The organism is Nonomuraea fuscirosea, from assembly GCF_035917475.1.
Taxonomy (GTDB): domain Bacteria; phylum Actinomycetota; class Actinomycetes; order Streptosporangiales; family Streptosporangiaceae; genus Nonomuraea; species Nonomuraea fuscirosea.
This window is the reverse complement of the sequence record NZ_CP109074.1, coordinates 2,963,658-3,075,986: the sequence shown is the minus strand read 5'-3', so window position 1 is coordinate 3,075,986 and position 112,329 is coordinate 2,963,658. Positions and strand designations below refer to the sequence as shown.

The following is a 112,329-nucleotide window of genomic DNA, read 5'->3' as shown; positions in this document are numbered from 1 at the left end:
CGGCTGGCCTCCAGCGTGGGCGAGGGCGCGATGGCGGTGTCCATGATCCACCGCTATCACTCGGAGAGCTGAGCCCCGGGCGTCCGCGCCGCCGGGGCGCCGTCCTCAGGGCCGCCGGTACCCGAGCCGCCCGGGAGGCGGCTCAGGGGGAGCCTGACCACGAAGCGGGTCTCCCCCGGGCGGGTGGTGACCTCCATCGTGCCGCCGTGCCGCTGCGCCACGATGTCCATGCTGACGTGCAAGCCGAGCCCCGTGCCCTTGCCCAGCTCCTTGGTGGTGGTGAAGGGCTGGAACACCGTGGGCAGCACGTCGCCGGGGATGCCGGGCCCGTCGTCGCGGAACTCCACCACGGCGTGCCCGCCCTCGCGCCGGGTGCTGATCGCCAGCTCGCCCTCGCCGTTCATGGCGTCCACGGCGTTGTCGATGAGGTTCGTCCAGACCTGGTTGAGCTCGCTGGGGAACGCCTTCATGTCGGGCAGGTCGGCGTAGTCGCGGCGCACCCGTACGCCGCGCAGCTTCGGCGCCATGAGGGCGAGCGTGGCCTCCAGCCCTTCGCGCAGGTCCACCTCGCGTTCCGGCGCGCGGTCGAGGTTGGCGTAGGCGGAGGTGCGCCCGACCAGCTCCACCACCCGCCGGCCCGCCTCGGCCGCGTCCCGCGTGAGCGAGGCCGCCCGCAGCACCCTGGTCAGGTACGTGAGCGCCGGCTCGAACACCTCCGCCCGCAGGCCGGCGGCCAGCTCGTCGAGCCGGGCGGGGCAGGCGCCGTGCTCGGCCAGGACGTCGCTCAGGTCGGCGGCGTCCACCAGCCCGCGCTCGTACAGCCAGTCGGCCACCTCGTCGGCCGCCTCGGCCTCGGCCAGCGGGTCCAGCGGCACCCTGGGTGTGAGCTCGCCCTGGACGCGGGCGACCAGCCGCCACTCGGCGTCGTCGCAGGCCCGGCCCCACGCGACCGCGGCCTCGGCCAGTCGCGGCGTCAGGTCGCGCAGGTCGCGGGTGGCCCGCATGGCGGCCGCCGCCGGGTTGTTCAGCTCGTGCGCCAGCCCGGCGGCGAGCATGCCCAGCCCTTCCAGCATGCGGCTGCGGCCCGCCTGCCGTTCCATGGCGTTGATCCGCCCGGCCAGCACCGGCAGCAGCACCCTGGACACGGGCGGGCAGCGCTCCAGCATCTCGAAGAAGCCGTCCCTGTCGTAGGCGACGACCCGGGCGGAGCCCACGGCCAGCGCGCTGGCCAGGTACTCGGCGCTGGTGAGCAGCGGCAGCTCGCCGATGAACTGGTGCTCGATGCTGTCGCCGGTGTGCCTGGCCAGCACCTGCTCCCGTCCGCCGACCATCTTGGTCACCACGATCTGGCCGCCGAGCAGCACGTAGAAGGCGTCGGCCGGCTCACCCTCGGAGAACAGCGCGTCCCCGTCGGAGAGCTCCATGAACAGGCCCGTGCGCGCGACCCATTCGAGCTGTTCCGCGTTGAGGCCGCGGAACAGCTCGACGCCGCACAGCCGCTCGGTCACCCATGCGGGGACAGGCACAGGTCCTCCGCCTTCCTTCCGTCGCGGCCGCGCAGCAGCCGGTAGGCGTGGGCGGCGGACACCAGCGTGACGTGGTGGTGCCAGCCCTGGAAGGAACGGCCCTCGAAGTGGTGCAGGCCCGACTCCCTGGAGACCGCGGACAGCTCGGACACCGCCCGGTTGCGCAGCTTGATCAGCCCCGCCAGGTCGGGGACCCGGTTCCGGCCCAGGTCGGTCAGCCACATCGAGCGGTTGCCGACGCTGCGCCAGCTGTGCACCGGCTCGTACGGGCGCGGCAGCGCGCGCCCCGACACCACCTGCAGCCGCGGCCGGGCGGGCTCCAGCACCGGGCGGACCACGGCGCCGGGGCCGATCGAGGGCATGGTGTGCTGCGAGACCCGGACCAGGTAGGGCAGCCCGCGCTCGGCCAGCCCACCGAGCAGCGACTCCACGCCCGGCATCGCCCTGGCGTCGGCCACGATGGGCGCGGGCGGCAGGCCCCAGTCGATCACCATCTCGTCGATCGCCTGGAGCAGGTGCCGCCAGGCCGGCCGGCTGCGCTCCTGGTCGGGCAGGCGCGCGCCGCTGCGCAGTTCCTCGTCCTCGTCCCACGAGCGCGGCAGCAGCAGGCGCCAGTTGACCGGGCACCCGCCCTCATCGCCCACGAGCACGACGGCCAGGCCGAGCTGGCAGTTGACCAGCCGCCCGGCGGAGTGCACGAACTGCCTGGCCACGCCCACCGACTTGGCGCCGTTCTTGGGGAAGACGACCTCTTCGAGCACCCACGCCTTGGGGCGGACGGCCTGGACGAGGATCTGCGCCAGCCGCTGCCGGACGAGCCGCCAGTCCCAGGGGCTCTGGTTGACGAACTGCTGCAGGCACTGGTCGACGGGCCGGCCCGTCACCTGCTCGGAGATGCGCCGGATCGATTTGCGGCCGGGGACCGAGAGCAGGCCCTGGACGTACACCTCGCCCCATCGGCGCTGGTCGGAACGGAGGAAGGAGGAGAAGAGATCCTCACAGAAAGGCGAGAGCCATATCTCCCGCGTGTCCAATTCCGCATAAATGGTCATACGACCAACCCCTAGATATTTGAACTTTCCCCCTTTTCATCATTAATTATCGGAATCTCCGGGGCGGGATGACAGGACGAGCTTATGCTGGCACTGCCACTTCTATATATGACGCTCAGATGTCGTCCCTGCGACAGGACGTCCCGCCGGCAAGGCGACGAGCCCCACGGGCCGGTCCGGCCGGCCCATGAGGCTCGACGAGCGACGCCGGGCGCCCGCGTTCAGTCGCCGCGCGTGATGAATTCGGCGGCGCGCTCGGCGATCATCACGACCGTGGTGTGCGGATGGGCGCTCACCAGCGTCGGCATGATCGAGGCGTCGGCCACGCGCAGGCCCTCGACGCCGCGCACCCGCAGCCGCGGGTCGACCACCGCACCCGCGTCCGAGCCCATCCGGCACGAGCCGGCGAAGTGGTAGTAGGAGCCGGTGTTGGCCTTCACCCACGTGCGCAGCTCGGCGCGGGTGGTGACGTCCGGTCCCGGCGCGACCTCGGTCAGGCCCCATTCGTCGGTGAACGCCTTGGTGCGGTAGAGATCCCTGGCGATCTCCACGACGGTGACCGTGCGCTCCAGGTCGTACGGGTCGCCGAAGTAGTCGGCGTCGATCAGGGGGTAGGCGGCGGGGTCAGGGCCGGCCAGTCGGACCCAGCCGCGCGAGACGGGCCGCACCAGCGCGGTGAGGCTGAGGATGACGTGCGGGTCCACCAGCTCCCGCACCGGCGCGATGGGCTTGCCCGTCTGCACGCGGCGCACCACGTTGGCGAAGAACTTCTCGCCGAACGGCGCACGGTGCACCAGCGCCACCTCCAGGTCGGGCACCGGCAGGCCCTCCTCGGACCCGCAGAACACGGCCACCTCGGTCACCTGCCCGCGCGGGTCGTCGCCGGGCTTGGCCATGTAGCCGATGGGCCCGATGACCAGCGGGTGGTCCTGGAAGTTCGCGCCGACCCCGGGCAGGTCGGCCAGCACCGGGATGTCGTGCCCGGCCAGGTGCGCGGCCGGTCCGAGGCCGGACAGCATGAGCAGCTTGGGCGACTGGATGGCGCCCGCGCAGAGCACGACCTCCGCCTCGGCCCGCGCGGTGTGCGTGGCGCCGTCGCGGGTGTACTCGACGCCGGTGCAGCGCCCGTTGTCGAACAGCAGCCGGGTGGCGGGGGCGGCGGTCATGACGGTGAGGTTGGGCCGGCCGAGCGCGGGGTCGAGGTAGGCCTCGCGGGCGCCGTGGCGCCGGCCGTCCTTGATGTTGACGTGGTGCCAGCCCGCGCCGAACAGGCCGGCGTTGAAGTCGTCCAGGCGGGGGTGGCCGAGCTCCACGCAGGCGTCGATGAACGTGCGCGACACCGGGTTGCCGGTCTCGGCCGCGTCCATCACGGTCATGGGGCCGTTCCTGCCCGCCGTGGGGTTGTGCCCGTCCTGCTGCGCCTCCAGGTGCTGGAGGGTCGGCAGCACGTCCTCGAACGACCATCCTGGGCAGCCCTGGTAGGCCCAGGAGTCGTAGTCCTGGGGCCGGCCTCTGGTGTGCATCATGTGGTAGACGTTCGAGCCGCCGCCCAGGCCGCGCCCGGCCGCGCTGTAGACCCGGGAGCCGTCCAGGCCCGGCTGGGGTTCGCTCATGTACGCCCAGTCGAGGTCGGTGAGCAGCACCTCGTTCCACCGGTGCGGAGTCCTGACCGCCTCGGTGACCTGCGCGTCGCCGGCCTCCAGCAGCAGCACCGAGGCGCCGGGGTCCTCGCTGAGCCGGGCGGCGAGCACGGAGCCGGCCGCGCCCGCGCCGATGACGATGTACCTGTAGCTGTCTGCCACGGTCGGCTCCTTAGGTGATCAGGTCGGCCGCGCGCTCGCCGATCATCATGGAGGCTGCGGCGGTGTTGCCTGCGGGGATGGTCGGCATGATGGAGGCGTCGGCGATCCGCAGCCGCTCGACGCCGTGCACGCGCAGCTCGGGGTCGACCACGGCCATCGGGTCGCGGCCCATGCGGCAGGTGCCGACCGGGTGCCACACCGTGCTCGCCGTGGCGCGGACGTAGCCACGCAGCTCCGCGCCGTGTCCCGGCGCGCTCTCGCGGTCGCGGAAGGCGGACATCGCCTCGGTGTGCGCCAGTTCCCTGGACAGCTCGATCCCGCGGACCAGCGCTCTGAGGTCCTCCTGGTCGCGCAGGTAGCCGGGGTCGACGAGGGGCGGATCGCCCGGGTCGGCCGAGCGCAGGGCGACCGTGCCCCTGCTGCGCGGCTGGGCGAGGACGGGCGCGAACGTGAAGACGGGCCCGTCGACGCGGTAGGGGTCCGCGACGAACTGCACGGGGCCGAACAGCAGCTGCAGGGCCGCGTCGTCGGGCGGGAACAGGCCGGCCTCGGCCAGCAGCTCGGGCGGCGGCAGCTCGGTGCGGGCGGTGTAGGCGACGCCGAGGATGAGGTGGTCGTGCAGGTTCGCGCCGACGCCCGGCAGGTCCACGGCGGGGGTGAGGCCGTGGCGGCCGAGGTCCGCGGCGGCGCCGATGCCGGACAGCATGAGCAGCTTGGGCGTGGCCAGCGCGCCGCAGGAGACGATCACCTCGGCGGACGCCTCGGCCCGGTGCGTCACTCCGTCGCGCACGTACTCCACGCCCGTGGCCCTCGTGCCGTCGAGCAGCACGCGGGTGGCCACGGCGCCGGTCTCGACGGTCAGCCGCGGATGACCCTTGAGCGGGTCGAGGTAACCGTAGGCGGTGCTCGACCGTTCGTCGTCCTTCGTCCGGGTGGACTGGTAGGCGAACGCGCCCTCCTGGGCCGCGCCGTTGTAGTCCCAGTCCTCGCCGCCGGGGTAACCCAGCTCGCGGGCGCCGCTGATGAAGGCGCGCGACACCTCCGACATCCGCGTCAGGCGGGCGACCTTCATCGGGCCGCCCGTGCCGTGGTAGGCGTCCTGGCCGTGCTCGTGGTCCTCGGCCCGTTTGAAGCAGGGCAGCACCTGCTCGTACGACCAGCCGTCGTTGCCGAGCTCGGCCCAGTGGTCGTAGTCGCGGCGGTTGCCCCGGACGTACAGCATGGCATTGACGCTGGTGCCGCCGCCGAGCGCCTTGCCCTGCGGCAGCGGCACCGAGCGCCCGTCCAGCCCCTGCTGCGGAACCGTGAGGTACGGCCAGGTGACGGCCGGGTCGCCCCACAGGGAGGTCATGCCCGGGATGCCGCTCTGGCGCATCGCGGGGACGTCGGCGCCGCCCCCCGCCTCCAGCAGGAGCACGCGAGCCTGCGTGCGCTCGACCAGCCGGGCCGCGACGATCGCGCCCGCCGCGCCGGCCCCCGCGACGACGTAGTCGTAGCCGTTGCCGTCGTCTGGGCCGTTGTCTGGGCCGTTGTCTGGGCCGTTGTCTGGGCTGTGATCCGGGCCGGACATCAGCGGCTCTCCGGCCCGATGATCCAGTGCTCGGTGGTGACGAGCCGGTGCACGTAACGCGATTCGGTGAACGATTCCATGTCGGCCTCGGCCTTGGCGTACTCGGCCGAGCCGAGCGCCGCGGCCAGGTCGTCGCGGCTGTCGAAGGAGAGCAGGTAGGCGGCGTCCAGCACGGCCTCGCCGATGCCGTAGGCGCCGTCCCTGACGTGGCACTGCAGGTAGCGGCGTAGTCCGGGCACCCGGCTGACCAGGTCGGCGTGCGTGCCCAGGCTGCGGCTCCTGAAGTCCGCCAGCCGTACCCCTTCCTTCCGCTTGACCAGCACGATCAGCTTCACGCCGGTCGCGCCGGCGAGCTCGGGTCCCGCGACCACCTCGTGGGCGTCGGTGTCGAGCACGACCGTGCGCCAGAAGGCGGCCCAGCGCGGCTCGTCCTTGCGCGCGCCCTCCAGGAACTCGGGCGTCTGCAAGGATTCGAGCTGTTCGCGCTCGTCACGCAGCCAGATCTCCGCGACGCCGCTCCACAGCGGCTCGCCCTCACCCGGCCAGAACGGGATCCTGGTGTCGATGAGGTATTTCCTGATCTGGGGGATCTTGCTGGCGTACTCGACGGCGTGCACGTTCAGCCAGTACTGCTGGAACTCGTGTTCCGTCATTCCCGGCTTGGGGGCAGCGAAGATGAGTTGGTGGATCACGGTGCATTCCTCCGTCACTGGGTCTAGGCCGCGGTGATCGACTGCGCGTGCCTGAAGACGCCGCTCGGGTCGTAGGCCGCCTTGACCCGCTGCAGCCTGGGGTAGTTGTCCTTGTAGTAGAGGGTCTGCCAGGGCACGCCCGAGCGGTTGAACGCCGGGTCGGTGATGTCCGGGTCGGGGTTGTTGATGTAGCAGCCGTCGGCCTGCTCGCCGGGCACCGGATAGCCGCCGGTGGCCGACCAGACCGCGCCGTACAGGTCGCGCAGCCAGCCGATGTTGGCGGCGTCGGCGGCCGGATCCTGCCACTGCGTCTCGAACAGCGTCCAGAACGCGGCGTCGCGGTGGGCGAGCGCGGTCCTGGTTGACGGCACGGCGTTGATCGCGCCGCCGCTGAACCCGGCCAGCGTCACCGCGCCCGCCGGGTTGGCGAAGTCGGTGCGGTTGAGCGCGTCGTACATCGCGCCCGCCTGGACGGGCGTGTACGACTTGCGCAGGTAGGCCGACTTCGACGCCCCGCGCAGCGTCGGGTTGATGAACGACGGGATGCTGGCGGCGATCAGCCTGACCGCGTGCAGCCAGGGCAGCTTCTGCGCCGGCTGCGCCGCCACCACCGCGTCCACGCCGAGCCCGCTGGTCAGCGCCGCGAGGTAGCCGCTGAGCAGCCCCTCCGCGCCGGGGGCCGCCGCGTCGACCTGGGTGAGCAGGAAGACGTTCTGGGCCGAGCGGTGCGCCAGGGAGGCGACCCCGGACAGCGCCCTGGCCGGGGAGCTGGGGGCGGCGGCGGATTCGTACCAGGCGCCCCAGTTCGTGACCAGGGCGGTGAACTTGGCCCGGTCCAGCATGCTCCACGGGATGCCGACCGCGCTGAGCAGCACGTCCTTCGGCGGGTTGACGAGCAGCCCGCCGGGGTCGGAGCCGGTGCGGCCGGGCGTGCGGAACCAGAACCTGGTGACGACGCCGAAGTTGCCGCCGCCACCGCCCGCGCACGCCCACCACAGGGCGTGGTGCGGATCGTCCGGGTCGCTGGTGGCCACGATCGCGCGGGCGGTGCGCGAGCGGTCCACGACCACCACCTCGACCGCGGCCAGATGGTCGATCACGGCGCCGAACTGCCGGGACAGGAAGCCGTAGCCGCCGCCGGTGGTGTGCCCGCCGATGCCGACCGTCGGGCACATGCCGCCCGGTATGGTCACGCCCCACTTCTTGTAGAGGGTCTCGTAGACGTTCGACAGCCGGGCGCCGCCCTCGACGGCGAACGCGCCGCGCCGGGTGTCGAAGTACACGTCGTTCAGCCCGGCCAGGTCGATGACCATCTTGACCTCGTCGTTGAAGACGAACGGGGCCAGGCAGTGGCCGCCGGAGACCACCGAGACGCGCCTGCCCGTGTCCACCGCCTCCTGGACGGCCGCCACCACCTGCTCGGTCGAGCTGACCACGCGGACGTAGTCGGGCCGGCCGACCCAGCGCTGGTTGTAGCCGACGGTCAGCTCCTGGTAGCGGGGGTCGCTCGGGTACACGGTCGCGGGGGCGGCCACCGGGCCTCTGTCTCGTGCTCTCGTCGCGGCGGCGTCGGCGTCGTCCATCAACGTCACCGCCACCGCGCCCGTGGCGGCCGCGGCGCCGCCCAGTAATCCACGCCTCGACAGGCCTTCCATGAATCGTTCCTCCTCGCCACTATTGGTCGTCCACGAGCCCTTGGCCCAGGTAGCCGTCACGGGCGCCGGGCAGGGCGTAGAAGAAGCCCCCGCCTTCCGGCCGGGTGAACGCCTCCATCGGCTCGCCCTTCAGCCGTTCCTGGGCCTGCAGGAAGTTGGCCAGCCTGCGCTGGTAGCTGACGAAGACCAGGCCCTGGTCGAGCAGGCCGTCGGCGTCGAGCCCGCGCGAGTAGTTGAAGCCTCTGCGCAGCATGGCCTTCTCCGGGCCCGCGGTGCGCGGGTTGGCCAGCCTGATGTGCGCGTCGAGCGGGATGCGCTCGCCCCGGGGGTCGTCGGCGTAGCGCGGCAGGTCCGTCTCCCTGGAACCGTCCAGGGGCGCGCCCGAGTCCTTGCGGCGGCCCATCACGCGTTCCTGCGCGGCCAGCGAGGTCCGGTCCCAGCGTTCGACGAACATCCTGATCAGGCGGACGGCCACGTACGTCCCGCCGAGGGCCCAGGCGGGCTCGCCGTCGCCGGCCCCGACCCAGACCGCCCGGTCCATCAGCGCCGCGTTGCCCGCGTCGGGGTTGCCGGTGCCGTCCTTGAAGCCGAGCAGGTTGCGGTTGTCCGTGGCGCCCGCCGTGGCGAGCGCGTCCGGGCGGGCGAAGCCGTCCTGGGACCAGGCGAGCCTGAGGCTGTCGCCGGCCGCCGCGGTCAGGCGGCGCAGCGCGTGCAGGCACACGTCGGGGTGGTCGCCCTGCACCAGCACCAGCAGGTCGCCGTGGGTGCGCGCCGGGTCGAGCCGGTCGTTGGCCAGCACGCCCATGGGATGCAGCTCGGCGGGGCGGCGGCCGGCCAGGCCGTACCTGGCGTCGAAGAGCGAGGCGCCGACGCTGAGCGTCACCAGCGCCGGCTGGTCGCCCTGGCCGAGCAGGAGCGAGCTGTCGGACGGGGGCAGCGTGGCGGCGTTGGGCGCGGGGGCGCGCCCGGCCATGAGGGCGTCCATCTCGTCGGACAGCGTCCGTAACGTTCCCGCCAGCGCCGTCCTGTCACGGTCGCGGCAGTGGAACGCGGCGACCAGGCACGCGAGCGCCGGTCCGGTGAGGACCCCGGGCTGGTGCTCGCCTCGGAACGATCCTCTCGGGACCCGCCCGTTCCCCGCTCCGCTGCCGGCTCGCCCGTCTTGGGCGCCGGCCTGACCGTTCGCCGGCGGGCCCGCCAGCAGGGTCGCGCCCGCCGCGCCGGCCGCGAGCCCCGCGCCACCGGTCGCGGCGGCGGTCAGGAACGACCGCCGCGACGGCCGGCTCCGCGCTCCGCTCTCCTCAGCCATGTCGCATCGACTCCACGTGGTGGTCAGAACCCCCTCATGGTGTCCTGGGCCACGGCGGAGAGCGCCGAAATGGGTTGGAGTCCGTTATCTCCGGCCCGGTCGGGCGGGCGACCTCACGAAGTACCGCGCCCGGCGTTGCCTTCAGGCGGCCGATGAGAGATCGCCTGGCCGCCCGTTCCGTGCCGGAAGACGGGCGGCACGGACGGCCACCGGCCGGTCGTACGGCCAGTCACGCGGCTCGTCACGCGGCTCGTCACGCGGCTGAGCCGCTCAGTGCGCGCGCCTCCTCGTCCTCGACCTGCCGGTTCCACTCACGCTTCGAGGACTGCCAGCCGTCCTCGTCGCGGCCCAGCCGCCAGTAGCCGGAGATCGACAGCCGCTCCAGCGGGATTCCGCGCTCGACCCGCAGGTACCGGCGCAGCTCCTTGACGAAGGTCGCCTCGCCGTGGACGAACGCGTGCACCGTGCCGTCGGGGAAGGCCGCCGCGCGTACCGCGTCCACCAGGGCCCGCCCCACCTGACCGCCGCCGCGGTGCAGCCAGACGATCTCGGCGTCGCCGGCGCACGGCAGTTCCTGTTCCTCGGCGGCGTTCTCCACCTCGATGAAGACCTTGGCGGCCGCGCCGGCCGGCAGCCGCTCCAGCGCGACGCCGATGGCCGGCAGCGCGCTCTCGTCGCCGGCGAGCAGGTGCCAGTCCGCCTCGGCGCTGGGCGCGTACGCCCCGCCGGGGCCGAGGAAGCGCAGCACGTCGCCGGGCGCCGCCCGCATCGCCCACGGCCCGGCCAGGCCCTTGTCCCCGTGGCAGACGAAGTCGATGGTCAGCTCGCGTGTCAGGGGGTCCCAGCCGCGCACGGTGTAGGTCCGCGTCACGGGCCAGTGCTCGCGGGGCAACTCCTCCCGGATCACGCCCATGTCGAACGGCTCCGGATAGGTCACTCCCGGCACCGGGAACAGCAGCTTCACGTAGTGGTCGGTGAACTCGCCCGCGGTGAACCCGGCGAGCCCGTCGCCCCCGAGCACCACTCTGATCATGTGCGGGCTCAGCCGCTCGGTCCGCCGCACCACGCCGGTGGTGCATCTGGGCGCGCGCCGTTCCGTCGCCATGGTACTCCCTCGTCTCGCGGTAATTAGGCAAGCCTAACTTAACCACTTGGCCAGCGCCCTAAGGTGAGGCCTACTCGCGACACGGCCCCGTACATCTCCGATACTTCCGAAATGTCAGGAGTTTTGACACAGCCTTGTCACGATCGCGGTGACGATTGGTTGCCACATCCTCATGCTCTGTTATGGTCCCTCCTTGTCCCCATTTGGGGCAACCTTTACTTCCCTAGGAGGAACATGCGGAACGCGAAGAAGGTAACCGTCCTCACCGCGGCCGTGGCGACCGCCACCGCGCCCCTGCTGGCTCTCGCCACCCCGGCGATGGCCGCGCAGCCCGCCGCGACCGCCACGACTGTCCAGGCGCAGCCGCTCGAATGGCTCTCCCTCGACGCGCTCACCGGCTCCAAGCTGGTGCAGCGGGTCAAGGAACTGCTGGGCAAGGGCTACGTCCCCACATCTCTGAACGTGACCAACGCGGCCAACCCGCAGTACACGTCCCTCTGGACCAAGGACGCCGGCCGCAAGGTCAACGTGCTGCAGGGCGTGAAGGCCGGCGACCTGGCCAAGCGCATCCAGGAGCAGCTGAAGGCCGGCTACCAGCCCAAGCTGATCAGCGGCACGGGCACGGGCGCCGGCGCGGTCTTCGCCGGGGTCTTCGAGAAGACCACGCAGCTGGCCAAGTCCCAGGTGAGCCTGACCAAGGAGACCTTCACCAAGGTCAACCAGGAGCTCGCCGCCGCCGGCTACAGCCTGGCGTCGCTGGACGTGTACGGCACGGTGGAGCGGCCCCTCTACGCGGCCGTCTGGATCGCCGGCGCCGCCACGGGCACCCTCCAGGTGACCCTCGGCCAGACCGTCCAGGAGCGCGGCAAGGAACTGCTGGAGAAGACGAGGCAGGGCCTGCGCCCCGTCCTCATGGCCGTCGAGCCCGGCAACCTCTACACCACCGTGTGGAGCAAGGGCAGCGTGAGCGGCATCAAGGAGTACCTGAACCTGTCGAAGACGACTTACGCCCTCAAGTCGGCCCAGATGAAGGTGCTCGGCTACCGTCCGCAGATCCTGAGTGCCGAGGACGGCGTCATCGCGTCGATCTGGACCAAGGGTTAGACGTTCTCCCGGTGACTTCCCGGTGACGTGAGCCCGGAGAGCACCCCTCCGCCGTTCCCGCGGTTTCGTCCCGCGGTGAGCCACGCGCGCGAGCCGTCACGGAGGGGCGCGCGCAGGTGACTCACGACACCGGGAGGCACCGCGGCGTCCTCCGGCACGCCGCCGGGAGGCACCGCGGCGTCCTTCGGGACGCCGCCGGGGTGCTCGGTGTCGCGGCGTCGGCGGCCGCGTTGTGGGGGGTTGGGGCGCAGCGGGTCATCCGAGGGCTTTCTCCAGCTGCTGCTTGCTCATCTTCGAGCGGCCCTTGATGTCGCGGCGCTTGGCCTCGGCGTAGAGCTGGTCCCTGGTCCGGCCGGCCGCCCCGGTGTGCGAGCGCAGCCCGCCCCTGCGGCTCGACGACATGTCCTTGGTGGAGGTCTTGCTGGCCGTACGCGACTCGCCCGCCCTGGCCCGTTCCTTGTTCACCGTACGGGCGGCGATCTCCTTGGCCCGTTTGCCGCTCTCGCCGCGTTTCTTGGCACTGTCCTTGACGTGCTCGTACTGGCGTTCCCGCTTGCTGCTTGAACCGCGAGGCATGATGTCCCCCTTTTCGTGGGTTGACGCGTTTGGACGGCATCTACCCACGGGCGCTGCACGAAACGGATGAGCCCGGAGTCGGACATCCGACATCTATGTGAACCAAGGGGCTGAAAACCCCATGCCGCTTCGGCGCGGCCGAGCCGGACGTGCCGAGTCGCGCATTCCTCCCGCATCCCGATTTTTACGAATAAGAGCGGCGAACCTGGGCATGTGGCGTCCCATTCTTTGCCGACAGCGGAAGGGATGACTCCCCATGGCAGGCCAGGCCAACTCCCGAGACGTCGTCCAGCGCCCCGACGGCAGCTGGGCGGTCACCAAGCCGGGCGCCCAGCGGGCCCTGTTCACGGCGGACACGCAGGCTCAGGCGGTCGAGCGGGCCGGCGAGCTGCTGCGCCGCGACGGCGGCGGCGAGCTGCGCGTCCACGGCACCGACGGCAAGGTCCGCGACCAGCGCACGATCGCCCCCGGCAACGACCCCGTCCCACCCAAGGGGTGACGCCCTCAGCAGGCCAGGAGGTCTGTCGCAGACCGACAGCCTCAGGAGCCGAGGCGGGTGATCCCAAGGACTGACGGCGTCAGGAGGCCAGGCGGGTGATCGCGGCGAGTGAGCGGTCGACGTCCGCCTCGGTGGTGGTCGCGTTCGACACCGAGATGCGCATGTACCGCCGCCCGCGCCAGGTCGTGCCGCCCGCCCAGCAGGTGCCCTCCGCCTGCACGGCGGCCACCGTCCTGTCGGTGCGCGCGTCGTCGCCGAAGCGGACCAGCACCTGGTTGAGCACCACCTCGTTCGCCACCTCGAACCCCGCGGCGGTCAGCCCGCCGGCGAACCTGCGGGCCAGCGCGCAGCAGCGATCGACCAGCGCGGCGACCCCGTCGCGGCCCAGCTCCCGCAGTCCCGCCCACACCGCGAACCCCCGGGCGCGGCGCGAGGACTCGGCGGTCAGATCCGCGCCGACCGGCACGCCGCCCGAGCCGACCAGGTACGCGGCGGCCAGGGACATCGCCGCCGCGTGCGCGTCCGGCCTGGCGCAGAACGCGAACGCCGAGTCGTAGGGCAGGTTCAGCCACTTGTGCCCGTCGCAGGCCCAGGAGTCGGCCAGTTCCAGCCCGTCCACCAGGTGCCGGGTCGCGGGGCTGGCCGCGGCCCACAGACCGAACGCCCCGTCCACGTGCGCCCAGCCGCCGTGCCGGTGCACGAGCTCGCACGCCTCGCGGAGCCGGTCGCAGGCGCCGGTGTTGACGTTGCCCGCCTGGAGGCAGACGACGGTGGGCCCCTGGGCTCCCGCGCGCAGCACCTCGCGCAGCGCCCCGACGTCGATGGCGCCGTCAGGCCCGGCCGGCACCGCCTCGACGGCGTCCGTGCCGAAGCCGAGCAGCCGCAGCGACCTATCGATGGTGGCGTGCCGCTCCGCCCCGGCGATCACCCGGACGGGCGGCGCCCCGGCCAGCCCGCGCCGCTCCACGTCCCAGCCCGTGTCGGCCAGCACCTGGTGGCGGGCGGCGGCGAGGCCGACCGTGTTGGCCGCCTGGCAGCCGGTGACGAAACCCGCCGACGCCTCCCGCGGGATGCCCAGCAGCTCCTTCAGCCAGCCGCCCGAAGCGCTCTCTGCCGCGATCGCCGCCGGGGAGGTGACGGCGTTCGTCGCGACCTGGTCCCAGCCGGCGGCGAGGATGTCGGCACCGGTCGCCGCCGGGAGCGCGCCGCCGACCACGAACCCGAAGTATCGCGGCCCCGCACTGGCCACCAGCCCGGGCTCGGCGGCGGCGATCAGGTCGGCCAGCACCCGCTCGGGCGGCGTAGGTCCGGCCGGCAGCGGACCGCCGAACGCCTTGGCCAGCGCCTCCTGATCGACCGGCAGCCCGACCGGCCGCTCCGCCAGCGACCGCCGGTATCCGGCCGCGTTCTCGGCGGCCGAGCGGAAAAGACCCTCCAGCTCCTCCATCGACGCACCTTATCTCCGTACCTGCGCCACAGCGAGGGCCGGCCCGTCAGCGCTGCCCGGCCGGCTCCCTCACGGCCGTCCGCTCGGCTCGCACCGTTCGCGACCGGCCCACGACCGGCGGCCCGGCTCAGCCTTCCGCCGCCGGCGTACGACCCGCAGCCCCGCTCGGGTCGACCACGCACGCCTCGTCCTGCAGATTCCGCGGCCAGGCGGCGTTCTCCACGATGCGCCGGTAATCGGGGCATCGGGTGAAGTCGTCGGCACCGCACTCCATGAGGTGCTCGATCAGTCTCTTGGACGCGGCGATCTCCTCCAGGCGCCGGGCCAGCTCCTCGTGCTGGCGCCGCAGCAGCGCCCGGCGTTCGGCGCGGCCGGCGGCGTCGAGCACGCCGCGGATCTGCTCCAGGCTGAGGCCGCCCGCCTTGGCCCGGATGATCGTCATGACTCGGATGACGTGGTCGCGGGTGTAGCGGCGGCGCCCGTTCACCCGGGAGGCCGGGGTCAGCAGGCCCATCGACTCCCAGTGCCGCAGCACGTGCGGCGCCAGGCCGAACCGCTCCGCGAGCTCTCCGATGCGCATCGAGTCGCTTGACTTCATGTTGACATTAACTTGCGTAGCCGCCTCCGCGTCAAGCCTCGCGAGCGTTCGTCCGGCCTGTCTCCGCAGACACGCAGCGGTGCGTGACGCCCTGTTCACAGATGACTGCGCAGGATCGTAAGGTGTCAGGGTGAAGGTCGAGATCATCCCCCCGGTCTGGCGCCCGCTGCGCAACTGACCGGCGCCCGACGCGCGGGACGTGGCCCCCTATCCCTTCGGCCTCCGGGCTGACGCAGACAAGGAACCCCCCATGGCTCAGACCAGTCCACCCACTCCCGCCGAGGCGGGAAACGACGGCCAGCCCGCGCTCAAGCGGGTGATGGGCCCCGGCCTGCTGCTGTTGTTCATCGTCGGAGACATTCTCGGCACCGGCATCTACGCGCTGACCGGCCAGGTGGCCGGCGAGGTGGGCGGCGCCGCCTGGCTGCCCTTCGCCATCGCCTTCGTCGTCGCCCTGATCACCGCCTGCTCCTACCTCGACCTGGTGACGAAATATCCGGAAGCGGCCGGAGCGGCGCTCTACGTGCATAAGGCGTTCGGCAAACACGTGCTGACGTTCCTGGTGTGCTTCGCGGTGATGTGCTCGGGCATCACCTCGGCCTCCGCCGCCTCGCGGGCCTTCGCCGCCAACCTCGTCACCGGCTTCGGCCTGGAGGCGGGCAACACGGTCATCCTGCTGATCGCCCTGGCCTTCATGCTGCTGGTGCTGGCGGTCAATCTGCGCGGCGTCGGCGAGAGCGTCAAGCTCAACGTGGTGCTGACCGCGATCGAGCTGTCGGGTCTGCTGCTGGTCATCGTGCTCAGCATGTTCTTCATCCTCGGCGGGCAGGCCGACTTCTCCCGCGTGGTCGCCTTCGAGACCCCGGCCGACAAGAGCGTGTTCCTGGCCGTCAGCGCGGCGACTTCGCTGGCGTTCTTCGCCATGGTCGGGTTCGAGGACTCCGTCAACATGGCCGAGGAGACCAAGGAGCCGTCCCGGATCTTCCCGCGGATGATGTTCACCGGGCTCGGCATCACCGGCGTCATCTACGTGCTGGTGTCCATCTGCGCCGTCGCCGTCGTCCCCGTCGGGGTGCTCGCCGAGAGCGAGACGCCGCTGGTGACCGTGGTGCAGACGGCCACGCCCGGCGTGCCGATCGCCGACCTGCTGCCGTTCATCTCGATGTTCGCCGTCGCCAACTCCGCGCTGATCAACATGCTGATGGCCAGCCGGCTCCTGTACGGCATGGGCAAGCGAGGCGTGCTGCCGCCGTTCCTGGCGAAGGTGAACGCCGTGCGGCGCACCCCGCACGCGGCGATCGTGTTCACCACGCTGCTCGCCATGGCCCTCATCACGTTCCTGTCGCTCGACCCGGAGAGCCCGGTCGTGTCGCTGCTCGGCGGCACGACGTCGCTGCTGCTGCTCGCGGTGTTCGCGTTCGTCAACGTGTCGGTGCTGGTGCTGCGCAGGGAGGACACCGGCGTCGACCACTTCAACGCCGGCCGCGTCCTGCCCGTCCTGGGCACCATCACCTGCCTCTATCTGGTGCTGCCCTGGTCGTCGGGGCGTCCGGTGGGCCAATACCAGATCGCGGGCGTGCTGCTGGCGATCGGCGTCGTGCTCTGGCTGGTCACCTGGCTGTCCCGCAGAAACAGAGCCTGACCACGCCGGGGCCCGCACGCCGGGCCCCGGCTCGTCAGCCCTGCCGGAACGAACGCCGCCCGTGAGCCGTCGCGGAGCGGGCCGGTACGGCTCGCCGGTCGCCGTCGCGGGCGGATGCCGCTCCTGTCACATCACGAAACGGAAGAGCGGGCTCGACGGGTCGATCTGCTCGATGCGCGGAGGGGCGGCCTCCATCCGCTTCAGCAGGGCCGGCAGGTCGGCCGGGCTCGACAGCTCGATGCCGACCAGCGCGGGGCCGGTCTCGCGGTTGTTGCGCTTGACGTACTCGAACAGGGTGATGTCGTCGTTGGGGCCGAGCACCTCGTCGAGGAAACGGCGCAGCGCGCCCGGCTCCTGCGGGAACTCGACCAGGAAGTAGTGTTTGCGCTCCTCGTGGACCAGGGCGCGTTCGACGACCTCGGCGTACCGGCTGACGTCGTTGTTGCCGCCGGACAGCACGCAGACGACGGTGGCGCCCTCATGGACTCCGGCCACGGACGGGGCGCTGAGCGAGGCGGGCGCGAGCGCGCCGGCCGGCTCGGCGATGATGCCGTCGACCTGGTAGAGGGCCAGCATCTCGCTGCACACGCGGCCCTCGGGCACGGCGACGAGCTCGGCCTTGGAGGCGGCGATGAGCGGAAGGGTGAGGGTGCCGGCGCGGCTGACGGCGGCGCCGTCGACGAAGGTGTCGATGGAGTCCAGCGTGACCGGTTCGCCGGCCGCGACGCCCGCGGCGACGCAGGCCGCCCCGGCGGGCTCGACCCCGACCACCCTCGTCTCCGGATGCCACTCCCCCAGCCAGGCCACCGAACCGGCCAGCAGCCCGCCCCCGCCGACCGGGAGCACGACCACTTCGGGCGCACGGCCGAGCTGGCTCACCGCCTCGCGGATGACCGTGCCCTGCCCCGCGATCGTCCTCGGGTCGTCGAACGCGGGCACCAGCGTCGCCCCGGTGGCCGCGGCGTCGGCTCCCGCCGCCGCGGAGGCCTCGTCGTACGTCTCGCCGCCCAGCACGATCTCGATCATGCTGCCGCCGAGCGCGCGGATCCGGTCCCGCTTCTGCCGCGGCGTCGTCCTGGGCAGGTAGACCCGGCCGCGCACCCCCAGCGTCGAGCAGGCGTAGGCCACGCCCTGCGCGTGGTTGCCGGCGCTGGCCGCCACCACGCCGGCCCGTTTCGCGGCGTCGTCCAGCTGCGCGATCAGGTTGAACGCGCCGCGCACCTTGTACGAGCGGACGGTCTGCAGGTCTTCGCGCTTGAGCCAGATCTCGGCGCCGGTCAGCTCGGAGAGCCGGGCACTGCGCTCCAGCGGCGTCGTCGCCACGATCCCCGCCAGCCGCCGCGCCGCGGCATCGACGGCCGCGGCGTCCACCTGTACGGCGTCGGTCTTCGCGGCGCCGGTCTGCGCGGCGCCGGCCGAAGCGGCGTCCACCCGTGCGGCGTCGCCGCTTCTGCCTCGATCAGCCATTTCGTATTCCTCTTCAAGCGTTTCGCTCGCTCATCGCGCGGCGCGGCCCCCGTGCCCGTCGCGTGCCCGTCGCGCCACCGTCGCGTCACCGCCGAGCCCCAACGCTCCCCCGTACAGGCGATATCATATCGACGATCCTCGAACCGTCTGAATCGTCGCCGAATCCGTCTGAAGGACATGACCACCGACACCGAACTGTCGCCGGACTCCGCTCAGCTCCTTGAGGTCTTCAAGGCGCTGGCCAATCCCGTGCGGCTCCAGGTGCTGCGGTGGTTGCGCGATCCGGAGAAGCACTTCCCGGTTGAGCAGGGTATCGCGGATCCGTACGAGGTCGGTGTCTGCGTCAGCCACATCCAGGGCAAGCTCGGGCTCGCGCAGTCGACCGTGTCCGCCTACCTGGCCGCGCTGGAGCGGGCCGGCCTGGTCCGCTCGACCCGGGTGGGGAAGTGGACGCACTACCGGCGCGACGAGGCGAACATCGCCCGGATCGTCGCCGTACTGGGCGACTCGCTGTAACACACCGCGACGCCCAGCAGGGTGATCGGCTTGACCGGGTCGACCCCCAGCTTCGCCGCCGCGTGCCCCCTCGGCGTCGCGGGCCACCTGGCCCGCCAGGAACACCAGCTTCGAGCCGGTGGCGGCGCCGCTACGCCGTCGCGCCTACGCCACTACCGTGCCGGCGCTTCCGGTCGGCAGGCCGGCGCGGTCGGGGAGCACGCGGGGCAGAGCGCGTAGCCACGTCTCCAGGTCGGCCGGCCACCATCGCCCGGCCATGAGCCGGCCGAGCTCCTGGGCCACCGCCGACGACGACGCGGGCACCGGCACCACCCGTACGGGCGCGGCCCCCGCCAGCACCCCGAGCCACCAGTGCCGCCACGTCTCCGGCATCCCGTCGGGATCGAGCACCAGGTAGTAGTCGGGCAGCGTCAGCCGGTCGGCGCGCAGTTCGCCCAGCGCGGCCTCGATGGCCACTTCCAGTCCGCCGACGGGTTCGGTGCCGTCGAAGAAGCCCGTCCACGCCGCGGCCACCCCGGCCAGCGGGTCGGCGTCGTGCACCACGTACGTGGCCGCCGACCGTCCCACGAGCTCCGTCACCTCGGCCGGGCCGCGCTCGCCGCGCGGGATCGCCCGTACGTTGTGCAGTCCGTCGAGGCCCGCGACCACGTCCCCGGCTCCGTCCCCCGCCACCACGACCACGGTGCTGGTCAATCGCCGCATACCGGACAGTCTATGGTCGGCGCTCGGCCACGGGGATCGGACGGACGCCGGCCGGTCCCCGCCCCGGCCGGCTCTGGTGATGCTTACTTCGACAGGTAGAGGGTCTTCCAGGTGCCGGCGTACAGGCAGTTCAGGGACGGCTTGGCGGTCTTGAACTCGGAGCAGACCTTGAGCTCGACCTGGTACACGTGGCTGTACTTGAAGGAGAAGTACTTCGGCGTGCGGTAGGAGCAGTCGCGGACGCTGTGGTGCCGGAACGGCAGGTTGTTCCCCTTGCGGTAGGTGATGCGGAAGACCGCCCAGCCGCAGGCGCTGCCGCGGGTGTTGTCGTACACCTTGCCGGTGATCTTGACGTGGTGGGCGGTCGGCAGGACGGCGTGGTCCTCGCCGACGGCGGACAGGGTGCCCCAGGCCTTCGCGGTGTGCCGGGGTGCGTGGTACGGGCCCCACGCGGAGCCCGTGTCGGCCTGGGCGGCGGGGGCGACGGCGGCGAACGTGGCGAGGGCGGCGGTCGCGGCGGCGGTCAGGCCGGCGAGGGTCCGGGAGATCGACATGGCGGGGATGTCCTTTCGGGAGGTGTGACCACACTGTGCGCCGGATCGATTTCATGGCGCTTACCAGGGGTCGGCGTCCACTTTCAGCCTCCTTGCACGGGACCGTCCACTACAGAAACCCGTCATCCGTTTCGAAAATCGGAGTGTACTCTCATAAGAAAGTGAACTTTCAGAAAGAGAGCCGGGCATGAGCGGTGACGTCAACGGCCTGCACCATGTGGGTCACATCGTGCGGAGCATGAACGAGGCCATCGAGCTGTACCGCCGGCTGGGATTCTCCGTGTCGGCGCCGGTCCATCCCGTGCTCCCCGGCGCCGCCGAGGCGTTCGGGGTGGCCAACGCGCACGTGCACTTTCCCGGCGGCTTCGTCGAGCTGGTGGCCGTCATCGGGGACGGCTCGCACCTGCCCGCGGGCGCCCGTCCGATCCCGCTGGAGGTGCCGGAGGAGAGACGGGCGGGGCTGGAGGCCGCGATCCGTGTCACCGTCGCGAACATCGCCGCCTTCGCCGAACGGTTCGAGGGCGTGCACATCATGATCGCCGACGCCCGCGACCTCGACGGCGTGGCGGCCCGGCTGACGGCCGGGGGCGTGCACCATGGCGGCGTGCACGCCGTCCAGCGGCCCGTGGAGACCGGCGCCGGGATCAGCATGGAGCCCGCCCGCTACCTGGAGATCTCCGATCCGGCCCTGGCAGCGGGCCGCGTACCGGAGGGCCGGATAGGCTTCGCCGAGAACCTGCCCGGGGGCGCGTCGCCGGCACCTGTGGATCATCCCAACGGGGCGACCGGGCTGGCCGAGTGCGTCCTGTGCGTGGACGACGCCACGTTGCCCGAGGTGAAACGGCGCTACGCCGCGTACTTCGAGGGTCCGGCGGGCGTGGGACAGACGGGAGTCACGGTCGTCGCGGCGTCGGCGCTGGGCGAGATGTTGCCCGGCGAGCGTCCGGCCGCGCTGCCGTCGTTCGTGGCGTACGCGGTCACCGTACGCGACGTGGCCGCGGCCGAGCGGCTGCTGCTCGGCAGCGGCGTCCCGGTCGCCAGGACCACCGACGGGGAGGCGTTCGTCCCGGCCGGCGCCGCGCTGGGCGCGGCGATCATCTTCCGCCAGGAGGGTACGGGTGACTCACGCCTGTGACCTTGAGCGTGCGGCAGGTCTGGGCACTTGCGGGTCTGCGACCGAACTGATCGGGACCAGCTGTGTTCGCCGCCGTCTCGACGGTCTCACGCCGCCCTGCGGCTCAGGCGAGCCGGCGCGGCAAGCACACCGGGGAACGCGAGCCCGCGCAGGCAGGCGCACCGGAGAAAGCCGTGGACGTGGTGCGGGCGCGGCCTCTACGCTCGGGTGCGCAAGCAATCAACGTGAGACTTCCGCTCGGTGACGGAGCCGGTGTGGGGCGCGCGTCCCCGACCCACACCGATACTGGACGGTTCCCGGCGTTGACCACGGGTCGGCACATCCGGACGCCGACGACCCCGGGTGGTCCGTCCCGCCGCGCGGCGAAAGGGACGCGCCGTGCTTCCGGCCACCTATCGCCATCTTCTGCGTACCCCTGGTGCCGCCGCCTTCTTCCTGACCTCCGCCGCCGGCCGGGTCGGCATCGCGATGACCAGCCTCGGCCTGGTCTGGCTGATCCACGCCAGGACCGGCTCCTACGCCGTGGCGGGCCTGGTGACCGGCGGCTTCGCCGTCGCGGAGGCGCTGGCCGGGCCGCAGCTCGGCCGGCTCGCCGACCGCTTCGGCCAGACCCGGGTCCTGCCGCCCGCCCTGCTCGCCCACGCCGCGGCCGTGGCCGTACTGCTCACCCTGGTCGCGGCCGGCAGCCCCGCCTGGCTGCTGACGGCGGCGGGGATCGCGGCCGGGGCTAGCATCCCGCAACTCGGCGCGCTGTCCGGGGCTCGGTGGGCGGCCCTGCTCCGCGGCGGCCGATCCGCTGAGCTGCCCGCCGCCTTCGCGCTGGAGTCGCTCAGCAACGGGTTCGCCTACCTGGCCGGTCCCGTGCTGGTCAGCGTGGCGGGGGCGAGCGGGCATCCGGCGTTCGGCTCGGCGCTGGCGGCGACCTTGGTGGTGGGCGGCGGGCTGGCGTTCGCCGCCCAGCGCCGCACCGCGCCGCCGCCGGCCTCCGAGGCCGCGGAGCGCCGCCGGGCCGGGCGTTCCCTGCTGCGGCCCGGTTTCGCCGTGCTGGCCGGGATCAACCTGGCCATCGGCGTGTTCTTCGGATCCATGCAGGTCTCGGTGACGGCCTTCGCGGTCGAGCACGGGGTCCCCGCCGCCGCCGCGCCGCTCTTCGCCGCTTCGAGCTGCGGCGAACTGCTGGCCGGCTGGCTGTACGGGGTGCGCCGGTGGCGGGCGGCGCCGCGGGCGCAGCTGGCGGCGGGGACGTCCGTCCTGGCCGTCTGCTGCCTGTCGTTGCCGGTGACGGACTCGTTGCCCTGGTTGGGCGTCGCGGTGGCGCTGACCGGGATGACGATCCCGCCGATCCTGGTGATCACGAGCGTACTCACCCAGTCGGCCGTGCACCGCTACGTGCTCACGCAGGCGTTCACCTGGCTGAACTCCGCGAGCGCGGCCGGCTCGGCCATTGCGGCGGCGGCCTCGGGACGGGCCGTGGACACGTTCGGCGCCCCAGGCGGCTTCACGATCGCCTCGGCGGCCGCCCTCACGATGACGGTGCTGGCACTGACCGGCCTGCGCGCGCTGCGACCCGCCGCCGGCGAACCCGCCATCGACCCATGACCCCACCGGCACACCGGTGTCACCCGCCCAGCGTGCGCTTGAGGTGGAGGAGGTGGGCGCGGCGGGTGTGGGCGCGCCAGGCCAAGGTCAGTGACGCTCCCACGAACAGCGCCCCGACCGCCAGCGGCGGCAGCGGCCCTGTGCCCCGGATGACGGCGATCGTCGTCACGAGCGCGGTCGCCGTGACCGAGGCGGCCACCGCGATCCAGGCCGCGATCACGCGTTCGGTCGCGAACAACGGCGCTCTGCGGGTGAGCACCCAGCCCCCGTAGCAGGCCCAGGCGAGGCAGGACCCGGTCAATACGGCGAAGGCCGTGTGCGTGCCTCCGGGCAGCGGCCCCGGCTCGGTCGCCCACAGGGAGGTGACGAAGACCGCGCCCACCAGGCCGGCCAGCAGCGCCGTCACCGCGCGGATCCGCCGTCTCTTCGACAGGGACGACTCCAGCCGTTCGATCATCTCCTGCGCCGAAAGGCGCGGCTCCTCCTGGATCATGGCCGGTATCCCTTCTCCGTCAGATGTGCACGCAACAGGCGACGCGCCCGGCTGAGCCGGGACTTGACCGTTCCGGCCGGGATGCCGCAGATCTGCGCGCACTCCTGCACGGTCAGGTCCTCCAGGTAGAACAGGACGAGGATCTCCCGCTCCAATACGGGCAGGCCGGCCAGCCCCGCCATGACCTCGGCCCGCTCCACCAGCGCCTCGGCCGGATCGTCCGCGATCGGTTCCTCCGGCGGCCGGGCCGCCTCGGCCCTGGCGTACTCCGCGCGCAGCCGGTCGTTGACCGAACGCCGGGCGATGATGAACAGCCAGGGCCGGAACCGGGCGGGGTCCCGCAACCTGGGCAGGCCGCGGACGACGGCCAGCCAGATCTCCTGCGACACGTCGTCGGCCCGCTCGGCGTCCAGCATGCGGCGCGCGTACGTCCAGACGGGCAGCCGCCACCGCCGCACCAGCTCGGCGACCGCCGCCCGGTCGCCCAGCTGGGCGTTCACCACCAGAAGCTCGTCGGTCATGTCGTCCCTTCCGTCAACGAGCACAGTCGGGCGAGAGGACCGTCAGGTTCACGGTTCGGCTGGAGTTTCGTTCGGCCGGTGTCAGACGGGCGGCCAGCCCAGGGGGTACGGCGTCGAGTCCGCCGCCGGCTCACCGCCCGCCTCGGTGAAGGCGTTCATCGCCGCGACGAGCTCCCGGCGCTGCTCGGGCGACATGCGGGTGACGATGGAGCCGATCTCCCGACGGCGGTGGGCCATCACCTGGTCCACGATGAGCCGCCCCTCCTCGGTCAGCCGCATCAGGCTCTCGCGCCGGTTGCGCGGATTGACCTCCCGTACGATCAGCCCGGCGGCCATGAGCCGGTCGGCCATCCGCATGGCCGTGGACGAGTTGACCCCCAGCAGGTCCGCCATGGTGACCAGCTTGGACTCGCCGTGGGTGGCCAGCACCACCATCATGCGGAACTGCGGCAGGGTGACGCGGTCCTCGACGGCGCTCATCGATCGTGCGGCGACGGCGACCAGCAGCCGGGAGCCGGTCAGGACCGCTGAAACGACGGCCGAGAGGTCCTCGCCGTGGACCCGGCGCTCATCGTCTTCCTCCATGGCCACTGTTGTACCGCTCCGTCCGAGTCCTCGGGCCCTCCTTCAGGCCGGAATTGCGGCACATCACCACCCAGCGATGACCTGAAGTCCCCTTTTACGCGAAATTTCGGGATTCGGCGGGCGAAGGCTGGATGAGACACCCAGCCCCCACGCCATGCCACGCCACGCCACGCCCAGGCCCCACGCCACGCCACGGCTCCGCGTGACACCCGGGCCTCTCGCCCCCGAACGCCACGGCCGGGGCGGACCAGGAGCCCTTCGTTCTCCGCACCGGCGGCTGGTCACCAGGGCGCCGCATGCTCACCCGCGAGGAACATGCGCGCAGTCTTGAGCTGCACCCGAATGATGATCTTCATCCGGTTCAGCCGGTCCGGGTTCTTCGCGATGATCTTCCGCTCGTCGCGCCGGCGCATCCTCCAGCGGGGAGCGGCCTGCCGCGGAAGCTTCGCTTGGTACCGTCCAGGACGGCGGCCTGGTCATCGGTCACGACATGGCCGGTGTATCAGGGACGGCTCGGGGAGTCGGAACCACGGGGGCCGGCGCCACCCGCCCGCTCGCGGTGCAACCCGTCACGATGACCATGCGGACCGCGGCCGGCAGGCAGCGTCCGATGTTCCGCTTCACCACAGGACGACACTTCCGCACGCGCGACCTGCTGACCGTGGCCCGGCACCTTCAGGTCGCGACGTCGCCTCTGTAGTGCGGCCGGCTGATCACCTGCGCCCGGCGTACCGCCGCCACCCCTGGAGGGACCTACAGGGGAAGGATCGCCGATATGGCTGTCAGAGCGGCCTGTAAGACGATGATGCCGACGACCGAGCGTAGGATGATCAGCTTCCAGTAGAGCGCCCGCATCACCCGCTGCGCCCGCACCCGTTCGGGGTCCTCACGCTCACTGAGGACGGGCCCCAGCAGAAACACCCCCGACCCCGGCCGCCGCCAGAGCGCCGCCACCAGCAGCAGGACAGCGCCCGCCGCACATGCCTGCGCCACGATGTTCATGACTGTCGACAGCAGCCCATGAGTCGCCATCCCACGAGCGATCACCAACAAGGCAGCGGTTGCGGCGAGGAGAACGCAGGCGGCGGTGTCCGCGTACAGGATTCTGCGACGACTGCGAGCGGTGTCCGAGGGAGAGGGGACCGGCTCTGTCATCTGGCGACCGTAGCGGAGAACCGACCCTGAGTGACAGAGATCCGCCCGCGTCAGCCCGTGACATCCGCCAGAGACCGGCGGACCGCGGCCGTGTCGTCGTCGAAGGTGACCCCCAACCGCATGATCATCTGCGGATACCTGCCCGAGCAGACCTCGACCCTCAGGAGTCCTCCCGGCCGTCACCGGGCGTGGTGAGCAGCGCCACCACCCCGAGCCCTGGCTCGGCGCCGCCTTCGCCGCCCCAGTCGTGGCGCCAGGCGTAGTCGCGTTGCGGGAAATCGGGGTCGGTGCGCACGGCGTGCCGGGGGTAGCCCGTGGCGGATTCCAGCGTGTGCTGCCTCGCCGAACGGATGCTCATGACCGTTCCCCCTCCATCGAACGAGGTGCCCAGCGCACCACGGCGACGAACCTCCTGGTCAGGGGCTTAGGTCAATACCTTCGCGGACGTCTCGCCGGGAAGAAAGGACTTTCGTCCCTGTACGCGGACGCCCTGCGGTCGGCAGGCTGCTGGAGTGACGTACCACCACGACCAGCCGCCGGCCGCCGATGACACGCGGCGGCTCCAGGAACTGCCCCCGGCCGAGGCGCTGCGGCTGCTGGCCGGCGTGCCGTTCGGGCGGATCGTCTTCACCCGTCAGGCGCTGCCCGCGATCAGGCCGGTGAACCACGTCGTCGCGGACGGGCACATCGTGATCCGCTCCGATCCCGGCACGATCCTCGGCGTCCAGGTGGCGCGGGCGGAGACCGTGGTCGCGTACGAGGCGGACGAGCTGGACGGGCACGAGCGCCTGGGCTGGAGCGTGATCGTCACCGGGGTCGCGCGGGCGGTGACCGATCCCGGGGAGGCGGCCCGGCTGAAGGCGCTGCTGCGGCCGTGGGTGGCGGGCGGGATGGAGCAGGTGATCCGGATCCGTCCGGAGATCACCATCGGATTCCGGCTGGTCCCCGCGGCAGGCGCACCTGAACGTACGGAGGCCGATCTGCGCGGATAGCCGGAACGCGGGTCAGAGCCTGATCCAGGCAGTCGACACGCTCAGCCCCGTGACGGTGCGGCACTGCAGGCGGAACGGTTCCGGCGGCTTCTCGTTCAGGACGAACACCCCCATCTCATCCACCGCCGCCACATGCGAGTACCCCGACTCGCTCAACACCTGGATCCGCCCCGCCTGGGGCGGAACGAGCTGGCCGATCAGCGTGCGTTCGGTGATCTCCAGTTCGATGCTCAGCTCGGCGGCCACGAACGTCAGCGCCCGCAGCGCGGCGGAGTCGGCGCGCAGCAGCGCCGCTTCCTCGTCCTGCCGCAGGCCCGAGTCGTAGGCCAGCTCGGCGAGTTCGGCGTCGATGTTGTGCCAGGCGAAAGCGGTCTTCCCGGCCTCGACGAAGTCGCGTGGGACGGCGTCTGCGGCCGTCAGGGCCACGATGAGGCGAGCGAGAAGTTCCTCGTCGTCCCACACCTCAGACATGATGCTCACCTTCTCTCGATTCCAGGTCCGCCCGCATGAGGGCGACCAGGGCGGCGTCCGCGCGCAGCCGCGCCAGGCAGCGGGCTCTCGTGGGGCCGACGCTGCCCATGGCCATCCCCAGGCGGCGGCAGATCTCGTGGTACGGCATCTCTTTCATGAGCAGGCCGAGCAGCCGCCGGCAGTCGGGTGACAGCCGGGCGAAGGCGGCGCGCAGCACGGCGTCGCGTTCGGCGTCCTCCACGACCTGCTCGATCGCGGTGGTGCGGTCGTCCATGGTCATGGCCACGTCGAGCAGCTGCTCGGAGTGGTCCTGCTTGCGTCTCGCGCGGCGTACGCGCAGGCACTCGTGTTTCGTGGTGGTCGCCAGCCAGGCGCCGATCTTGTCGGGGTCGCGCAGGCGGCCGAGGTGCTCCACCGCGCGCATCCACACGTACTGGGCCACGTCGTCGATGTCGCGGCGGTCGAGCCCCTGGTCCCGGCAGATCGACCACAACATCGGGGCGTACCGCTCGACCAGCACGTCCCACGCGCCCTGGTCACCCGCGCGTGCGCGGACGACCAGGGCCCCGACGACGGACCTCTGCGGCATGACCAAGCCTCCTCCGGCGGTCCTCGCCCCGATCAGCTCCTGCGCCGAAGCACCGGTCAACTCCTGTGCCGGCGCACCGGTCAGCCCCTCCTGGGCCGGACCACCTCGATGCCACTCTCGGCGAACCCGTCCAGCTTGACCACACCTTGCCCGCTCAGCAACCGATCCGCCGCCTCCCCCGCGCCGATCCCCTGCGTGCAGGCCTGATGGGCCAGGTAGCCGGCGGTGTACGCGGCCGCGAAAGAGCTGCCGCTCCAGGTGGCGTGGCCGGGGTGCGGGAAGGTCGCGTGCCGGTCGCTCACGACGACCTTGCCGGACGGTACGTGCAGATCGGCCATCCGGACCAGTCCCGGCAGGTACAGCCCGGGCAGATCGACGCCCGGCGCCAGGCAGTCGGTCCACGGGGCCTCCTCCGGCGTGGGCGAGAAGTAGGCCGGCAGGCCGTCCTTGTCCTTCGCCCCGACCGCGATCACCGTGGAGCTGGCGGCGGGCCACATCGGGATGTTCGACGGCAGGTCGGAGAAGACGGCGCCGGCGGGCGCCCGCTCCTTCGCCTGGCCGTGGTTGCCCAGCGCGGCCACCTTGACCACGCCGGACGTACGCTCGCAGGCACGCGCCAGGGTCAGCGGCTCACGCCCGTCCGCCGCCGCGCTGCCCAGCGCGATGATCATGAGGTCGAGGTCGTCGTCCAGGCTCTCCACCAGCCGGGTGGCCAGCGTCCACGAGGTCGTGACGAGCCGCTCGGCGTCCAGCACCGGGTAGACGACGAAGTCGGCGTCGGGCGCCTGCCGCGCCGCCACCGAGGCGACGAAGACGGCGTGCCCGCTGAAGGAGACCCACTCGGAACGCGGGCTCAGCAGCGCTCGCGGGGAGTCGATGACGTAGCGGCCCGCCAGCGCCTCGTGCGGGTGCAGCGGCGTGTCGAAGACGCCGATCCGCGGCCGCCGCCTGGAGCTGTCGGAACGCGCGGGAAGGTCGAACGCCGCGGCCGGTTTGGGGTCTCCCGCGCTCCCCCCGCTGTACGGCGAGCCCTCGATGTTCTCGTAGACCCGGTTCTTGGCCACGATCGGCTGGTAACCGGCGTGCTTGGCGGCCGAGCTCTCCCGCAGGTGGAACAGCAGCAGATCCAGCGGCGTGGGTGCCTCCCCCGGCTCGTAGCCGCCCGCGGCCCGCGCCCTGACCCGCTGTTCGAGGTCGCCGCCGAGCCGGGTGACCGCCTCGGCCACGCCGACCAGCCCGTACAGGTTCAGCCCGAGGCCCTTGCTGCTCTCGATCGGCTCCACCTTGATGCCGAGGCCGGACAGCTCGTGCCGGACGAGAGCCTCGTCCTTCAGATCGACGACGATCTGATCGGGGTAGAACGCCTCGATCCTGCGCCGGACCACACCGTACTGACCGGTCGTCATCGCTTCCTCCTTCGCTGGGGTGGTGAAAGCGCGCGCCGAAATACAGAGAGGAGTTGTTGCCGGGTTGATACATCACAAAGCACGGTTTTCACGGCACACTCACCAAGGTGAGTCAGAGCCCCCCTGATCTCGCCACCGAGTTGCTCAGGCTGGCCGAGGCCGATCCCGCGCGGTTGACGGAGCTGGCCACGGAGGTCGCCCGCCGGGCGCGTACCGGAGGCGACCTGGAGCTCGGCTCGTCCGCCCACCGCGCCCTGGGCATCGCCGCGCTGCACGTGACGGACCTGCGCACCGCCGAGCGGCACCTGCGGGACGCGATCCGGCTCGCCGTGCGCGCCGGCTCCCCCGAGCTGGCCGCCGAGGCGCGGCTGCGGCTGGCGTTCGTCCGGTGCGTCCAGGGGCGGATGGAGCAGGCGATCTCCGAGGTGGAGCTGGCGCTGCCCGACCTGCACGGCGCCGGCCGGGCCAGGGCGGAGGCGCAGCGGGCGGTGATCTTCAACCATCTGCGCCGTCCCGAGGACGCGCTGGCCTCCTACCGGCTGGCCGTTCCGGTCCTGAGCCGGGCGGGCGATCATCTCTGGCTGCAGCGGGTCCTGTCGAACCGGGGCATCGTGCACGGCTACCGGCACGAGTTCGCCGCCGCGGAGAGCGACTTCCAGGAGGCGGAACGGCTGTGCCGGCGGCTCGATCTCGGTCTGTCGCTGGCCGTCGTGTGGCAGAACCTCGGCTGGCTCAACGCCCTGCGCGGCGAGGTGCCGGCCGCGCTGCGCTACCTCGACCAGGCCGAGGAGCGCTTCCGTACCCTCGACACCCACCAGCTGTGCTGGACCCTGGCCGACCGCACGGAGCTGCTGCTCTCGGCCGGGCTGATCGCCGAGGCCAGGGAGGCGGCCGAGGAGACCGTGCAGGAGTTCGAGCGCCGCGGGCGCAAGGTGGGGCTGCCCGAGGCGCGGCTGCTGCTGGCCCGCACGGCCTATCTCGTACGCGATCATGAGGAGGCGGTACGCGAGGCCCGCCGCGCGGCGCTCGCCTTCGGCCGCCAGCACCGCCGCGAGTGGGTGGCGGTGGCGCGCTTCGTGGCGCTGAGGTCCCTGGCGGCGATGAGCGCGGACGATCGCCCCGTCTCCGCCGGCGGACGGGGCGGGCGGGTGAGCGGGCGTCAGATGGAGGAGTGCGCCGCTGAGCTGGCCGAGACCGGCTGGCCCGCCTCCGAGGTGGAGGCGCGGATGATCGCCGCGCGGCTGGCCGTGGACGCCGGCCGGCCCGCGCGGGCGGAGCGGCAGTGGGAGATCGCCGCGCGGCGCCGCCACCGGGGCCCGGCCGGCGAACGCATCCACGCCTGGCACGCGGCGGCGCTGCTCCGGCTGGCCAGGGGCAACGTCCGCGGCGCCCGTAGCGCGATCCGCACGGCGTTACGCCTGCACGACGAGCACCGCGCCACGCTGGGGGCGACCGACCTGCGGGCGCACGCGTCCGAGTCGCGGGTGGAGGTGGCCGAGCTGGGGTTGCGGCTGGCGCTGCGGGACGGCGTCCCCGCCGACGTCCTGACCTGGGCGGAACGGGGCCGCGCCCGCCACCTGCTGATGCGGCCGGCCAGACCCGCCCACGACCGGCACCTGGCGGAGGCGCTCGCGCAGCTCCGCCTCACGGTCGCCAGGATCGACGAGAGCCGGACGGCCGGGGAGGACACCGGGGCGCTGGTGGAGCGGCAGATCACCCTGGAGCGCGAGATCCGCGACCACTGCCGCCGCCAGAAGAAGACCCCCACCGAACCCGTCCCCGCCGAGCCCGCCCCTCCCACGCCCATCCCCGCCGAACCCGGCCCCACCGGGTCCGGCCCCACCGGGCCTGTTCCGTTGCGGCAGGTGGCGGAGGCGCTCGGTGAGCAGGCGCTGGTGGAGTTCGTGCAGGTGGACGACGTGCTGCATGCGATCACCGTGGCCGGCGGGCGGAGCAGGCTGCACGCGCTGGGGCCGCTGGCGGCCGTGCGCACGCTCGTCGACCGGGTGCCGTTCGCGCTGCGGCGGCTGGCCCGGCGTACCTCGGTGCCGGGCAGCCAGGCCGCCGCGCTCAACCTCCTGCGCGACACCGTCGCCAAGCTGGACGCGCTGCTCCTGCGGCCGCTCGCCGCCGACCTGCGCGACCGGCCCCTCGTGCTGGTCCCGAGCGGCCCCATCCAGGCCCTGCCCTGGTCGCTGCTCCCGTCCTGCGCGGGCCGCGCGATCTGCGTGTCCCCTTCGGCGACCCTCTGGTACGCCGGCAGCCAGGCGGGCCACGCCCGGACCGGGGACGCCCGGGTGGTGGTGGCCGCCGGTCCCGGGCTGCCGGGCGCCCGCTCGGAGGCGGAGGGGGTCGCCTCGATCCACGCGGTGCCGGCCCTGGTGGACGACGCCGCCGGCGCGGAGGCGGTGCTGGCCGACCTGGACGGCGCCGCCCTGGCTCACGTCGCCGCGCACGGCCGCATCCACCCGAGCAACCCGCTGTTCTCCTCCCTGCGCCTGGCCGACGGCCCGCTCACCGTCTACGACCTCGAACGCCTGCGCCGGGCGCCGGAGATCGTGGTCCTGGCGGCCTGCGACACCGGGCGCTTCGTCGTCCGGCCCGGCGACGAGCTGCTCGGCCTCAGCGCCACGTTCCTGGCCCTGGGCACCCGGACGATCGTGGCGCCGGTCCTGTCGATCCTCGACACCGAGAGCACCACCCTCATGATCGCGCTGCACAAACTGCTGGCCGCCGGCCACTCCACCGCCTCGGCGCTCGCCCAGGCGCAACAGCAGGTGGCCAGGGACAACCTGGAGGCGTACGCGGTCGCGGCCGGTTTCGTCTGCCTGGGCGCCGACTCCACGATGCCAGCTTGACTGGGCCGGCCTGACCATCCCATGACGGCTTCCCGGCGAGGCGAACACCAAGACGGCGATGAGGCTCGGGCGGGGAGGGCCGTGCGCGAAGTGTTCACCGATCCTTGGCACACTTCGTCTATGTCTGACGGGACAAGGCCGGAGATCATGACAATGATGGTCACATCCCCGCAAGGAGGTTGTCCCGTGCCCGTTCCGCCGCCCTCCCGCCCCGCAGTCCGGCCGGCCCGGCCCGTTCCGACCCGCTCCCGGTCCGCCTGGCCGGCCAGGTTCGCCCTCGTCCTCGCCGTCCTGTCGTCCCTCGTCGGCCTGGCCGGCGTCGCCCCCGCCGGCGCCGACGTCTACAGCTCCTGTACGATCTCCCGCTGCTCCGACGCCCGCTCGGCCAGGGCGACCTGGTCCGGCAAGGGCTTCCCCACCTCCGCCGGCTGGTACTCCTGGCCCGACAGCTACTTCCCCTAAGCACACTACTTCGCACTGGATCCGTCGTCTATCGCTGACAGCGCCATACGGTGACGGCCTACAGGCGGGGCAGGTGCGCGTTCGGCACCGTGGTCATGGCCTGCAAATAATCTTCACAACCTAGGCCCCCACGAGTCTCAATCTTCAAAGCATACAAGTCTCGACCATGGATCTGGTTTGGAGCTCAGAATTTCAAACGACGCTTGGCATGCCATTGATCGAAGATATATCATGACGCGATGAAGCCTCCGCCACACGCGCAACTCCTCGCCGGAGTAACTGAAGAAGACATAATCGAGGCAGTTGCCAAATCGGGCTACCCACTGCAAGCTGCGATCTCCGATAGAATTCATAGATCACTGAAGGATTACAATATCTCCATCCAAGAGGAATGGGGATTCGTAGACGCAGAAAGCGGCGAAACTAGAGCCCTGGACATTTACGCCCACGCACCACTCATCCCATCAAGATACCTGCCTGTAGAGTCACGCATCACCCCATGGCTAAATCTTCTTGTCGAATGCAAGCATAGTGAAGTGCCATATATCTTCTTCCTTCGCGAAAACTATCCTGCCGAGGTTATCTACTATCCTGAGATTAGCGGAGTTCCATCTCTAGATATAACTGCATTCATCGAGCAAGATGAAAAGCGTGACTCTCGAACCCTTTTCCAGGTGAGCATCCACGATGCCCTGATGCGCCATAATATTCCATTTTGCAATGCCCCAGCACCTTTGGCTATCTCTATCGCTAAAGCAAGTCGCAAGGGTGGAGGCAAGCTCGAACTCTCCGGAGAACCTTACCGGTCGATAACTTTTCCACTAATGAAAGCTATCGATCATCTTAAAATGATCCTGCAGCCGTCGAAAGATCGTACCGATTACACTCTTCACTTCATTATCGGCCTCGTCGTCATCGACGCTCCCATGGTGGGCGTCTATCTGCATGGAAGCAGCCATGAGCTTTTGAGTACACCATGGGTCCGTGCTTGCCGAGTCGATGCAGAAGCGCCTCTCGAAAATTACTCACGGACCCCGATAGACGATGGCAATGTACGCTACTACGACATCATTCATTCATCCTTTCTTCCCGACTACTTGGAACTGGTCTTGCGCGACCTCGGGACCGCATCTGCTCGCGCTATGCAAATAGCGGATGTGATAGCCGATGGTCGAGGTATCATGCGAGTGAATAAGTCATCTCTTTTCGACTTCTTTCCAGCGTCTGACAGCCATCCTCAATTTTCGAGCAGTGACAGCACATCCCGCGGTACGCGCATAGCGTTCACCGTGCCACCAATCTTTAAGCTTGCACCTCCGGAACAGTACCCCGGAAGCGACTGTATGCATTGGTTGTCACCTGAGGATTTCGGCGCATGACCTGCTTCTGAGATTCCCTTGGGCCCACCAGCCGAGAATGCTTCAGCCCTGGCCCGACCAGCGCGCCGATACCTCTACAGTAGAGGCTGAAGTGATCACCGCCTTGCGGCTCAAGGGGAACTGGGTTGTGAAGGGTTACATGCAGGTTCTGACCACTGTGCCTAGCGCCGATGAGGGCGTTGCACTGGCACAGAGCATCACATCGGAGCGCCTCGCTGCTGGCGTTCAGATCATCGGGCCGATCCGGTCCCTGTACTGGTGGCAAGGCTCTCTACGCGATGAGCAAGAATGGCAGTTGGTAATTAAGACCACACAACCCCTGCTCTCCGAGTTGGAGAGCCACATCAAGGCCAACCACAGCTATGAGACGCCAGAAATCGTCGCAACCGAGATCGCTGCGGGAAGTACCGAATATCTCGACTGGATCAGCGAGGAGACACGGAGAACTGACGCTTTGTAACAGCCAACTCCTCTAGAAAGACTCGGACAGCCGGTTGAGTCTGCCAACGCCGGAGCGCTTCTCCGAGAACGAGAAAGCGCGGCAGCCAGATTCCGGATTCTGTCTCGCGAATGACAGCGAGTCCTTCCCTAGCCGCTCTGGCGGCCTCTGTTACCGAGCCGTGCACGATATGAGCCGTCGCGATATCTCCGAGTATGATTCCTGCCCGCTTTCTCTCCACTTCGGGCAGTCGCGAAATGATCGCGTGCGCTACCGCTTCCGCTTCATCTAGTCGGCCGATTTGGGCGTAGGTAGAAATGTAGAAGGAATCAAAACGATCCTGGTCCAAGAATCTCGTCCATACGCGATCCTCTTCTGGATCGGCGACATTGAAGGCTTCGCGCGCCTCATTCCATGATCGCAGGGCGGCTTCCGTTTCGCCAAGTGCTGCGCTCTCTTCGGCATGTCTCGCAGCCAGCCATGATGTAGTTCCGGGCGACGTGTCGTGAGGCAAGTGCTGTAGTGCAGTCGCCAGGAGGGCACGCGCTCGCCCGTGGTTTCCTTTGCCGCTGGGAATATAGCTTCTGTACCCAAACGCGCACGCGATGATGGCTGGATCACCGGCCTCCTTTGAAGCCTTCTCTGCGGTGTCGTAGAAGTTTCGTGCCGCAGATATGTTGCCCAGATCTGTTGCGATCCAACCGGCGAGCACACTGCTTTCGCCCGCAACAACGATCAAGCGCCTGCGAAGCTCGTCTTTGGGGTCGGTGGCTGTGCCATTAAGGATTGTTCCGACCTCGTTCAGATGGGCCGCCAAGCCCTTGAAAATCGTATGTGCTGGCAGCATCTCTTCGAGACGGTGAAAACCGGCGGCTCTCGCCTCCATCTCGCGCACCACTGCTTCATCAATGGCGCTCGGCCTTGAAAGAGCAAAAGCGACTTTTTCCCACGCCTCACTTTGAGCTAGTGCGGACTGGGTGCCGAGTTGTGCAACCATGGCCAGCAATTCGCGACGCTTCAACGGCTCTCCCCTTTTCCCGATGGCTTCAGCGAAGAGTTGCAGGTCGAATGTGTCCGTGGGGATCTGGACCCCGTCGCTGACGACCTGCGCACCTCCCTTGCCGCCAGAGGACGATAAACCCAAATGACGTCGCAAGGTGCCAGGCATGCCCAAACCGTCAGCAAACTCCTCAAATGTATGCTTTGCGGTCGGGACACGCTTGCCGCTCTTGTACTCGCTGATGCGCCCTTGGGATCTACCGGTGAGGTTCGCGATCTGGCCTTGGGTGACGCCGTACTTGTTCAGGATGCGGATCACACCGCCGAGATCACGGCGCTTGCACGCATCCTCCATATCTTGACGTGCGAAAACGGCGTCAAGCACCGATCGGAGGTGCTCTTGATCCATCGTCATGGCGGCGTTCCGTTCCCCTGGTAGCGCGCCTCTGCGGGACTAGTGGAGCCCATCTAGTCCATCACACCGTGAGATATCGCGGTGAGATTCTTCGTAACAGGTTTGATTGGAAGCCTCACATCAGTTCGCGGCGCACAGTCAGAGCTGATCTGAGGCAAGTCACAGATCCGCGTTTGCCTGGCTTCCGCCCATTCGTCACTCGACGAGAATTCGATGCGGAGGAGGCCAGTTCATGAGTGGGGCGCGGGAGGCTTCTTGCCTCACTCCCATCATCACCGTGGCTGACCAGCTACAGCGCGAGTTGGCCCTGCACGGGATCGCGGCCGACGTGCATGGCGGCTACGGCTTGGCCGTGGTATCGGTATGGCGCGATCTGCTCGTATGGACTGACGGTGATCTGTTCTGGTGGCGTGCGGGCTGGAACAACCGACGTGATCGCCCCGTCTACGCCTGGCATACCGCGACGGACCCGAAGAGGGCCGCGCGTCGAATCGCTGCTCGATACATGGATCTGCGCACCGTGCTGGACAGGGCGTGATCAGCGTGGCGCAAGATAACTGGAGCCGCGCTCACCCAACAGCCCATAAAGCGTCCCTCCTCGGAGAGCGCAGCGCAGAACGCTCTGCCCTTTCCAGGGTGCAGTTCTTCGATCATTTCGGTCTGAATGTCGATGAGTGCCGTGAGGGGTACACCGCCAAAGCCCTGTATCGCATCTACCTGGACTCTCGTGCACGGGCGCGGATGCAGGTCGCTCAAGCCGCCGGTCACATGCCGAGAGGTGCCTGATGGAGCGTGAACGCGCGTGCCGTTGATGACGCCATTCTGACCCGCGACGGTGCGGTTGACCGGCTCGCTCACACCTAGCCACCGCGTCCCGTACCGTCGCGTCATCGCCCCCGGCAGAGTTCCTCTGCGCTCGCGAGAGTGCCAGTTCCCAAGGGACTCTGTCGGGGGTCCTCTTATGCCGCATGTGCCGTGAGCTGGGGTTTATCTCACCGCAGGATCCGTCTCATCTCATCGCCGGATGTTTTTGATCTCACCGCACGATCACACCGCGTGATGGGTTGAGCCCTTCCCCGAAACCTACCTTCGCAGCGTAGGTCACCGGAAACGGAAGGGATGTGATCTAGATGAGCCCAGCTCAGCACCACCATCGCCGCGAACTGATCGCCAATTTGCGCGCTCTGGCCGCGTTCCTCGACGCCCACCCGCTACTACCGGTCCCCCGGTACGGGCCGGTGCGAGTGTCAGTCCACCCGCTCTACGACACCGACGCCAGCACCGAGGCTGAAGCGATCGCCGAAGTCGAGCGGATCGCCACCCTGCTGGGCACCACGCCCACGGTCCAGCACGGGCACCACGTCGCCAGTGTGGCGTTGGGCAGCGTTCACTACCAGGCCGTGGCGATCACGCAGGCAGCGATGGACCGCCGCGCCGCGCTGGAGTCCTACCGCGACGTAATCGCCCTCGACGCGATCGAGGGGGCGTGAGCGGTGGACCTCGCCCTGTTCGTCGTGATCCTGGCCCTGGCCCTGTCGGTCGCCGCGGTGGCGCTGTTCGTCGTGCTGGTCGTCGTGATCCGTGCGGAGGACCGCCGCCACACCCCAACCGGAACCCTGAGCCGCCGGCTGCTCGGCACCTACGCCCGCCGGCCGACCGCCTACACCGGGGGGAGGTGAAGCTTTGATGCGATCACTCCCGCTCCAGTCTGGCCGGTGCCTGTGCGGCGCGGCCACGCCCGGAACACAGCGGTGCCGCAAGTGCCGCGCTCGCTGGCGCTGGCACCGCCGCAAGTCCCGCCATGACGGCATCTGACTCGCGCGTCGCCGGACTCCGAGATCTCGAAGAGGAGGTGAAGTCCCCGTGTCTGTGACTGTCCCGCTGGTGCTCGTGGTCGGTGTGCTGGTGTTCATCGCCTGGCGCTACCTGGGGTTGAAGCTCTGGCACGCGCTCATTGCGCTGCTGTTCGGCTTCCTGCTGGCCGCTACCGCGCTCGCCCCCGACATCCGCGCCGCGATCGGTGCCGCCCTGAGCTGGATCACCGGCAAGTGACCCGTCCGCCAACCGAAGAAGGTGATGCTTAATGACCCAACGCCACCCCTACCCGCACGCTGATCTCCAGGGAGCTGCCACCCGCAACACCACCGCCGCCGAACTGCTGACGGCATTCGCCAAGTCCGCCCCCGCCCTCGACGACCTATGGCGTCACGTCTTCGACGCCCTGGCCGACACCCCTGCTCTGATCATCGCCATCGATCGTCTGCGCGCTGAACTGTCCACCGCCCGCTACCAGCGGGCGAACCTGATCGCCGCCATCCGCGCCACCCTGGCCGCCCACGACGAGGGCGAGCACGACCCGCTGTTCTACGTGCGTGACGAGCTGCACGCCCAGCGCAGCACCGACGCCCGACGCGCGGCGGACGGCGGCCGATGAACCGCCATCGCGCCTCCCGCTACCAGATGCGGCGCAACGCCCGCCGCATGCGACGGTACGGCGTCGAACCCATGGCGCTCATCACCGAGGACCTTGATTTCGCGCCCCTGGTCATCGCCAGCATCGCTCGCGCCGTCTGGCGCTACCGCTCCGAACTCGCCCCCCTCACCATCGCCGCCGCTGTCCTGGTGACGGGCGTGATCCTGCGACGCTGGTTCCCCGAATGGTGGCCCACCGTCATCATCGCCGCCGTCCTGGTGGCGGGTGCGGTGGCCATCTGGGGCCGGTGGGTCAACCTGCCCCGCCCGATCGAACGCGGCTACGCCGCCGTCACCACGGCGTTCGTCGGTACGTGGCTCACCCTGGCCGCCTACCAGGGGCCGTTCACCGCGCCCCTACCTGCCGTGCTCGGCATCGGCACACTCGTACTGGCGGTGCCCTGGTGGGCGCACCGTCGCAGGCGTGCCCGCGTGCGCGTAGAACGCACGCTGGCCGCCTGGCCGGACATCGCCCAAGCGGTCGGCCTGGCCGGATCGCGCGTGCAGTCCGCCATCGTGGATCTGTGGGGCTATCGCTTCCGGCTCGGGCTGGGGCTCGGCCAGACCGTTGAGGATGCCCTCACGGCGGTCCCCCGCCTGGAATCGGCGCTGGGCACCACACGCGGCGGCGTGCGTGTCCAGCCGGTGGCCAGCAAGAAGGCCAACCGCGCCGACGTCCGGGTGATCGAGACCGACCCGCACGCCGACGCCATCGCCTGGCCAGGCCCGACTATCACGTCGATCACGCAACCGGTCAAGCTGGGGCTGTTCGAGGACGGCATGCCCGTCCGTGTGCCCTTCCTGCGGCGGCACGGGCTGTTCGCGGGCATCTCCGGAGCGGGCAAGTCCGGCGGCGTGAACGTCCTGCTGGGGGACCTGACTGCCTGCCAAGACGTGATCCTGTGGGCGATCGACCTCAAACGCGGCATGGAGCTGCTGCCCTGGTCATCGTGCATCAACCGCCTGGCCACCACACCACAGGAGGCAGAAACGCTGCTGGCTGATGCCGTGATCATCCTCGACGGACGGGCCGATGACCTCACAAGACGCGGCGAACGCGTCTGGGAGCCGTCACCCGAGCGCCCCGCCCTGATCATCATCATCGACGAGTACGCCGAACTGGCCAGCGAGGCACCCCACGCGATCAACTACGCCGACTCGATCGCCCGACGGGGCCGCGCCCCAGCGGTCAACCTGATCGCCGCCACGCAACGCCCCTCGAAAGAGGCGATGGGCAAGAGCGCAGTCCGTTCCCAGATGGACGTCCGACTGTGCTTCCGCGTCCGCGAACCCCGTGATGGGGACCTCATCCTCGGACAGGGCATGGTCAAGGCCGGATGGCATCCGCACAAGCTGGACGCCCCCGGCAAGTTCCTGATCAGCTCCCCGGAACACGACATCCCCCGCCGGGCCCGCAGCTACCTCCTCGACGACGCGGGGGTAGCGGAGACCGCCGAACGGCACGCCGAGCATCGCCCGTCCCTCGACGCGGTGTCCCTGGCCGCTCTTGACGCCGCCGCATCAGCGGCTGAGAGGTACGCAGACACCCCGACAGACGATGGGCGGACATCGCCACGGCACGCCCGCCAAAGCGCGCCCAAACGCGGCGATAGCGTGTTGTGGACGGTCCTACACGACGCCCCCGAAAACGGGATAACTGTAGACGAGCTGAAAACCGCAACGGGAATGAGCCGCCCCACCATTTACCGGCGACTGTCACAGCTCGAAAACGACGGGAGAGTACGTCAAGTCAGCCGGGGACGGTGGCGCGCCCGCCTCGACCCCGACCCCGCGTAGTCATCGACTCTCGGTAGTCGTCTCATCGTCTCAATATCTCATTCTCCCGCACGTCTGCGCATACATAGGCGACGCACGCGCACTGAGACGAGACGATGAGACGAACACGGAGAGTAGCCAGGAGGGGAAGCGCTTCGGAGCGCTCGGCTGGAAAGAGGTGATGCCCGACGAGCAAATCAAAAGTATCGAATCGAGAAGATGGAAAGAAGGTGAGGCTACTCCCGGCCAGTCACGCGGAGACGCCCGCGCGCAATCTACGCAATGGACATCTATACCCTTGGGTCCATGCGGAGACTGGCGCGGCAGGATGGCAGATCGCTAGCCCATCCCGCCGCCTTGCCCATGCCATAGCCACCGTTTCTGGCGGAACCATCTACTCCCCCACAAAAGACGAATGGCAGATCCGCATTACGCAAGCGGCTCTGACAGTCGTGATCGTGGAGGCTGACACCGAAACGCTATGGTGTCGTCTCGCTACCCAGCATTCCGATTCTTGTCTCCTCGCTTTGGCATATGCGCCGTGGCCTGTCGCCACCGTACTGAGATGCCCCATTACCGAATTGCCGAGGCAGGGGCGGCTATCAATGCGCGACGTGCGAGCGACCACCCGCATGGGGCGCACCGTGCGCTACCTGGTTCCCGTATTCACTCCCGCCTGAAGCCCTAGCCTCAAGAAAGGAAAGTCCCGCATTCGGCACGTCAGAGGAACGCGGGAAGACGAAACCGCCCGGACCTACCTACATAGGTGCCGGGCGGTTTCTAAGCATGTCTTCCCCCTCAGCCGGTTAGTTCGATCCCGTCCGTGCTGATCTCCATGCCGGTAATCGCTACGCGCGGGTTGTGGTCGATCGGGTGCAACACCACGCGGACCTCAAACTCTGCGAGCATTTCCCGCCGCTTGACAGAATCTCCCGCGCCCCATTCCTGGCCTATCGACTTGCCGGTAGGCACCATGCGCATTCCGGGCTTGCGTTCCGGTAGCGCCTTTAGCTCTGCGATCTCATCCCCGAGTCGCCGGTATTCAACGCGGTACCATTCCGCGTCCTCTGGACTGTCATACAGCCCCGCTTGGCGGTCCTCACGCAACCGCGCGCGTGTGGCCGTCAACTCCGCGATCTGGGCGGCATGTCCGGTGCCGGGATCGTAGACTTTTCGCATGACCTCACCGGCACCGTAGCGCGCGAGGAACCATTCGCTTACGAGGGTATCCAATGCCGCGAGTCCCATGATGGGGGCGGGCTTGCAATGCGCCGACGCAGGTATCCCACGTACTCGCGCGATACATCCGTATCGGCCAGTGACGTGGAGTCGAGCTCCACAGTTACCGCAGAAAACGACACCTGACAGCAATTGCTTGCTCTTCGGCGCGCGGCTTCCGTCGCGTTTCGGCGCAGTCTTGTCGACGAGAGCGTCATGCACCGCGCGATCCCACAGCGGCTCGGCAATGCGAACTGGCCGACCGTCAGAACCAATCACCGGCCTTCCGTTGTGCATTAGATACCCAAGTGCGGCTTCGCTGCACAAGATGTGCTTGACAGCTTTCGCAGTCCAAGGCCCGTCCTTCATCGGACGCCCATACAATTGGCGAAGCCGATCGGACGGGCAGGGAATTCCCTCGCGCGTCAAGCGTGCCGCCTCTGTAGCACATGTGATTTTTCCCGTCTCATCCGACAGAATCCGCTGCGCTACTTCCCGGATAATCTGTGCGGCTAGTGGATCGATCGCTACGTGATCGATCTTTGCCTTTGGGGCGAGACGGACATACATGTATCCATACGACGGGCGTTGTTTGGGCTCTCCTGCTGTGCGTGCGCGTACCGCCTCATCGCGGTTTCGTTTCTGGATCGCACGGAGTTCCATTTGCGATCCCCACGCCTTTATCAGCCATTCGTTTTCCTGGTTCGGGTCACTGAAATCCCACACCCCGATGTGATCGGCCGTCACGATGATGCGATCTTGACCGGTCAATAGAGCCTGCGTGTTCAACGTGTCCCGGACGTTGCGCCCGACGCGATCGACGGTGGCCGCCGCGATGCCGTCGTATGGCCCCATCTCCCCCCGCAGCCACGGCCCGAACCCCCGCCGTGTCAGAGGGTCCGTGGCACCAGAGACCTCCCAGTCATCCGCCCATGCCACGATGTGCCCTCCGACGTCCGTTGTGGCCCGTAGGATCTGGTCTCCCTGGCGCTGTGGGCTGTTGGTAGCGTCGGTCTTCCTGCTCAGCCGTCGTACTCCCACCAAGCAGCGCCCGCATCCGTCGTACGCTGTCGTGAGCATGTCATCCATGATGCCCCGCTCCCTGTGTGTGGATAGCGGAAGCAGCCGGACGGCCGTTACAACTACACCGGCGGCCGCTTCTACAACCGGGAGGGCCAGCTCCCCGCCGGCGCCACCTACTACGAGTACGACGTCTACAGCCGGTCGCGGGGCGGCGCGCGGGACGCGTACCGGATCGTGGTGAACCGGAGCACGGGCGCGACGTGGTTCACGCCCGACCACTACACCGACTTCTACCGCCTCTAGGACCGCCATGAGCTCCGCCGCACGCCCGCTGCCGCCCTGGCTGACGGTCTCCACCGGCCCGGCGCCCGTGGTGGTGGACGGGCGGGCCTGCGCGACCCGCGCCGCCTTCTTCGCGGAGGTGGCGCGGGCGCTGCGCCTGCCCGGCTACTTCGGCCGCAACTGGGACGCGCTCACCGACGCGCTGCGCGATCTCGGCGCGGTCGCGCTGGTGGTGGAGCACGCCGAGGACCTGCTGACCGGCGAGCCTCCCGAGCAGCTCGCCGCGCTGCTGGCCGTGTTCGGCGACGCCGCCGGGTCCGGGGTGACGCTTACGCTGTGCACGGACGAGGAGCACGAGCCCCTGCTCCGCCACCGCGTCACCGACCTCACCGGACGGCCCGCCTAGCGCGGTGACCGGAAACGATCACCGGGTTGGCGCCTGGCTGCCACCTTCACATCAATTCGTGTCGCGAGCGTCCAGCATTTCCCTGATCTGTCCGGCGTCCGGACCTGGATGGGCGCTGGGGAACGGGGATGCGCGTAGTCCCGCGAGATGGATGTCGAGAAAGCGCTCCCAGGCGTCGGGGGCGACGGAGCCGCTCACGGCGACGACACCGCGCACCCCCCAGATCAGGATCTGCAGGTCGCCCTTCGTGGTGCTGTCGTTGATCATGCGATGCTTCTTGGCCTGGGCCAGGAGTTGGTCGAACAGGCCGTCGAGTTGCTCGCCCACGCCCGGTCCCAGGCCACGGATGAACCGGTCGGAATAGCCGAGGTGGTCGATCAGAGATCGGCTGAGGAGGCGGAGGAATTCCTCCAAGCCTGTTCCGTCTCCTCGCGCGAGGGCCCCCTGCGCGGCCGCGACGAGGTTCTCGTACATCGTGCCCACCAGGTGGTCGAGCAGGAGTTCTTTGTTCGGGAAATGGCGGTACACGGTGCCGACGCCGACGCCCGCACGGCCGGCGACGACTTCCATGCCCACATCGGTTCCCAGCTCGGAGAACACCTCATGGGCGGTCCGCAGGATCAGCTCCTGGTTCCGGGCCGCGTCTCGGCGCACGAGAACTCCTCTCCCGGCGCGCCGGGGACGTCCGTTCCCCCGGCACGCGTTGCCAGTTCGCCCTGCTCAACCGGCGGCTCGATCGGAGCCGTCCGTTGCGTGGCGGGGGTTTCGGGTATCAGCAGCGCAGCCACGGCGGCCACCACCAGTACCACCGCCATCGCGGCGAAGCCGAGTGTATAGCCGGACCCCTCCGGCAGGCCGTTCGGCATCAGGTGGGAGGTCACGACGCTTGCCATCAGGGCCGCGCCGATCGAGCCGCCGATCGTTCGGATGTTGGCGTTCATGCCGCTGGCGACGCCGGTTTGCGACGGCGGAACGGCAGCGACGACGAGACCGGACATCGCCGCGTAGACAAGTCCGAGTCCGACTCCGATGAGGGCTGAAGACAGGTAGATCTCCCACGTGTGCTCGTGTGCGACGGCGAGCAGTGCCATGGAGGCGCCGGCGATGAGGCAGCCGAGGACCACGACCCGCTTGGCGCCGATGATCGAGGCAAGGCGGCCGACGAACGCGCCCGACGCGAACATGGTGATCGACGAGGGCAGGAGCAGCAGACCGGACTCGGCGATGCTGGCGCCGAAGCCGTAGCCGGCGGAAGGAGAGGTCTGGACGAACTGCGGTAGGAAGGCGAATACCGCGTACATCGCGGCACCGGTGAGCAGAGCGACCAGGTTGCCGGTCCACACGGCCTTCAGGCGCAACATCCGCAGGTCGATCAGCGGAGTCGCGGCACGCTGCTCGGCGGCGATCCATGCTCCGCCCAACACGAGCGCCCCGGTCAGCAGGCCGATGACAGCCGGTGAACCCCAGCCCCAAGCAGGCGCCTGATTCATCGCCAGCAGCAGGCACACCAGCCAGGCCGAGAGCAGGACCGCGGGCAGCCAGCTCACCGTTCCGCCCCTACGTGCCGGCGATGGCGGCACGAGCAGGTGAGCCGCGGCGGCGGCCGCGACCGTCGCGATCATGGGCAGCCAGAACAGCCAGCGATAGCCCAGGTAGTCGACGATGGGACCGGCCAGGACGATGCCGAGACCCCCGCCGACCGCGCTCAGCGAGGCGATCAGCCCGACGGCACCGGCGACTCTGCCCTTCGGGAACTCGTCGCGGATGATGCCGAAGGACAGCGGGAGAGCGCCGGCGCCGACACCTTGGACGACCCGAGCGATGATCATCACCGTGATGTCCGTGGCCAGCGCCGCCAGCAGGGACCCCAGGGACAACGCCAGGAGAGTGAAGACGAGGACACCTCTCCTGCCCAGGATGTCGCCGACACGGCCGATGATCGGCGTACAGATGGAGGCCGACAGCAGGTACGCGGTCAGGACCCACGTGACGGTGCCCTGGGTGGTGTGCAGGACCGTGACCATCGTCGCGAGGACGGGAGTCAGCAGGGACTGCATCAGGGTGTAAACGACGACCGACGCCGCCAGGACGGCGAAGGTCGCGTTGAGTGGCATACGGCGGGTTCGGGTGTCCAAGGGGACCTCAACCTTCCAGCGGTGCGGTTTACGCCGAGGACTATACCCGAAACGGAAAAGGACCTCCGCTTCCGTTTTCAACTGCCGTCGCCGCGACGAACTCTTCGTCGTCGGGACTCAGCAGGCGGGGACGGTCTCCCGGTGATCGTTTCCGGTCACAGCATCAGGAGAGGCGATCGGTGAGCTGGATGGCCAGGTGGTCGGCCAGGGCGGTGAGGGAGTCCAGGCCCGGGCCGTTCCTGGCGATGCGGTAGCCGTGGCGGCGACCCCAGAACGCCGTCTGCACGGCATGGAAGTGGGCCCATCGCAGCACGCGGTCGCGGTCGAGTTCGGCGGCCTCGGCGAAGACGTGCAGGGCGCGCAGGACGGCCGCGCGCAGGTCGCCGGCCCCCAGGAGGAGGAGCGCGAGCGACTTGAGCAGCGTGCCGCCGTCGTAGGCGGGATCCCCGGCGTAGCCCCTGGGGTCGACGGCCAGCCAGGGCTCGCGGTCTGCGCGCAGGATGTTCCTCGGATGCAGGTCGCCGTGGATGAGGACGTCCGGCTGGAAGCGGCCGAGCTCCCGTACGGTCGCCACGGCAGCGTCCACGACGTACGGCGGCATCGTGTGCGCCAGCTCACCGGCGTCCCTACGCAGTTCCTCCTCCCACTCCCCCGCCCGTTCCCGCAGCCGCGGCAGGCCGGGTGGCGCGGGGACGGCCAGGCGCCGGTTGACGCGCCCGGCGACCGTCACCATCTCCTCGACCTCCGCGACCTGCGCCAACGTGGACGTGCCGGCCCGTTCGAGCAGCATGGCGAAGTGTTCGTCGGCGCGCTCGTACAGGAGGACCGCGCCGCGTCCGCCCCACGCCGCGAACGCGTCCGGCTCGTGCACGTTGCCCGGATGCGGGAACGACACCTTGATCACGGCGCTCGCGCCGTCCCGCCGCCGCACCGGCACGATGACACCGACCGCGCCGTGCGTGATTTCGCCCTCCTGGACGCAGTCCCAGCGCTCGAAGAGGCGCCCGGCGACGCCGGGCAGCTCGGCGAGCCAGGCGGCTCCCGGCTGCCCCTCGCGCTCGACGGTGCCGCGGGCGAACGCCTCGGGTATCTCGATCATCCGAGCACCCTAGCCCGGCCCGATCGAGTCCGCTCCAGCCGTGGATGCCCCACTATGACCACGGACCCTCAGCGCGGCGGGGCCGGACGGGCGATGCCCGCGAGGCGGGCGCGGGTGCGGGCCGGGGCCGCGTCGGGCAGCTCGCCGAGGATGCCGGCGAGGGTGACGCCATCGAGGCTGCGCCGCCAGGCGGCGTGCGCGTCGGCCATCTTGGCGGCCAGGACGCAGATCCGCTCGCACTCCTCGGGTGGCAGCGCGCCCCGCCCTTGCCGGCGGATCTCGCGGCACTCGTACGGCGAGGCCGCGCCGTCGACCGCCTCGACGATGCTCAGCAGCGTGATCTCGGAAGCCGGCCGGGCGAGCCTGAAGCCGCCTCTCGGCCCGGTGGTCGCCGCCAGCACGCCGGCCCTGACCAGCGCCTGCAGCTGCTTGGCCAGGTAGGGGGCGGGCAGGTCGTAGTAGTCGGCCAGCTGCGCCGCCGACGCGGTGGCTCCCGGGTCGAGCTGCGCCAGCGTCGTGGCGCAGTGCAACAGCCATTCGGTGCTCACAGGCAGCTTCACGCCGTCCAGATTATCCCAGATATTGAGGATCTGTTTAGTCCGAGATATGGTCGGCAGGCAATCGACCAGCAAGGGGGAGATCATCATGCGGATCGCAGTCGCCGGTGCGACGGGGAACATCGGAGCGCTCACCGTGGCCGCGCTCGGGCGGGCCGGGCACGACACCGTGGCCATCAGCCGCTCGCTCGGCGTCGACCTGCTGAGCGGCGAGGGCCTCGACGACGTCCTGGCCGGGGCCGACGCCGTCGTGGACGTCGTCAACGGCCCGGCGGCCGGCCGGGAGGAGACGGTGGCCTACTTCGGGACCACCACCCGCAACCTGCTCGCCGCCGAGCAACGGGCCGGGGTACGCCACCACGTGCTGCTCTCGATCGCCGGGGCCCACAAGATCGAGGGCAACGCGCACTACGCCGGCAAGCGGGAGCAGGAACGCCTGGTCACCGCCGGCCCGGTGCCGTGGACGATCGTGCCGGCCACGCAGTTCCACGACTTCGCGGCCATGGTGGCGAGCTGGACCGAGCGGGACGGCGTGGCCGAGATCGCGCCGCTGCTCGTGCGGCCGATCGCGCCCGCCGACGTGGCCGACGTCCTCGCCGAGCTCGCCGTGGGCGCCCCGCAGGGCCGGTACGCCGACGTGGCCGGGCCCGAGCAGCAGGACCTCGTGGACATGGCCCGGCGCACCCACCAGGCGCAGGGCAGGAAGGTGAAGCTGGTGCCGACGTGGTCGGGGCTGTTCGACCCGTCGATGGCGGGCGAGGTGCTGCTGCCCGGCGAAGACGCCCGCATCACGCCGACGACGTTCGAGGACTGGCTGGCCGGCCTGCACCCCGGCGGCCGCTGATCGGCGCAGCGGACCGCCCGCCGGCCGGTACCCCCGCGGTGGCTAATCGGCAAGGCGGACGGGCACCTGCGCGGTGCCTGATCGACGCGGCGAACCGCCCGAGCGGCCGGCATCCCGGCGGCCGCCGAGCCGCACGGAGGCGCGAGGGGGCAGAATGCCCCTGATGCTGGATCTTCATCGGTTACGGCTACTGCGCGAGTTCCGGCGGCGGGGCACGATCGCCGCCGTCGCGCAGGCGCTGTCGTACAGCCCGTCCACGGTGTCGCATCAGCTCGGCGAGCTGCAGGTCGAGGCCGGGGTACGGCTGCTGGAGCGCGACGGGCGGCGGCTGCGCCTCACCGAGGCGGGGCACGTGCTGGCCCGGCACGCCGAAGTGCTGCTGGCCCGCCTGGAGCAGGCGGAGGCCGAGATGGCCGCGGCGGCCGGGGCCGTCGCCGGGGTGGTGCGGGTCGCGGCGTTCCAGACCGCCGCCGTGCACCTGGTCGCGCCCGCCCTGGCCGCGCTGGCGCGGGACCATCCGGGCGTGCGCGGGGAGATCACCGAGCTGGAGTCGGACCAGGCGCTCGACGCGCTGCTGCGCCGCGAGACGGATTTGGCGATCTGCGACGACCACGACGGCCGTCCCCGGCGGGAGCTGCGCGGGCTCACCTTCGAGGACCTGTACGCCGAGCGGGTCCGCCTCGTCGTGCCCCGGGGGCATCCGGCCAGGGAACTGGCCGACGTGGCGGGGGCGACGTGGGCGGGCGGGCACCGCGGCACCAGCCACGAGCGGCTGGTGCGCGAGGTCTGCCTGGCCAAGGGCGGCTTCCAGCCGGACCTGCGGCATCGCGCGACCGACCTGCTCGTCCTGCTGGCCCTGGTGGGGGCCGGTCAGGCGGTCACGCTGCTGCCCGATCTGGCCGGGCCCGAGCGGGAGAGCTCGGTGGACGTGCTCGACATCGGGGTCGGCCGCCGCATCTTCACCGTCGTACGCGACGACGGCCTGAGCCGGCCGGCCCTGGTGGCGACCCGCGCGGCCCTGCGCACGGCCGCCGCCCGCTTCACATGACCGGCGAGCCGTGCTCCTCCACCTCCACCTTCACGTAAGCGAGCGGGCCGCGCGTCCGTCGCCCTCGTCAAGCGACCCGGGCCGGACCAGGGGTCACCTGCCCAGGCCCGTCAGCGCGTCGTCGATGATCTCGGCGGCCGTGTCGATCTCGTCGTCGCTCACCGTCAGCGGCGGGGCGATGCGCAGGCAGGCGGTGGATCCGGCGGCCCGGCCCTTGGTGATGTTCAGCGACAGGCCGCAGGACAGGCAGGCGTCGGTCAGGGCGTCGCCGAGTTCGGCGGCCGGTTCCCTGCTCTCCCGGTCCTCGACCAGCTCCACGCCCCACAGCAGGCCGAGCCCGCGTACCTCGCCGATGGCCTCGTGCCGCTCCCCCAGCTCCCGCAGCCGGCCGCCGAGCCGTTCGCCCGCCTTGGCGGCGCGGGCGGGGAGGTCGTCGGCCACGACCAGGTCGATCACGGCGAGGGCGGCGGCGGCCGGGAGCGGGTCGGACTGGTGGGAGGTGAAGTACATCAGCCCGCGCTCGTAGGCGGCCTCCTCGATGGCGGCCGTGGTGGTGACGGCGCCGATCGGCAGGCCGCCGCCGAACGTCTTGGACAGCGTCACGAGGTCGGGCACGACGCCGGCCAGGTCCATCCCGAACATGGCGCCGAGCCGGCCGAACCCGGTCTGCGCCTCGTCCAGGATGAACAGCATGCCGCGCTCGCGGGCCAGCTCGGCCAGCCTGGCCAGGTAGCCGGGCGGCGGCACCACGACCCCGCCGGACGACAGCACGGGCTCGGCGATGACGGCGGCGCGGGCGCCGGTGGTCTGCTCGTCGTACAGCTCGAAGCCGACCTCCAGGCAGGTCATGTCGCAGGTGTCCGCGCAGTGCCGGATCGGGCAGCGGTAGGAGTACGGGGCCGGGACGGTGAAGACGCCGGGGACGGTCGGGCCGTGGCCGCGCCGCCCGGCGGAGAAGGTCAGTGCCTGGCTGCCGGCGGTCATACCGTGCCAGCTCCTGGTCAGCGCTACGACCTCGAACCCGCCGGTGACGAGTTTGGCGATGCGGACGGCGCCCTCGTTCGCCTCTCCCCCGGTGCTGACGAACATCGAGTGGTCGAGCCCCGGCGGCAGCAGGCCGGCCAGCCGCTCGGCGAGCTCCAGCACCGGCGGCGACAGGAACCGGGAGTTGAGGTGGATCGCGGTGTCGAGGGAGCGGCGGATCGCCTCGGCGATGCGGGGATGGTTGTGGCCGATGGTGGCGCAGATCTGCCCGGAGGTGAAGTCGAGCAGGCGGCGCCCGTCCACGGTCTCCAGCCAGGAGCCGGAGGCGCGGGCGATCACGTCCGGGGAGAACTCGCCCGAATAGCGGATCAGAGGTGACATGCGCCGATCGTGCCTCCGGCTGAATCGCCTGGTCCAGCGCAGGTTTTCGACCGTTATCCGGTGACAGACCCGCACGGTCGGGCGGTGGCGGGGTGAGGGAGCTGACAGCGCTGTCTTGACACGGTGAGTTGGGTTTGCGAGGTTCTATGCAGATCGGGGTTGACAACGTTGTCATGTTCTTACTGGCCGCTGAACCGTACGAGAGGTCCCCGATGAAAAGATCCGTCCTGACCGCACTCTTATCCCCCCTCATCGCCCTCGCTCTCGCCGCTCCCGCCACCGCGGCGCTCACCGCGCAGAAAGGCCCGACTCCCATTCCGAATCCCGGCCCCACGGGCACCCCGTCCCCAGGCCCCTCCTACAGCCCGCCGCCCGATCCGAAGCCGGCCGAACCCGCCGCGCCCGCCGGGGAGGTGAGCAGGGCGGCCCGCGACGGCCAGAGTCTGGCCAAGGCCGAGGGCGCCGCCTTCGCCTCCTCCTTCGAGCCCGGCGATCCGCAGCCGACCTGGGTCAACACCTCCGAGAAGTCCCGTGACATCACCGGCTGGCTGCCCGGCGGCATCGAGGGCACCCTCTCCGACAAGATCACCGCGATCTCGGCCAGCGGCGAGAACATCGGCGGCGGCGAGACGAAGGAGAACCTCGCCGACACCGACGCCGGCACCAAGTGGCTGGTCTTCGCCGCCACCGGCTGGGTCCAGTACACCCTGTCCGAGCCGGTCACGGTCGTCCACTACGCGCTGACCTCGGCGGGCGACGTCCCCGAGCGCGATCCGCGCGACTGGGAGCTGCAGGGCTCCCCCGACGGCCGCACCTGGGTGACGCTCGACACCAGGACCGGCGAGACGTTCGGCGCGCGCCTGCAGCGCAAGGAGTACCGCTTCGCCGGCACGACCGCCTACCCGCACTACCGGCTCAACGTCACCCGCATCGGCGCGGGCTCCACGCTGCAACTGGCCGAATGGGAGCTGTCGGACGGCAGCACCGGCCCCAAGCCGCCCAGCGCGATGCGCACCCAGGTGGGCGACGGGCCGCACGGCGGCCACGTGTCCAAGCCGCGCGCCGGGTTCTCCGGCCTGCGCGCCCTGCAGTACGCGGGCGGCACCACCTCGGACAAGGGCGGCCGGGCCACGAACAAGGTGTTCGAGGTGGACATCCCGGTCACGGCCACGACGGAGCTGTCGTACGTGGTCTTCCCCGAGTTCACCGCGGCCGACCTGCGCTACCCCAGCACGTACGTCTCGGTGGACCTGGTCTTCTCCGACGGCACCCACCTCAGCGGCCTGAAGGCGGTCGACCAGCACGGCGTCCGGCTGGCGCCGCGCGAGCAGGGCGAGTCCAAGACGCTCTACGCCGACCAGTGGAACTACAAGCTGTCCCGGATCGGCGAGGTGGCCGGGGGCAAGCGGATCAAGCGCATCCTGGTGGCCTACGACAGCCCGGCCGGGATGGCCGGGTTCCGCGGCTGGGTGGACGACATCAAGATCGTCTCCGAGCGGCGGCGGCAGCCGTACGAGGGGCGCGGCGAGCACAGGTCCGGCCCTTCGCAGTACGTGGTGACCACCCGGGGCACCCATTCGACCGGCGGCTTCTCGCGCGGCAACAACTTCCCCGCCACGGCGGTGCCGCACGGGTTCAACTTCTGGACCCCGATGACGGACGCGAGCTCGATCAGATGGCTGTACGAGTACCACCGCGCCAACAACGCCGCCAACCTGCCCGAGATCCAGGCGTTCACCGCCAGCCACGAGCCCAGCCCGTGGATGGGCGACCGGCAGACGTTCCAGTTCATGCCGTCGGCGGCCGAGGGAGTGCCCGATCCGTCGCGGACCGGCCGGGCGCTGGCCTTCCGCCACGAGCGTGAGGTGGCGCAGCCGCACCTGTACGCGGTGACGTTCGACAACGGGCTGAAGACGGAGATCGCGCCGGCCGACCACGCGGCGCTGGCCCGCTTCACCTTCCCCGGCACCGCCGCGAAGCTCGTCTTCGACAACGTCAGCAACGACGGCGGGCTGAGCCTCGACGTGTCCGGCGGCGTCGTGACCGGCCACTCCGACGTGCGCAGCGACCTGTCCACCGGGGCCACGCGCATGTACTTCTACGCCGTCTTCGACCGCCCGGTCACCGGCGGCGGCAAGCTGACCGGCCAGGGCCGCGACGACGTGCTCGGCTACCTGTCCTTCGACGCGGGCTCCGCACGCACGGTGAACATGCGCATCGCCTCCTCGCTGATCAGCGTGGAGCAGGCGAAGAAGAACCTGGAGCTGGAGGTCTCGGCCTCCGACACGGTGGAGACGGTCAGCGAGCGGGCGCGCCGCGCCTGGGACGCCAAGCTCGGCGTGATCGAGGTCGAGGGCGCGAGCCGCGACCAGCTCGTCACGCTCTACTCCAATCTCTACCGTCTGTTCCTGTATCCGAACTCCGCCTTCGAGAACACCGGCACCGCCGGCGCGCCGGTCTACCGGCACGCCGTGCAGTCGTCGACCGAGACGCCGCCGGTCACGCGGGTGGCCGACGGAAAGGTGTACGTCAACAACGGCTTCTGGGACACCTATCGCACCACGTGGCCGGCGTACGCGCTGCTCACGCCACGCGCGGCGGGTGAGATGGTGGACGGGTTCGTGCGCCAGTACGAGGACGGCGGCTGGATCGCCCGCTGGTCCTCGCCCGGCTACGCCGACCTGATGGTCGGGACGAGCTCCGACGTGGCCTTCGCCGACGCCTACCTCAAGGGCATCACCGGGTTCGACCCGGAGAAGGCGTACGAGGCGGCGCTGAAGAACGCCACCGTCGCCCCGCCCACCCGCCACGTGGGCCGCAAGGGCCTGTCGACCTCCCTCTTCCTCGGCTACACCAGCATCCAGTCCACGGGCGAGGCCATGTCGTGGGCCATGGACGGCTACATCAACGACTTCGGCCTGGCGAACATGGCCAAGGCGCTGGCCGGGCGCTCGACGGGCGTGAAGAGGGCCCGCTACCTGGAGGAGTACGAGTACTTCCGCGACCGGGCGCGCAACTACGTGCACATGTTCGACCCGGCGGTCCGCTTCTTCCAGGGCAGGAACGCCGACGGCTCCTTCCGCCGCAAGCCGGCCGCCTACGACCCGGGCCTGTGGGGTTACGACTACACCGAGACCAACGGCTGGAACATGGCCTTCCACGCCCCGCAGGACGGCCGCGGCCTGGCCAACCTGTACGGCGGCGCGGACGAGCTGGCGGCCAAGCTGGACGCCTTCTTCGCCACCCCGGAGAAGGCGCTGTCACCGGGCTCGTACAACGGGATCATCCACGAGATGACCGAGGCCAGGGACGTGCGCATGGGCCAGTACGGCCACAGCAACCAGCCCTCGCACCACATCGCCTACATGTACGACTACGCCGGCCGGCCGTGGAAGACCCAGGCCAAGGTGCGGGAGGCGCTGTCGCGGCTCTACCTGGGCAGCGAGATCGGCCAGGGTTATCCGGGCGACGAGGACAACGGGGAGATGTCGGCCTGGCAGGTCTTCAGCGCGCTCGGCTTCTATCCGCTGCAGATGGGCAGCCCGTACTACGCGATCGGCTCGCCGCTGTTCGAGAAGGCGACCGTGCGCCTGGAGAACGGCAGGAAGCTGGTGATCAGGGCGAAGGGCAACAGCGCGCGCAACGTGTACGTGCAGGGGCTCAAGGTCAACGGCAGGCCGTACGGGAAGACGTACCTGCCGCACGACCTGATCGCCGAGGGCGGCGAGCTGGAGTTCGAGATGGGGCCGCGGCCGTCGCGCTGGGGCACCGGCCCGGACGCGGCGCCACCGTCGATCACCCACGACGACCGGGTGCCCGCGCCGCTGCGTGACGCCACCGGGCCGGGGCGCGGCACCGCGTCGGCGGCCGGCGGCGCGGACGTGAGCGCGCTGTTCGACGACGACTCGGCGACCCGGGCGGCGCTGCCCGCGTGGGTCGGCTACCGCTTCGACGGCGACCGGCGGGTGAGCCACTACACGCTCACCTCGGGGTCCGGCGGGCCCGAGGAGGATCCGACGGGCTGGGTGCTCGAAGGCTCCGCCGACGGCGAGAAGTGGAAGGTGCTGGACGAGCGGAGCGGCGAGAGCTTCCCGTGGCGGCGGCAGACCCGGCCGTTCAAGGTGGCCAGGCCGGGCGCGTACGCGCACTACCGGATCACGTTCACCGGCGGGACGTCGCTGTCGGAGATCGAGCTGCTCGCCGCGGCGGCGCCGTCCACCTCTCCGGTGGTCGTCGAGGCCGGCGGCGCCTTCGCCTCGCCCGGCGAGAGCGTCACGCTGACCGCGAAGGTGTCCAACCACGCCGAGCGGCCCGTCACCGGCTCGCTGACCGCGGCGGTGCCGCAGGGCTGGAGCGTCCAGCCGGCGTCGGCGGACTTCGGCCTGCTCGCGCCGGGCGCGTCCAGGACGGTGGAGTTCCAGGTGGCGGTGCCGGCGGCGGCCGGTCCCGGATCCCATCCGGTGCTGCTGTCGGCGGTCTCCGCCCTGGGGACGACCGCGGAGCGGGTGACGGTCACCGTCGTCGGCGACACCGTGCAGTTCACGCCGGGCACCCCGGCGGAGGAGCCCTGGCTGCTGGACGAGGGCGGCTCCCAGCTCGACGGCGAGGTGCACGACGGGCGGGCCCGCTTCACCGACGGCGACGCGGCGGCCGTCTACCGGTTCGAGCTGCCGGCCCGGGTGACCGGGGGCACGCTGACGCTGGACATCGGCAACCAGTTCCTGGTCGAGGTCTCGGCCGACGGCCAGACCTGGCGGACGGTGCTGCGGGAGGAGGAGAACGTACGTGATCTGTCCAACCGCGAGGAGCGCGCGCTCGACCTGCGCGAGGTGCGGGGTGACAGCCGCGGCTTCTTCCTGCGCGTCCGCGACAGCCGGCCGCAGGACGGCTGGGGGTCGTGGCTGGCCAGGGTACGGCTGGACCTGACCAGCGGGTGAGACGACGGCCGTGCCCGGGGGTCCCTCCGGGCACGGCCGTGGCTCTTACTGCACGCTGAAGCCCTGCTCCTGCCCGTACTTGACGGAGGCGTCCTGCCACGCCTTGAGCCCGTCGTCCAGCGTGGTCGAGGAGATGTAGGCCTTGCCGACGCTGTCGTTGAAGACGCTGTTGGCGTACACCTGGTACGGCAGGTACGACCAGCCGGGCACGACCTGGGCGGCGGCCTCGGCGAGCACCTGGTTGACCTGCTGGTCGCCGAAGTAGGGGAACTTCTTGTCCTTGAACGCCGCCGCGTTGAGGTGCGCGGTCGTGGCGGGGAACGCGCCCGCGTCCAGGCGGGTCTGGACGCCCTCGTCGACGCCGGCGTACTTCATGAACGCGTAGGCCAGGGCCTTGTTGGCGCTCGCCTCGGGGACGGCCAGCGAGCTGCCGCCGTTCTCGGAGGTGGCCTTGCCGCCGCTCTCCCACTGCGGCATCGGCGCGACGCGCCACTTGCCGGACGCCGCCTTGACGCCGCTCTCGAAGTTGGCCGGCATCCAGGCGCCGATCACGAGCGTGGCGATGGTGCCGTCACCCAGGCCCTTGTACCACTCGTCGCTCCACCCGTTGATCGGCGCGAGCAGCTTCTCCGAGATGAGCTGCTGCCAGGCGGCGGTGAACTTCTTGGTGCCCTCGTCGGCGAAGTCGATCGCGACCTTGGTCCCGTCGACCTGGTACGGCTTGCCGCCGGCCTGCCAGATCATGCTGGTGGTGAAGCCGGCGTCGCCGGTGTCGCTGGTGATGTACGCCTTCGGGTCGGCCTTGTGCAGCTTCCTGGCCGCCTCGATGTACTCCTCCCAGGTCTCCGGCACCTTGATGTCGTGCTTGTCGAAGACGTCCTTGTTGTAGAACAGGGCCATCGGGCCGGAGTCCATGGGCAGGCCGTAGATGCCGGTGCCGGAGCGGACCGAGTTCCACGGGCCGGGGGTGAAGGTGCCTTCGAGCTTGTCCGCGCCGAAGGGCGTCAGGTCGGTGACCGACTTCGACAGCGCGAACTGCGGCAGGGCGTAGTACTCGATCTGCGCGACGTCGGGGACGCCGGAGCCGGCCTTGATCGCGTTCTGCAGCGCGGTGTACTGGTCGTCGCCGGTGCCGGCGTTGACCAGGTTGACCTTGACCTTCGGGTACTTGGCCTGGAAGCCGGTGACGACCTGCTTGAGCGTCGGCTCCCAGGCCCAGACCGTGATCGTGCCGCCGGCGTTCAGCGCGGCCTCCTGGTCGGTGGCCGACGTGCTCTGGGCCGGGGCCGCGCCCTGCCCGCCGTCTCCCGGCGAGCCGCAGGCCGTGGCGATCAGCGATACCGACAGGGCCGCGCCCGCTAGGAGAGCGCGGCGGCGGGTTATCGTCATGGTTGTCCCTTTCGTGGAGATGCGGCGCCGGTCACTCCTTGACGCTCCCGGCGGCCAGGCCCGACTGCCAGTACCGCTGGAGCAGCAGGAACGCCACGATCAGCGGGACGATGGTGAGCAGGGAACCGGTGATCACGAGGTTGAAGATCGCTTCGCCGCCCGCGGTGGTCGCCTGGGCGTTCCAGGCGCTGAGGCCCAGGGTCAGCGGATACCAGCCGGGGTCCTTCAGCATGATCAGCGGCAGGAAGTAGTTGTTCCAGGTCGCGACCACGGTGAACAGCAGCACGGTGACGATCCCGGGGGCCAGCAGCGGCAGGCTGATGCGGAAGAAGATCTGGAACTCCCGCGCGCCGTCCATCCGGGCCGACTCGAGGATCTCCCTCGGCACGGCGTCGACGGCGAAGGTCCACATGAGGTAGAGGCCGAACGGCGACACCAGCGACGGGATGATGACCGCCCACGGCGTGTTGGTCAGGCCGAGGCTGGAGAACATCAGGAACGTCGGCACGGCCAGCGCCGTCGCGGGCACCGCGACCGCGCCGATCACGACGGCGAAGACGGCGGTCTTGCCGGGGAAGTCGAACTTCGCCAGGCCGTAGCCGCCGATCGTGGCCAGCAGCGTCGCGCCGCCCGCGCCGGCGACCACGTAGAGCAGGGTGTTGAGCAGCCAGCGGGTGAATATGCCGCCGTCGTAGCTGAAGGCGGCGGCGATGTTGGAGAACAGCGCGAAGTCGTCGTCGAACCACAGGCCGAAGGAGTTGAGCAGCCCCTCCTGCGTCTTGGAGGCGTTGATCGCCAGCCACGCCAGCGGGAGCAGCGTGTAGATCAGCATGATCGAGGTCAGCACCGTCAGCGTGACGCTGCGCCGGCGGCGCGGCGAGGGACGGCGGTGGCGGATCACCAGCGGGCCGCGGGTGGTGGCGGTCACGGTCAGACCTCCTTGCGCATGCCGCGCAGCTGGACGGCGTAGGCGATGATCATCGTGATCACGCCCATGACGATCGCGACGGTGGCCGAGTAGTTGTACTGCTGGCCGGCGAAGGACAGCGTGTAGGCGTAGTAGTTGGGCGTGAAGGAGGACGTGATCGCGTTCGGCGCCAGGTTCTTCAGGATCGCGGGCTCGTTGAAGAGCTGGAAGCTGCCGATGATGGAGAAGATCGTGGCGATCAGCAGGGCGCCGCGCAGGGCGGGCAGCTTGATCGCGACGATGATCCGGAACTGGCCGGCGCCGTCGATCTCCGCGGCCTCGTACAGCGACGGGTTGACCACGCGCAGGGCCGAATACAGGATCAGCATGTTGTAGCCGACGAACTCCCAGGTCACGACGTTGCCGAGCGAGGCCAGGATCAGATCGGCCGACAGCGGGTCGGGCAGCCGCACGCCGAGGAGGTCGCTGAGGTTGGCGACGAGGCCGAAGCGGGTGCCGTACATGAAGGCCCACATCAGCGTGGCCACGACGGCGGGGACGGCGTAGGGCAGGAACACCGCGATACGGAAGAAGCTCGCCCCGTACAGCCGGCCGCTGTCGATGGCCAGCGCCACCAGCAGCGCCAGGAACAGCATGATCGGGACCTGCACCACCAGGAAGACCGCCACGTTGCCGAAGGCCGACCAGAACAGCGGGTCGGCCAGCGCCTTGAGGTAGTTGTCCGCGCCGACGAAGGCGGTGCCGCCGATCAGCTGGGTCCTGAACAGGCTCAGATAGATCGAGTACGCGATCGGCGCCAGGAAGACGAGCGCGAACACCGCCATGAAGGGTCCGACGAACCGCCAGCCCGCCCAGGACCGACGCGCCCTGGGCACTGTTGCGACCACCCGTGCACTCCTCACTCGCCGCTTTTGTCAACGCAAACACCTACTGCGGGGGGAGGCGTGGGATGGCCGCTGACCGAGGGTCGCCGTGGGGTGTCCCACAGTTATGTTTACGTAAACTTCTGTTGCGGTATCGTGGCACCGGCCGTACGGGCCGGTCAAGGCACCCCCCGGGATGCTCGTTGCGGAGGCAGGCGGACGATGGCAGTGACGACCGGGCAGGACCAGGATCCCGGCCCCGAGCCGGGAACCGGCAGCGCGCAGCGCGGTGGCTCCGGCGTCCCCGGCGGGCGGCGCAAGCAGCGGGTCTCCATGGCCGACGTCGCCCAGCGGGCGGGGGTCTCCTCGCAGACGGTCTCCCGCGTCTCCAACGGTCATCCCGGCGTGATCGACTCCACCCGCGAGCAGGTGCTCAAGGCGATGCGCGAGCTGGGCTACCGGCCCAACAGCGCCGCCCGCGCGTTGCGTTACGGCCAGTTCAACACCATCGGCGTCATCCTCTTCGGGCTGTCCTCGACCGGCAACAGCCGCACCGTCGAGGCCATCGCCACCCACGCCGCCGCCGAGGGCTACGCGATCACGCTGACGCCCATCGACGTGCCGACCCAGGACAACGTGCTGGGGGCGTTCACCCGGATGGGCGAGCTGGCCGTGGACGCGGTCATCGTCATCATCGAGGTCCACCTGCTCGACGCCGGCACCGTCACGCTGCCGCCAGGTGTGCACGCCGTGGTCGTCGACTCCGACGCCGGCGACCGCTACAGCGTGGTCGACACCGACCAGGCCGACGGGGCGCGGCGGGCCGTGCACCACCTGCTCGGCCTGGGGCACCGGACCGTCTGGCACGTGACGGGGCCGCGGACGTCGTACGCGAGCCAGCGCCGGGCCCAGGCCTGGCGCGACACCCTCCGGGAGGCCGGGCGACCGGTGCCCGAGCCGCTGCACGGCGACTGGTCGGCCGGGTCCGGCTACGCCGCCGGGCTCACCCTGGCCGACGAGCCCTCGTGCACGGCGGTCTTCGCCGCCAACGACCAGATGGCTCTGGGGCTGCTGCGCGCCTTCCACGAACGCGGGCGGGCCGTGCCCGGCGACATCAGCGTGGTGGGTTTCGACGACATTTCCGACTCCGCCTTCTTCGTCCCGCCGCTGACCACCGTGCACCAGGACTTCGCCGAGGTCGGGCGGCGGTGCGTGCAGCGGGCCCTGGCGCAGATCCGCGAGAACGAGGCGTCCCGCCCCGGCACCGACCTCGTCCCGACCCGCCTGGTGATCCGCGCCAGCACGGCCCCGCCCCGGCGGCCCTGACCCAGATCGCCCGGGCGCTCAGACAGGCTCGCCGACCGGCTCCTCCCATTCGAGGTGGTGCTCGTAGATCCAGCGGCTGGGGTCGGCTCCGGTCCTGGCCGCCAGCTTCATGCCCAGGCTCATGACCAGGTCGCGGGGCACCCTGGCGAGCGGGCTGAGCGCCTTCCAGCCGCCGGTACGGTTGCCCTGCTCGACGACGCGCTCGACCCGGCCCCGGCGCAGCCGCTCGTACGCCACGAACGCCGCCTCCACCCCCGGGCCGTCGCGCAGGCACTTGGCCAGGACCACGGCGTCCTCGACGGCCATCGCCGCGCCCTGCCCGATCGACGGCGCGGTGGCGTGGGCGGCGTCGCCGATGACGACCATCCGGCCGCGGTGCCAGCTCGGCACGCGCGGCACCTCATAGGAGTTCCAGCCCGCGAGAATCTCATCGGTCGCCGCGATGATGTCAAGGGCGGGGCTCCGGTCGTTCCTGAACAGCTCGCTCAGCCGGTCCCGCCACTCCCGCGCGGTGATCGCGGCCAGCTCGGCGGGGCCGAGTTCGACGGGTTGCGCGGGGTTGGCGGCCCACCACACCTCGCCCCCCGGGTGAGCGGTGTGGACGAAGAAGCAGCGCTTGCCGAAGACGGCCCGCATCATGCCGGGTTCCGCGCCGGTCGAGACGCCGCGCGCGTACCCTCCCACGTTGAGCAGGCCGGTGTAGCGCGCGCCCGGCGCGTCCGGGTCGATGAGCCGGCGCACCGCCGAGCGCAGGCCGTCGGCGCCGATGAGCAGGTCCACCTCGGCCATGGCGCCGTCGGCGAACGTCGCCAGCACGCCGCCGCCCGGGGTGTGGGCGGCGGCGGTCAGGCGCTTGCCGTACTCGATGCGCAGGTCGTGCCCGCGCAGGAACCGGTAGAGGTCGGCCCGCTTGACCGTCCTGCTCACCACACCGCCGTGGGCGTAGGACAGCTCGCCGAGCCGCCTGCCGGAACCGCTGGCGATCGTGATGCCGGGGGTCTCGAAGCCGAGTCCGCCGACGTCCAGGTCGAGCGCGCGCAGGGCGTCGAGCGCGTTCGGCGCGAGCGTCAGGAAGGCGCCCGCCTGGTCGGCCGTCCTGTCGTACGCCTCGTAGATCACGGCGTTGACGCCCGCCTTGCGCAGGGCGATCGCGGTCGCCGTGCCCGCGATCCCGCCACCCGCGATCAGTGCAGTGTATGTCATACACCAAGTCTATGACATACACTGGCCGGATGGATCTCTGGGAACGACTCGAACGGCCCGAGCCGGAACCGAAAATCGGGCTGAGCCTGCCCCGGATCGCGCGGGCGGCCGTGGAACTGGCCGACGAGGGCGGGCTGGAGGCGGTGTCGATGGCCCGGGTCGCCGCGCGGCTCGGCTTCACCACGATGTCGCTCTACCGGCACGTCAAGAACAAGGACGAACTGCTCCTGCTGATGCTCGACTCAGTCGCCGGCGTGCCCGCCTCGCTCGACGAGCCGGGTAACGACTGGCGCGACGGGCTGCGCCGCTGGTGCCGGGCCCAGTGGGAGATGCTGCGCACCCACGCGTGGATCGTGCATCTGCCGATCACCGGGCCGCCCGCCACGCCCAACCAGCTGGCCTGGACCGACCGGGCACTGGCCGTGCTCGGCGGAACGGGGCCCGGTGGGACGGGACTGGACGAGCGGGACAAGGCCGGGGTCGTCCTGCTGGTGGCCACGTACATGCACGCCACCGCCCGGCTGGGCGCCGACCTCGGCTCGGCCGCCTCCAGCGCGTCGATCGCCGCCCACAGCGCGCTGCTCGGCTCCCGCGTGGACGCCCGGAAGCTGCCGGCCCTGCGCGCCGCCGTGGACGCGGGCGCGTTCGACTATCCGGCCGGTGTGCCCGAGGACGAGCGGCGCCTCGGCTACGAGTTCGGGCTGGAGCGGATCCTCGACGGGGTGGAGGCGCTGATCAACGCCCGGCGCGCCCTTTGACCTGGAGCCGACTCCGCGTCATAGCGTCGCCGGCATGACCACTGAACAGCACAAACGCGGTTAGGGCCGCGGAGTCCGCAGCACCACGGCCGACGCCCTCCAGGGCATCGACCTGTCCGGACGGCTGGCCCTCGTCACGGGCGGCCGGCCGACCTCGACAGCGTACGGCGCTTCGCGGAGCTGAAGAAGACCATCGAGTCCACGCCCGGCAACCCCGGCTGGAAGAGCGTGCAGGAGGGCGCCGCCACCCAGGTGTGGGCGGCCGCCTCACCCCAGTTGGACGGACTCGGCGGGCTCTACTGCGAGGACGGCGACGTGGCCGACCCCCTCCCGCCCGGCGCGTCGCTGGTCGCCGGGGTGGCCGGCTGGGCGGTGGACCCGCGGGAGGCGGCCCGCCTGTGGCCACTGTCGGCCGACCTGACCGGCGTGAACGCCTTCGCGCCGCTCGCATCCGACCGTCCGGCGTGAACGCCTTCGCGCTGCCCGCACCCGGCCGTCCGGCGTGAACGCCTTCGCGCTGCCCGCACCCGGCCGTCCGGCGTGAACGGCTCCGCACCGACGCCCGCGACCGGCTGACCTCCCGCGACACGGCTTCTGTAACGGCTGTCTGACTTCACCGACTGCTACTCTCTGTTACATATTGATGACGTTTCGTGTAGTAGGGGGAGCTCTCGTGAAGGTCGTCTGTGTCGGCGGCGGACCCGCCAGCCTGTACTTCTCGATCCTGATGAAGCGGGTGGACCCGTCCCACGACATCACCGTCTACGAGCGGAACCCGGCCGGATCGTCGTACGGCTGGGGCGTGACGTACTGGGACGAGCTGTTCCACTTCCTGCACGGCGTCGACCCCGAGTCCGCCCGCGCCATCAGCGAGTGCTCCGTCCGCTGGGACAGCTGGATCGTGCACCTGCACGACCGGGCCACGATCACGGTGGAGCACGGTGACGAGGGCTCCGGCGTCAGCCGGCGGCGGCTGCTCGACATCTTCACCGAGCGGGCGCGGGCGCTCGGGGTGCGCATCGAGTTCGAGCGGGAGGTCACCGACGAGCGCGAGTTCCCCGACGCCGACCTGATCGTGGCCGGCGACGGCGTCAACAGCGTGCTGCGCGAACGCCACGCCGCCCACTTCGGCACCGAGATCGCCGTCGGGCGCAACAAGTACGTCTGGCTGGGCACCACGAAGGTCTTCGACTCCTTCACCTTCGCCTTCACCGAGACCCCGCACGGCTGGATCTGGTGCTACGGCTACCGCTACGACCAGGACCGCAGCACGGTCGTGGTCGAATGCTCGCCGGAGACGTGGCGGGGGCTCGGCTTCCACGAGGCGAACGAGGCCGACAGCCTGGCCCTGATGGAGAAGCTGTTCGCCGACATCCTCGACGGCCACTCCCTCATGGGCCGCACCCAGATCGACGGCAGCGCCCACTGGCTGAACTTCCGCACCGTGACCAACCGCAGGTGGTACCGCGACAACGTGGTCCTGCTCGGGGACGCCGCGCACACCACCCACTACTCCGTCGGCGCGGGCACCACCCTGGCGCTGGGCGACGTCGCCTTCCTGGTGGACGCCCTGCACGGAGACCCGCGACTGGCCGGCGCCCTCGCCCGTTACGAACGCGAACGCCGGTCCGTGATCCGCGCCCCGCAGCGGGCCGCGCGCTACAGCGCCCGGTGGTACGAGAACCTGCCACGCTACATCGACCTCCCGCCACACCAGATGATCACCCTGCTCGACCAGCGCAACTCGCGGGTGCTCGCCTACACCCCGCCGTGGCTCTACTACCGGATCGGCCAGATCACCGGCCGCCTGTCGGCCCTGAGGTCGGGAGGCGGCCCCACCTGGCAGTCGCGCTCGTCGGAATAGAGGAGTTCACCAGGTCAGGGCCCGCTCACCGGAACAGGGCGGCGCACCGGATCAGCGCACGTTCGTCAGAGCAGTGCGGCTCACCAGGGCAGCGCTCGCTCGCGGACCAAGGTGGCGAGTTCCTGTGCGGCGCGGCCGTCGGTCTCGAGGCGCAGGTCGCCAGAGCCCGCGCGTTCCAGCGCCTCCGCCTCGGCCGCGGCCCGTTCGGCGACGCGGTCCAGGGCCCGCGGGCCGAGCCCTTTCAGCTCGTCGCCCGGCAACTGCGGCGCCTGCCCGCCCGCCCGCAGGCGGATGCGCTCGGCGAGGGTGGCCGGGGCGGCGTGCAGGCGGCACACGGTCAGGTCGATCTTGGGCAGCCGGGCTGCGCAGGCGCGGATGACGTCGTCGGTGTCGGGTCCGCCGGAGACGATCAGGCATCGGGCCCCGGCCGCGCGGTGCCCGGCCCAGACGGCGGCGAGGTTGCCCGCCACGAGCCGGCGCAGGTCAGGGTCGTCGTGCGGGGCCGGTCGCAGCGCGCCGATCTGCTTCACGTCGACGTACGCGGCGCGCACGCCGGTACGGACGACCTGGCTGAACACCTTGTACCCGACCGTGGACTTGCCCGTCCCCGTGGCGCCGGAGAACCACAGCACGGGCACGGGCTCACCTTCGACCGCCGGCCCCTCGAAGCCGCCCGCAGGAGCCGGCCCGCCCATCGTGGACGCCTCGTTCCGCCCGTTCGTCGTGGACGGGCCGGACGTCGTGGACGGGCCGGACGTCGTGGACGGGCCGGACGTCGTGGACGGGCCGGACGTCGTGGACGGGCCGGACGTCGTGTGCGGCCGGTCGCCGGTGCGGGACAGGATCAGCCGGGCGGTCTCGCCGGCGGTCAGGCCGGTGGAGTCCACGCACAGGTCGGCGTAGTCGGTACGGTCCTGCGCCAGCGCCTCGGCGACCGTCTGCGCGACCAGGTCGGGCCGCCATCCCCGCCCGAGGAAGCGCCGTTCGAGCTCGCTGGCGTCCACCCGCAACCGGCACACCGTGAACGCCACGTCCGGCATGAGGCTCGTGTACGCGCCGATCTCGTCCCGCGTGTCCACGAAGCCCGCCAGCACGACGCGGCGCACGCCCTCACGCCGGAAGTTGGGCAGCATCGCGGCGAGGTTGCGCGCCCTGATCGCGTGCGGGCCGCCGTCGGGGTCGGGGTAGCACAGCCCGATCTGGTCGCCGTCGACGAACGCGGCCGTGACGCCCGCGCGGCCGAGCTGGGCGAACACCTCCCAGCCCGCCGAGGACTTCCCGGCGCCCGACGGCCCGGACAGCCACAGCACGGACAGGGGTACGTCACTCATCCGCACGAAGGTAGCCGCCGCCATGAAACGATCGCGAACGGTTTTCGCCCGACATTAGTAGAACGGAACCCTACGTTCCCGTACACTGGATCAATGAGCAGCCCACCCATGAGCGGCCGCAAGGCGCAGGCCGCGCGTAACGACGAGTTGATCCTCCAGGCCGCGCGAGCCGTCTTCACCGCCGACCCCGGCGCCCCCATCGCGGCCGTGGCCGAGAAGGCGGGCGTCGGGATCAGCGCGCTGTATCGCCGCTATCCGAGCAAGGAGGCCCTGCTGCAGAAGTTGTGCGGCGACGGGCTGAAGCTCTACATCGAGGTCGCCGAGCGGGCGCTGGCCGACGAGAGCGACCCGTGGGAGTCGTTCGCCGCTTACTTGCGCGGCATCGTCGAGGCCGACAGCAGCTCGCTGACCATCAAGCTGGCCGGCACGTTCACCCCCACGGAGGAGCTGGGCCGCGACGCCGCCAGGGCCTCGGCGCTGGCCGTCGAGGCGCACGGCCGGGCGGTGGCGGCGGGCGTGCTGCGGCCGGACGTGACGCCGGCCGACATCGCGCTGCTGTTCGAGCAGCTCGCCTCGATCAAGCTGGGCGGCGACGAGCGCGCGGCGCAGCTGCGGCAGCGCTATCTCACGCTGGCGATGGACGCGCTGCGGGTGCCGCCCGCCCACCGCGACCTGCCCGGCCCGCCGCCGGCGGACGCGGAGCTCGCGACCCGCTGGCGCCCGCAGGCTTAGTCCTCGCCGGCCTTCCAGTGATACAGGTACGACATCAGGAAACCGAGCAGCCCGGTCACCCCGGCCGACACGGTCATCGCCATGCCGAGCGCGGACACGGCGCCGGAGACCAGCGCGGAGCTGCCCGCGATCAGCCCGGCCGCCTGGATCAGCACGACGGCGACGCCGAGCACGAGGAACAGCACGAGGCCGATCTTGAACAGGACCATGGTGAGACTCTTCATGACGGGCTCTCCTCTCAGATCGGCAGCGCGCCGACGGCGATCAGCACGCCCATGACCAGGGTCGGGACGACGAACCAGACGATCAGCCGGCCGAACGTCCTGGCCGGGTCCACCTGGGCGATGCCGCTGGCGATGTAGATCGGAGCCGCTCCCGGCGGCGACGCGCCCTCGGTCGAGGCGAAGACCAGGATCGCGGTGGCCGCGGCGGCCGGGGCGATCCCGGCCGCGGTCAGCGCGCTGAAGGCCACCCCGCCGACGGCGGCGATCGTCGCGGTGCCGGTCAGCGGCGCGGCGATGACGACGAGCAGCAGCCCGACGAGCGTGGCGATGACGAAGGCGGGCGCGTCCAGGGCCTGCATGATCGCGGTCAGCTGGTCGACCAGGCCCAGCTCGCCCAGGCTGGCGGCGGCCGCGAAGGCGAAGAACAGGGTCGCCCCGATGACGGCGTAGCGGGGGGCCATGTCGCCGAGCAGCTCGCTCCACGCGCGGCCGGTGCGCGGCAGCCGCCGCCACGCCACCGCGAACGTGGCCAGCACGGTCAGCACCGGGATCCACACGACGATGCTGATGTCGTCGGCCGCCTCGCCGACCCGCGACTCCATCAGCGCCACGCCGAAGTCGAGGGTCATCAGCACCGGGATGAGGATGCCCGCGTACACCAGCAGCGACGTCCACCCGGCGCGCAGGGCCGCGCGCAGGGGCAGCAGGTCGGAGGCGTCGGTGGCGGCGATGCGGTGCCTGCGCACCCACAGGAACACCACGACGAACCGGTAGGCCACCGTCCACAACCCGCCCACGAGGGCGGGCACGAAGAGCTGGTCGGCGGTCAGCACGGGCGCCACCGCGGCCGAGCCGAGCAGCAGGAACATCGACGAGCTCGGCGGGATCGAGATGCCCAGCCCGGCGTTGCCCGCCACCAGCGAGGCGGCCAGGTCGGGGCGCCAGTTGGAGCGGATCATCCACGGGATGGTCACCGAGCCCACGGACGCGGAGATGCCCGACCCCGAGCCTGAGGGGCCGCCGAGAAGGGCGGCGGCGGAGGTGGAGACGTAGCCGGCGCCGCCGCGCAGGCGGCCGAACACCGAGTTCAGCACGGTGACCTGCTCCTGGATGAGGCCCAGCTTGGTGAGCAGGTAACCCATGAAGACGAAGGCCAGGGCGGCGAAGACGACCTCCTCGGCGAACGCCTCGGCGAGGCCGGCCCAGGCCAGCTCGAAGAACCTGGTGCCGCCGAAGAGGCACACGCCGGCGAAACCGATGAGCATCGCCTCACCGATGTTGCGTTTCAGCACGCCGTTCCAGACGACGATGATGGCGATGTAGGCGATGAGCGCCCATACGGCTATTCCCATGGCGAAGGACCTCCAATGGGGGGTGGTGCGGGGGTGGTCGGCACGCGCCGGCGGCGGCCTGCGGTCAGGTGGTGGCGTCCGGCGACGGGTCTGAGTGGTTTTGGGCGGGGTCGGGTGGGCCTGCTGGACGTTCCGCGCGGCCAGGCGAGGCGGCGGGACGTTCCGTGCGGCCGGACGGGCCTTCTGGACGTTGCGCGGGGTCGGGTGGGTCGGCGAGGCGGGCGGCCAGGGCGACGGTGCGGCGGGCTCTGGCGACGATGGGGACGTCCAGGAACCGGCCGTCGGGCAGCGCCACCGCGCCGACGCCGGCCCGTTCGGCCTGCTCCGCCGCGGCCACGATCTCGGCGGCCCTGGCCACCTCCTCCTCCGCCGGGCGGAACGCCCGCCTGATGACGGGGATCTGGCGCGGGTGGATCGCGGTCCGGCCGAACAGGCCGATGGCGCGGCCCGCCCGGCAGGAGTCCGCCAGGCCCGCCTCGTCCTTGACGTCCGGATAGACGGACATGGGTACCGGCGGCAGCCCGGCCGCGGCGGCGGCGAGGACGACCTGGAGCCTGAGCTGGTTCATCGCCTGCTCGTCGGTGACGGCCAGCTCGGCGGCCAGGTCCTGCTCGCCCAGCGCCACGCCGGCCACGCCGGGGTGCGCGGCGATCTCGCGGGCGGCGAGGATCCCGGCCGCCGACTCCAGCAGCGCGTACGCGGGCGCGCCCGTCACGGCGTCGAGCACGGCCGTGGACTCGACCTTGGGCAGCCGTACCCCGTCGGCGAACGGCCCGACGGCGGCCAGGTCGTCGCGCCCGCGGGCGGTGGCCGGGTCGTTGACCCGCACGTGCAGCCGCGGCCACCGGGCCGGCCGCCCGTGCTGGGCGCGCAGGTAGGCGACGGCGTTCCGCCGGGCCTCGTCCTTCTTGGCCGGCGCGACCGCGTCCTCCAGGTCGATGATGACGACGTCGGCGCCGGAGGCCACCGCCTTGTCGAACCGCTCGGGCCGGTCGCCGGGAACGTACAACCAGGTCACGGGCGGCGCCTGCACCACCTCGGAGGCGGCGGGCCCGGAGGCGGCGGGCCGGTCGGGGGCGGTCATGCGATCACCCCGTCCGCGCGCAGCGCGGCGATGCGGTCGCCGGGGTAGTCGAGCTCGGCCAGCACCTCGTCGGTGTCGCGGCCCAGCCGCCGCCCGGCCCAGCGGATCTCGCCGGGCGTGTCCGAGAGCCGGAACAGCACGTTCTGCATCGTGAGCGAGCCCAGCTCCTCGTCCGGCACCTCGACGAAGGTGTCGAGGGCCGCGTACTGCGGGTCCTCGGCCAGGTCGGAGACGTCGTAGATGGGCGCGACCGCGGCCTGCACCTCCTCAAATCTGGCGATGACCTCGTCGGCGTCGCGCTCGGCGATCCAGGAGGCGACCGCCGCGTCGAGTTCGTCCACGTGCTGCACGCGGCCGTGCCCGCTGGCGAACCACGGCTGCTCGACCAGGTCGGGCCGCCCCACCAGGGTGACCACCCGCTCGGCGATGGGCTGGGCGCTGGTGGAGATCGCCAGCCAGCGGCCGTCGCGGGTGCGGTAGGTGTTGCGCGGCGCGTTGCTGCTGGAGCGGTTGCCGGTCCGCTGGGGCACGACGCCGAGCGCCTTGTACGCGGTCATCTGCGGCCCGAGCAGCCCCAGGATCGGCTCGATGATGGCCAGGTCGATGACCTGCCCGCGGCCGGTGCGCTCGCGGGCGCGCAGGGCGACCATGATGGCGTACGACATGGCCAGGCCCGCGATGCCGTCGGCCAGGGCCAGCGGCGGCAGGGTGGGCGGCCCGTCGGGCTCGCCGGTCATGGCCGCGAAGCCGCTCATGGCCTCGGCCAGCGTGCCGAAGCCCGGCCGCTTGGCCATGGGCCCTAACTGCCCGAAACCGGTCATCCGCGCCACGATCAGCCGCGGGTTGAGCTCCAGGAGGTCTTCGGGGGCCAGGTTCCAGCGTTCGAGGGTGCCGGGGCGGAAGTTCTCGATCAGCACGTCGGACCGTTCGGCCAGGCGGCGCAGGATCTCCTGTCCCTCGGCCCGCGACAGGTCCACGGCCGCGCTGCGCTTGTTGCGCGACAGCGTCTTCCACCACAGGCCCACTCCGTCCACGGAGGCGCCGTGCCCGCGCGAGGGGTCACCCCGGCGTGGATGCTCGATCTTGATCACGTCCGCGCCGAAGTCGCCCAGCATCATGGCCGCGGAGGGACCGGCGAACAGCGTCGCCGCGTCGATGACCCGCAGGTCGTCGAGGCTTGTCATGGGTATGTAACTTATAAGAAATATGTCATAGGTCAACCATGTGACCATTTTTGCGAGACACTTGGCGACATGTCACCCAGCGAGCCGCGGCCGCCGATGAGCAAGGCCGACTACGTCTACAGCGTGCTGCTCGACGAGATCCGTACGGGGCGGATCCCGGGCGGGACGGCGCTGCGGGCCGGGGAGGTGGCCAAGCGCCTGGGCGTCTCCGTCACGCCGGTGCGCGAGGCGCTGCGCAGGCTGGAGAAGGACCGGCTGATCAGCTACGAGGCGCACCACGGCGCGACCGTGGTGGACCTGGGGGACGAGGCGCTGGCCGAGTACTACGGGCTGCGCGCCGTGGTCGAGGGCCTGGGCGCGCGGCTGGCGGCGGCCAGGATCACCCCAGGGGAGCTGGACGGGCTGCGCGCGCTGCACGCCTCGATGACCGAGGACGCCGCCCGGGGCAGGAACGACCGCCTCGGCGAGCAGAGCAGGCGCTTCCACCTGACCATCGTCGACATCGGCGGCCCCGCCTTCCTGGGCGAGCACGCCAGGTCGGTGCGCAACAGCTTTCCGGTGCCCGCCGAGGCGTCGCTGTGGCTGGACGAGACGCAGGTCAAGGCGCAGTTGGAGGCGCACGAGGGCATCCTGGCCGCGCTGGAGGCGGCCGACGGCGACAGCGCGGAACGCATCATGATCGACCACGTCCGGCGCGCCGGCGAGTTCCGCCAGCAGCAGTGAGCCACCCGGCCGCCCGGCCACCCGCCGCGCCCGCCTGCCCGGCCGCGTCCAGCCACCCGGCCGCCGCGCCGTCAGCCTCAGCCTCAGCCGAGGAGTCTGGCGCGTAGCTCGTCCAGGATGCCGGGGGTGGCGTCCACGGCGTGCGCCGACAGCGACAGCCGGGCGAACGCCTGCTGATGCTCCTCCACCCGCCGCCGGTCCTCGACCACGATCGGCGCGTGCAGCAGGTGCAGCACCAGCACGTCGGGGCGGGATCGTTCGGGGAAGCGCAGCAGCGTGAACGGCGGCCCCTGGTAGAGGAAGCCGGTCTCGGTGCTGGGCCGGGCGACCTGCACGGCGATGTGCGGCTGCTTGGCGGCCATGGCGACCGCGTCGAGCTGGGCGATCCGCTCCTCCGGCCGGTGCAGCGGCGGGTCCAGCAGCGCGGGCCGGTCGAGCACGGCCCACAGGTGCGGCCCCCGCGGCCGGTCGAGCACCTCCTGCCGGACGGCGACGACCCGCGCCGCCTCGGCGGCCCGCTCGTACGCGCTCCCGCCGGGCTCCCCCGACGACCAGCACGGTGATCCGGCCGGCGCGACCGGCGGCACCGCCGACAGGGCGGCGGCCAGCGCGTACGCCGGGATCTGCAGCAGCGGCGGCACCAGGCGCGGCCCGTAGGTGTAGATCACCTGCGCCCCGTCCTCCAGCTCCAGGTACGCCGACAGTCCCAGCGGCACCCCCGGCGCGTCGTACCAGCCGGGCACCCGCTCCTCGCGCAGCAGCGACAGCAGCCGGGGCGCGTGCTCGCCCTGGCCGTACAGCTCCAGCAGGGTGCGCACGGTCGCCTCGCGCGGCGCGACGAGGCCGTGCTCGATGCGGAAGATCGTGGAGGTGTTGAGCCCGGCGGCCTGCGCGGCCGAGGCCATGGACAGCCCGCTCCAGGCCCGCAGGGAGGAGAGCCGGGCCGCGACAACGCTCAACTGCATACGTCTGTCACAACCGTGTGTGACAAAAATCAGCGTTTGCACCTGGTCTGTTGCAAGGGAGTGACGGCTGATGCACGATGGCCACTCTAATGGTCTGACACGTCATGCATACGCCGATCCGAAAGGCCCGACACTGTGGCGGACGCGTGGATCCTCCATCCCGACTACCGGACTCCTCCGGCCCCCACAGACGCGGACTTCCCACCGGGTCCCTGGCGCCATCCCGACGGCGGCCAGATCATGAACGGCACCTACGAGCGGCCCCTGCCCAAGCTGCGGACGGAGGTCGTGACCGTCTGGTACGGCTACGCCCTGAGCCGCTGGCGCGGCCCGCGCATGCCGAGGTTCAGCAGCCCGATGGTGTCGGCCTGGAACCCGGTGCTGGCCCAGGGCCTGGCCGCCGTGCCCGGCACGCCGACGCCGTATCGCGACGAGCTGTGGTGCGACCGGTGGATCGCCGAGGCGCTGCTGTACGGGCGCAAGCCGTACGGGGCGTTCACCCTGCCGGCGGACGAGGCGCTGCGCTGGTGCGGCAAGAGCGGCGGGACGAGCCTGATCTACCACGCGCGGACGGAGGACGACGAGCTGGTGCGGGTGGTGGCGGGCACGTCGGAGCGTTACGCGCAGCTCTTCGACCTCGACGCGCTGATCGCCGACTACCGGGAGGCGCTGCCGGAGGAGCTGGCCGAGCCGGAGGTGCGGGCGCTGGAGGAGCACCGCTCCTGCTCCCCCGCGCTGCGTTACGTGCTGTGCGAGGACGCCGAGGCGCTCTTCGCCCGGGCCCCGCTGTCGGTCCGCGGCCTGACGCTCGGCTATCCGCCGCGCGAGACGGCCACCCGCATCGCCGCCCACGTCACCTCGGGGGCGGCGACGTGAGCCTGTCCGGCGTCAAGGGGATCCTGTTCGACCTGGACGGCACCCTGCTCGACCACCGCGGCGCCGCCGACGCCGCGATCACCGCCTGGCTGGAGGACCACTCCCCCGGCCATCCGCGGCTGGGCGAGGCGGCCGCGCTGTGGGCCGGCTTCGAGGTGCCGTACCTGGCGATGTGGCAGGCGGGCCGCTGCTCGGCGCAGGAGCAGCGGCGGCTGCGGCTGTCCGCCCTGTGCGCGGAGCTGGCCGTTCCCGTCCCGGCCGACCTGGACGCCGCCTACGCCGGCTTCGCCGCCCGTTACCGCCGCGGCTGGGCCGCGTTCCCCGACGTCGCGCAGGCGCTGGCCGGGCTCGGCGGGTTCACGCTGGGGGTGCTGACGAACGGCACGCAGCGCATGCAGGAGGAGAAGGTCCGCGTGATCGGGCTGGACGGCCTGGTCGGTCCGGTGCTGACCGGGGAGGTGCTGGACGGCCGGTTCAAGCCCGCGCCCGGCTGTTACGAGGGGGCCGCGGCGGCACTCGGGCTGAGTACGCGGGAAGTGCTGCTGGTGGGCGACGACATACGCAACGACGTGACCGGGCCGGCGGCGGCCGGGATGCGCTCGGTCTGGCTCGACCGGCTCGGCGCCGAGCCTCCGCCCGCCGGTTTCCCGCGCATCACCTCGCTGACCGAGCTGCCCGGCCTGCTCCCCTGATCACCGGGGTACGAACTCCGCCAGCGCCGACGCCTCCAGGTCGAACCCGCCCACGTGCGCCAGGTAGTCCCCCTTGACCAGCGGATCCCCCAGGTAGACCCCGCCCGCGCTGCGCACCAGCAGGGCTCCCGCCGCCACGTCCCACGGGTTGGACCCGGTGCCGTACGCGGCGTCCGACCAGCCGGCCGCGACGTGGGCGAGCTTGAGCGCGGCGCTGCCGACCTTGCGTACGGCGGAGAAGGAGCGCAGCAGCCGGCCGTAGCGCTCCAGCGCGAGCTCGCCGCCGGTGCCGAGGTCGAGCGGGGTCGGGTAGCTGGACAGCAGCATGGCCTCCCGGTCGCCGGTCGCCCCCGTGCTGCGCAGGGGTTTGCCGTTGCACCAGGCGCCGTCGGGGGTGGCGGTGAACTCGTCGTCGCGCACCGGGTCGTACACGACGCCGGCCACCAGTTCCCCGCGTACGGCGGCGGCGATGGACACGCAGAAGAACGGCAGGCCGGCGGCGAAGTTGGCGGTGCCGTCGATGGGGTCGACGTACCAGACGAGGTCGCCGGAGCCGGTGGTGCCGCCCTCCTCGCCCACGATCGCGCTGTGCGGCGCCCGCGCGTCGATGACGGCGCGGATGCTCACCTCGGCCGCGCGGTCGTGCTCGGTGACGGGGTCGTGGAAGTCGCGTTTGGTGCTCACGTCGGGCCGGGACCTGAAGGCCGCGCGCAACTGGGGGCCGACGGCACGGGCCGCCGCGGAGGCGGTGTCGAGCAGGTGAGTCACATCCATGCCCTCTCCCCTACCGCTCGCGCGCCCGTGGCACACGCTTGAACGCTACCTGACTCGTTTGTCAGGACATTCTGACCTGCGTTAAGCTGATCAGCATGACCGCGAACCTGGCCATCGACCTGGATCGATCCAGCCCCGTGCCGCTCTACTTCCAGGTGGCCGAGCAGATCGCCGAGGCGATCCGGCGGGGCGACCTGGCCCCCGGCTCGCGGCTGGACAACGAGATTTTGCTGGCCGACAAGCTCGGCCTGTCCAGGCCCACGATCCGCCAGGCGATCCAATACCTCGTGGACAAGGGCCTGCTGGTGCGCAAGCGCGGCGTCGGCACCCAGGTGGTGCACGGGCAGGTCAAGCGCTCGGTCGAGCTGACGAGTCTCTACGACGACCTGCGCCGGGCGGGCCAGGAGCCGGCCACGCAGGTGCTGGTCCTGGAGCCGCGGCCGGCGCCGGAGGAGATCGCCGCCATCCTGGGCGTGCCGGCCGGCTCGGAGATCCTCTATCTGGAGCGGCTGCGCTTCGCGGCGGGCGAGCCGCTGGCGGTGCTGCACAACTGGCTGCCGATCGGCCTGGCCAAGCTCACCGCCGCCGACCTCGAAGGCCGCGGCCTGTACGAGCTGCTGCGCGCGGCGGGCGTGCGGATGCGGGTGGCCAACCAGCGCATCGGCGCGCGGGCCGCCACGCAGGCCGAGGCCCGGCTGCTGGTGGAGCGCCGGGGCGCGCCGCTGCTGACCATGCTCCGCACCACCTACGACGACCAGGGCCGGGCGGTCGAGCACGGCTCACACGTCTACCGGGCCTCGCACTACTCGCTGGAGGTCACGCTCATCGAGCGCTGAGCGTCGTCGTCGTCCTCCTCCGCGCCGACCACCCGGGCGGCGCGGCGCTTGAGGTAGAGGGTGGTGGCGACGCCGAACAGGACGGCCACCACGAGCCCGGCCCAGGAGAAGCCCTTGAGCCACTTCTCGGCGACGAGCCCGAGACTGTAGATGACCGCGGTGGTGCCGCCCGCCCAGACGATGCCGCCGAGCACGTTGGCGACGGCGAACCTCCAGTACGGCATGCGCAGCGCCCCCGCCAGCGGCCCGGCCAGGATGCGCAGCAGGGCGATGAAGCGCCCGAAGAACACCGCCCACATGCCGAACCGGTGGAAGTACTCCTCCGCCCTGCCCACGTGCCGGGGCCCGAAGTGTTTGGGGAAGCGCCGCCCGAGCCGGGCGAACATGGGCGCGCCGCCCTTGCGCCCGATCGCGTATCCGGCCGAGTCACCGACGATGGCGCCGGCGCTCGCGCAGACGCCCACCCACACCGGGTCCACCACGCCCCTGGAGGCCAGGATCGAGGCGCTGACCAGGACGATTTCGCCCGGCAGCGGGATGCCGAGGCTCTCCAGCCCGATCACGAGCGCGACCGTCGCGTACAGCCATCCGGCGGGGATCGCCTGCAGCCACTCGTCGATGTGCACCGGCCAACACTAGCGCCGCCCCGGACCTGACCGGCACAGAATCCGAGCCCCCCGGCCCCCCGCTCGCCCGCGGCCGGGCGCGGGCGTTCCGGTCAGCGTTCGCTGTCGAGCTCGGCCATCATGACGTCCGGGTAGCGGTCGCCGGCGGCGGCGCCGGCCGGGACGGCGGCCTCGATCGCGGCCAGGTCGCCGGCCGTCAGCTTCACGTCGAGCGCGCCGAGCGCCTCGCTCAGCCGCTCGCGGCGGCGGGCGCCGACGAGCGGCACGATGTCCTCGCCCTGCGCGAGCACCCAGGCGATGGCCAGCTGCGCCACCGTGGCGCCCTTGCCGTCGGCGACCGCCCGCAGCGCCTCCACCAGCGCCAGGTTGCGGGCGAGGTTGTCGCCGGAGAAGCGCGGCGAGTACGCGCGGAAGTCGCCGGCGTCCAGCTCGCGGTCCTTGCTCCAGTGGCCGCTCAGCAGCCCGCGCGACAGCACGCCGTAGGCGGTCACGCCGATCCCCAGCTCGCGGCAGACGGGCAGGATCTCCCGCTCGATGCCCCGCGACAGCAGCCCGTACTCGATCTGCACGTCGCTGATGGGGTGCACGGCGTGGGCGCGGCGGATGGTGTCGGCGCCGGCCTCGGACAGCCCGATGTGGCGTACGTGGCCCTTGGCGGCCTCCTCGGCGATGGCCCCGACCGTCTCCTCGATGGGCACGGCCGGATCGACGCGGGCGAGCCGGTAGACGTCCACGTGGTCGGTGCCGAGGCGGCGCAGCGTGTAGGCGAGCGAGTTCTTCACCGCGACCGGCCGGCCGTCGACGCCGTGCCAGCCGCCGTCGTGGTCGCGCAGCGCGCCGAACTTCACGCTGATCCGCACGGCGTCGCGCGGGCGGCCGCGCAGTGCCTCGGCGATGAGCAGCTCGTTGGCGCCCATGCCGTAGAAGTCGCCGGTGTCGAGCAGGGTGATGCCCGCGTCGAGCGCGGCGTGGACGGTCGCGATGGCCTCGGTCCTGTCGGCCGGCCCGTAGAGGTCGGTCATGCCCATGCAGCCGAGCCCGAGGTCGGACACGGCGGGGCCGTCGGTTCCCAGAGTTCTCATAGGCAAAGTATGCCCATGGGACTGACAGATTTCAAATTCTGTCAGTCGCTAGCAAGCACGCCGCGTCGGCCCGGGAGGCGACCCGGACGAACCTCAGGTGCGCGTTGGCCGGATCGGCCCGCGCCCGGGCGTAACGCTCCCGGTAGACGGCGTGCTGCCGCCACGCCCACCACAGGATCGACTCGTCCTTGTCGAGCAGGAACCGGAAGGACTCCTTGTTGCCGTTCCACAGCTCGGCTCCGGTGGTCATCCTGCGCAGGGTCCTGACCAGCAGCCGGCGCATCACGGTGCGCCTCGGCAGGTCGATCCAGACCACGGTGTCGGCGCGCGACCACACCAGGTCCCGCACGGCGGAGTAGTTGCCGTCCACCACCCAGCCGTCGGCGGCGGTGAACCGCTCGACCTCGGCGCGGAACTCCTCCCGCGGACGGGGCTGCCAGCCGGACATGTGGAAGATCGAGTCGAGTTCGAGCCAGGGCACGCCGAGCCGTCCGGCCAGCGCCGAGGACAACGTCGACTTGCCGGAACCGGAGTTCCCCACCACGGATACGCGTTTCACCCGCGAATCCTCTCAGGCGACCGCCGTCCGGTCCGCCCTGTTTCGGACGGGTTACGTTCGTCGATGAGCCCCTCCGCAACCCTTGGCAACACACCTCCCCGACACCTAAGGTTCAGTGCAATGCCACACATTACTGGGAAGATTCATGACGTCTAAGCAGGTCAAGGCCCTGGCCGGAGCCGTACGCACGGCCGCCGGGGCCGTACGACCGGTGCCGGGAGCGCGCATCACCGGTGGTCTGTTACACCACTGGCAGGTCCGCAACGGCGCGGCCACGATCCCGCACACCATCGAGCAGCTCCGGGCGGCGGGCAACGTCGCCAACCTGAGCCGGCTCCTGGAGCAGGATCCCGCCCCCTACCGCGGCCGCTACCCGTTCCTGGACACCGACCTGTACAAGACCCTGGAGGGTCTGGCCTACGAGCTCGGTGACGGCCGCGCGGCCGAGCCGGTACGGGAGTTCTACGACGAGGTCGTCGGCCTGCTGGAGCGGGTCCAGGCCGAGGACGGCTACCTCAACTCCTTCTTCCAGGACCCGGCGGCCGCCAAGAAGCCGTGGGAGGACCTGGCCTGGGGGCACGAGCTGTACAACCTGGGCCACCTCGTCCAGGCCGCCGTCGCCGCGGCGCGCCGGATGGGCGACGAGCGGCTGCTGCGCGTGGCCGGGCGCTTCGCGGACCTGGTCGTGGAGCGCTTCGCCGAGCGGGGCGTGTGCGGGCATCCCGAGGTCGAAATGGCGCTGGTCGAGCTGTACCGGGAGACGGGCGTGCGCGCCTACCTCGACCTGGCCGCCGCGTTCGTCGACCGCCGCGGCTCCGGCCAGATCGAGCACAGCATCTTCTCCGCCGACTACTTCCAGGACCACGTGCCCTTCCGCGAGCTGCCGTCGGTGACGGGGCACGCGGTGCGGATGGCGTACCTGGCGGCCGGGGCCGCCGACGTCTTCCTGGAGACCGGCGACCGGTCGCTGTTCGCGGCGCTGGAGCGGCTCTGGGACGACATGGTGGCGAGCAAGCTCTACCTCACCGGCGGGCTGGGCAGCCGGCACTCCGACGAGGCCGTCGGCGACCGCTACGAGCTGCCGTCCGAGCGCGCCTACAGCGAGACCTGCGCGGCCATCGCGGTGATGCAGTGGGGCTGGCGGATGTTCCTGGCCACGGGCGGCGCGAAGTACCTCGACGTGTTCGAGCGGGTGCTCTACAACGCCTACGCCGTGGGCCTGTCGGAGGACGGCCGGGCGTTCTTCTACGACAACCCGCTGCAACGCCGCCCCGACCACGAGCAGCGCAGCGGCGCGGAGTCCGGCGGGGAGCCGCTGCGCCGCTCCTGGTTCGGCTGCCCGTGCTGCCCGCCGAACATCGTGCGCTGGATGGCCCAGCTGGCCGACTACGTGGCGGCCGAGCGGGACGGCGCGCTGCTGATCGCCTGCTACACCTCGGCCAGGATCACGGGCGAGCGGCTGGACCTGGCGATGGAGACCTCCTACCCATGGGACGGCGACGTCGGCCTGACGGTCGAGCGGGCGCCGGAGGAGCCGTACGGGATCGTGCTGCGGGTGCCAGGCTGGGCCCGCGGCGCGACGGTCACCGTCAACGGCGAACCGCACGACGCCGCGCCTTCCGCGAAGCGCGCGGAGGCCGCGGCAGACTCCCCCGGCGGGAGTGCGGACGGTGGCTGGCTGAGGATCGAGCGGCGCTGGGCGGCCGGCGACGAGGTGCGGCTCACGCTGCCGATGCCGGTCCGCGCCCACGGCTCGCACCCCCACCTCGACGCCACCAGAGGCGCGCTCGGCATCGCCCGCGGCCCGCTCGTCTACTGCGTCGAGCAGCAGGACAGCCCGTCGGCCGCGGTCGACGACCTGGTGGTCGGCGTGGCCGACGTCGCCGGCGCGCGGGCCGGGCGGCGCGGCGAGGCCGTCGTGCTCGGGGTGACGGCCGGCGCCGCTCCCCCGCCGTCCACCGAGCTCTACCCCGAACTGCCCCTGGAGCAGTCGGCGATCACGGAGACGGCGGTCAGCGCGACCTTCGTCCCGTACTTCCTGTGGGGCAACCGCGGCCCCGAAGCCATGCGGGTCTGGGTCAGATCCCGCACCACCAACGGAAAGAAGGCGACATGAGGAGATCGGCGGCGCTGGCGAGCGTCACCATGACCGGCGTGCTGGCGCTCACCGCGTGCGGTGGCGGCGGCGCCGCGCCCGCGGGCGGCGGCCCGGGCGGGTCGTCGTCGGCCCCCGCGACGGGCGGCACCGTGCACGTCCTGGCCAACGCGGACTTCTCGCACCTGGACCCGGCCCGTGGCTGGGACGGCGGGGTGAACAACTTCTACCGGCTCATCTACCGGGGGCTGACCACGTTCGGTGCCGGGCCCGGCGAGGAGAGCACGAAGGTGGTCCCCGACCTGGCCACCGACACGGGCACGCCGTCCGACGACGCCAAGACGTGGACGTTCACGCTGAAGGACGACCTGTTCTTCGAGGACGGCACGCCGATCACGAGCGAGGCGGTCAAGTTCGGGGCCTCGCGGGCGTTCGACCCCGAGGCGGGAATCGGCTCGCCGTACGGGAAGCTGCTGCTGGACGCGCCCAAGGGATACAAGGGCCCGTACGAGGACGGCGACCTCGACACCATCGAGACCCCCGACGCCAAGACGGTCGTCTTCCACCTGAAGAAGTCCTTCCCCGACTTTCCGAGCGCGCTGACGCAGCCGAACTTCGTCCCCTTCCCCAAGGGCACGGGGGCGGCGGCCGCGTTCGACACCAAGCCGATCGCGAGCGGGCCGTACAAGCTGGAGAGCTACCAGCGCAACGCCTCGCTCAAGCTGGTGCGCAACCCGTACTGGAAGGCCGAGACCGACACCGTGCGCAAGGCCAGGCCGGACGCCTTCGAGTGGACGTTCGGGCTGGACGCGGCCACCATCGACGAGCGCATGCTGGCCGGTCAGGGCGCCGACGCCGACGCCATCATGGGCACGCCCGCCATCCAGGCCGCGACGGTGGCCAGGGCGCAGGCGCCGCAGATCAAGTCGCGCACGCTGAGCGGGCTCGGCGGCTGCACCACGTACATGTCTCTGAACATGACGAAGAAGAACCTGGACGACGTCAAGGTGCGCCAGGCGATCAACCACGCGGTCGACAAGGACACCGTGGTGGCCGCGCTGGGCGGCTCGCAGCTGGCGCTCAAGGGCACCTCGATCCAGCCGCCCACGATCGTCGGCCGGGTCGACTACGACCTCTATCCGCACGACGTGGAGACCGCCAAGAAGCTGCTGGCCGAGGCGGGCCTCGCCGGGGGCTTCGAGCTGACGCTGGACACCCGGCCGGTGCCGAAGATGCAGGCGGCCGCGGTGGCGATCCAGGAGGCGCTGAAGCAGGTGAACATCACTGTCAAGATCAACAACATCGACACCTCCACCTTCTACGAGGTGATCGGCACGCCCGCGCAGCAGCACGACGCGGCCATCACCGGCTGGTGCCCCGACTGGGCCTCCGGCGCCACGTTCCTGCCGCCGCTGTTCGACGGCCGCAACATCACCGCCAAGGGCAACGCGAACCTCGCGCAGATCGACGACAAGAAGATCAACGACCGGATCGACGAGATCGCGCTCATGCCCGACGTGCAGGCGGCCAACGCGGCCTACGGCGAGCTGGACAAGCAGATCATGGAGCAGGCGCCGATGGTGCCGCTGGCCTACGAGAAGGTGGTCACGGTCACGGGCTCGAACATCGCCGGCGCGTACCTGTCGAACGCCTACTCGGGGGGCATCGACTTCGTCTCCGTCGGACTGGCGAAGCCGACGAAGTAGATGACCGTCGCAGCTCATCCGCAGCAGCAGGTGGCGGGCGCGCCCGCCACCTCGGGCCGGCGCGTCACCGGCGCGCTGCTCCGCGACCGCGCCGCCGTCCTCAGCACCGCGTACCTCACGCTGATCGTGCTGATGGCGCTCGGCGCGCCGCTGATCAGCGCGATCATCGGCCACGGCCCCAACGACTTCGACACCGCCGCCGTCAACACCGACCTGGGCGGGATCCCGCACGGGTCGCTGGGCGGGATCAGCGCCGGCCATCCACTCGGCGTCGAACCGCAGAACGGCCGCGACATCCTGGCCCGCATCGCCTACGGGGCCCGCGTCTCGCTGCTCATCGCGGCCGCGGCCACCGCGCTGACCACGCTGCTCGGCGTGGTGCTGGGCATGCTGGCCGGGTTCTACCAGGGCTGGGTGGATCAGGTGATCTGCCGGGTCATGGACTTCCTGATGGCCTTCCCCGCGCTCATCTTCATGATCGCGATCCTGTCGTCGCTGCCGCAGGGCAACCGGTCGGTGCTGCTGGTCGTGGTGATCAGCGTGTTCGGCTGGCCGTACCTGGCGCGGGTCGTGCGCGGGCAGACGATGACACTGGTCAACCGGGAGTTCGTGGAGGCCGCGCGGGCCTCTGGCGCCTCCACGGGGGCGCTGGTGTTCAAGGAGATCCTGCCGAACCTGCGCAGCTCCCTGATCGTGATGACCACGCTCGCCGTGCCCGGCTACGTGGGCACCGAGGCGGGCCTGTCGTTCCTCGGCGTCGGCGTGGCGCCGCCCACGCCGTCGTGGGGGCAGATGATCGCGAGCTCGGTCGGCTGGTACGCCGTCGATCCGATGTACTTCGCGATCCCCGGCCTGTTCCTGTTCCTGACGGTGCTGTCGCTGACGGTGCTCGGGGACCGGCTGCGGGCCGCCTTCGACGCGGGGGAGGCCTCCTGATGGCGCGTTACCTGGCCGGACGGCTCGCCGGGGTGGTGCTGATCCTCTTCCTGGTGTGCCTGTTCACGTTCGTCATCTTCTTCACGCTCTCGCCCGACCCGGCGGTGATGATCTGCGGCAAGACGTGCACGCCCGACCGGATCGACCAGATCCGGGACGTGCTCGGCCTGAACCAGCCGTTCCTGACGCAGTTCACCGGCTTCCTCGGCGGCATCTTCGCCGGGCGCGACTACGGCCACGGCGCGAACCTGGTGCACTGCGCCGCGCCGTGCCTGGGCTACAGCTTCCAGACCAACCAGTCCGTGATGGACATGGTGGTGGAGCGGCTGCCGGTCAGCGCCACGGTCGCGATCGGCGCGGCGGTGCTGTGGCTGCTGTTCGGGATCCTCGCCGGGCTGCTCAGCGCGGTCAAGGAGGGCACCTGGTGGGACCGCACCGCCATGGGGCTGGCGCTGGGCGGCTCCAGCATCCCCAACTACGTGCTGGCGCTGGCGCTGCAGTACGTGCTCGTCGTGCAGCTGCAGGTGCTGCCGTTCCCGCAGGCGGTGGCGTTCGGCGACGATCCGGTGGTGTGGTTCCAGTCGTACCTGATGCCGTGGATCGTGCTGGCCACCGGCTACGCCTGCCTGTACGCCCGGCTCACCCGCGCCAACGTGATCGACACCCTGGCGGAGAACTTCATGCGCACGGCCAGGTCCAAGGGCCTGAGCCCGGCGCTGACCATGCGCAGGCACGCGCTGCGGCCGGCGCTGACGCCGATCGCGACGATCTTCGGCATGGACTTCGCCGCGCTGCTCGGCGGCGCGCTGATCACCGAGACGGTGTTCGGCCTCAACGGGGTCGGCAAGATGGCCGCCGACTCCATCGCCAAGAACGACCAGCCGGTCATCATGGCGGTGACGCTGCTGGCGGCGTTCTTCGTGGTGATCGGCAACGTGGTGGTGGACCTCGTCTACACGAGGCTGGACCCGAGAGTGAGGATCACGGCCCGATGAGCGACCTGCTTGTGGTGGAGGACCTCACCGTCACCTTCCCGACCACGCGCGGCCCGGTGGACGTGGTCAAGGGTGTGTCCTTCACGGTCGGCCGGGACGAGACCGTCGGCATCGTCGGCGAGTCCGGGTCCGGCAAGTCCATGACCAGCCTGGCGATCATGGGGCTGCTGCCCAAGGGCGCCAGGACCCGTGGCAGCGTCCGGCTGGACGGCACAGAACTGCTCGGCCGCCCCGAGCGGGAGCTGCGCCGGCTGCGCGGCGACCAGCTGTCGATGATCTTCCAGGATCCGCTGTCGTCGCTGAACCCGTACTACACGGTGGGGCTGCAGATCGAGGAGATGTACCGGGCGCACCGCGACAAGTCCCGCAGGAACGCGCGCCGAGTCGCGATCGAGGCGCTCGCGCAGGTGGGCCTGCCCGAGCCGGAGCGGCGGGTCGACCACTACCCGCACCAGTTCTCCGGCGGCCAGCGCCAGCGCGTCATGATCGCCATGGCGCTGGTGTGCGGGCCGAAGCTGCTCATCGCCGACGAGCCGACCACGGCGCTGGACGTGACCGTGCAGGCGCAGATCCTGCGGCTGCTGGCCGACCTGCGCCGCAAGAGCGGCACCGGCATGGTGTTCATCACCCACGACCTGGCCGTGATCAGCTCGATCGCGACCCGCGTGCTGGTGCTGCGCCGGGGCGAGCAGGTCGAGTACGGCACCGCCGAGCAGGTCTTCGCCGAACCCCGCCACGACTACACCCGGATGTTGCTGGACAGCATCCCGCGCATCGACGACGAGGTGAGCGCATGACGCCGTTGCTGCGGGCCGAGAACCTGACCAAGCGGTTCGTCACGCGCGGGCCCCTGGGCGCCAGGGCCGAGTTCACGGCCGTGGACCAGGTGAGCTTCGAGGTACGGCTGGGCGAGACGCTGGCCGTGGTCGGCGAGTCAGGCTCCGGCAAGTCGACGACCGCCCGCATGATCGCCAAACTGATGGACCCGACGGAGGGCTCCCTGCACTTCGACGGCGAGGACGTCACCCGCGCCAAGGGCGCCGCGCTGGCGCGATTCCGGGGCGATGTCCAGGTCGTCTTCCAGGATCCGTTCTCCTCGCTCAACCCCCGCCACACGGTGGAGCGCATCCTCATGGCGCCGCTGGTCTACCAGGGCATCGCACCCGTCGGCAGCCGCCGGGCGCACGCCAAGGAGCTGATGGAGCGGGTCGGGCTCAACCCCGACCACTCGCTGCGCTACCCCGCCCAGTTCTCCGGCGGGCAGGCGCAGCGCATCGGCATCGCCCGCGCGCTGGCCGTCAACCCCAGGCTGGTGATCTGCGACGAGGCCGTCTCGGCACTGGACGTGTCGGTGCAGGCGCAGGTGATCGAGCTGCTGCGGCGGCTGCAGCGCGAGAGCGGGTTCAGCTACGTGTTCATCGCCCACGACCTGGCCGTGGTCCGGCAGATCGCCCAGCGGGTGGCGGTCATGAGCAAGGGGCGGATCGTCGAGCTGGGCGAGACCGCCCAGGTGTTCGGCGAGCCGCGCGACGCGTACACGCGCACGCTGCTGGCGGCCATCCCGCGCATCGACCCGGAGTGGGACCGCCGCAGGAAGGAGAGGTCTTGATCACCGCTACGTACACGATCCCCGGGATGCGGGTGCGCGACCACGTCGAGCGGGTGCCGCTGGACTGGACGGACCCCGGCGCGACGATCACGGTGTTCGCCCGCGAGCTCGTCGATCCCGCCAGGGACGGCGAGGATCTGCCGTGCCTGCTGTATCTGCAGGGCGGGCCCGGCGGCAAGGGCCCGCGCCCCGTCGGCACGTCGGGCTGGCTGGGGCAGGCGTTGGAGCGCTACCGGGTGATCCTGCTCGACCAGCGGGGCACCGGCCGCAGCTCCCGCCTCGACGGGCGGGTGATGAGCGCGCTCGGCGCCAAGGAGGGCGCGGACCATCTGGCCTTCTTCCGGGCGGACTCGATCGTGGCCGACGCCGAGCACCTGCGTAAGAAGGTCTTCGGCGGGCGGCGCTGGTCGACGCTCGGGCAGAGCTACGGCGGGTTCCTGACGCTGACGTACCTGTCGTACGCGCCGGAGGGGCTCAGCGCCTGCTACGTGACCGGCGGCCTGCCGTCGCTCGACCCGGACGCCGAGGAGGTCTACCGGCGCACCTATCCGCGGGTGGCGGCCAAGAACGCCGCCTTCTACCGCCGTTACCCGCACCACGCGGACACGACGGCGAAGCTGGCCGACCTGCTGGCCGTCGGCGGTGTGATCCTGCCCGACGGCGACCGGCTCACCGTGCGGCGGCTGCAGTCGCTCGGCATCGACTTCGGCATGAAGCCCGGCTACGAGCGCATGCACTGGCTGCTCGACGAGGCCGCGCCCGACGACGAGGGACGGCTGCCGGAGACGTTCCTGCACCAGGTGCTGACCCGTTCCTCCTACGCCGACAACCCGCTGTTCGCCGCGCTGCAGGAGAGCATCTACGGCTCGGGGCCCGGCGCGACCGCGTGGGCGGCGCAGCGCGAGCGCGCCCGCCACCCCGCCTTCGCCGAGGACGCCAGGCCGCTGCTGTTCACCGGGGAGATGATCTATCCCTGGATGTTCGCGGAGATCCGCGCGCTGCGCCCGTTCCGTCCCGCTGTGGAGCTGCTCGCCGAGCGGGACGACTGGCCCGCGCTGTACGACCTCGACCGGCTGGCCGCCAACGAGGTGCCGCTGGCCGCCGCCGTCTACTACGACGACATGTACGTCGACTCCGGCCTGCAACTGGATACCGCCGCCAGGGTCGGCAACGCCCAGGCCTGGGTCACCAACGAGTACGAGCACGACGGCATCGGCGAGGAACGGGTCTTCGCCCGGCTGAGCGCGCTCGTCCGCGACATCGGAGGAGGAATCACCAGTGAGTGACGGCAGGCTGCCCAGGCTCGCGGAGATCCCCGCGTTCACCGCCTACATCGCCGAGGGCTGGGACACCCCCGCCCGCACACCCGGCCTGGTGCCCGGCGCGGCGCGGGCGGCCGCCGCGCACCGCGCCCGCCTGGCCGAGGCGCTGCCCGGCGCGACCGTGGTCGTCTCCGCCGGCCGGGCCCCGGTCCGCAGCAACGACACCGCCTACGACTTCCGCGTGGACAGCGACTTCTACTGGCTGACCGGCTGCGTGGCCGAGAACGCGGTGGCCGTGGTCCGCGACGGCGCCGCCACCGTGTACCTGCCGCCGCCGGCCCGGCCCGGCGACACCGGCTTCTTCGCCGACGCCGCCCACGGCGAGCTGTGGGTGGGCCCGTCGCCGTCCCCGGCCGAGTGGTCGGCCGCCCTCGGGGCCGAGGTGCTGCCGCTGCCCGACTTCACCGGCCCGCCCGCCGGCGCCCTCGTCACCGGCGGGGCGGAGCCGTCGCAGGAGGTGCGGCGCGTCCTGGCCGAGCTGCGCATGATCAAGGACGAGTGGGAGGTGGCCCAGCTGCGCGAGGCGGTGGACCGCACGGTCGAGGGCTTCGCCGCCGTGCTGGCCGAGGTGCCCGCCGCGATCGCGGGTGGCGGCGAGCGCTGGCTGCAGGGCACGTTCGACCGGTACGCCAGGACGTACGGCAACGGCCCCGGCTACGCCTCCATCGTGGGCAGCGGCCCGAACGCCCCCACCCTGCACTGGGTGCGCTGCGACGGCCCCGTCCTCGCGGACGAGCTGCTGCTGCTCGACATGGGCGTGGAGACCCGCGCCCACTACACCGCCGACGTCACCCGCACCTTCCCCGTGTCGGGGGCCTTCTCCCCCGCCCAGCGGCAGGTGCACGACCTGGTGGAGCGGGCGCACCGGGCCGGGCTGGCGCAGGTCGCGCCGGGCCGGCCGTTCACCGCCTTCCACCACGCCGCCATGGAGGTCATCGCGCGCGGCCTGCACGACTGGGGCCTGCTGCCGGTGTCGGTCGACGAGGCGCTGTCGGAGCACGGCCAGCACCACCGCCGCTACCTGATCTGCGGGATCGGCCACCACCTGGGCCTGGACGTGCACGACTGCGCATCGTCGCGGTACGAGGCCTACCAGGGCGCGCGGATGGCGCCCGGCATGGTGCTGACCGTCGAGCCCGGCCTGTACTTCCACGCCCACGACCTGACGGTCCCGCCGGAGCTGCGCGGGATCGGCGTGCGCATCGAGGACGACCTGCTCGTGACGGCGGACGGCGCGGAGAACCTGTCCGCCGCGCTGCCCATCGACGCGAGCGGGCTGGAGAACTGGAACAAGGAGAACGTATGACCCGCCCCGTGTGGCACGGCGTGCACGTCGCGACCGCGCTGCCCTTCCACGACGACCTGTCCGTCGACTACGACGGCTACGCCGAGCACGTCCGGTTCCTGGCCGAGGGCGGCTGCGACGGCGTCTGCCCCAACGGCTCGCTCGGCGAGTACCAGACGCTGACGGACGAGGAGCGCGCCCGGGTGGTGCGCACCGCGGTCGAGGCCGCCCCCGAGGGCTTCCACGTGATGCCGGGCGTGGCCGCCTACGGCGCGGCCGAGTCGCGGCGGTGGGCCGAGCAGGCGGCCGAGGCGGGCGCCTCGTCGGTGCTGCTGCTGCCGCCGAACGCCTACCGCGCCGACCGCCGGGCCGTCGTCGGCCATTACCGGGAGGTGGCCAAGGCCGGGTTGCCGGTCGTCGCCTACAACAACCCGATCGACACGAAGGTGGACCTGACCCCCGATCTGCTCGCCGAGCTGCACCAGGAGGGGCTGATCGTCGGGGTCAAGGAGTTCACCGGGGACGTGCGCAGGGCGTACGAGATCGCCGAGCGCGCGCCCGGGCTCGACCTGCTGATCGGCTCGGACGACGTGCTGCTCGAACTCGGCGTCGCCGGCGCGGTCGGCTGGATCGCCGGATACCCGAACATGATCCCCCGCGCTACCGTCGAGCTCTACCGGCTGGCCGTGGCCGGCGACGTGGCCAAGGCGCTGCCCCTCTACCGGGACCTGCATCCGCTGCTGCGCTGGGACTCCAAGACGGTGTTCGTGCAGTCCATCAAGCTGTCGATGGACCTGGCCGGGCGCAGGGGCGGCCCCTGCCGCCCGCCGCGCACCGCCCTCGCGCCCGAGCAGGCCGCGCAGATCACCCGCGAGACGCGGGAGGTGCTGGCCAAGGGCTACCGGTAGGCGGCGATTCCAGGGCGGCGGGCGCCGCCGCCCCGGGATCTCCGGCTAGGAGACCTTCTGGGAGGGCGCCGTCCAGGTGTTGCACGCCGCCGGCGAGGCCACGCGGAACCCCTTGTCCAGCCAGGCGGCGATGTTGCGGCCCTTGCCGTGGTCGCGCACCTTCGCCTGCTCGTCGCCGCTGTGCCGGTTGATGTCGAGCAGCTGGTCCCAGTCGTCGCCGTCACGGTCGAGCGAGCCCCAGACGCTGCCGATGAACACGCCGCCCAGGCACTCGGCCTGCAGCTCGTTGCGGCGGAACTGCTCGTTCAGCTCCTTCTTGCCCTTGTACGGGTAGCGTTCGAAGGCCCGGTTGATCCCGGTGACGTTCTGCAGATGGTGCGCGAACTCGTGCGCGGCCAGGCTGAACAGGAACAGGTCGGAGGTCACTTCGAGCAGGTCGTCGTCGAGCAGGATGAGGAAGCGCTTCTCGCTCGCGCAGTAGGCCCCCGACGCGCTGCCCCACTTGCTGCCGCAGAAGCGCCGCGGCTTGGTGATGAAGCCCATCTTCTTGGTGAACGGCAGGCCGGCCCGGGCCAGGTGGGCGCCCCAGGAGGCGTTGAGGCAGTTGAGCACCGCCTGCAGGTAGCGCTTGGCCTGGGCGACGTCGTCGGGTTCGATCTTCCGCTCCGGGCACTCGCTGGGCTGGAGCCTGCCGCTGTCGTACAGCTTGTTCGCGGTCACGGCGCGGTCGCGGATGGGGTACGCGGACGCCTGCGCGGAGTGGGCCGGTAACAGCGCCGCGCAGAGGAGAACGGCGACGAGGGCGGAGAGACGCATGACGGGCATTTTACGGGCAGATCATCCGCGCACGCTGTGCCGTGCACGACAGCCCAGGCCGCCGCCCGATGCTCCGGCGGCGGCCGGGGACGCGCTCTAGACGCGTTCGAGCTCGATGATCAGCGCGGAGGCCGGGCGCAGCGCCGGGGCGGGCAGGCCCAGCTCGGCCAGCACCGCGCCGGGCACCCGCACCGGGGCGGCGGCCCACTCCGGCAGCAGCGCGCGCTCGGGGGCCGGACCGGCCGTGCGCACCTCGTACGTGGCGGCGGGGTCGAGGCCTGGCAGCCGCAGCGGCGCGGGCGCCATGTCCAGGCGGGAGACCTGCTGCACGTACGCGTACACCGCCCGCTCGGGCAGCACCACCCCGTGCAGCAGCGCCGACGGGTCGGGATGGTCGGCGCGCACCACCCGGCCCGCGTGCAGCAGCGGCCGCAGCCGCTTGTGCAGCGCGATCCAGGTCGCCAGCTCCTCCAGCTCGGCCTCGCTCGCCGAGGTCAGGTCCCACTCCACGCCCATGTGCCCGAACAGCGCCGTCGCCGCCCTGAAGGCCAGCGGCAGCGACCGGCCGGTGATGTGGTCGCCCGGCGCGCCCACGTGGCAGCCCAGCCGCTCCGGCGGGACCAGCAGCCCGGTCCAGCGCTGGATGGCCTGCCGGTCGAGCGCGTCGTTGCTGTCGGAGGTCCACACCCGGTCGGTGCGGGCCAGGATGCCGAGGTCGATCCGGGCGCCGCCGGACGAGCACGACTCGATCTCCAGCCCGGGGTGGCGGGCGCGCAGCTCGTCCAGCAGCCGGTAGGCGGCCAGCGTCTGCGCGTGCACGCCGGGCGCGCCGTCGTGCACGGGCTCGGCGATGTCGCGGTTGTGGTCCCACTTGATGTAGTCGAGTGCGTACTCGCCGACCAGGGCGGAGATGCGTTCCAGCAGGTACGCGTACGCCTGCGGGCGGGCCAGGTCGAGCACCTGCTGGTTGCGGTACGGCGGCGGCGTGCGCTCGGGCCGGCCGAGGATCCAGTCGGGGTGCTCGCGGGCCAGGTCGGAGTCCGGGTTGACCATCTCCGGCTCGAACCAGAGGCCGAACTGCATGCCGAGCTCGCGCACCCGGACGGCCAGCGGGTGCAGGCCGTCCGGCCAGACGCCCTCGTCCACGTACCAGTCGCCGAGGCCGGCCCGGTCGTCGCGGCGGTGGCGGAACCAGCCGTCGTCCAGCACGAACCGCTCGACCCCGGCCGCCGCCGCCCGGTCGGCCAGCTCCAGCAGCCGGTCGAGACCGTGGTCGAAGTAGGTCGCCTCCCAGTTGTTCAGCGTCACCGGCCGCACCGGCAGCGGGCGGGAGCGCAGATGGCCGTGCATCTGCGCGCTCACCTCGTCGAGCCCCGTGCCCGACCAGCTGAAGTACACCCACGGCGTGCGGTAGGTCTCGCCCCGCGCCAGCACCACCTCGCCGGGGTCGAGCAGCTCGCCGGCGGCCAGCAGCGCGACGCCCTCGGGCAGCCGCTCGGCGTAGTGCACGTGGCCGCCGCTCCACCCCGCGTGCACCGCCCACACCTCGCCGGACCGGAACCCGAACCCTCCGGTCCCCGCCACCAGCAGCCCGGTGCCGTCGTGCCCGGTGCGGCCGCGCCGGTTCTCCCTGGACCACACCCCGTAGCCGAACTCGCGCCGCTGCGGCACCTTCTCCAGCCCCCACCGGCCGGTGAAGTCGAGCAGCTCACCCGCCCGCGCCGGCACCGGCAGCGCGCACACCAGCCCCTGCACCCGGTACGGCGACGGCGCGGTGTTCGTCACCGCGTGCCGCATCCGCACCAGGCCGCCCTCGTCCATGACCAGCTCGCTCACCAGGCTCAGCCCCGCCCGGGCGTCGGCGGCCGTCACGGTGACCGCGCCGCCGGAGCCCGGCTCCGCCCGCGCCTCCAGCCGGTCCACGCTCCACCGCACCGGCCAGTGCTCGCCGTCCCTGACGCCGGACAGGCCCGGCCGGCCGTACCAGCCGTCCCCCTGCGCGGGCAGCAACGGCGGCGCGGGCGAGGCGAACGCGGGCGCGACGACCGCGGCGGGCAAGGGAGCGTCGAGCGGCCCGAGTGCGGCGCCGAAGTGCCGCACCCGCGGCAGGCCGGGGCCGGAGTCGTCGAGCACCAGCGCGGCGCCCGCCGCGGAGAGGATCACGGGTGACAAAGAGGAGCTCCAATCTGGGGCGGGCCGGGCACGCCGACCTGCGCCTGTCACATTTTCAGCGCTCCGACGCTATCGCCCTCGATCTCGGCCGCGCCATGGCGGAGCCCCTCCTGGAAACGGGCTGCAGGGGTTGAACCGCTCTTCCATGCCTTAACTCTGAGCAAGCCTCCTCAACTGGCCTAAACTGCCGCGATCCTTTAGGTTAGCCTCACCTAATCTAGACGGGAGACCTCGGGGATGACCCAGCCTTTTCGCATGTTCGACGTACGCGTGGACCGCCTCGAAAGGCTGAGCCCGTCGTTCCTGCGGGTGACCTTCACCGGCGAAGACCTGCACCTGTTCGCCGACAACGGCTTCGACCAGCGGCTCAAGCTCATCCTCCCCCTCCCCGGACACGGCCTGGCCCACCTGCCGACCGGCCCCGACTGGTATCCCCGCTGGCGGCAGCTCGGCGACGACCGGCGCAACCCGATGCGCACCTACACCGCGCGGACCGTCCGCCCCGAGGCCGCCGAAGTGGACGTGGACGTGGTCATGCACCCCGACGGCGGCCCCGTCGCCCGCTGGGCCGAGCAGGTGCGGCCGGGCGACGTCGCCGCCCTCTACGGCCCCGACTCCCGCTACCCGGAGCGCCACGGCGGCCTGGAGTTCCACCCGCCCGCCGGCACGGGCTGCGTCCTCATCGCCGGCGACGAGACCGCCGTGCCCGCCATCTGCGCCGTCCTGGAACGGCTGCCCGCCCACCTCGCGGGCGAGGTGTTCATGGAGGTGCCCTGCTCCGACGACGTCCTGCCGGTCGAGACGGCCGCCTCCGTCAAGATCACCTGGCTGCCCAGGAACGGCGGCGAACGCGGCGCCGAACTCCTCCCCGCCGTCAAGACCGCCGCCGGCCGCCTCCTGCCGCCGCTGCCCGTCCCCGACGCCTTCGACGACGTGGACGTGGACGCGGACGAACTGTGGGAGGTGCCGCAGGAGGCCACCGACCACGGCCCCCTGTACGCCTGGCTGGCCGGCGAGGCCGGCGTCATCAAGGCCCTCCGGCGGCACCTGGTCGCCGAACGGGGGCTGGACCGGCGCGCGGTGGCCTTCATGGGCTACTGGCGCAACGGCCGCTCGGAAAACGAGTCATAACCACGCCTTGGCGGAGATGGGCCGGCCCGGCCTGCGAACGACGTGGCGGGCAGGACCCCGCTCCTGACAGGCCGTGCAGGCCAGACCCGACTCATGACACGGTCGGGCAGGCCCGGCCCGACCATGGCGCGCCATGCAGGGCCGGGCCCTGGCCGCCGAGCGCCGGCAGGCGGCTGCGAGGTCGGCCGATCAGATCGGTGTCACTCCCGGAGTCGTCGCCGGCCAGTCAGGTCGGCGTCACTCCCGGGAGTCGCCCAGCACAGTCCGCAGTTCGGCGGCGGTCGGGGGTCTCGTCCACGTCAGGCCGGGGCCGCCGGAGGTGATCAGGCGGGGCAGCACCTCACGCAGCAGTGCCTCGGCCGCCGCGTCCGGCCGCTTCTCGCGCGCCTCCTGGTAACGGTCGAGCACTCTGGCCAGGTCCACCATCATCGTGTTGGGCTCCCCCGCACCGATCCCGGCGGCGCCGGCCTTCGCCCCCGACTCGACCCGCGCTTGCTGGGCTCCCGTCCCAGACCGGGCTTTCGTCCCCGCCTCAGCACGCGGCTCCGCCTCAGGAGTTCCCGCCTCAGGACTCGTCCCCGCCTCAGGAGTTCCCGCCTCAGGACTCGTCCCCGCCTCGGCCCCGGCTTCCGCCGCCATCGCGGCGACGGCTTCGGACCCGGGCGAGACCGCGTCATCCGCCCCGCTCCCGGCGACGGTATCCGTCCCGGCCTGAGCTCCGACCTCCGCATCGGCCCCGGCCCGTAGCGCGCCACCCGCCACGCCGTCCGCCCCGGCTCCGGTCCCGGCGGCGGTGCCGGGGCCGGTCGTGGTCTCCGTTGCGATGCCGGCTGTCTCCAGCAGGGCCGCGCTGTCCGCTTCCAGGAGGGTCGCGCCGTCCGTGTCCGTCCGGCCCGCCGGCTCCGTCCCCGGTTCGCGGGCCAGGTCGGCGCCGGTGGTCGCGGTGGTCACGGTTTTGAGCGGGGTGCCGTTGACGTGGGACAGCCCGGGCTCGCCACTCGTCCGCGTGGCGGGAACGATCACCTGCAACGCTCCAAGGCCGGCCTCGCCCGACCAGGCTCCCGGCCGTACCGCCTCGCCCGTCGCGGCCAGGAAGCCGGCCGCGTCCAGGCCGTCCACCTCGCCCTCCAGCCAGCCGGCCCGCAGGTGCAGCACCCCGGAGCGTTCTGATCCGGCGATTTTCTCCATCAGCTCCGCGACCGTGCCCTGCGGGTCGTGCATCGCGGCGTCCCCCCGGGCCGCGAAGGCGTCCGCGAACAGGTGCAGGGAGATCAGCCGCGGCGGTTCGTACGTCGTCAGCACCCCCCGTTCACCGTCGACCCGCACGGCGCCACCGCTCTCGTGGTAGGCCCGCAGGCCCTCCGTGAACGCGGCCCGCGCGTCCGGCGCGAGCGAGAGCTCCCAGCCCCACCTCGGTTCGGTCTCCAAACCGGCGAAGCCCTCGCCGCCGTCCGGATCGCGGCGGAGCCACCAGGCCACCGCGCCCACCACGGCGGCGGCCAGCACTGCGACTGCGACTAACACGATGTTTTCGCTTTCCCCTCGTCATGACCGCACGTGATGACAGGGCTAGTAGCGTAGTGTGATCGCCCCTCTTAAACCGGGAAATTTCCCCAAATATCACCAGCCGTACCACCAGTGACATCGCACACCGTCACGGACTGACAGAATTGGCCATATGACAGATGGCATCCTGACCTCCGAGCAGATCCTCACGGCGGCCCAGGATGTCCTGCGCCGCTACGGCCCGGCCAAGGCCACGGTCGTGGACGTGGCGCGGGCACTGGGCGTCAGCCACGGCAGCGTCTACCGCCATTTCCCCAGCAAGACGGCCCTGCGCGAAGCCGTGACGCACCGCTGGCTGGAGGAGGCCCACGCCGGTCTTGCCAAGGTCATGGCCTCGTCCGCCCCGGCCGAGACCCGGCTGCGCGACTGGCTGACGACGCTGTCCGCCTCCAAGCGGGCCAAGGCGCTCGACGACCCCGAGCTGTTCGCCACGTACATGGTGCTGGTGAACGAGGCCAGCGAGGTCATCCAGGAGCACATCACCGGCCTCGTCGACCAGCTGGAGGAGATCATCGCCACCGGCGCCGCGCGCGGCGAGCTGGCCACCGCCGACCCCGCCGCCTCGGCCCGCACCGTCTTCCTCGCCGCGAACGCCTTCCACGACCCCGCGCACGCCGCCTCCTGGAGCCGTCCCGAGGTCGAGGACGAACTGAACGCTCTGTGCGATCTCCTCCTCCTCGGCCTGAAACCGCGCTGAAGGTGTGGTTTTTCCAACTGGTAAGCGGAATTGTTCACCCGAGGAGGCTTTCTTATCCTCCGGAACGCGGCTCGGCCACCCGGCGTGCACGGACAGACATGTACACTCCATTCCGGAAGTGTGTAGTCGCTCTATGTGATCCATCTACGACATCGGGTGCCGAAAGGCAAGGGCGGGTCCGCGCCACCGACACATGATCCCGGCCCTGAGAGAGCGCGGAGCCGGAATGGATCCACTGCACCTGACCACCAGCCGCCGCGACGGAACGCTGCTGGTGAGCGTGTCCGGAGAGCTCGACATCGCCACCACCGAACAGCTCCGCAGCCACCTGCTGCACCTGCTCCAGGAGGCCGGCCGCTGCTCCTGCCCCGAGGTGCGGCTGGTGATCGAGCTGAGCCGCCTGTCCTTCATCGACGCGGCCGGCCTCGGCATCCTGGTCGCCGTCCAGAACCAGGCACTGAGCCAGCACACCCCGATGCACATCACCAGCGCGCCGCCCGCCATGCGCCGCCTCCTCCGCATCACCGGCCTCGACCAGCACCTCACCTGAGCAGCGATCCACGACCGCGCCCCGCCCGCCGCCACCCTCTCGTCGTCGTGACTTTCCGTGAGATCTGGCGCTCCCGATCATGCGCGCCGGTAAGTTGTCCCATGTGCCGATCATTCAGGTTCCCGATGAGATACCCCTCAAGCTGGAGGACGGTTTCGAGCGGATCGGGCGGGAGCTGAAGCTGCCCGGCGGCTTCCCCCGCGCCGTGCTCGACGAGGCCGCCTGGGTGGCCAAGGTGCCGAGGCTGGACGCGAAGGACATGTCCGATGTCCCGTTCGTCACCATCGACCCGCCCGGCTCGATGGACCTCGACCAGGCCGTGCACCTGGAACGGCTCCGCGCCGGATACCGCGTCTGGTACGCCATCGCCGACGTCGGCGCGTTCGTGCGCCCCGGCGGCGTGATCGACGCCGAGGCCCGCGGGCGGGGCGAGACCGTCTACCTGCCGGCGGGCAAGGTGCCGCTGCACCCGCCGGTGCTGTCGGAGGACGCGGCCAGCCTGCTGCCCGGGGCGCTGCGCCCGGCCGTGGTGTGGCGGATCGACCTCGACGCCGACGGCGAGACGGTGGGGGCCGACGTGCAGCGCGCGCTCGTCCGCAGCCGCGAGCGCTACGACTACGCCTACGTGCAGGCGGTGCACGACACCGGCACCGCGGACGGCGTACTGGAGCTGCTGGCCGAGATCGGCGAGCTGAGGCTGGCGCTCGAACGCGACCGCGGCGGCGTCACCCTGCCCACGCCCGACCAGGAGGTGGTGCGCGACGACGGCGGCTACCGGCTGGAGTTCCGGCTGCCGCTGCCCGCCGAGGCGTGGAACGCCCAGATCTCGCTGCTGACCGGCATGGCCGCGGCCGCGATGATGCTCGACGCCGAGATCGGCATCCTGCGTGTGCTGCCCCGCCCGCAGCCCGGCGACCTGGCCAAGGTACGCAGGGTGGCGCAGGCGCTGGACGTGCCGTGGCCCGAGGGGGCCGGCTACGGGGCCGTGGTGCACGACCTGGATCCGAAGAACGGCAGGCAGGCGGCGTTCCTGCACGAGTCGAGGGTGCTGCTGCGCGGGGCCGGCTACGTGGCCTTCGACGGCGCGCCGCCCCGGCTGGCCGAGCACGCGGCGGTGGCGGCCCCGTACGCGCACGTCACGGCCCCGCTGCGGCGCCTGGTCGACCGCTACGCGACGGAGGTGTGCCTGGCGGTCGCGGCGGGCGAGCCGGTGCCGTCCGACGTGCGGGCGGCGCTGACGCTCCTGCCCGACCTCATGTCCGCCTCGGGCCGGCGCTCGGGGTCGGTGGAGCGGGCGTGCGTGGACCTGGTGGAGGCGTTCCTGCTGCGGGACCGGGTCGGGCAGGCGTTCGAGGCGGTGGTGATCGACGTGGACGAACGCCGCGGCGGCGGTCAGGTGCAGCTCGTCGACCCCGCCGTGATCGCCCGCTGCGACGGCACCCTCCCCTTGGGGGAGCACGTCACGGTACGCCTGACCAGCGCCGACCCGGCCACCCGCGAGGTCCGCTTCACCCTCGCCGGCTGAGGAGTCAGCTCGTTCTGGCGCGCATGCCGTCGCAGATCACGTCCGCCATCCGCAGCGCGCCGCCCCTGGCCCGGGCCCGCCGCTCGGCGGTCAGGCAGCCGCGGAGCAGGTCGCGTACGTCGTGGGCGGTCAGGTCGGTCCGTGCCGCCCCCACCCGCTGCGCCCGTACCAGCAGGCGGCCGAGCGCGGCGGTGAAGTCGTCCTCCAGTGTGGAGCCCGGCCGCAGGACGGAGCCGCTCTCCAGCATGTCGCACAGCGCCTGGTTGGCCGCGGCCTGCTCGGTCACCCGCGCGAACCAGCCGAAGAACGCCTTGCCCGGGTCCTCGGCGGTGGCCAGCGCGCGGGCGTCGGCCACGAACCGTTCGATCCGCCCGAGCAGCACCGCTTCGAACAGCGCCTCCTTGGTCGGGAAGTGCCGGTAGACGGTTCCGACGCCGAACCCGGCCCGACGGGCGATCTCGTCGAAGGAGATGGTCAGGCAGTCGCCGGCCAGCGCCTCCTGCGCGATCTGCAGCACCCGCTCGCGGTTGCGCCGCGCGTCGGCCCGCAGCGGCCTGGCGGAGCTGTGGTCGTCGCCCATGACCTCCCACCCCTTCGGCAACCCTCCGGCAAACGGAGCGAGCTCTCCGATTCTATCGAGGAGATTTCCGACATACACCTTTCGCACGCCGACATGACGGAAGCCTCCGCGATCAGCACACCCGATCGCGAAGGCCCCCGCTTCCCGTCACGCCGGCGACAGGGTCTCCGCGTCACCCCGGTGACAGCAGGTCCCCGTCCGGCAGGTGACCGAGGTCCCGCGTCACGCCGGTGACAGTGGTTCCGCGGCCTCGTACCGGCGGCGAAGGCGTCCGCGCCCGCGGGCGCCGGCGCGCCGGAACCGGAGGCGCTCCTCGCGCGGCACCGGCTCCACCTCCACCACGCGCGCCCCCTCCGGCACGTGCCGGGGATCGTGCGTGACCATCAGCGTCGTCCGCCCGGCCATGAGCCGCCGCAGCGGCGTCATCACCTGGGCGGCCGTGGCGTCGTCCAGGCCGGTCATCGGCTCGTCGAGCACCAGCACGGGTGTGTCGCGCAGGATCGCCCTGGCGATCGCGATCCGCTGCCGCTGCCCGCCGGACAGCAGCCTGCCCCGCTGCCCCACCGGCGTGTCGTACCCCTGGGGCAGCAGTTTGACGAAGTCGTGCACGCCGGCCGCCTCCGCCGCCCTGATCACCTCGTCGAGCGGGGCGCCGGGACGGCCGTAGGCGATGTTCTCGCGTACGGAGCCGGAGAACAGCATCGTCTCCTGGTGCAGGATCGTCACGTTCTCCCGCAGCGACTCCCTGGTCAGGCTGCGGATGTCGACGCCGTCCAGCAGGATGCGGCCCTCGTCCGGGTCGTAGAAGCGCAGCAGCAGCTTGGCCACCGTGGACTTGCCGGCCCCGCTGGGCCCGGCCAGGACCACGACCTCGCCGGGCTCGGCGGTGAACGACATGTCCCGCAGCACCGGCCGTCCCCGCCCCGGATAGGCGAAGCCGACCCCTTCGAAGGCGACTTCGCCCCGCGCGCGCCGTACCGGCTCGGCGTCGCGGGCGTCGGTGACGTCGGGACGCGACCGCAGGATCTCGATGACCCGGTCCGATCCCGCCGCCGCCTCTGACACGGTCAGGGCCAGCTCACCCAGCCCCTGTACGGCCGGATAGAGCAGGGCCAGGTAGGCCGCGAAGGCCAGCAGCCCGCCGAGCGTCAGCCGGCCCGCCGCGATCTCCCACGCGCCGAACCCGAGGATGACGATCAGGCAGGCGGTCTCGATGAGCTGGACCGCGGGGCCGTAGAGTCCGGCCAGCCAGGCCTGCACCATGTTCGCGCGCAGCCAGCCGCGGCCCTCCTGGTGCAGCCGCCGCGACTCGGCGTCCTGCCGGTTGTAGGCCTGCACGAGCGGCTGGTTGGCCAGGCCCTCCTCAAGGACGCTGTTCATCGCCCCGTTGCTGGCCCGCTCGCGTGCCGCCGCCGTCCTGAACCGGGACGCGAACACCTTCGAGACCACCAGGAACAGCGGGATCAGCGCCATGGTGAGCAGCGCGAGGTCCCATCGGATGAAGAACGCCGCCCCCGCGAAGAAGACGACGCTGGCGGCCGTGGTGATCGCGCGGACGAGCCCGGACCCGACGAGTTCCTCGATGGCCTCGACGTCGTCGGTCATCCGCGCCATCAGGTCGCCCAGGCGCCGGTTCTCGGAGAAGTCGGGCGCGAGCGTCTGCAGGTGGGCGTAGACCCGGTCGCGCAGGGCCAGCAGGAACCGTTCCGCGCCGAGCGCGGTGAGGTAGGCCCCCGCGAAGGACGTCGCCCCGGCGATCGCGGCGAGCCCGAGCCAGGTGAACGCGGGCACCCAGAAGGCGCCCAGGTCCCGGGTCGTGAGCACGGTGTCGGTGATGTGGCCGAACAGGCGGATCGCGGCGACCTCACAGAGCGCGGCCAGGATGGCGAACACCACCCCCGCCGCGAAGAGCCGGCGCAATCCGCGGGTGTCCGGCCAGAACTCGCGGAATGTGCGGCGAAGGGAAATCGCCGGCGCGAGTTCACGGCCGGAGGCGTTCAAAGAGAGCCGGCGGCTCAGCCGCCGGCTCTCTCCGTTGGGGTTACTTAGCACCCCCACCACCTACGGTGACCACAGCAGCTCCACCGGCGATGACAGCGGCGGCGCCGACGGCAGCCCCATCCTTGCTGGAAGCCGGCCTGTGAGAGTTTCGTGCTCGCCATGTTTCCTCCCCCGTTGGCGGAACACTGACAAATCGGACGCTAGCACCCGAATTGCGATAAATCAGCAGATAATCGCTGATTTCAAAGAGACTTGACTGGTAAAACCAGACGGGAGAGGCGATGAAGACACCCGCGTAAAGTCAGCGGCCCACAAGTAAAAGAACCAACCGAACACCACCCCGAAGCAAAAAGACGCTCCCGGGAGGCGATTCCCAGGAGCGTCCGCCGCCGACACCGACGTCGGGTCAGGCCAGCTTGTGCAGGTCGGGTCAGGTCAGCTCGGGCAGGTCAGGTCAGCGACGAGTACGCCACCACGCCGCGCCGCATCCCGTCCACCGCCTTGATGGCCGTCTGCTTGATCTTGCTACCGGGCGGCGCCGCGTTCCCGAGCTGCCCGAGCAGGTCCATCAGCTGCTTCACCCAGCGCACGAAGTCACCGGCCGCCAGCTCGTTGCCGTTGATCCCCTCCATGAGCACCGCGTCCAGCGTGTGACCCTTCGTCCAGCGGAACGCCGCCCACGCGAACCCCAGATCCGGCTCCCTGATCGTGGACAGCCCGTGATCGGACTCGATGCCCTCCAGCTCCCCCCACAGCCGGATCATCGCCGACAGCGCGTCCTGCGCCCGCCCCGCCGGGATCTTCGGCCGGCGGGCGTCGTCGGACGCCCGCGACTCGAACACCAGCGCCGACACGCACGCCGCCAGCTCCGCCGGGTCCAGCTCCTCCCACAGGCCGTTGCGCAGGCACTCGGCGGTCAGCAGGTCCAGCTCGGTGTAGAGGCGCCCCAGCCGGCGGCCCTCGTCGGTGACCGCCTCCTCCTCCAGGTAACCGAGCTGCTCCAGCACCGAGCAGATGCGGTCGAACGTACGGGAGATGACGTGCGAACGCCCCTCCACCCGGCGGCGCAGCCCCTCGGTCTCGCGCAGCAGCTTGTAGTAGCGCTCGGCCCAGCGCGCGTGGTCCTCCCGCTCGTCGCACCCGTGGCACGGATGCTGCCGGATGCGCCGGCGCAGCTCGTTGACCTCGTCGTCCTCCACGGCGTGATCCCGCGCCCTGACCGGCTTGCCCAGATCGCGGTCACCCATCTTGGCCAGCAGCGTCGAGACCAGGTTGGCGCGCTCCTTCGGCGAACGGCCGTTGAAGTTCTTCGGGATGCGCAGCTTCTCCAGCGGCTCGACCGGCACCGGGAAGTCCGCAGGATCGAGCTTCTTGATCTGCTTGCCGATCGTCAGCACCAGCGGGCTCGGCCCGGTCCCGCGCGGATTGCGGCCGGGATCGAGCACGATCGCCAGCCCCGCCCTGCGCCCGCCCGGCACCCTGATCACGTCACCGGGCTGCAACGCCTCCAGCGACTTCACCGCCGCGGCCCGCCGGGCCGCCCCGCGCTGACGCGACAGCTCCGCCTCCCGGTCCGACAGCCGGCGGCGCAACGCCGCGTATTCCGGGAAGTCACCCAGATGGCACGTCATGGCCTCCTGGTAGCCCTCCAGAGCCTCCTCGTGCTTGCGCAGCTGCTTGGCCAGCCCCACGACCGCCCGGTCGGCCTGGAACTGCGCGAACGACTCCTCCAGCAGCGTCCTGGCCCGCTCCCGCCCGAACTGGCCGACCAGGTTGACCGCCATGTTGTACGACGGCTGGAAACTCGACCGCAGCGGATACGTCCGCGTGCCCGCCAGCCCCGCCACCGACAGCGGATCCATGCCCGGCTGCCACAGCACCACCGCGTGACCCTCGACGTCGATGCCGCGCCGCCCGGCCCGCCCGGTCAGCTGGGTGTACTCTCCCGGCGTCAGGTCGGCGTGCGTCTCACCGTTCCACTTGTCCAGCTTCTCGATCACCACGCTGCGGGCCGGCATGTTGATGCCCAGCGCCAGCGTCTCCGTCGCGAACACGGCCTTGACCAGCCCGCGGGTGAACAGCTCCTCCACGACCTCCTTGAAGGCCGGCAGCATGCCCGCGTGGTGCGCCGCCAGCCCTCGCTCCAGGCAGTCGCGCCACTCCAGATAACCCAGCACCGCCAGGTCCTCGTCCGGCAGGTGAGCCGTGCGCTCGTCGACCAGCTGCCTGATCTCGTGCCGCTCCCGGTCGGTGGTGAGCCGGATGCCCGCGTACAGGCACTGCTGCACCGCCGCCTGACAGCCGGCCCGCGAGAAGATGAACGTGATCGCCGGCAGCAGCCCCTCGGAGTCCAGCTTCTCGATCACCTGCACCCGGTCGGGCGGGCGCGAACGCTGCGGCCTGCCGTAACCCCGCCGGCCCCGCCCCGACGTCAGCCGCTCGGCGTCCCGCGTCACCCGCATCAGCGTCGGATTGATCCGCGGCGTCAGGTCGTCGCTGACGAACAGGTCGTAGACGCGGTTGCCGACCATCATGTGCTGCCACAGCGGCACCGGCCGGTGCTCGTCCACGATCACCGTCGTGTCGCCGCGCACCTCGCCCATCCACTCGCCGAACTCCTCGGCGTTGCTCACCGTCGCCGACAGCGCCACCAGCCGGACCGACTCGGGCAGGTGGATGATGACCTCTTCCCACACCGCGCCGCGGAAACGGTCGGCCAGGTAGTGGACCTCGTCCATCACGGCGAACCCCAGCCCGGCCAGCGTCGCCGAGCCGGCGTAGAGCATGTTGCGCAGCACCTCCGTGGTCATGACCACGATGGGCGCCTCGCCGTTGACGCTGTTGTCGCCGGTCAGCAGACCGACCTTGCCGGTGCCGTACCGTTTGACCAGGTCGTTGTACTTCTGGTTGGACAACGCCTTGATGGGGGTGGTGTAGAAGCACTTGCGGCCCTGCTCCAGGGCGAGGTGCACGGCGAACTCGCCGACGACCGTCTTGCCCGACCCCGTCGGCGCCGCCACCAGCACCCCGTCGCCCGCCTCCAGGGCCCGGCAGGCGTCCAGCTGGAAGTCGTCCAGAGCGAAATCGTAGAGACCTCGGAACGATCTGAGAGCGGCCCCGTCGTCCCCGTGCTTCTGACGGAAGGCCGCGTAGCGTTCCGCTGGCGTTGTCATACCCGTCAGCCTACCGAAATCGCCTTTCCGGTCCGTCCCGCCCGTTCCCGCACAGCCCGTGAACGGCCGCCGGCCGGCGCCTTTACAAAGTAGATTTCACACGATGACCCGTAACGCCCCAGGTCGCACCGCACACTCCAGTGGCACCGCGCCGACCCGTTCGCCGTCGGCGTAGGCCACCACGTCCTCGTCCGGCGAGCCCACCTCCACCCGCACGGCGCGCACCCGCCGGATCGACACGGCCGGATGGCCGACGTGCGTCCCCCGGTAGACGCCGGGGAACACGCGCAGGAACTCCCGCTTCGGCATCGCCCCGATCATCGCCACGTCGAGCAGCCCGTCGTCGGGGGCCGCGTCGGGGCAGACGCGCATCCCGGCCCCGTACGAGTGCGTGTTGGCCACCGCCACCAGCATGGCCTCCCGCTCGACCACCTCGTCGCCGTCGAACGTGACGCGGAACGGGATCGGCCGGAACGAGCGCAGTTCGCCGGCCATCGCCACCAGGTAGCGCGCCATCCCCGGCGGCCAGGTCAGCCGGTTGGCCCGCTCGTTGACCCGCGAGTCGAACCCGCAGCACACCACCCCGGCGAACAGCTCGTCGGCCGTCCCTGCGCGGATGCTCGCGGCGTCCACCTGCCGCGTCCGCATCCGCAGCACGGTCCTGGCGGCGGCGATCGGGTCGGCGCGGTGCAGGCCGAGCGCGGCGGCGATGTCGTTGCCCGTGCCCGCGGGGATGATGCCGAGCGGCACGTCGGTGCCGGCCACGGCCTGGACGGCCAGGTGGACCAGGCCGTCGCCGCCGAACGCGACGAGCGCGTCGGGGCGCTCGGACACGGCGGTGCAGGCCCGCTCCAGGGCGTCGGCGGCGTCGTCGCCGACGATCACCGACAGCTCGGCCCCTCCGGCGCGCAGCCGGCGCGCCACGGGTTCGAGCAGGCGCAGCGTACGGCCGCCGCGGGCGGCGGGGTTGACCAGCAGGGCGAGTTGAGGGGACACGACCGGAACCTATCGCCTGCGGCGCGGAACGGGAATGCCCCATCGTCCGCGGTGACGCTCAGGAAGACCCCATCGCGTGCGGCCCGGGCGGGAACGCCCCTGCCGCCTCCTATCGCCTGTCGGTGCCGGGCGGCTCCTCGTCGAGCGGCGTGGGATCGTCCGCGGGCTCCGGATCGTCCTGGGCCAGCGGGGACGCCTCGTCGTCGGACAGGTTCGCGAAGTTCTCGGCCGCGGGAGCGCGGCGCTCGCGTACGTACATGACCAGCTCGGCCACGAAGTACAGGATGATCATCGGTGCGGCCAGCGCCATCATCGTCAGCGGATCGCCGCCGGGGGTGATCACGGCGCCGAAGACGAACATGACGAAGATGACCGTGCGGCGGTGCTTCTTCACGGTGCCGTGCGACAGCACGCCGATGAAGTTGAGGAAGACCAGCAGCAACGGCAGCTCGAAGGAGACGCCGAAGATCATCAGCATGATCAGGACGTAGTCGAGGTAGTCGTCGATGCCGATGGTGGCGACGGTGCCGTCGAGCGAGAACCCCAGCAGGATGCCGAGGCTGGTGTCCATGATGATGTAGGCCAGCGCGGCCCCGAGCACGAACAGCGGGACGGCCAGCCCCAGGAACGCGATCGAGTAACGCTTCTCGCTGCGATAGAGCGCGGGGGTCACGAACGCCCAGATCTGGTAGAGCCAGACCGGGGACGCCACCACGAGCCCGATCATCAACGAGACCTTCAGCGTGATGAAGAAGGACTGGAAGATGCCGCTGTAGGTGAGGCTGCACTGCCCGTTGAGCTGACGCGACTGGGCCGTCTCGCAGTAGGGCGCCTTGAGCGCCTCCCACACCGGATCGAAGAAGATCCATCCGATGATGATGCCGACGACGATGGCGGCGATCGCGATGAGCAGCCGGTTGCGCAGCTCACGCAGATGGTCCATGAGGGACATGCGGCCCTCGGGATCAGGTGCGGGCCGGCTTGACCGTTTGAGCAGCGCCATCTAAGCAGTCCAGGTGACGAGGAGGGGTGGGGTCAGGCGCGCTTGTCGGCCTGGGCGGCGGCGGAGGCGCGCAGCTTGGCGGCCTGCTCCTCCAGCTGGCGGGCCTGCTCCTCGGCGGAGAGCGCGGGAGCCGGCGTGGCCTGGATCTGCTGCGGCTGCACGGGCTGCGGCTGCGGCGCCGGCTGGGCCGGAGCCTGCGTCTGGGCCTCGACCGTGGTGTCGTCGTCGTCGCGCAGCTTGGCGGTCTCGGCCTTGAAGATCCGCAGCGACCGGCCGATGCCTCGCGCCATGTCGGGCAGCTTCTTGGCACCGAACAGCAGGACGAGGACCAGCAGGATGATCAGAAGTTCAGGAACCCCGAGGTTCGGCATGAAAGTCCCTTTTCTAGCGAGTGCCTGTTTCAGCCACGATCGTACGCTGCCTGGGGCATGGTCTCATCCCCCCGGCCCGTCAATCTGGCCCGCCCAGGCTCCAGCTGCGCCTTCGCCCCGGCGACTACGCTTCTCAGAGTACGTGCCGCCACGACGACGCGAGCACCGGCGAACCCGACCGCGGCCAGCCCGGCCACCCCCAGCGCCGCCGCCAGATAGATCTGCGTCATGGCCGGTGAGCGTACAGGGCCAGGGCGCGCTCGGCCTCGCGGCGCACGGTCCGCGCCATGTCCGGCGGCGAGACGACCCGGCCGGTGTCGCCGAGCCGCAGCGCCAGCCGCAGGATCCAGTCCTCGTCGCGCACCCGCAGCGCCACCCGCAGCCGCCCCTCCCCCAGCTCGGTGACCTGCTCGCACGGGTAGTACTCGGCGACCCACCGCCCGGCGGCGCTCAGCTCCAGCTCCACCAGCTCGTCGGTGGGCGAGGGCCGGAAGACGCCGTCGGTGACGTCCCTCGGCTCGGCCCCGGCGGGCGGGTCGGCGGGCACGTCGAGCACCTCGGCGTCGAGCACCCGGTCGAGCCGGAACAGCCGCATCGCCTCGGCCCGGTAGCACCAGCCCTCCAGGTAGGCGCGGCCGTCGACGATCAGGACCCGCATGGGGTCCACCTCGCGCGGCGTCACCTCGTCGCGGCCCGGCACGTAGTAGCGCAGCGACAGCCTGCGCCCCTTGGTGAGGCCCTCGCGCACGCGCGGCAGGGCGTCGGGGGCGGCGTCGACGTCCACGGCGACCTGGCTGCTGACGGTGGCCGCGCCCTCGCCGGCGGCCCGCTCCAGCTTGGCGGTCACGCGCGGCAGGGCGTCGCCCGGCACCTCGGCGAGCTCCGGCGAGGCGGCCAGCATGCGCAGGGCGACCAGCAGCGCGCTGGCCTCGTCGATGCCGAGCCGCAGCGGCCTGGCGATGGTGTCGGCGTTGTCGATGAGGATCTCGCCGCCGTCCCAGGAGACGTCGATGAGGTCGCCGGGGGTGTGACCGGGCAGCCCGCACATCCACACGAGCTGCAGGTCGTCGATGAGCTGCTTCTCGCTCAGCCCGAACACCGCCGCCACCTCGCCGACCTGCGCCCCGGGGTGGGACATCAGGTACGGCACCAGCGCCAGCAGCCGCGGCAGCCGGTCGGCCGACCCGCTCATGAGTTCTCCTTCACCACTGCCTGCGTCCCCGTTCGATTCGAGAGGTGCCCGCGACCGCTGTCACGCCACGGCCCCCTTCAGGCGGCAGATGACGGCCTCGCGCGCGTCCGGCGGCTGCACCACCTCGACGTCGGCGCCGAGGCTGGCCATCCAGCCGGCCAGCCGTTCGGGGTCGGAGAAGACCAGTTCGGCCTCGTCCCACCCGTCGTCGCCCGCGTGCACGGCCCTGGACAGCTGGCGCAGCCCCTCGCACGTCCCCTGGCGTACGCGGACGACCGCCACCCGCTCCTCCGCCGGCTCGTCGGGAAAGCCCACCATGGCCTTGAGGTCGACGCCCTCGGGCACCTCGACCACGCCCGGCCTGCCGACGGTGGCGACCTGCCCGGTGATGCGGCTGAGCCGGAAGGCGCGCGGGGCGTCGCGGCCGCGGTCGAAGCCGGCCAGGTACCAGCGTCCGCGCCTGCTGACCACGCCCCACGGCTCGACGGTGCGGCTGCGCACGCTCTCGCTGCCGGCGCCGCGGTAGTCGAAGCGGACCACGCGCCGGTCGCGCACGGCGTCCCACAGCGCGGGGAAGGCCGGGTCGCGGGTGTCCACGCGCAGCTCCAGGGCTCCGGTGCCGACGGGCTGGTCGGTGGAGACGCCGCCGGCCCGCAGCTTCAGCAGCGCCCCTGAGGCGGCCTCGGCCAGGCTGGCGCGCTGCCACACCTGGGCGGCCAGGCCCAGGACGGCGGCCTCGTCGGGTTCGAGGGTGATCTCCGGCAGCTCGTACGACTGCCGCTCGATCCGGTAGCCCGGCTCGTCCTCCCACGGGTCGCGCACGACGTCGATCGGGATGCCGATCTCGCGCAACTCGTTCTTGTCCCGCTCGAACATGCGCTGGAACGCCTCGTCGCCGTCGCGGTCGTAGCCGGGGACGGCCTGGCGGATCTGCTCGGCCGACAGCGGGCGCCGGGTGGCGAGCAGGCAGATCACGAGATTGAGCAGCCGTTCTGTCTTCCGGCGCGACATCTGCCTCACTCCTCCTTCATCGACGCTACCCTGCCCCCGTGATCAGATGGCGCAAGGGCGAGGTCCTACGGATCCGACGCGAGTGGCCGGGAGCGGTGGAGCTGGACGTCTCCGTCCCCGAGGGGGAGTGCCGGGCGCTGGCGTATCCGCCGCTGGTGGGCCGCCCGGAACCCGGTGACGAGGTGCTGCTCAACACGACCGCGCTCGCGATGGGTCTCGGTACGGGAGGTTACGCCATGGTGGTGGCCGTCCCGAACCGTTTGCCGCAAGACCCGGACGGTCCCGGGCACCTGGTGAAGGCCAGGTACACCCCGCTGCAGGCCACGGTGCTGGGCGCCGACGAGCAGGATTCGCCGCATCATGCCAGGTTGCGCGAGGCGGACTCGGTGGACGGCATGCCGGTGGTGGTGGCCGATCTGCACTCGGCGCTGGCCCCGATCCTGTGCGGGCTGTACGAGGCGCGGCCGGGCACGCGGGTGGCGTACGTGATGCTGGACGGCGGCGCGCTGCCGGTCTGGTTCTCGATGGCGGCGGCGAAACTGCGTGAGATCGGCTGGCTGGCGGGCGTGGTGACGGCAGGCCAGTCGTTCGGCGGCGACGTGGAGGCGGTCACCGCCCACACCGGCCTGCTGGCGGCCAGGCACGTGCTGGAGGCCGACGTGGCGATCGTCACGCAGGGGCCGGGCAACCTGGGCACCGGCACCAAGTGGGGCTTCTCGGGCGTCTCGGCGGGTGAGGCGGTGAACGCGGCCGGCGTGCTGCTGGGGCGGCCGGTGGCGGCGCTGCGGGTCAGCGAGGGCGACCTGCGCGAGCGTCACTACGGCGTCTCACACCACTCGCTGACCGCCTACGGCCGGGTCGCGCTGACGCCGGCCGAGGTTCCGGTGCCGGAGCTGGCGGGCGAGTTCGGGGAGCGGGTCAGGGACCAGGCCGAACTGCTGGCCGTCCGGCACCGCCTGGTCTCGGTGCCGGTGGACGGCCTGCACGAGGCGCTGCGCGCGTCGCCGGTCAGGCTGTCGACGATGGGCAGGGGGCTGGAGGAGGACCTGGCCTACTTCCTGGCCTCGGCGGCGGCGGGCAGGCTGGCGGCCTCGATGCTGCCGTAGGAGTCCTTGAAGGTGAACGCCTCGGGGCCGGGCCCCTCGGTCTTGAGGCGTTCGAGCCGCTCCATCGCCTCCGCCAGGGAGGGGATGGTGCCCTCGGGGACCCACCACATCACCAGGTACGGCTCCACGGCGCGCAGGAACCACTCCCTGCGCCGGCGCAGCACGCCCAGATGCGGGCTGCGGTAGACGTAGTTCCACACCGACTCCAGCGACTCCCACACCGAGAAGTTGACCAGCAGCAGGTCCCCGTAGTCGTGGGCGACGGTCGCGGTGGGGTCGCTCTCGCTCTCCTTGAGCCGCCACACGAAGCCGGGCGCCTCGTCGGCCAGGGCGTTGATGGGTTCGAGCAGGGCGACGAACTCGGCGAGCTCCGGGCTGTCGACGGGCGCGCGCAGATGGGCGATGTTGAGCTGGGCGAGATGCATGAGGCTCAGCACACCATTCAGCCGGCTTCTATGTCAACGTCTATTTGTTTTAGAGAGACGCAGCACTCCCCCGGCCGCGGATCCAGCTCGGCCCGGCGTGGGTCGTCGCCGAGCCCTTCGAGCAGCCCCTGGCACAGGGCCAGGTTCATGGAGCACACCAGCAGCGGCTGCTCCACCGACAGGGCGTGGAACGGGCAGTTGCGCAGCCGCACCACGCCGCCCTCCGCGTACGGCTCGTAGCCGCGCCGCTCCAGCACGCTCTCGGCCCGCTCGCCGCGATGCCGCCCGGCCAGCCCCGCGCCCGCGGCCCGCGCCGCCTCCTCGGCCTGCTCCTCGGCGCCGAGCAGGTCCACCACGGCGGCCAGGACGGAGGCGAGGGTGGCGTAGTCGCGCGGCGGCAGGCTCACCGACCGCTCGCCCCTGGCCCGGCGGTAGACCTTGGCGGGCCGGCCGCTGCCCGGCCCCTTCTTCTCCTGCTGCCGAAAGCCGCTCTCCAGCAGCCCGGCCTCGACGAGCTTGTCGAGGTGGTGCCCGGCCAGCGTCCTGGACACGCCCGCCGCCTGCGCGGCCTCGCCGCGGCCCATGTCGCCGCCGGCGGCGGTCACGGCGGCGTACAGGGTGCGCCGGACGGGGTCGTGCAGGAGGGCCAGCGCCTCGATGTCGTCGCTACTCACAGCGGGAGTCTACGAAAGGCCGCCCGCCCCTCGCCCTCCTCGACGGCCCTCTGGTGGCCCGTACGGCCCCGTGTGGCGCTGTGGCGGCTTCCCCCGGGCTCAGTAGGCGGCGATGACGTCCACGACGAAGACGAGCGTGTCAGAGCCCTTGATCCCGTACGCGGGATGCCCGGCCGGGCCGTAACCGTACGCGGGCGGGACGATCATCAGGACGCGGCTGCCCACGGGCACGCCGGCCAGGGCCTTGTCCCACGCCTTGACGGTGGTGCCGTCGCCGAGCTTGAACGCCCTGGGCCGGCCCGCCGGCCAGGTGGCGTCGAAGACGCGGCGCCCGGCCCAGACGGCGGCCTCGTACTGGGTGACGACGAGTTGCCCCGCCCGCACCGTGGGCCCGCCGCCCCTGGCCAGCACCTTGGCCGCGAACCCGCCCGGCGGCGCGGTGGCGGGCACGACCAGCCCCGGCCGGGGGCCGCCACCGGCCCGCACCCCCGCCAGGGTCCCGGCGGGGGCCTCGACCGAGGCGCCCTTGTGGTGGGCGCCGAGGATGTCGACGACGTAGAACAGCTCGTCACCGGCGCCGACGCCCTTCGGCGGGTCGGCGCCGAAGCCGTCGCCTGGCGGGATCGCGGCGATGACCCTGCTGCCCACCCTGCGGCCGCTGAGCGCCCGTTCGAGCCCGGGGAGCAGCTGCCCCACCGGGAACGCGGCCGGGGTGCCGCGGTTGAAGCTGGAGTCGACCAGGCGGTTGTCCCTGCCGTTCCACACGTGCGCGGTGTACTGGACGATGGCCACGTCGCCGGCGGCCAGCCGTTCGCCGTCGCCGGCGGCCAGCTCGTCCACCCGCAGGCCCGCGGCTGGCTTGCCGCCGGGGAAGACGATCGTCGGCCGGGCGCCGAACGTGCCGCCCACCTTCAGGTCCAGCGGCCCCGCCGCCCCGCCCGTACAGCCGGCCAGCAACAGCGGCGCCAGCAGCAGCGACACGGCACGGCGGCGCATCGGTCCTCCCAGCACGGATGGCCCGGCGGCGCTGCGCCACCGGGCCCGGCGATGCTACCGCGCCGGGAGAACGCCCGTCAGCGACTCCCGGCGAGTGCGCGTACGCGGCCGGTCAGTAGGCGGCCAGGACGTCCACCACGAACACCAGCGTGCTCTTGGCCGGGATGCCCTGCTGCGCCTGGTCGCCGTAGCCGAGGTCCGGCGGGATGCTCATCACGACGCGGCTGCCGACGGGCACGCCCGCGAGGCCCTTCTGCCAGCCCTGGATGACCTGCGCGAGCGGGAACTCGGCCGGCTGGCCCCGCTCCCAGCTGGAGTCGAACTGCTTGTCGGTGCCCCAGATCTTGCCCGTGTAGTGCACCGACAGCGTCTGCGTGGCCGCGACCTTCGGGCCCGTCCCCTGGATGACCGTCTTGACGACGAGCTCCTTCGGCGGCTTCTCGCCGGTCTTCGTGGTCAGCGTGGGCGCCTTGTCGCCGCCCGGGTTGCTCACCTTGACGCCCTTGATGCTGTCGCCGGTCTCCTTGCCGGTGGCGGCCTTCAGTGGCGGCGGCTGGGTGCCGACGACGTCGAACACGAACACCTTGGTCGGCTCGGCCGGCGCCGTGGCCTGCGGCTGGGCGACGGAGTCGTTGGCCAGCACGGCCAGCAGCCGGCCGCCGTGCTTGACCTTGGTGAAGCCCTCGCGCAGCACCTGCGGCAGCTGCTCGTTGACCTGGATCGTCTCCGGCGCCTTGGTGTCGTAGGAGGAACCCTGGACCGCGTTGCCCTTGCCGTCCCAGTTGTAGACCGTCAGGTTGACGATCACCCGGTCGCCGGCCTTGACGCCGTCGCCCGCACCGGGCTGGATCACCTCGTACGAGGATTTCTTCGCGGGCGTGCCGGAGGGGAACGTCACGCTGGGCTTGGCGCCCACGTTCCCGGCGACCTTGACCCCGGACGCCCCTCCCGAGGGCGCGGCGGCGGTGGTGGCGCCGTCGTCGGAGCCGCACGCGGCGGCGAACAGGATCATAGGCACAGCGGCCAGTACGGCCAGAGCGCGGCGCATGGGTTTCCCTAGGAAAGACGTCAGATTCGCGTCACCCTACCCGACTTCCCGGTAGGGCCGGGGTAAACGGACCACCACATCCCGGGCAGCCCGGCGGCGTCCCGGCCCAGTTCGGCGGCGGCCTCGCGCCGGCCTGCGCGCTCGCGGGCCCGCGCCACCGGCGACGGGCCCGCACCCGCGTGCACCTTTCATCCAGGCACCACCACCTCCCTCCCCGCCGCACCGGCAGGGAGGGAACGGCTACATGCCGGCGATCAGCTTGTCCACCCGCTCGTCCACGCTCCGGAACGGATCCTTGCACAGCACCGTGCGCTGCGCCTGGTCGTTCAGCTTGAGGTGCACCCAGTCGACGGTGAAGTCGCGCCGCTTCTCCTGCGCCTTGCGGATGAACTCGCCCCGCAGCCGCGCCCTCGTCGTCTGCGGCGGCACCGACTTGGCCTCGAAGATCTTCAGGTCGGAGGCCACCCGCTCCACCGAGCCGCGCTTCTGCAGCAGGTAGAACAGGCCGCGCTTGCGGTGCACGTCGTGGTAGGCCAGGTCGAGCTGGGCCACCCTGGGCGACGACAGCGGCAGGTCGTACTTCTTCCGGTAGCGCTCGATGAGCTGGTATTTCGTCACCCAGTCGATCTCGCGCGAGACCAGGTCGAGGTTACCGGTGTCGACCGCGTTGAGCGTGCGCTCCCACAGCTCCAGCACCCGGTGGGCGATGGCGTCGCCACCACGGCGGTCGACGAAGTCCTTCGCCTTCGACAGGTATTCCTGCTGGATCTCCAGGCTGGAGGCCTCGCGGCCGTTGGCCAGGCGCACCCTGCGCCGGCCCGTCATGTCGTGGGAGACCTCGCGGATCGCCCTGATCGGGTTCTCCAGCGACAGGTCGCGCATCACGGTGCCCGACTCGATCATGCGCAGCACCAGGTCGGTGGCGCCGACCTTGAGCAGCATGGTGGTCTCGCTCATGTTGGAGTCGCCCACGATGACGTGCAGGCGGCGGAACCGCTCGGCGTCGGCGTGCGGCTCGTCCCTGGTGTTGATGATCGGCCGCGAGCGGGTGGTGGCGCTGGAGACGCCCTCCCAGATGTGCTCGGCCCGCTGCGAGACGCAGTAGACCGCGCCGCGCGGTGTCTGCAGCACCTTGCCCGCCCCGCACACGATCTGCCGCGTCACCAGGAACGGGATCAGCACGTCGGCCAGCCGTCCGAACTCGCCGTGCCGGCCGACCAGATAGTTCTCGTGACAGCCGTAGGAGTTGCCGGCCGAGTCGGTGTTGTTCTTGAACAGATAGATGTCACCCGCGATGCCCTCTTCACGCAGCCGCTTCTCGGCGTCCACGAGCAGGCCCTCGAGGATCCGCTCGCCCGCCTTGTCGTGGGTGACGAGCTCGACGACGTTGTCACACTCGGGTGTTGCGTATTCAGGATGGCTGCCCACGTCGAGGTAGAGACGTGCGCCGTTGCGGAGGAAGACGTTGCTCGATCGGCCCCAGGACACGACCCGCCGGAACAGGTAGCGCGCGACCTCGTCGGGGGACAGCCTGCGCTGGCCCCTGAACGTGCAGGTCACGCCGTACTCGTTCTCCAGCCCGAAGATGCGACGATCCATCACCTCACACTATGCCCACGGATCGGCGAGCGGGAGAGATCTTCCCGGGTGTTTTCCCCGACGGCCCCCTATCACCCGCTTCGTCCCCGCGCCCGCCCCCACGGGGCGCGGGTGCCGACGCGCAGGTCAGGGGGTGTAGATCTCCTGAACCTTGACGATCTTCCCCCGGTAGACGGTGATCAGGGCGGGCTGCCCGTTACGGGCGTGCCGCTTGAGCAGCACGCTCCTGGAGCAGCGCTTGGCGCCCAGGCCCGTGCTGCGGCTGACGGTCAGGTCCGCCATCCCCGCCTTGCAGCCGAACGCGGACAGGAAGACGACGTCCTCGGCGACGGCGGACCTGTACGCCATCGCGTCACCCTCGGGCGGTCCCACGAAGCGCCCCTCGGTGTGGGTGCCCTTCTTCCACTTGATCGGCTCGTACTCGGCCACGCCACCCCGCAGGTAGGTGATCCAGCCGCGCAGAATGCCGTTGTGGCGGGGGCTGATCCGCTTGGTGAAGTCGTGCTTCGGGTCGGCCTGGAACGTGGTGCCGAAGGTCTTCGGCGCCTGGTACCTCGGGTAGGCGGTGGCCGCTTCGGCCGCCACGCCGGAGGTGAGCATCACGGCCGCCGCGGCACCGGCCGCCAGGAGGCCACGCAAGGGAGTGTTCACGAACAGTGAGATCCTCGATCACCTCGGCGAGTTCAGACAAGCCAGAGTGAAACAGGTCACATCCCCTCCGGGCCGGAGCGACGACAAGCCCCACGATCTTCCCTCCCCGACAGCCCGGCGCCTTTACAACGTAGATCACAAACCGTGCCTCAGGGATCACCCACCCGGAAACCGCCCGACCACCGACATCCGAGGCGCCCTCCACCCGCAACCCCAGCGCACGAACGTGTGGCGGAGCGGGCCCCACGAACGGCGAAACGGGGGCCCGCCGAAGCGAACCCCCGTCTGCGTGGACTTCTACCCGGTTACAGCGGCGGCGAGGAGCCGTCGTCGACGTCGCCCT

Annotated in this window: 108 protein-coding genes and 1 pseudogene (2 of these 109 running past the window's edge); 46 read left to right on the top strand and 63 right to left on the bottom strand. The window is 71.2% G+C overall.

The features are described from left to right. On the top strand, positions 1-72 hold the end of the coding sequence (locus OIE67_RS13850; protein ID WP_326640202.1) for an FAD-dependent oxidoreductase. The gene continues 1,557 nt to the left of window position 1, outside the view; only the last 72 of its 1,629 coding nucleotides appear in the window; the start codon falls outside the window, past its left edge; it ends in the stop codon at positions 70-72. Here the strand turns inward: OIE67_RS13850 and OIE67_RS13845 are convergent. The 8 genes from OIE67_RS13845 to OIE67_RS13810 form a co-directional block, all read right to left on the bottom strand. Next, complete coding sequence (locus tag OIE67_RS13845; RefSeq protein WP_326640199.1) at positions 57-1,526, bottom strand: sensor histidine kinase; 1,470 nt, start codon at positions 1,524-1,526, stop codon at positions 57-59. The two genes, OIE67_RS13850 and OIE67_RS13845, sit on opposite strands and share 16 nt — an antisense overlap. After that, entirely contained in the window at positions 1,505-2,578 is a 1,074-nt protein-coding gene (locus OIE67_RS55425; protein ID WP_393276638.1) for an IS701 family transposase, read from the bottom strand. Before OIE67_RS55425 ends, OIE67_RS13845 begins: the two co-directional genes overlap by 22 nt. A 221-nt stretch (positions 2,579-2,799) precedes the next feature. Beyond that, the gene (locus tag OIE67_RS13835; RefSeq protein ID WP_326640197.1) at positions 2,800-4,380 is read right to left on the bottom strand and encodes a GMC family oxidoreductase; all 1,581 of its coding nucleotides are present in this window, start codon (positions 4,378-4,380) and stop codon (positions 2,800-2,802) included. Between the two features lie 10 nt (positions 4,381-4,390). Further along, on the bottom strand, positions 4,391-5,950 hold the full coding sequence (locus OIE67_RS13830) for a GMC family oxidoreductase (RefSeq protein WP_326640195.1): 1,560 nt from the start codon (positions 5,948-5,950) through the stop codon (positions 4,391-4,393). After that, entirely contained in the window at positions 5,950-6,642 is a 693-nt protein-coding gene (locus OIE67_RS13825) for an EthD domain-containing protein (RefSeq protein WP_326640193.1), read from the bottom strand. The genes OIE67_RS13830 and OIE67_RS13825 overlap by 1 nt, the downstream gene beginning before the upstream one ends. Positions 6,643-6,665: 23 nt before the next feature. Continuing rightward, a complete protein-coding gene (locus OIE67_RS13820; RefSeq protein WP_326640191.1) occupies positions 6,666-8,297 on the bottom strand; it encodes an FAD-binding oxidoreductase in 1,632 nt (543 codons plus the stop codon). A gap of 19 nt (positions 8,298-8,316) precedes the next feature. Further along, the gene (locus tag OIE67_RS13815; RefSeq protein WP_326640189.1) at positions 8,317-9,606 is read right to left on the bottom strand and encodes a Dyp-type peroxidase; all 1,290 of its coding nucleotides are present in this window, start codon (positions 9,604-9,606) and stop codon (positions 8,317-8,319) included. A gap of 253 nt (positions 9,607-9,859) precedes the next feature. Further along, on the bottom strand, positions 9,860-10,711 hold the full coding sequence (locus OIE67_RS13810; protein ID WP_326640187.1) for a siderophore-interacting protein: 852 nt from the start codon (positions 10,709-10,711) through the stop codon (positions 9,860-9,862). A gap of 234 nt (positions 10,712-10,945) precedes the next feature. On the opposite strand from OIE67_RS13810, the gene OIE67_RS13805 reads away from it, so the two are divergent. Continuing rightward, complete coding sequence (locus OIE67_RS13805) at positions 10,946-11,815, top strand: hypothetical protein (RefSeq protein ID WP_326640185.1); 870 nt, start codon at positions 10,946-10,948, stop codon at positions 11,813-11,815. A gap of 255 nt (positions 11,816-12,070) precedes the next feature. Here OIE67_RS13805 and OIE67_RS13800 read toward each other — a convergent pair whose 3' ends face one another. Beyond that, positions 12,071-12,391, bottom strand: a complete 321-nt coding sequence (locus OIE67_RS13800) for a plasmid stabilization protein (protein WP_106249959.1) — start codon at positions 12,389-12,391, stop codon at positions 12,071-12,073. Between the two features lie 256 nt (positions 12,392-12,647). Here OIE67_RS13800 and OIE67_RS13795 point away from each other — a divergent pair, with 256 nt between their 5' ends. Further along, a complete protein-coding gene (locus tag OIE67_RS13795; protein WP_106249960.1) occupies positions 12,648-12,890 on the top strand; it encodes a DUF2188 domain-containing protein in 243 nt (80 codons plus the stop codon). 79 nt (positions 12,891-12,969) lie between these two features. Here the strand turns inward: OIE67_RS13795 and OIE67_RS13790 are convergent, their stop codons facing one another. Together OIE67_RS13790 and OIE67_RS13785 are read right to left on the bottom strand one after the other, a co-directional pair. Further along, positions 12,970-14,337, bottom strand: coding sequence for a pyridoxal phosphate-dependent decarboxylase family protein (locus tag OIE67_RS13790; RefSeq protein WP_326640179.1), 1,368 nt, complete (start codon positions 14,335-14,337; stop codon positions 12,970-12,972). A 127-nt stretch (positions 14,338-14,464) separates the two neighbouring features. Continuing rightward, the gene (locus tag OIE67_RS13785; RefSeq protein ID WP_326640177.1) at positions 14,465-14,935 is read right to left on the bottom strand and encodes a MerR family transcriptional regulator; all 471 of its coding nucleotides are present in this window, start codon (positions 14,933-14,935) and stop codon (positions 14,465-14,467) included. A 250-nt stretch (positions 14,936-15,185) separates the two neighbouring features. On the opposite strand from OIE67_RS13785, the gene OIE67_RS13780 reads away from it, so the two are divergent. After that, on the top strand, positions 15,186-16,577 hold the full coding sequence (locus OIE67_RS13780; RefSeq protein ID WP_326640176.1) for an APC family permease: 1,392 nt from the start codon (positions 15,186-15,188) through the stop codon (positions 16,575-16,577). Between the two features lie 126 nt (positions 16,578-16,703). Here OIE67_RS13780 and ilvA read toward each other — a convergent pair whose 3' ends face one another. Next, positions 16,704-18,044 carry a threonine ammonia-lyase IlvA gene (ilvA, locus tag OIE67_RS13775; protein ID WP_326640174.1) on the bottom strand — a complete coding sequence of 447 codons (1,341 nt, stop codon included), beginning with the start codon at positions 18,042-18,044 and terminating at the stop codon, positions 16,704-16,706. A gap of 177 nt (positions 18,045-18,221) precedes the next feature. Here ilvA and OIE67_RS13770 point away from each other — a divergent pair, with 177 nt between their 5' ends. Further along, positions 18,222-18,560, top strand: coding sequence for an ArsR/SmtB family transcription factor (locus tag OIE67_RS13770; protein WP_326640171.1), 339 nt, complete (start codon positions 18,222-18,224; stop codon positions 18,558-18,560). 144 nt (positions 18,561-18,704) lie between these two features. On the opposite strand, the gene OIE67_RS13765 is transcribed toward OIE67_RS13770, so the two are convergent. Both OIE67_RS13765 and OIE67_RS13760 read right to left on the bottom strand, forming a co-directional pair. Further along, complete coding sequence (locus OIE67_RS13765; protein WP_326640170.1) at positions 18,705-19,262, bottom strand: hypothetical protein; 558 nt, start codon at positions 19,260-19,262, stop codon at positions 18,705-18,707. Positions 19,263-19,345: 83 nt separating this feature from the next. Continuing rightward, the gene (locus tag OIE67_RS13760; protein WP_326640168.1) at positions 19,346-19,816 is read right to left on the bottom strand and encodes a hypothetical protein; all 471 of its coding nucleotides are present in this window, start codon (positions 19,814-19,816) and stop codon (positions 19,346-19,348) included. Between the two features lie 187 nt (positions 19,817-20,003). Here OIE67_RS13760 and OIE67_RS13755 point away from each other — a divergent pair, with 187 nt between their 5' ends. Beyond that, complete coding sequence (locus tag OIE67_RS13755) at positions 20,004-20,951, top strand: VOC family protein (RefSeq protein WP_326640167.1); 948 nt, start codon at positions 20,004-20,006, stop codon at positions 20,949-20,951. 378 nt (positions 20,952-21,329) lie between these two features. Then, on the top strand, positions 21,330-22,550 hold the full coding sequence (locus OIE67_RS13750; RefSeq protein ID WP_326640165.1) for an MFS transporter: 1,221 nt from the start codon (positions 21,330-21,332) through the stop codon (positions 22,548-22,550). A gap of 19 nt (positions 22,551-22,569) precedes the next feature. Here OIE67_RS13750 and OIE67_RS13745 read toward each other — a convergent pair whose 3' ends face one another. From OIE67_RS13745 to OIE67_RS13720, 6 genes are all read right to left on the bottom strand, one after another. Then, the gene (locus OIE67_RS13745) at positions 22,570-23,043 is read right to left on the bottom strand and encodes a hypothetical protein (protein WP_326640163.1); all 474 of its coding nucleotides are present in this window, start codon (positions 23,041-23,043) and stop codon (positions 22,570-22,572) included. Continuing rightward, positions 23,040-23,564: an RNA polymerase sigma factor gene (locus OIE67_RS13740; RefSeq protein WP_326640161.1), complete on the bottom strand. Its 525-nt coding sequence runs from the start codon at positions 23,562-23,564 to the stop codon at positions 23,040-23,042. Before OIE67_RS13740 ends, OIE67_RS13745 begins: the two co-directional genes overlap by 4 nt. Positions 23,565-23,645: 81 nt before the next feature. Further along, positions 23,646-24,149 carry a MarR family winged helix-turn-helix transcriptional regulator gene (locus OIE67_RS13735; protein ID WP_326640159.1) on the bottom strand — a complete coding sequence of 168 codons (504 nt, stop codon included), beginning with the start codon at positions 24,147-24,149 and terminating at the stop codon, positions 23,646-23,648. Positions 24,150-24,430: 281 nt separating this feature from the next. Then, on the bottom strand, positions 24,431-24,562 hold the full coding sequence (locus OIE67_RS13730; protein WP_326640158.1) for a hypothetical protein: 132 nt from the start codon (positions 24,560-24,562) through the stop codon (positions 24,431-24,433). Between the two features lie 340 nt (positions 24,563-24,902). Next, positions 24,903-25,304 (bottom strand): hypothetical protein, encoded by a 402-nt coding sequence (locus tag OIE67_RS13725; RefSeq protein WP_326640155.1) that lies wholly within the window; start codon positions 25,302-25,304, stop codon positions 24,903-24,905. Between the two features lie 160 nt (positions 25,305-25,464). Further along, positions 25,465-25,662, bottom strand: coding sequence for a hypothetical protein (locus tag OIE67_RS13720; RefSeq protein ID WP_326640153.1), 198 nt, complete (start codon positions 25,660-25,662; stop codon positions 25,465-25,467). Between the two features lie 154 nt (positions 25,663-25,816). Between OIE67_RS13720 and OIE67_RS13715 the strand changes: the two genes are divergently transcribed. Then, complete coding sequence (locus tag OIE67_RS13715) at positions 25,817-26,296, top strand: pyridoxamine 5'-phosphate oxidase family protein (protein ID WP_326640151.1); 480 nt, start codon at positions 25,817-25,819, stop codon at positions 26,294-26,296. 12 nt (positions 26,297-26,308) lie between these two features. Here OIE67_RS13715 and OIE67_RS13710 read toward each other — a convergent pair whose 3' ends face one another. The 3 genes from OIE67_RS13710 to OIE67_RS13700 form a co-directional block, all read right to left on the bottom strand. After that, positions 26,309-26,767, bottom strand: coding sequence for a hypothetical protein (locus OIE67_RS13710; protein WP_326640150.1), 459 nt, complete (start codon positions 26,765-26,767; stop codon positions 26,309-26,311). Further along, positions 26,760-27,356, bottom strand: coding sequence for an RNA polymerase sigma factor (locus OIE67_RS13705; RefSeq protein WP_326640148.1), 597 nt, complete (start codon positions 27,354-27,356; stop codon positions 26,760-26,762). The genes OIE67_RS13710 and OIE67_RS13705 overlap by 8 nt, the downstream gene beginning before the upstream one ends. An 80-nt stretch (positions 27,357-27,436) precedes the next feature. Further along, positions 27,437-28,762 carry a S8/S53 family peptidase gene (locus OIE67_RS13700; RefSeq protein ID WP_326640146.1) on the bottom strand — a complete coding sequence of 442 codons (1,326 nt, stop codon included), beginning with the start codon at positions 28,760-28,762 and terminating at the stop codon, positions 27,437-27,439. 107 nt (positions 28,763-28,869) lie between these two features. Between OIE67_RS13700 and OIE67_RS13695 the strand changes: the two genes are divergently transcribed. From OIE67_RS13695 to cutA, 4 genes are all read left to right on the top strand, one after another. After that, complete coding sequence (locus OIE67_RS13695) at positions 28,870-31,620, top strand: CHAT domain-containing protein (protein WP_326640144.1); 2,751 nt, start codon at positions 28,870-28,872, stop codon at positions 31,618-31,620. Between the two features lie 186 nt (positions 31,621-31,806). Continuing rightward, positions 31,807-32,082, top strand: a complete 276-nt coding sequence (locus OIE67_RS13690; RefSeq protein ID WP_326640142.1) for a hypothetical protein — start codon at positions 31,807-31,809, stop codon at positions 32,080-32,082. 239 nt (positions 32,083-32,321) lie between these two features. Beyond that, the gene (locus OIE67_RS13685; RefSeq protein ID WP_326640140.1) at positions 32,322-33,461 is read left to right on the top strand and encodes a hypothetical protein; all 1,140 of its coding nucleotides are present in this window, start codon (positions 32,322-32,324) and stop codon (positions 33,459-33,461) included. 37 nt (positions 33,462-33,498) lie between these two features. Then, positions 33,499-33,921 carry a divalent-cation tolerance protein CutA gene (gene cutA, locus OIE67_RS13680; RefSeq protein WP_326640138.1) on the top strand — a complete coding sequence of 141 codons (423 nt, stop codon included), beginning with the start codon at positions 33,499-33,501 and terminating at the stop codon, positions 33,919-33,921. On the opposite strand, the gene OIE67_RS13675 is transcribed toward cutA, so the two are convergent. Beyond that, positions 33,887-35,314, bottom strand: a complete 1,428-nt coding sequence (locus OIE67_RS13675) for a helix-turn-helix domain-containing protein (protein ID WP_326640136.1) — start codon at positions 35,312-35,314, stop codon at positions 33,887-33,889. The genes cutA and OIE67_RS13675 overlap by 35 nt on opposite strands. 277 nt (positions 35,315-35,591) lie before the next feature. Here OIE67_RS13675 and OIE67_RS13670 point away from each other — a divergent pair, with 277 nt between their 5' ends. The 6 genes from OIE67_RS13670 (at position 35,592) to OIE67_RS13645 (ending at position 39,583) form a co-directional block, all read left to right on the top strand. Further along, positions 35,592-35,852 carry a hypothetical protein gene (locus OIE67_RS13670; protein WP_326640135.1) on the top strand — a complete coding sequence of 87 codons (261 nt, stop codon included), beginning with the start codon at positions 35,592-35,594 and terminating at the stop codon, positions 35,850-35,852. Positions 35,853-36,444: 592 nt separating this feature from the next. After that, positions 36,445-36,804 (top strand): hypothetical protein, encoded by a 360-nt coding sequence (locus OIE67_RS13665; protein WP_326640133.1) that lies wholly within the window; start codon positions 36,445-36,447, stop codon positions 36,802-36,804. A gap of 3 nt (positions 36,805-36,807) precedes the next feature. Beyond that, positions 36,808-36,993, top strand: a complete 186-nt coding sequence (locus tag OIE67_RS13660) for a hypothetical protein (protein ID WP_326640131.1) — start codon at positions 36,808-36,810, stop codon at positions 36,991-36,993. Between the two features lie 184 nt (positions 36,994-37,177). Further along, positions 37,178-37,366, top strand: a complete 189-nt coding sequence (locus OIE67_RS13655) for a hypothetical protein (RefSeq protein ID WP_326640129.1) — start codon at positions 37,178-37,180, stop codon at positions 37,364-37,366. A 31-nt stretch (positions 37,367-37,397) separates the two neighbouring features. Further along, positions 37,398-37,748: a hypothetical protein gene (locus tag OIE67_RS13650; RefSeq protein WP_326640127.1), complete on the top strand. Its 351-nt coding sequence runs from the start codon at positions 37,398-37,400 to the stop codon at positions 37,746-37,748. Further along, complete coding sequence (locus OIE67_RS13645) at positions 37,745-39,583, top strand: cell division protein FtsK (protein ID WP_326640125.1); 1,839 nt, start codon at positions 37,745-37,747, stop codon at positions 39,581-39,583. The genes OIE67_RS13650 and OIE67_RS13645 overlap by 4 nt, the downstream gene beginning before the upstream one ends. A 777-nt stretch (positions 39,584-40,360) precedes the next feature. Here OIE67_RS13645 and OIE67_RS13640 read toward each other — a convergent pair. Beyond that, positions 40,361-41,860 (bottom strand): recombinase family protein, encoded by a 1,500-nt coding sequence (locus OIE67_RS13640; RefSeq protein WP_326645349.1) that lies wholly within the window; start codon positions 41,858-41,860, stop codon positions 40,361-40,363. A gap of 63 nt (positions 41,861-41,923) precedes the next feature. On the opposite strand from OIE67_RS13640, the pseudogene OIE67_RS55420 reads away from it, so the two are divergent. Further along, positions 41,924-42,106 (top strand): annotated as a pseudogene (locus OIE67_RS55420) (ribonuclease domain-containing protein); the annotation flags it as partial. Between the two features lie 7 nt (positions 42,107-42,113). After that, the gene (locus tag OIE67_RS13635; RefSeq protein ID WP_326640123.1) at positions 42,114-42,491 is read left to right on the top strand and encodes a barstar family protein; all 378 of its coding nucleotides are present in this window, start codon (positions 42,114-42,116) and stop codon (positions 42,489-42,491) included. Positions 42,492-42,542: 51 nt separating this feature from the next. On the opposite strand, the gene OIE67_RS13630 is transcribed toward OIE67_RS13635, so the two are convergent. The 4 genes from OIE67_RS13630 to OIE67_RS13615 form a co-directional block, all read right to left on the bottom strand. After that, entirely contained in the window at positions 42,543-43,145 is a 603-nt protein-coding gene (locus OIE67_RS13630) for a TetR/AcrR family transcriptional regulator (RefSeq protein ID WP_326640121.1), read from the bottom strand. Next, entirely contained in the window at positions 43,112-44,626 is a 1,515-nt protein-coding gene (locus OIE67_RS13625; protein WP_326640119.1) for an MFS transporter, read from the bottom strand. Before OIE67_RS13625 ends, OIE67_RS13630 begins: the two co-directional genes overlap by 34 nt. 163 nt (positions 44,627-44,789) lie before the next feature. Further along, on the bottom strand, positions 44,790-45,725 hold the full coding sequence (locus OIE67_RS13620; protein ID WP_326640117.1) for an aminoglycoside phosphotransferase family protein: 936 nt from the start codon (positions 45,723-45,725) through the stop codon (positions 44,790-44,792). Between the two features lie 68 nt (positions 45,726-45,793). Then, on the bottom strand, positions 45,794-46,285 hold the full coding sequence (locus tag OIE67_RS13615) for an RrF2 family transcriptional regulator (RefSeq protein WP_326640115.1): 492 nt from the start codon (positions 46,283-46,285) through the stop codon (positions 45,794-45,796). 85 nt (positions 46,286-46,370) lie between these two features. Between OIE67_RS13615 and OIE67_RS13610 the strand changes: the two genes are divergently transcribed. Beyond that, a complete protein-coding gene (locus OIE67_RS13610; protein ID WP_326640112.1) occupies positions 46,371-47,126 on the top strand; it encodes an SDR family oxidoreductase in 756 nt (251 codons plus the stop codon). A gap of 163 nt (positions 47,127-47,289) precedes the next feature. Then, positions 47,290-48,174, top strand: coding sequence for a LysR family transcriptional regulator (locus OIE67_RS13605; protein ID WP_326640110.1), 885 nt, complete (start codon positions 47,290-47,292; stop codon positions 48,172-48,174). Between the two features lie 93 nt (positions 48,175-48,267). On the opposite strand, the gene OIE67_RS13600 is transcribed toward OIE67_RS13605, so the two are convergent. Beyond that, positions 48,268-49,539 (bottom strand): aspartate aminotransferase family protein, encoded by a 1,272-nt coding sequence (locus tag OIE67_RS13600; protein ID WP_326640107.1) that lies wholly within the window; start codon positions 49,537-49,539, stop codon positions 48,268-48,270. Positions 49,540-49,751: 212 nt separating this feature from the next. On the opposite strand from OIE67_RS13600, the gene OIE67_RS13595 reads away from it, so the two are divergent. After that, on the top strand, positions 49,752-54,476 hold the full coding sequence (locus OIE67_RS13595) for a GH92 family glycosyl hydrolase (RefSeq protein WP_326640105.1): 4,725 nt from the start codon (positions 49,752-49,754) through the stop codon (positions 54,474-54,476). A 45-nt stretch (positions 54,477-54,521) separates the two neighbouring features. Here OIE67_RS13595 and OIE67_RS13590 read toward each other — a convergent pair whose 3' ends face one another. Genes OIE67_RS13590 through OIE67_RS13580 form a run of 3 tightly spaced genes read right to left on the bottom strand, consistent with a single transcriptional unit; the run spans position 54,522 to position 57,680 of the window. Continuing rightward, entirely contained in the window at positions 54,522-55,865 is a 1,344-nt protein-coding gene (locus tag OIE67_RS13590; protein WP_326640103.1) for an ABC transporter substrate-binding protein, read from the bottom strand. A 31-nt stretch (positions 55,866-55,896) separates the two neighbouring features. Continuing rightward, positions 55,897-56,793: a carbohydrate ABC transporter permease gene (locus OIE67_RS13585; RefSeq protein ID WP_326640101.1), complete on the bottom strand. Its 897-nt coding sequence runs from the start codon at positions 56,791-56,793 to the stop codon at positions 55,897-55,899. Positions 56,794-56,795: 2 nt separating this feature from the next. Then, entirely contained in the window at positions 56,796-57,680 is an 885-nt protein-coding gene (locus tag OIE67_RS13580; RefSeq protein ID WP_326640099.1) for a carbohydrate ABC transporter permease, read from the bottom strand. 198 nt (positions 57,681-57,878) lie between these two features. On the opposite strand from OIE67_RS13580, the gene OIE67_RS13575 reads away from it, so the two are divergent. Next, on the top strand, positions 57,879-58,982 hold the full coding sequence (locus OIE67_RS13575) for a LacI family DNA-binding transcriptional regulator (RefSeq protein ID WP_326640097.1): 1,104 nt from the start codon (positions 57,879-57,881) through the stop codon (positions 58,980-58,982). A gap of 18 nt (positions 58,983-59,000) precedes the next feature. Here OIE67_RS13575 and OIE67_RS13570 read toward each other — a convergent pair whose 3' ends face one another. Beyond that, a complete protein-coding gene (locus tag OIE67_RS13570; protein ID WP_326640096.1) occupies positions 59,001-60,185 on the bottom strand; it encodes an FAD-dependent monooxygenase in 1,185 nt (394 codons plus the stop codon). Positions 60,186-60,214: 29 nt separating this feature from the next. Between OIE67_RS13570 and OIE67_RS13565 the strand changes: the two genes are divergently transcribed. From OIE67_RS13565 to OIE67_RS13555, 3 genes are all read left to right on the top strand, one after another. Further along, entirely contained in the window at positions 60,215-60,943 is a 729-nt protein-coding gene (locus OIE67_RS13565) for a TetR/AcrR family transcriptional regulator (protein WP_326640094.1), read from the top strand. Between the two features lie 228 nt (positions 60,944-61,171). After that, entirely contained in the window at positions 61,172-61,411 is a 240-nt protein-coding gene (locus OIE67_RS13560) for an SDR family NAD(P)-dependent oxidoreductase (RefSeq protein WP_326640092.1), read from the top strand. Positions 61,412-61,616: 205 nt separating this feature from the next. Further along, positions 61,617-62,807, top strand: coding sequence for an FAD-dependent monooxygenase (locus tag OIE67_RS13555; protein ID WP_326640090.1), 1,191 nt, complete (start codon positions 61,617-61,619; stop codon positions 62,805-62,807). 80 nt (positions 62,808-62,887) lie between these two features. On the opposite strand, the gene OIE67_RS13550 is transcribed toward OIE67_RS13555, so the two are convergent. Next, a complete protein-coding gene (locus tag OIE67_RS13550) occupies positions 62,888-64,138 on the bottom strand; it encodes a hypothetical protein (protein WP_326640088.1) in 1,251 nt (416 codons plus the stop codon). A gap of 93 nt (positions 64,139-64,231) precedes the next feature. On the opposite strand from OIE67_RS13550, the gene OIE67_RS13545 reads away from it, so the two are divergent. Beyond that, positions 64,232-64,870 (top strand): TetR/AcrR family transcriptional regulator, encoded by a 639-nt coding sequence (locus OIE67_RS13545; protein WP_326640087.1) that lies wholly within the window; start codon positions 64,232-64,234, stop codon positions 64,868-64,870. On the opposite strand, the gene OIE67_RS13540 is transcribed toward OIE67_RS13545, so the two are convergent. From OIE67_RS13540 to OIE67_RS13525, 4 genes are all read right to left on the bottom strand, one after another. After that, the gene (locus OIE67_RS13540) at positions 64,867-65,094 is read right to left on the bottom strand and encodes a hypothetical protein (RefSeq protein WP_106250017.1); all 228 of its coding nucleotides are present in this window, start codon (positions 65,092-65,094) and stop codon (positions 64,867-64,869) included. The genes OIE67_RS13545 and OIE67_RS13540 overlap by 4 nt on opposite strands. A gap of 14 nt (positions 65,095-65,108) precedes the next feature. Further along, positions 65,109-66,446 carry a TRAP transporter large permease subunit gene (locus OIE67_RS13535; RefSeq protein WP_326640082.1) on the bottom strand — a complete coding sequence of 446 codons (1,338 nt, stop codon included), beginning with the start codon at positions 66,444-66,446 and terminating at the stop codon, positions 65,109-65,111. A 64-nt stretch (positions 66,447-66,510) separates the two neighbouring features. Continuing rightward, the gene (locus tag OIE67_RS13530; protein ID WP_326640080.1) at positions 66,511-67,530 is read right to left on the bottom strand and encodes an HpcH/HpaI aldolase/citrate lyase family protein; all 1,020 of its coding nucleotides are present in this window, start codon (positions 67,528-67,530) and stop codon (positions 66,511-66,513) included. Further along, a complete protein-coding gene (locus tag OIE67_RS13525; protein WP_326640078.1) occupies positions 67,527-68,714 on the bottom strand; it encodes a CaiB/BaiF CoA transferase family protein in 1,188 nt (395 codons plus the stop codon). The genes OIE67_RS13530 and OIE67_RS13525 overlap by 4 nt, the downstream gene beginning before the upstream one ends. Positions 68,715-68,783: 69 nt before the next feature. Between OIE67_RS13525 and OIE67_RS13520 the strand changes: the two genes are divergently transcribed. Beyond that, positions 68,784-69,437 carry a GntR family transcriptional regulator gene (locus OIE67_RS13520; RefSeq protein ID WP_326640076.1) on the top strand — a complete coding sequence of 218 codons (654 nt, stop codon included), beginning with the start codon at positions 68,784-68,786 and terminating at the stop codon, positions 69,435-69,437. An 83-nt stretch (positions 69,438-69,520) separates the two neighbouring features. Here the strand turns inward: OIE67_RS13520 and OIE67_RS13515 are convergent, their stop codons facing one another. Beyond that, positions 69,521-70,402: a Scr1 family TA system antitoxin-like transcriptional regulator gene (locus OIE67_RS13515; RefSeq protein ID WP_326640074.1), complete on the bottom strand. Its 882-nt coding sequence runs from the start codon at positions 70,400-70,402 to the stop codon at positions 69,521-69,523. A 240-nt stretch (positions 70,403-70,642) separates the two neighbouring features. Here OIE67_RS13515 and OIE67_RS13510 point away from each other — a divergent pair, with 240 nt between their 5' ends. Beyond that, positions 70,643-71,278 carry a hypothetical protein gene (locus tag OIE67_RS13510; RefSeq protein ID WP_326640072.1) on the top strand — a complete coding sequence of 212 codons (636 nt, stop codon included), beginning with the start codon at positions 70,643-70,645 and terminating at the stop codon, positions 71,276-71,278. Then, positions 71,275-71,970, top strand: a complete 696-nt coding sequence (locus tag OIE67_RS13505) for an HAD family hydrolase (protein WP_326640071.1) — start codon at positions 71,275-71,277, stop codon at positions 71,968-71,970. Before OIE67_RS13510 ends, OIE67_RS13505 begins: the two co-directional genes overlap by 4 nt. Here the strand turns inward: OIE67_RS13505 and OIE67_RS13500 are convergent, their stop codons facing one another. After that, positions 71,971-72,744 (bottom strand): inositol monophosphatase family protein, encoded by a 774-nt coding sequence (locus tag OIE67_RS13500; protein WP_326640068.1) that lies wholly within the window; start codon positions 72,742-72,744, stop codon positions 71,971-71,973. A 95-nt stretch (positions 72,745-72,839) separates the two neighbouring features. Between OIE67_RS13500 and OIE67_RS13495 the strand changes: the two genes are divergently transcribed. Next, a complete protein-coding gene (locus tag OIE67_RS13495; RefSeq protein WP_326640066.1) occupies positions 72,840-73,580 on the top strand; it encodes a GntR family transcriptional regulator in 741 nt (246 codons plus the stop codon). On the opposite strand, the gene OIE67_RS13490 is transcribed toward OIE67_RS13495, so the two are convergent. From OIE67_RS13490 to OIE67_RS13480, 3 genes are all read right to left on the bottom strand, one after another. Beyond that, on the bottom strand, positions 73,547-74,206 hold the full coding sequence (locus OIE67_RS13490) for a DedA family protein (protein WP_326640064.1): 660 nt from the start codon (positions 74,204-74,206) through the stop codon (positions 73,547-73,549). The genes OIE67_RS13495 and OIE67_RS13490 overlap by 34 nt on opposite strands. 92 nt (positions 74,207-74,298) lie before the next feature. Next, the gene (locus OIE67_RS13485; RefSeq protein WP_326640062.1) at positions 74,299-75,288 is read right to left on the bottom strand and encodes an aldo/keto reductase; all 990 of its coding nucleotides are present in this window, start codon (positions 75,286-75,288) and stop codon (positions 74,299-74,301) included. A gap of 31 nt (positions 75,289-75,319) precedes the next feature. After that, positions 75,320-75,847, bottom strand: a complete 528-nt coding sequence (locus OIE67_RS13480; protein WP_326640060.1) for a P-loop NTPase family protein — start codon at positions 75,845-75,847, stop codon at positions 75,320-75,322. 145 nt (positions 75,848-75,992) lie between these two features. Here OIE67_RS13480 and OIE67_RS13475 point away from each other — a divergent pair, with 145 nt between their 5' ends. Genes OIE67_RS13475 through OIE67_RS13435 form a run of 9 tightly spaced genes read left to right on the top strand, consistent with a single transcriptional unit; the run spans position 75,993 to position 86,703 of the window. Then, entirely contained in the window at positions 75,993-77,963 is a 1,971-nt protein-coding gene (locus OIE67_RS13475; RefSeq protein WP_326640058.1) for a glycoside hydrolase family 127 protein, read from the top strand. Beyond that, positions 77,960-79,648 carry an ABC transporter substrate-binding protein gene (locus tag OIE67_RS13470; RefSeq protein ID WP_326640056.1) on the top strand — a complete coding sequence of 563 codons (1,689 nt, stop codon included), beginning with the start codon at positions 77,960-77,962 and terminating at the stop codon, positions 79,646-79,648. The genes OIE67_RS13475 and OIE67_RS13470 overlap by 4 nt, the downstream gene beginning before the upstream one ends. Beyond that, positions 79,649-80,584, top strand: coding sequence for an ABC transporter permease (locus OIE67_RS13465; protein WP_326640054.1), 936 nt, complete (start codon positions 79,649-79,651; stop codon positions 80,582-80,584). Beyond that, positions 80,584-81,579 carry an ABC transporter permease gene (locus OIE67_RS13460; protein WP_326640052.1) on the top strand — a complete coding sequence of 332 codons (996 nt, stop codon included), beginning with the start codon at positions 80,584-80,586 and terminating at the stop codon, positions 81,577-81,579. The genes OIE67_RS13465 and OIE67_RS13460 overlap by 1 nt, the downstream gene beginning before the upstream one ends. Further along, on the top strand, positions 81,576-82,376 hold the full coding sequence (locus OIE67_RS13455; RefSeq protein ID WP_326640050.1) for an ABC transporter ATP-binding protein: 801 nt from the start codon (positions 81,576-81,578) through the stop codon (positions 82,374-82,376). The genes OIE67_RS13460 and OIE67_RS13455 overlap by 4 nt, the downstream gene beginning before the upstream one ends. Beyond that, positions 82,373-83,188: an ATP-binding cassette domain-containing protein gene (locus OIE67_RS13450; RefSeq protein WP_326640048.1), complete on the top strand. Its 816-nt coding sequence runs from the start codon at positions 82,373-82,375 to the stop codon at positions 83,186-83,188. Before OIE67_RS13455 ends, OIE67_RS13450 begins: the two co-directional genes overlap by 4 nt. After that, the gene (locus OIE67_RS13445; protein WP_326640046.1) at positions 83,185-84,474 is read left to right on the top strand and encodes an alpha/beta fold hydrolase; all 1,290 of its coding nucleotides are present in this window, start codon (positions 83,185-83,187) and stop codon (positions 84,472-84,474) included. Before OIE67_RS13450 ends, OIE67_RS13445 begins: the two co-directional genes overlap by 4 nt. Next, the gene (locus OIE67_RS13440; RefSeq protein WP_326640044.1) at positions 84,467-85,816 is read left to right on the top strand and encodes an aminopeptidase P family protein; all 1,350 of its coding nucleotides are present in this window, start codon (positions 84,467-84,469) and stop codon (positions 85,814-85,816) included. Before OIE67_RS13445 ends, OIE67_RS13440 begins: the two co-directional genes overlap by 8 nt. Continuing rightward, positions 85,813-86,703, top strand: coding sequence for a dihydrodipicolinate synthase family protein (locus OIE67_RS13435; RefSeq protein ID WP_106250048.1), 891 nt, complete (start codon positions 85,813-85,815; stop codon positions 86,701-86,703). The genes OIE67_RS13440 and OIE67_RS13435 overlap by 4 nt, the downstream gene beginning before the upstream one ends. Positions 86,704-86,748: 45 nt before the next feature. Here the strand turns inward: OIE67_RS13435 and OIE67_RS13430 are convergent, their stop codons facing one another. Then, on the bottom strand, positions 86,749-87,519 hold the full coding sequence (locus tag OIE67_RS13430; protein ID WP_326640041.1) for a neutral zinc metallopeptidase: 771 nt from the start codon (positions 87,517-87,519) through the stop codon (positions 86,749-86,751). A 96-nt stretch (positions 87,520-87,615) separates the two neighbouring features. After that, a complete protein-coding gene (locus OIE67_RS13425; protein ID WP_407674893.1) occupies positions 87,616-89,682 on the bottom strand; it encodes an alpha-galactosidase in 2,067 nt (688 codons plus the stop codon). A 264-nt stretch (positions 89,683-89,946) separates the two neighbouring features. Here OIE67_RS13425 and OIE67_RS13420 point away from each other — a divergent pair, with 264 nt between their 5' ends. Beyond that, positions 89,947-90,822: a siderophore-interacting protein gene (locus OIE67_RS13420; protein WP_326640036.1), complete on the top strand. Its 876-nt coding sequence runs from the start codon at positions 89,947-89,949 to the stop codon at positions 90,820-90,822. Positions 90,823-91,059: 237 nt separating this feature from the next. On the opposite strand, the gene OIE67_RS13415 is transcribed toward OIE67_RS13420, so the two are convergent. Beyond that, positions 91,060-92,346 (bottom strand): hypothetical protein, encoded by a 1,287-nt coding sequence (locus tag OIE67_RS13415; protein ID WP_326640034.1) that lies wholly within the window; start codon positions 92,344-92,346, stop codon positions 91,060-91,062. Positions 92,347-92,500: 154 nt separating this feature from the next. On the opposite strand from OIE67_RS13415, the gene OIE67_RS13410 reads away from it, so the two are divergent. The 3 genes from OIE67_RS13410 to OIE67_RS13400 all read left to right on the top strand — a co-directional run bounded on the left by OIE67_RS13410 (position 92,501) and on the right by OIE67_RS13400 (position 95,160). Then, on the top strand, positions 92,501-93,085 hold the full coding sequence (locus tag OIE67_RS13410) for a TetR family transcriptional regulator (protein WP_326640033.1): 585 nt from the start codon (positions 92,501-92,503) through the stop codon (positions 93,083-93,085). 226 nt (positions 93,086-93,311) lie between these two features. Next, positions 93,312-93,635, top strand: coding sequence for an STAS domain-containing protein (locus OIE67_RS13405; protein ID WP_181308464.1), 324 nt, complete (start codon positions 93,312-93,314; stop codon positions 93,633-93,635). 103 nt (positions 93,636-93,738) lie between these two features. Further along, positions 93,739-95,160, top strand: coding sequence for an RNB domain-containing ribonuclease (locus OIE67_RS13400; protein WP_326640030.1), 1,422 nt, complete (start codon positions 93,739-93,741; stop codon positions 95,158-95,160). Between the two features lie 4 nt (positions 95,161-95,164). Here the strand turns inward: OIE67_RS13400 and OIE67_RS13395 are convergent, their stop codons facing one another. The 9 genes from OIE67_RS13395 to OIE67_RS13355 all read right to left on the bottom strand — a co-directional run bounded on the left by OIE67_RS13395 (position 95,165) and on the right by OIE67_RS13355 (position 105,487). Further along, complete coding sequence (locus OIE67_RS13395) at positions 95,165-95,740, bottom strand: TetR/AcrR family transcriptional regulator (protein WP_326640027.1); 576 nt, start codon at positions 95,738-95,740, stop codon at positions 95,165-95,167. A 222-nt stretch (positions 95,741-95,962) separates the two neighbouring features. Then, positions 95,963-97,660: an ABC transporter ATP-binding protein gene (locus OIE67_RS13390; protein WP_326640026.1), complete on the bottom strand. Its 1,698-nt coding sequence runs from the start codon at positions 97,658-97,660 to the stop codon at positions 95,963-95,965. Between the two features lie 530 nt (positions 97,661-98,190). Then, a complete protein-coding gene (locus tag OIE67_RS13385; RefSeq protein WP_326640023.1) occupies positions 98,191-100,914 on the bottom strand; it encodes a DEAD/DEAH box helicase in 2,724 nt (907 codons plus the stop codon). Positions 100,915-101,010: 96 nt separating this feature from the next. Next, on the bottom strand, positions 101,011-101,910 hold the full coding sequence (locus tag OIE67_RS13380; protein ID WP_326640021.1) for a diacylglycerol/lipid kinase family protein: 900 nt from the start codon (positions 101,908-101,910) through the stop codon (positions 101,011-101,013). A 109-nt stretch (positions 101,911-102,019) separates the two neighbouring features. Then, positions 102,020-102,853, bottom strand: coding sequence for a twin-arginine translocase subunit TatC (gene tatC / locus OIE67_RS13375; protein ID WP_326640019.1), 834 nt, complete (start codon positions 102,851-102,853; stop codon positions 102,020-102,022). Positions 102,854-102,945: 92 nt separating this feature from the next. Continuing rightward, positions 102,946-103,284 carry a Sec-independent protein translocase subunit TatA gene (gene tatA / locus OIE67_RS13370; protein WP_326640017.1) on the bottom strand — a complete coding sequence of 113 codons (339 nt, stop codon included), beginning with the start codon at positions 103,282-103,284 and terminating at the stop codon, positions 102,946-102,948. A 29-nt stretch (positions 103,285-103,313) separates the two neighbouring features. Beyond that, positions 103,314-103,514 carry a hypothetical protein gene (locus tag OIE67_RS13365; protein ID WP_326640015.1) on the bottom strand — a complete coding sequence of 67 codons (201 nt, stop codon included), beginning with the start codon at positions 103,512-103,514 and terminating at the stop codon, positions 103,314-103,316. Further along, the gene (locus tag OIE67_RS13360) at positions 103,511-104,476 is read right to left on the bottom strand and encodes a helix-turn-helix transcriptional regulator (protein WP_106250073.1); all 966 of its coding nucleotides are present in this window, start codon (positions 104,474-104,476) and stop codon (positions 103,511-103,513) included. Before OIE67_RS13360 ends, OIE67_RS13365 begins: the two co-directional genes overlap by 4 nt. A gap of 60 nt (positions 104,477-104,536) precedes the next feature. Continuing rightward, on the bottom strand, positions 104,537-105,487 hold the full coding sequence (locus OIE67_RS13355; RefSeq protein WP_326640011.1) for a helix-turn-helix transcriptional regulator: 951 nt from the start codon (positions 105,485-105,487) through the stop codon (positions 104,537-104,539). A gap of 38 nt (positions 105,488-105,525) precedes the next feature. On the opposite strand from OIE67_RS13355, the gene OIE67_RS13350 reads away from it, so the two are divergent. After that, positions 105,526-106,593: a DUF3866 family protein gene (locus tag OIE67_RS13350; RefSeq protein WP_326640009.1), complete on the top strand. Its 1,068-nt coding sequence runs from the start codon at positions 105,526-105,528 to the stop codon at positions 106,591-106,593. Here the strand turns inward: OIE67_RS13350 and OIE67_RS13345 are convergent. The 7 genes from OIE67_RS13345 to prcA all read right to left on the bottom strand — a co-directional run. Continuing rightward, positions 106,539-107,018, bottom strand: a complete 480-nt coding sequence (locus tag OIE67_RS13345; protein WP_326640007.1) for a DUF3291 domain-containing protein — start codon at positions 107,016-107,018, stop codon at positions 106,539-106,541. The genes OIE67_RS13350 and OIE67_RS13345 overlap by 55 nt on opposite strands. A 17-nt stretch (positions 107,019-107,035) precedes the next feature. Continuing rightward, positions 107,036-107,692: a helix-turn-helix transcriptional regulator gene (locus tag OIE67_RS13340; protein WP_326640005.1), complete on the bottom strand. Its 657-nt coding sequence runs from the start codon at positions 107,690-107,692 to the stop codon at positions 107,036-107,038. A 99-nt stretch (positions 107,693-107,791) separates the two neighbouring features. Next, a complete protein-coding gene (locus tag OIE67_RS13335; RefSeq protein WP_106250079.1) occupies positions 107,792-108,688 on the bottom strand; it encodes an FKBP-type peptidyl-prolyl cis-trans isomerase in 897 nt (298 codons plus the stop codon). Between the two features lie 112 nt (positions 108,689-108,800). Next, positions 108,801-109,736 (bottom strand): FKBP-type peptidyl-prolyl cis-trans isomerase, encoded by a 936-nt coding sequence (locus OIE67_RS13330; protein WP_219912338.1) that lies wholly within the window; start codon positions 109,734-109,736, stop codon positions 108,801-108,803. A gap of 240 nt (positions 109,737-109,976) precedes the next feature. Beyond that, positions 109,977-111,335 carry a Pup--protein ligase gene (pafA, locus tag OIE67_RS13325; protein WP_106250081.1) on the bottom strand — a complete coding sequence of 453 codons (1,359 nt, stop codon included), beginning with the start codon at positions 111,333-111,335 and terminating at the stop codon, positions 109,977-109,979. A 126-nt stretch (positions 111,336-111,461) separates the two neighbouring features. Beyond that, positions 111,462-111,986, bottom strand: a complete 525-nt coding sequence (locus OIE67_RS13320) for a hypothetical protein (RefSeq protein ID WP_326640000.1) — start codon at positions 111,984-111,986, stop codon at positions 111,462-111,464. A 305-nt stretch (positions 111,987-112,291) separates the two neighbouring features. Further along, positions 112,292-112,329, bottom strand: the final stretch of a protein-coding gene (gene prcA / locus OIE67_RS13315; RefSeq protein WP_106250085.1) for a proteasome subunit alpha. 772 nt of this gene lie beyond the right edge of the window; the window shows 38 of its 810 coding nt (coding positions 773-810); its start codon lies beyond the right edge, outside the window — the gene reads right to left on this strand; it ends in the stop codon at positions 112,292-112,294.

Excerpts from the sequence above, each read along its gene's own strand:
- OIE67_RS13770 (WP_326640171.1), top strand. The coding sequence starts at position 18,222 with ATGACCACCGACACCGAACTGTCGCCGGACTCCGCTCAGCTCCTTGAG.
- OIE67_RS13450 (WP_326640048.1), top strand. The coding sequence starts at position 82,373 with ATGACGCCGTTGCTGCGGGCCGAGAACCTGACCAAGCGGTTCGTCACG.
- OIE67_RS13800 (WP_106249959.1), bottom strand. The coding sequence starts at position 12,391 with ATGCCTCGCGGTTCAAGCAGCAAGCGGGAACGCCAGTACGAGCACGTC.
- pafA (WP_106250081.1), bottom strand. The coding sequence starts at position 111,335 with ATGGATCGTCGCATCTTCGGGCTGGAGAACGAGTACGGCGTGACCTGC.
- OIE67_RS13705 (WP_326640148.1), bottom strand. The coding sequence starts at position 27,356 with ATGCCGCAGAGGTCCGTCGTCGGGGCCCTGGTCGTCCGCGCACGCGCG.
- OIE67_RS13330 (WP_219912338.1), bottom strand. The coding sequence starts at position 109,736 with ATGCGCCGCGCTCTGGCCGTACTGGCCGCTGTGCCTATGATCCTGTTC.
- OIE67_RS13460 (WP_326640052.1), top strand. The coding sequence starts at position 80,584 with ATGGCGCGTTACCTGGCCGGACGGCTCGCCGGGGTGGTGCTGATCCTC.
- OIE67_RS13565 (WP_326640094.1), top strand. The coding sequence starts at position 60,215 with ATGGATCTCTGGGAACGACTCGAACGGCCCGAGCCGGAACCGAAAATC.
- tatA (WP_326640017.1), bottom strand. The coding sequence starts at position 103,284 with ATGCCGAACCTCGGGGTTCCTGAACTTCTGATCATCCTGCTGGTCCTC.
- OIE67_RS13515 (WP_326640074.1), bottom strand. The coding sequence starts at position 70,402 with ATGCAGTTGAGCGTTGTCGCGGCCCGGCTCTCCTCCCTGCGGGCCTGG.
- OIE67_RS13805 (WP_326640185.1), top strand. The coding sequence starts at position 10,946 with ATGCGGAACGCGAAGAAGGTAACCGTCCTCACCGCGGCCGTGGCGACC.
- ilvA (WP_326640174.1), bottom strand. The coding sequence starts at position 18,044 with ATGGCTGATCGAGGCAGAAGCGGCGACGCCGCACGGGTGGACGCCGCT.
- OIE67_RS13620 (WP_326640117.1), bottom strand. The coding sequence starts at position 45,725 with ATGATCGAGATACCCGAGGCGTTCGCCCGCGGCACCGTCGAGCGCGAG.
- OIE67_RS13820 (WP_326640191.1), bottom strand. The coding sequence starts at position 8,297 with ATGGAAGGCCTGTCGAGGCGTGGATTACTGGGCGGCGCCGCGGCCGCC.
- OIE67_RS13785 (WP_326640177.1), bottom strand. The coding sequence starts at position 14,935 with ATGAAGTCAAGCGACTCGATGCGCATCGGAGAGCTCGCGGAGCGGTTC.
- OIE67_RS13520 (WP_326640076.1), top strand. The coding sequence starts at position 68,784 with ATGTCACCCAGCGAGCCGCGGCCGCCGATGAGCAAGGCCGACTACGTC.
- OIE67_RS13420 (WP_326640036.1), top strand. The coding sequence starts at position 89,947 with ATGTTCGACGTACGCGTGGACCGCCTCGAAAGGCTGAGCCCGTCGTTC.
- OIE67_RS13550 (WP_326640088.1), bottom strand. The coding sequence starts at position 64,138 with ATGAGTGACGTACCCCTGTCCGTGCTGTGGCTGTCCGGGCCGTCGGGC.
- OIE67_RS13595 (WP_326640105.1), top strand. The coding sequence starts at position 49,752 with ATGAAAAGATCCGTCCTGACCGCACTCTTATCCCCCCTCATCGCCCTC.
- OIE67_RS13430 (WP_326640041.1), bottom strand. The coding sequence starts at position 87,519 with ATGCGTCTCTCCGCCCTCGTCGCCGTTCTCCTCTGCGCGGCGCTGTTA.
- OIE67_RS13385 (WP_326640023.1), bottom strand. The coding sequence starts at position 100,914 with ATGACAACGCCAGCGGAACGCTACGCGGCCTTCCGTCAGAAGCACGGG.
- OIE67_RS13405 (WP_181308464.1), top strand. The coding sequence starts at position 93,312 with ATGGATCCACTGCACCTGACCACCAGCCGCCGCGACGGAACGCTGCTG.
- OIE67_RS13720 (WP_326640153.1), bottom strand. The coding sequence starts at position 25,662 with ATGAGCATCCGTTCGGCGAGGCAGCACACGCTGGAATCCGCCACGGGC.
- OIE67_RS13675 (WP_326640136.1), bottom strand. The coding sequence starts at position 35,314 with ATGACGATGGATCAAGAGCACCTCCGATCGGTGCTTGACGCCGTTTTC.
- OIE67_RS13735 (WP_326640159.1), bottom strand. The coding sequence starts at position 24,149 with ATGGAGGAAGACGATGAGCGCCGGGTCCACGGCGAGGACCTCTCGGCC.
- OIE67_RS13395 (WP_326640027.1), bottom strand. The coding sequence starts at position 95,740 with ATGGGCGACGACCACAGCTCCGCCAGGCCGCTGCGGGCCGACGCGCGG.
- OIE67_RS13435 (WP_106250048.1), top strand. The coding sequence starts at position 85,813 with ATGACCCGCCCCGTGTGGCACGGCGTGCACGTCGCGACCGCGCTGCCC.
- OIE67_RS13755 (WP_326640167.1), top strand. The coding sequence starts at position 20,004 with ATGAGCGGTGACGTCAACGGCCTGCACCATGTGGGTCACATCGTGCGG.
- OIE67_RS13650 (WP_326640127.1), top strand. The coding sequence starts at position 37,398 with ATGACCCAACGCCACCCCTACCCGCACGCTGATCTCCAGGGAGCTGCC.
- OIE67_RS13535 (WP_326640082.1), bottom strand. The coding sequence starts at position 66,446 with ATGGGAATAGCCGTATGGGCGCTCATCGCCTACATCGCCATCATCGTC.
- tatC (WP_326640019.1), bottom strand. The coding sequence starts at position 102,853 with ATGGACCATCTGCGTGAGCTGCGCAACCGGCTGCTCATCGCGATCGCC.
- OIE67_RS13495 (WP_326640066.1), top strand. The coding sequence starts at position 72,840 with ATGACCGCGAACCTGGCCATCGACCTGGATCGATCCAGCCCCGTGCCG.
- OIE67_RS13830 (WP_326640195.1), bottom strand. The coding sequence starts at position 5,950 with ATGTCCGGCCCGGATCACAGCCCAGACAACGGCCCAGACAACGGCCCA.
- cutA (WP_326640138.1), top strand. The coding sequence starts at position 33,499 with ATGCTTCAGCCCTGGCCCGACCAGCGCGCCGATACCTCTACAGTAGAG.
- OIE67_RS13730 (WP_326640158.1), bottom strand. The coding sequence starts at position 24,562 with ATGCGCCGGCGCGACGAGCGGAAGATCATCGCGAAGAACCCGGACCGG.
- OIE67_RS13470 (WP_326640056.1), top strand. The coding sequence starts at position 77,960 with ATGAGGAGATCGGCGGCGCTGGCGAGCGTCACCATGACCGGCGTGCTG.
- OIE67_RS13815 (WP_326640189.1), bottom strand. The coding sequence starts at position 9,606 with ATGGCTGAGGAGAGCGGAGCGCGGAGCCGGCCGTCGCGGCGGTCGTTC.
- OIE67_RS13710 (WP_326640150.1), bottom strand. The coding sequence starts at position 26,767 with ATGTCTGAGGTGTGGGACGACGAGGAACTTCTCGCTCGCCTCATCGTG.
- OIE67_RS13485 (WP_326640062.1), bottom strand. The coding sequence starts at position 75,288 with ATGAGAACTCTGGGAACCGACGGCCCCGCCGTGTCCGACCTCGGGCTC.
- OIE67_RS13760 (WP_326640168.1), bottom strand. The coding sequence starts at position 19,816 with ATGTCGATCTCCCGGACCCTCGCCGGCCTGACCGCCGCCGCGACCGCC.
- OIE67_RS13510 (WP_326640072.1), top strand. The coding sequence starts at position 70,643 with ATGAACGGCACCTACGAGCGGCCCCTGCCCAAGCTGCGGACGGAGGTC.
- OIE67_RS13795 (WP_106249960.1), top strand. The coding sequence starts at position 12,648 with ATGGCAGGCCAGGCCAACTCCCGAGACGTCGTCCAGCGCCCCGACGGC.
- OIE67_RS13355 (WP_326640011.1), bottom strand. The coding sequence starts at position 105,487 with ATGTCGCGCCGGAAGACAGAACGGCTGCTCAATCTCGTGATCTGCCTG.
- OIE67_RS13360 (WP_106250073.1), bottom strand. The coding sequence starts at position 104,476 with ATGAGCGGGTCGGCCGACCGGCTGCCGCGGCTGCTGGCGCTGGTGCCG.
- OIE67_RS13740 (WP_326640161.1), bottom strand. The coding sequence starts at position 23,564 with ATGACCGACGAGCTTCTGGTGGTGAACGCCCAGCTGGGCGACCGGGCG.
- OIE67_RS13410 (WP_326640033.1), top strand. The coding sequence starts at position 92,501 with ATGACAGATGGCATCCTGACCTCCGAGCAGATCCTCACGGCGGCCCAG.
- OIE67_RS13725 (WP_326640155.1), bottom strand. The coding sequence starts at position 25,304 with ATGACAGAGCCGGTCCCCTCTCCCTCGGACACCGCTCGCAGTCGTCGC.
- OIE67_RS13525 (WP_326640078.1), bottom strand. The coding sequence starts at position 68,714 with ATGACAAGCCTCGACGACCTGCGGGTCATCGACGCGGCGACGCTGTTC.
- OIE67_RS13365 (WP_326640015.1), bottom strand. The coding sequence starts at position 103,514 with ATGACGCAGATCTATCTGGCGGCGGCGCTGGGGGTGGCCGGGCTGGCC.
- OIE67_RS13790 (WP_326640179.1), bottom strand. The coding sequence starts at position 14,337 with ATGGAGGAGCTGGAGGGTCTTTTCCGCTCGGCCGCCGAGAACGCGGCC.
- OIE67_RS13635 (WP_326640123.1), top strand. The coding sequence starts at position 42,114 with ATGAGCTCCGCCGCACGCCCGCTGCCGCCCTGGCTGACGGTCTCCACC.
- OIE67_RS13685 (WP_326640140.1), top strand. The coding sequence starts at position 32,322 with ATGAAGCCTCCGCCACACGCGCAACTCCTCGCCGGAGTAACTGAAGAA.
- OIE67_RS13530 (WP_326640080.1), bottom strand. The coding sequence starts at position 67,530 with ATGACCGCCCCCGACCGGCCCGCCGCCTCCGGGCCCGCCGCCTCCGAG.
- OIE67_RS13700 (WP_326640146.1), bottom strand. The coding sequence starts at position 28,762 with ATGACGACCGGTCAGTACGGTGTGGTCCGGCGCAGGATCGAGGCGTTC.
- OIE67_RS13780 (WP_326640176.1), top strand. The coding sequence starts at position 15,186 with ATGGCTCAGACCAGTCCACCCACTCCCGCCGAGGCGGGAAACGACGGC.
- OIE67_RS13765 (WP_326640170.1), bottom strand. The coding sequence starts at position 19,262 with ATGCGGCGATTGACCAGCACCGTGGTCGTGGTGGCGGGGGACGGAGCC.
- OIE67_RS13605 (WP_326640110.1), top strand. The coding sequence starts at position 47,290 with ATGCTGGATCTTCATCGGTTACGGCTACTGCGCGAGTTCCGGCGGCGG.
- OIE67_RS13645 (WP_326640125.1), top strand. The coding sequence starts at position 37,745 with ATGAACCGCCATCGCGCCTCCCGCTACCAGATGCGGCGCAACGCCCGC.
- OIE67_RS13475 (WP_326640058.1), top strand. The coding sequence starts at position 75,993 with ATGACGTCTAAGCAGGTCAAGGCCCTGGCCGGAGCCGTACGCACGGCC.
- OIE67_RS13640 (WP_326645349.1), bottom strand. The coding sequence starts at position 41,860 with ATGCTCACGACAGCGTACGACGGATGCGGGCGCTGCTTGGTGGGAGTA.
- OIE67_RS13610 (WP_326640112.1), top strand. The coding sequence starts at position 46,371 with ATGCGGATCGCAGTCGCCGGTGCGACGGGGAACATCGGAGCGCTCACC.
- OIE67_RS13570 (WP_326640096.1), bottom strand. The coding sequence starts at position 60,185 with ATGACATACACTGCACTGATCGCGGGTGGCGGGATCGCGGGCACGGCG.
- OIE67_RS13590 (WP_326640103.1), bottom strand. The coding sequence starts at position 55,865 with ATGACGATAACCCGCCGCCGCGCTCTCCTAGCGGGCGCGGCCCTGTCG.
- OIE67_RS13540 (WP_106250017.1), bottom strand. The coding sequence starts at position 65,094 with ATGAAGAGTCTCACCATGGTCCTGTTCAAGATCGGCCTCGTGCTGTTC.
- OIE67_RS13335 (WP_106250079.1), bottom strand. The coding sequence starts at position 108,688 with ATGCGCCGCCGTGCCGTGTCGCTGCTGCTGGCGCCGCTGTTGCTGGCC.
- OIE67_RS13545 (WP_326640087.1), top strand. The coding sequence starts at position 64,232 with ATGAGCAGCCCACCCATGAGCGGCCGCAAGGCGCAGGCCGCGCGTAAC.
- OIE67_RS13810 (WP_326640187.1), bottom strand. The coding sequence starts at position 10,711 with ATGGCGACGGAACGGCGCGCGCCCAGATGCACCACCGGCGTGGTGCGG.
- OIE67_RS13465 (WP_326640054.1), top strand. The coding sequence starts at position 79,649 with ATGACCGTCGCAGCTCATCCGCAGCAGCAGGTGGCGGGCGCGCCCGCC.
- OIE67_RS13455 (WP_326640050.1), top strand. The coding sequence starts at position 81,576 with ATGAGCGACCTGCTTGTGGTGGAGGACCTCACCGTCACCTTCCCGACC.
- OIE67_RS13575 (WP_326640097.1), top strand. The coding sequence starts at position 57,879 with ATGGCAGTGACGACCGGGCAGGACCAGGATCCCGGCCCCGAGCCGGGA.
- OIE67_RS13745 (WP_326640163.1), bottom strand. The coding sequence starts at position 23,043 with ATGATCCAGGAGGAGCCGCGCCTTTCGGCGCAGGAGATGATCGAACGG.
- OIE67_RS13500 (WP_326640068.1), bottom strand. The coding sequence starts at position 72,744 with ATGGATGTGACTCACCTGCTCGACACCGCCTCCGCGGCGGCCCGTGCC.
- OIE67_RS13665 (WP_326640133.1), top strand. The coding sequence starts at position 36,445 with ATGAGCCCAGCTCAGCACCACCATCGCCGCGAACTGATCGCCAATTTG.
- OIE67_RS13345 (WP_326640007.1), bottom strand. The coding sequence starts at position 107,018 with ATGCATCTCGCCCAGCTCAACATCGCCCATCTGCGCGCGCCCGTCGAC.
- OIE67_RS55425 (WP_393276638.1), bottom strand. The coding sequence starts at position 2,578 with ATGACCATTTATGCGGAATTGGACACGCGGGAGATATGGCTCTCGCCT.
- OIE67_RS13600 (WP_326640107.1), bottom strand. The coding sequence starts at position 49,539 with ATGTCACCTCTGATCCGCTATTCGGGCGAGTTCTCCCCGGACGTGATC.